The sequence below is a fragment of the Alteromonas sp. MmMcT2-2 genome (assembly GCF_022348305.1).
Lineage (GTDB): Bacteria > Pseudomonadota > Gammaproteobacteria > Enterobacterales > Alteromonadaceae > Alteromonas > Alteromonas macleodii.
In genome coordinates this window covers 1-115,343 of sequence record NZ_JAKRFA010000010.1, presented here as the reverse complement: position 1 = coordinate 115,343, position 115,343 = coordinate 1, and the positions used below count along the sequence as shown (strand labels likewise).

Genomic DNA, 115,343 nt, shown 5'->3' with positions numbered 1-115,343 from the left:
TTTGTAGCCGCCTACAGGCATTTCAGCCGGAGAGTTACCATATGCATTTATCCAGCAAATACCGGCTTGAAGCTGGTGGATAACGCGGTGCGCGCGCTGGATATCCTTACTAAATACACCGGCAGCTAAACCTAGCTCAGTGTCATTCGCGCGTGCGATCACTTCGTCTTCATCATCGAAAACTAACACGCTCATTACTGGTCCGAAGATCTCTTCTTTAACGATAGTCATATCGTCAGTGCAGTCAGTGAAAATTGTTGGCTCAACAAAATAGCCATTTGGCGCAGATGCCGGAGAGGCAGCGTTCCCGCCGGTTAATAGCGTTGCGCCTTCTTCTTTTCCTTTGGCAATATAGCCAAGTACCAGCTCTTGGTGCTTTTTAGAAATAAGTGCGCCCAGGTTTACGTTGGGGTCAAGTGGATCGCCCATAACAATGTTGTTTTCGGTACGGGCTTTAAGCTCATCAATAAAGGCTTGATAAACAGAACGTTGAACGTAAACACGGGTGCAGTTAGTGCAGATTTCACCTTGGGTATAAAAATTACCAAGCATAGCGGCGCTAATAGCTTGGCTAATGTCGGCATCTTCGAATACTACAAGCGGTGACTTCCCGCCAAGCTCCATTGTTACGTCTTTTAAGTTCGACGCAGCGGCGCTTTGCATCACTTTTTTACCTGTGCCTACTTCACCAGTAAACGATACTTTCTCTATGTCAGGGCTGTTTGTAAGCCACTGACCTACTTGTGCTGCGCCTTGAACCACATTAAATACGCCGTCAGGTACGCCAGCTTCGGTGAAAATTTCAGCCAGTTTAAGCGCACCCATTGGGGTTTCTTCTGACGGCTTAAATATAAACGCATTACCTGCGGCGAGGGCAGGGCCTGATTTCCAGCAAGCGATTTGAATAGGGTAGTTCCATGCGCCAATACCGGCACAGATACCTAGCGCTTCTTTGCGCGTGTAGAAGAAATCGCCACCCACAGGTTGCTGGGTACCTAGTTGAGTAGGAGCTAGGCCGGCATAGTACTCAATGACATCAGCGCCAGTTTCAATATCAACACAGTCGGCTTCTTGAATAGGCTTACCGGTATCGAGTACTTCAAGCTTTGCGAGTTCGTCATTACGCTCACGAAGCAATGCAACCGCTTTATTAAGAATGCGGGTTCTTTCAATTGGCATCATTGCTGACCACACTGAAAAACCTTCTTTAGCGCTTTTAATTGCTTCTTGTTGAATAAACTCATCAGCCACTTCTACGTGGTAAATTACCTCACCGGTTGCGGGGTTGGTTACAGCAAAGGTTTCTTTGCTTTTGTTTGCCATCGGCTTGCCGTGAATGAAATTCTGATAAGTCGGTAATGACATGCATAAACTCCTACTTTTAAAAGGACTAAAACTTTCGCCAATTTGCGGGTACTGCGAATTAACTTCTATTACGAATACCTGATACGTAGAAATAGTTTCAAAATGATGAATAGTGTTGAAACTATTTTCTCTATTGAGTTGTTAACTTGCTCGAATAGAACACTTTCGCTTTGTAAAAGTCACCCTGTAAAAAACATCATTGCCTACTGCGCCAAATACGCATTATTGAAGGTTTTAAAACGTAATGTCGAACGTCTTTTTACTAATGCTTTTATTTTAATTGGTCGTTCAATAAAAATAAATTGTATAGTGTTCTAACTATTGTTTCAACTTGTGAGCATTGTTACAGAAGCGGAATGGTAAGGAGTAACCTGCGAAATTTTCTGGTAACTAAATGATTTTAAATAGTAAAAGTGCAAACATTAAATATATAAAGAATTAGCTATTCCCATGCTTAATTCACTTTTGATTGACCAATTAAAGGTGCGGAAATGTTTAACTGAAACTAATTGAGTTGGAGGTAAGGGTTAATCTTGAGGGGCCAAAAGCAATTGCTCTAAGCAATTTGATAGTGTTGAAAAGAGAAGTTAAAAGGGCTGCTGAGGCCCTTTCATCATGTGAGATAAATATTAAGGTAGAGACTAAGCCTAAAACCGACAAGTAAACGTCGATTTCGGTTTATGTGCTTAAACTGCAATGGTAATAACCTGAGTTGATCGATAGGGTAGCAACATCCCCTTTATTCCAAAACACTACATTCTTGTTGTTGGTGTATTTTGCCCCCGATGCTGAACGTGATAACTGCACAATGTGATGGGTATTGTTTAATGATAAGGCCAATGTGTCAGGCCCCAGCGTATTTACACGTAATGTAGCGAGATTGGCATTAGGCGTTTCACATTTGTACGTTTTGGTCGACTCTTGTTCATTTGAGCCAACCACATCTTGTTTTTGCGATGAAGTTTGGTCAGACAATTTCGTATCTACATTACTTTTTGTCGTACTTGCCGATTTGTTTGTCGTCGATTGAGAAATCTGTGCGGCAATCGCTCTAATCGTTTCATTGCCACTACTGTCGTAAAGCACCAACCAAGTATTTTCCACTATCGAATAACTTGCCGATGCGGCCAACATTTCGATGAAGCGTTGCTCTTGTTTCATCAGTGCAGGCGCACATGCCTTTTTAGTGAGAATGAGCTTATCAGTGGAAAAGGATTCAGCTGAGCTTTTATCACTAAATACCGTATCGGCTTCATCAACATCTAGCGCTCCGGTAAACTGATTACAACCTGTACTGCCGCTTACTCTGCTAGTGTCTCCGTTTGAATTTACGTTAAGCGTAACATGGCTGAAATCGATAATTCCTGCTCGGTCTATACTTTCAACCTGCCAATGACTATCCGCTAACGTAAGTGGTTTGCCTTCGGTATGCTTTTCACTACCTTCACTTTCATTTGAATAGAGAGAGGAGACCGAGCTGCACGCTGTTAAAGAAAGAAGCGCAGAACCTGTCAAAACCCAAAGGTACTTCCTGTAAGTCATGAAAACTCCAATTGTTTTTAATCAATTTCACTATGATTCGCGATAGCCAACTAAGTTCATCTTTAATCGTTGAGCTCAAATAGCACGAAGAGCACAACTATACCTCCGCTTTGTCGTCAAAACGACAGTTCGTAAGCGAATGAACGGAGTAAACTAACACCTTGATATAACTTATGGGTGACGCAGTATGAAAAATTTAGAACAGCACTTGAGTGAGTACGCCAAGTACCACAGAGATCAAAGAAACATATACACCCATTATGTCGGTATTCCGCTAATTGTTTTCTCGGTTTTCTGTCTACTAAGTAAGCCTGCGTTTCTAGTTAGCGCGCCAATTTTTGGAGATATGATCATAAGCCCAGCGCTCTTTGTTTGGGCAATTGGTAATGCGTTCTACATTAAGTTAGATATAAAACTTGGCATAGTGATGACGCTTTTTACGGGGGCTATGGTCTATTTCGCTCAACCCATCGCACAGAATGAAGTGGGAACATGGCTTGCTATTTCACTTGGTATTTTTATTGGTGGTTGGGTGCTTCAATTTATTGGTCATCACTATGAGGGTAAAAAGCCTGCGTTTGTCGACGACATAATGGGGCTGGCGATAGGACCACTATTTGTGCTTGCGGAATTAAGTTTTGAGCTAGGCCTTCGAAGTGCACTTAAGGAAGAGATAGAACGCCGTTCTGGCCCTGTAAAGTAATCACTTCTAAACAACGCGTTGAAATAACCAGTCTCAACGCGTTATTACAAACTAGCGCCTAGGCTTGCATCTTGGCTATTGTCTCTTTACGCAACTGAAGCTTAGATTCAGCAAAAGACTGTCTAGGCAACATCTTCAACTTTTCTGCATAACCCATGGCCGTTGCTAAAACCTGCTCTTGAGGCACCGCGGCGTCGATAAAGCCCGCTTTCACTGCTTCTTTACCTTGGTAAATACGTGAAAAAAGCAATGCTTCAGTTTGAGACGTATTCGCTAGTCTAGCTTTGACTAGCTCCATACCGAAAGGCGGCAGCACCATACCAATGGCGGTTTCATTAAGCCCATATTTAGTATCTGCGTCTTTACCAATACGCAAGTCGGCAGCTAAAAGCATAATAGCGCCCATTGCAATGCTGTGACCTTCAGCAGCAACGACAACAGGTAGTGGGAAGCTATAAAGACGTACGATTAACTCAGCGCCTTTTGATACCAACTCGTGTTGTTTTGCTTTGTCGTCGGCTTTCATTACCGATAAATCAAACCCGCCGCAAAACTTGCCTTCACCGCCGTGTAATACAACCGCTTTTGCGTTTTGCTCTGCTTCATCTAAGGCATCGTTAAACTGCTGAATAAGCTCAAAGCCAACGGCGTTAACTTTTCCGTCGTCAAAGGTGATTACTGCAATATCGTTATTAATAGCTAAATTAAACGCCATGGTATGTCCTGTCACTTTCTTAGTAGGAATTAATTTACGTTACGCTCTGTTAAGCGCAACTTTCTAGCAGTGATTGTAGGTAATTGATTTCTTTTATGATAGTGCTTTAGGCTTCATCTTCGGGATATGTGCTATGAATATCGGTGATAATTCGCGGAAGTTCTGCAATAAGCTTCTTTTTATATCGGCGTTGTCTGCGACGCGCTTTCGCGTTATTAGCACGCCATTGCGCACGTTTATCTTTCACATTTCGCTCTAGGTCTTGGCCATCCTCTATTAAAATTGCGTCGTTAACGGTTGTTCGTTTTGTCATACTAAAACTCCAGTTTTAGCTGCTTATTGCGCCATTGTTTCGATCGTTGGTTGAGTGCGTGAAGCGAGACACTCTCAGTGGCTATTTGTTTGGCAAGGTTTAATGCTGCGCTGGCTTGCTCGTCGGTCAGGTTGTTATAGGCCGGCGAGGGAATGACCTCATACCACGCACAGCCGACAATATTGTCTAAAATCACCCGCATAAAGCAGTGGTCATGATGTATTGGCCAGGCGTTTTTCTTTGTAGATGCAATAGAAGGGAGCACATTTTTCGCGTAGTGTAGAAATTCTCGTAGGTTCTTCGTGTGCTCCGTTGATTTTGAAAGATAAGCGTGTGGGAATTGGTTCTGAAGGGAAGGTGTGTGCATGCGTGATTTAGCCCTCGTCCAATTCGTTTACGCACTTTTATTACGACATAGCAAGAGTTTACACGACACCAGTGAAATTCAGAGTTACACTATTTTTAGTTTTTCGATGTTTAGTTTATTGATTCTTAGTTTTACGAGTTTTAGCCTAGCGCTAAATGCTCATTATTAATTACATGGTTGGTTAATGCGCCCTCATTTAAAAATTCTTGTTATAGAAGATGCTGTTGATTTATTGGAACAAATCACCTCGAGTATAGGCAACACCATCACTTACTTTGACCGAAGTGACGTTGAAATAAGCCTGCTTGAAGCGAACTCCGTTGCAAAAGCACTGCAATTTGTTCGTGAAGACGGTGACATTCAGGCTGTGGTATTTAGCTGGGATGTGGTGGCGAAGGTTAAAGAGCTAACAGACGTAGTGCCTTTAAATGGCGTACTTAATGAAAATACGAGCCCCGCAGCCGAAAGCGTCAGTTCACAAAACGCGAACGAGAAAACCACAGCCGAAAGGTCGTCTGCACGCAACGCTGTTATTGATAATAACGCCAGAGTTATCGACGCCATTAAACGCATTCGGCCTGAACTTCCCGTGTATGTCTTAGGCGATGCAGTAAAAGGGTTGGATATTGTAAACCAAGCCAATGGCATTGAATCATTCTTCTATCGTAACGACATTATTTCAGACCCAGAGTCCATTTTGGGTTATATCATCAATGACTTTGATGATAGAAACGAAACGCCGTTTTGGACTGAATACAAAGACTATGTAGTAGAGTCTAATGACTCGTGGCATACGCCAGGTCACAGCGGTGGCGCAAGCTTTAGAAATTCACCCTACATTAGTGATTTTTATCGTTTCTTTGGCCGTAACGTGTTTGTTAGTGACTTATCGGTAAGCGTAGACTCGCTGGGCTCCTTATCAGATGGTACCCACGCGATCGGAAAAGCGCAAGCCGCTGTTGCCAATACATTTGAAGTTCGCCATTCCTATTTCGTCACGAATGGTTCTTCGACATCAAACAAAATTATTTTGCAGACGCTGTTGCGTGAGGGCGACAAAGTTATTGCCGACAGAAACTGCCACAAGTCAGTGCACTACGGCATTATTCAGGCGCGAGCCATGCCTGTGTATTTAGACAGTGTATTTAACCCTGAATATGGTATTTTTTCACCGCCTAGAATGGCGCAAATTAAGCAGCTTATTGAAGAAAATACTGACGCTAAACTTATCGTACTGACGGGTTGTACCTATGACGGGTTACTTACCGATCTTAAGCAGGTGGTAAATTTAGCCCATGAGCATGGCATTAAAGTGTTCATTGACGAAGCATGGTTTGCGTATTCCTTGTTTCACCCTGCATTGCGTGACTACTCGGCTATCGCCGCTGGGGCAGACTATATTACTCACTCTGCGCACAAAGTGGTGTCGGCGTTCTCGCAAGCATCCTTTATTCATGTAAACGATCCAGATTTCGATAAAGACTTCTTTAAAGAAGTGTTTGCAATTCACACCAGTACCTCGCCCAAGTATCAACTCATTGCCTCGCTTGATGTATGTCGTCAGCAGCTGGAAATGGAAGGCTACAAAATCCTTAATGAGCTTCTAAGCAATGTTGCCGAACTCAAATCGCAAATGGCCAAGTTCAAGCGACTTAAAATACTCTCGCCTAGTGACTTTGCAAATATGTTTTCTCACTTTGAAAGCGATAACATTGGGCACGACCCGCTTAAAATCTTAATTGACGTATCTGCGCTAGATTACTCTAATCAAGAAATACATCGTTTCTTGATGGACGAAGTCGGTTTAGAAATAGAGAAGTTCACTCATAGCACTATTCTAGTACTGCTTACGCTAGGTGGAATGCGCTCTAAAATTGTAAGGCTGTACAACGCGTTAAAACGTCTTGATGATGGCGCCGTTAACCTAAGCAAGCGCAAGAGCAAGAGTCCGTTACCGGCAGACATTCCGCCAATTCATTTAGACGACCTTCCGTCAAAAGCGTTTTTCAGCCCTAGGGAAGCCATTCCATGGCAAAACAGCGTTGGACGCACTGCAGCAGGTTTAATTACACCGTATCCGCCTGGTATTCCGCTTATTGTTCCTGGACAGAAAGTGGAACAAGCGCATATTGATTACCTTCAGGCACTGGCAAGCCAGAAGCTTACCGTCCAAGGTATTTACGACGGTGAAATTTATGTTGTAGCTGACCAACAGTAGGAAAAAAAGCGAACCAAACCAGTTTGGACGGTGCTTTAGCTCTTAAGTGTTAAAACCCGTCCATCGAACAGTTTCTATTTGTTATTCCATTTTTTACCCTGTTTTTGGCTTCGAATGGAAGCCTAATAAAACAAGGAAATGTAAATGAAAGAGTTAAATACAAGTGAAATTGAAATGGTGTCCGGCGGCTTTGATGGTTGGGAGCAGCTAGGCGTTGGCATTGCTATGATTGGTTTGGGTATTGCCATTGTTGGCACAGCAGGGTTAGCAACTGTGCCCATTGCTCTTGCGGGCGCTGCAACGCTTGGTGAAATCGGAGTTGGTGTCGTTGGTATTGGTTTAGCAGGCGCAGGTGGATTTGCCGCTGGCACGTCATTAGCGTCAACGAGTGATGATACTCAAGAAGCAACAACATTAGACGAGTAATTCAATGTTTAAAGTACAAATTCAAGGTGGCGATATCACCTCAGTTGCATCGTTAAGAGTATTGCGTACTTTATGGCCGCTTTCACTAAAAGCGGTAGAAGAGTTGGCTACAGCGTTGAAAAAGCAAAACGAGTTTGTGCTGGTGGAAGGTGTGACGGAAATATTTGCAACAGAACTTGCTCACGAGTTTAAAAGTGCAAATGTTGTATGTCAGATTTTACCAAGTGAAAAAGAAGAGGCCTGCTTATGTATTCCAATTGGTGAGCCACGCAAACGTTGGAACGCTTTAGGTGTCTTGGTATCTCGGTAATTAAAAAGGCGTTTACAAGTATATTTGAAACGCCTTTTTGATACTCTCCTTTATCCCGTATTTCTCCACTACAATCTTTTTCTCTCATTATTTGTTTCACTATTAAGCGTTGCCGCTTTGCGTTTTGGGTTTCATACCTTACACTTGCGCCGAAAGTTATAAAAAGGGCAGTGCAAATGAAACTAAGTGACGTGAAAAAGCTTCATCAAAAGAAATTTAGAACGCAGTTCGGATTCTATTTGGTGGAAGGAGAGCACTTAGTTTTAGAGTTAATTAATGTTGCTCAGCATGACAGCAGTACATTAGGGGATATCACCCTCTATGTGACAGCTGATTATGAGGCGTGGGTGAAAGAAAGACTTGATTTTTCAGCCTCTAAAATGAAGGTAGAAACGGTATCGTCTCAACAAATGCAGCAACTCAGCGATACTAAGTCACCTCAAGGTATTATTGCTCGCGTTCCACTTCCTAACTCCGCGTTATATTCAGAGCGGTCACAAACCAGCATTTTAGCAAATAAATCCAGTACCGAAAAGTACATCTATTTGTATGAAGTTCAAGACCCTGGCAACTTAGGCACCATACTAAGAACGCTAGCGTGGTTTGGGGATTTTACATTATTACTAAGCCCAAATAGCGTAGATCCATACAACTCGAAAGTTGTACGCTCAAGTATGGGGGCTATTTTCCATGTAAACATGGAATTAAACGTGGCGCTTGAAAGCCTAGGCGAGCGGTTCGAACGTTTCGCTTTCTTGGATATGAACGGTGACAATATTACCTCAGACACTTTTGGTGATTATCAGTGTTATCTGTTTGGTAACGAAGCCCGTGGCGTGCCTGTTGACGCACTATCACAGCTTAACGCAAAGGCGTATACCATTACGGGAAGCGGTAAGATTGACTCGCTAAATTTAGCCAGCGCTGTGAATATTTGCGCTTATGAATTAACCCGTTAAGTTCAGCCCCTCAACTCGATTACGATAGGAATTAACCATGGCATTACAATGGTTCCCAGGGCATATGCACAAGGCCCTGAAAGAAATTAAAGAGTCGCTTAATCAAGTAGACATTCTTATTGAGGTGCTTGACGCGCGTATTCCATATTCCAGTGAAAACCCCGAAATTGCAAAAATACGCGGCGATAAGCCCTGTATTAAAATTCTTAATAAGTATGATTTGGCAGACCCAGAAATTACTGCGCGCTGGCAGGAGAGCTTAGAGAAAGAGCGCGGCGTGAAGACGATCACGACCTCTAGCGATAACCCGGGCAACAGCAAGCAAATCATGCAGCTGGTTAAAAGCATTTGTTCGTATAAAGAAGGTCAGCCAAAAGCAATTAAAGCTATGATCACAGGTATACCTAACGTGGGTAAATCGACGCTAATTAATATTCTAGCCGACCGAATCATTGCTAAAACAGGCAACGAGCCCGCTGTAACGAAAAGCCAGCAGCGCATAAATTTAGGCAGCGGTATTATCTTGTTTGATACACCGGGAGTACTGTGGCCTAAGCTTGAAAACCCACATTCAATTTATCGGTTAGCTTCATCGGGCGCTGTTAAAAATACTGCCATGGAATACGACGATGTCGGTTTTTTTGCGGCAGATTACCTCATTAAAGCGTATCCAGAGGTAATGAAGGAGCGCTACAAGCTGGACGAGTTGCCAGATACTGAAATAGAGTTTCTGGAAGCCGCCGCCAAAACGCGTGGGGCAATTCAAGCGGGTGGTCGTGTAAACCTTCATAAAATATGCGAGATCCTGCTTAAGGAACTGCAGTCGGGTAAGTTAGGGCGAATAACCCTTGAGACACCAGAAATGCTGGAAGTCGAAAAAGAAGAAATGGCACTTGAGGCGGCGAAGAAAGCTGAAGCGAAAGCCAAGCGTAAAGCAAAATTCAAAACAGGCTCGTTAACGCCGGATAAGAAAGATCGGAAAGAAAAACGAGAAGAGAAGCGTCAAGAACAAAGCCGTAGGATGAAGAAAAATAAGCGCTAACCAAAAAATAGGCTTAATCGATTAAGAAATAGGTTGCAAAAATTCGCTATCACTTGATACTAACATTAGGTTAACAACTTTTGTTGGATATTTGATGCGCGTATTTTTGCTCCTTCTATTGGCCGTCTCCTTGCCTTCAATAGCTAATGAGTTGTCGGTTCTCTCCCCAGATAAAAAAGTAAAGTTATCGTTCACAGATGATGGCGAATTAGCGCAATATCGGGTGTCATTTAACGGAGAACCCGTTTTAGGGCTCGGTAAGCTTGGTTTTACTTTTGCAAAAGCCGCCCCTTTATATCGCGACTTTAAAGTAGAAGAGATAAGCAGGAATACGGTGGATCAAACATGGCAGCAGCCGTGGGGAGAGCAGCGAGACATTCGCGACAACCACAATGAGCTTTTGGTCAAGTTCTATAACCCAAGCGATAAAGACCGCACTTTTCTTGTAAGAGCCAGAGTTTTTAACGATGGCATCGGCTTTCGCTACGAGCTACCTGCAAGCGGTAATCGCATAATTACTAGAGAGCTGACTGAATTTAACTTAGTCGATTCTCATCAAGCAAAAGCGTTTTGGATCCCTGCCCATGGTCGAGATAGATATGAATATGTTTATCAATCCACTAATCTGCAAGACGTTCACACCGCTCACACGCCATTCACGGTGAAGTATGAAAACGGCACTCATGTCGCTATTCATGAAGCTGCCCTTGTTGATTACGCGGGTATGAGCCTTAAAAGACAAGAGTTAGGGCGTTTTACAGCGTCGCTGGCACCTCGTCACGACGGGAGTTTGGTGCATAAAACCGGTAGTTTTGTTACCCCATGGCGCACCATTACGTTAGGAAATGACGCAACGGATTTGGTTAATTCATACCTTGTTTTGAATCTCAATGAGCCAAATAAACTCGGTGACGTGAGCTGGGTTGAACCAGGAAAATACATAGGTATTTGGTGGGGAATGCACATTGATGAGTATACGTGGGGCTCTGGAGACAAGCATGGTGCTACTACTCAGCGCACAAAGCAATACATGGACTTCGCCGCTAAACACGGTTTTGATGGTGTATTGGTTGAAGGTTGGAATAAAGGTTGGGATGGTGATTGGATAGCGAATTCAGAGTTATTTTCTTTCACAGAAAGTTATCCAGACTTTGATATTGAAGCGGTGACCAGCTACGGCGAGAACGTTGGCGTGAAGTTAATAGGACACCATGAAACATCAGGAGGAATAACCAACTACGAAGCGCAGATGGAAGACGGTTTTGCCCTGTACAACAAGCTGGGGGTTTCTCAAATTAAAACGGGCTATGTTGCCCATGGCCAAAATCTCAAAGTGCGCGACGACAACAACGTACTGCGCTATGAATATACCGACAGCCAGGACGTGGTAAATCATTTCATTAAAAACGTCACAACCGCTGCGAAATATCAGTTGTCCATCAACACTCATGAATCGGTAAAAGATACCGGCCTTCGCCGTACTTATCCGAACTGGATATCGCGAGAAAGCGCTCGTGGTCAGGAATACAACTCAGGGTGGGCGGCACCTAATCCGTTTAACCATATTCCCATGTTGGCGTTTACTCGCATGCTCGCTGGTCCGATGGATTTCACACCTGGCATTTTCAATTTTGACTACATAAGAAAAAATGACGGCGGAATAGAGTGGGGCAAAGGAGAGGTTATGCGCCCTCAAACAACGCTTGCCAAGCAACTGGCCCAATATGTAGTGCTGTACAGCCCTATCCAAATGGCAGCAGACTTACCTCGTAATTATGAGAATAATTTACCGGCGTTTCAGTTTATTAAAGACGTCCCTACAGATTGGTCTCATAGTAGAGCGCTTCAAGGGGAAGTGGGCGAATATATTGTAATGGCGCGTAAAGCGAGCAAGCACACATCCTACTCTGAAAACGATTGGTTTGTTGGTGCGATTACGAATGAAGAAGCCAGAGAGTTATCATTGCCACTAACCTTTCTAGAGGAAGATCAACAGTATGAAGCGCAGCTCTATCTGGATGGAGAGAAAGCGCATTGGAAAACAAACCCCTACGCAATGAACATCGAGAAAAAGGTAGTGACGTCTGCTGATGTCTTGTCATTAAAGCTTGCGCCATCGGGGGGAGGAGCGATACGCTTTAAATTACTATCGCAATAATAGACAGGGTGTGATGTTGGATAAGATTCAGTATTTTGATAATGCGTTGTTTGAAACGCTTAAACAGTCGGCTGAGGAAAGTCCTCGCCGACGGGCTAATTTAAACGTACATAAATCTTATACCGACATGGTACAGCGTTTGTTTATTGCAATGATGCCTGACTCCTACGTGCGGCCTCACCGACATGTACAGCCTCATAAATGGGAGTTCTTCATGGTGGTAGAGGGCGAGTTGGACATTCTATTTTTCAGCGACGATGGCGAAGTTGAAAACAGAATAACGCTAACGGCTCGTGGAGAGACCTGCGGAATTGAGATTCCTCCTAATACCTGGCACGCAACGGTGTGTCATAGCCCAGTAGTTTTCATGGAAGTTAAACAGGGTCCTTACGAAGTCACCGATGATAAAGGCTTTGCAAGCTGGTCTCCTGAAGAAGGAAACGACCAGGTCCCCAATTTTCTAGCATCACTGAAGAAAGCGGCGGTGGGTGATAGCGTAGCCTTTTAAAGGCACTTCTTGTCTAATCACGCACTCATAGCATGCTTTAGGCACTTTCCTTTTTGGAAAGTCATTGCTATTGCTTATCTACATGGTATGGTTAAGGATAAGTGACAGAAGGCCGCTGCTAAGTTTTTGAAAAGCACCGAAGCCTCAACATTTAGCTTAGTCGCGGCACAGGGTCGTTTGTACAAGCACATTGTGAAAAGAGAATTATCATGCAAAACGTTTCAACTGGTTATTTTTATAATTTTAATTACTGATTGCACCTGACCGTCGGTGTTCAGGGGCAAGTATTGGCTTCTGGGCACTGCAGGTAGAACGTTTTGCAAAAGCCCAGAAGGTATCACCATCTGGGCTTTTTTAATGCCCGTAATTCTCGGTAAAAGACAATGAAAGAAATCACACTAGGTGACATCAGAAAGCAGCACAGAGTTAAACAGGAAGTAGTAGCAATGGCGTTATCGGTCACAGCTTCTGGTGTAAGTAAGTTGGAATCAAAACGTATTCAGGACGTTTCACTTCAACGTGCGGCTGCATATTTAGCTGCGGTTGGCGGGAACATGAAAATTGAAGTAACTATGCCTGATGGCGCTACTTTACAAGTAGGGTAGTAGGGCGTGTTAATTTGTTGCTGCATAAATGCACAGCAAGGAACGACAAATCCTAGTTTTAATACCAGTCCTCATAGATAATTACCCACTCAGCGAGACTTAAAATGTTCGTAATCGCGGCGTGTTACCGCAGGTAAAAATATGGCTAATCCAACCACTTCCGGGTTGGACTTGCCATGTTATTGATTACTTTTTATTACAAGTTCGCACTACGTATCCTAGTGATAGTATGCCGCGCTATTTTCTCTAAAGCGGCGTGACGTAGCAAACGTGTGTAGCCATTCGTTAAAGGAAATACCTCGCGCACTCTGCTCATGATAAAATGGGCTAGGTGAGGATACTGGGAAGGCATTATCTTCACAAAAATCGTTTAGCACCATGTGGCAGGTGCCTTCACCAAGGTAAAATTGATAATTCCAAGTGAAAGCTGACAGCGCATGAAGTGACGCATTAGCCTGAAGCTGCCAGCCAAGTATGTAGCCTAAATCAGATTCTGTTACACCCCATGTCGTTGGGTCTAAATTACCTCTAGAGACCTGATCAGAGATTTTAGAAAACTGAATTTGAACAATGTCGGTTCCTGTTGAATATTGCGCAAAACGGTTCCAAGGGTACTGATAAGCTAATCGCAGCATCACCTGCTTATTGAGCGTTAGATGGTTAAAATTGCCAATCAGTGATTGGAAATTACGTGGTAGTGTATCTTCTATCCCCCATGGCCCTTGATAGTTTAGGACTGTTTGCGTAAAGCCTCGGGATATAACACCAAGCGACGCATCAGCGAAGAGGGCAACCTTTGTGCGACCAAACAGCGATTGGAAGTAGGGGAAGTTGAACGTTGCACCATAACCGCCCGCACTGCTTCCACTGAGTAGAACTTTGTTGGGTGATAAATCATCGTTGTTCAGTTTTTCTTTAATCCACTGCATAACAACTAGCGCGTTGTCGTGACCACGGTGCTTTAAAGTAACTTCGGCACCAGGTAGACCTGTAACGATACCAAGCTCGTCAACGTACTGCGTGTCTTTTGAGCCTAAGTGTAGGTCGCCAGTACAGTAGGGAATGAAAACTTTTGACCAAGTTTGAAAAGGGTTCTCTTGTGTATCTTCAAATATTCCGCCTGAAATAAATGGCGTATTTTCGATTACGGCTGATGGGTTATATGCGGCTCGCGACATCGGGTTGTCGTCAAACTCAAGCTGCATTGACGCTAAGCAAGTGGCACTGTCCCAGCAGGCGCCGCCACCATTGAAGTAGATAAGTAGGTTATCACTTTCTCCTTGTTCGAAATAAAACGAGAATGGGTTGGGTGCTAACCCCTCTGGTCCCGGTAAAGCGGGAAGAGAACATGATGGGTAAACGGTTTTTTCACCGCCGCCAGGTACTGATACCACCACCTCATTTTCAGGAGTGATTTGCTCCCATTGTGCAAAGGCATTATGGGCACAGAAACTCAGTGCCATTACAGCAAAATAGCGAAAACGTTTAGCGTAAGAATGCATAAACAATTCCTTTTGACATAGATAAACATGGTTTGAATAGTAAGTTTGATTCGGCTGTTATGAGAAAATTGAACTTCCTGAAACTTTCTCAATCGATCTCATTAGCGCGTAACTAAGACAATTCATAGCGAGCGCTATACATTCATGATCGTGAATTGCGCCACGAACTGTGGCTATAGCCTACGCACTAGGTTATAGCATTTATCCACTCTGTCTAGCGTTGATGTGGCGTTTTAAAGCATTGAATAAACATATTTTTACGACTAATCGCTTTAACTAAAATACTTCTGGGTTAAAATATAGCTAAATCGATTACAAGGAGTCTTACATGGCCGTTCACGAAATTACCCACCCGCTTATTGCGCACAAACTAGGGCTTATGCGATACGCTAAAATTAGCAGCAAAGACTTTCGCGAGCTTGCCTCTGAAGTAGGGAACCTTCTGACTTATGAAGCAACGCGAACACTGCCTACGGAAAAAGCGACGATTAAAAGCTGGTCGGGGGATGAGGTAGAAGTAAGACAAATTAAAGGTAAGAAAATAACTGTTGTCCCTATTCTTCGTGCTGGCTTGGGTATGCTTGAAGGCGTACTGGAACTTATTCCAAATGCGAAGATTAGTGTAGTCGGTCTGTACCGTGATGAAGATACACTGCAGCCAGTTGCCTATTTTGACAAGGTAGTAAAAAACATTGATGAACGTACCGCACTGATTGTTGACCCCATGCTGGCAACAGGCGGTACGTTGATTGCAACAATCGACCTTCTGAAAAAGAAAGGCTGTCGAAGAATAATGGGACTTTTCCTTGTTGCTGCGCCTGAAGGCATTAAAGCCGTTGTTGAAGCACACCCTGATGTTGATATCTTTACCGCCGCAATCGATGATAGATTGAATGAGAAAGGCTATATACTACCGGGATTAGGAGATGCTGGAGACAAAATCTTTGGCACGCGCTAAAAGCGAAAATCTCTAAAAATTAAGCCATTGAGCAATTTGTTACATAACTCATCGAATTAGCGCTAAATTTCACGCGTTAAACGTTTAAGTTAATGATATAGTCAGAGGGTAGTCAGAGCGCACGCTTGCTACCCTTTTTGGTTTTTAAATCTGGGTAGTTAGTTTCGTGAAAAGAGCTAAAAATAATGAATAAAACAAAACTTACCCTAAAAGATGTTGCTGAACAGTTGGGCGTTTCAACGGCAACCATTTCAAATGCATTTAACCGCCCGGACCAATTATCAAAAGCGAAGCGCGAAGAGATTTTAGCGCAGTGCAAAAAGATTGGTTACAGCGGCCCCAATAAAGCAGCACAGATCCTCAGAAAGGGCACATCAAATATTGTGGCTTTAGTATTAGCCGACAGCATTTCATATATGGTGAGTGACCCCGTCGCGAGTACTTTTATTAAAGGTGTTTCTTCTGCGCTTCAAGAAAATGGCAAGCATTTGTTACTGTACGCGGGCGACTCTGACAGCATTCTTGATGTTGTAGATTTTGTTGATGGTTTTATCTGTTACGGACAACCGCGCAACAGCAACTTGGTAGCGGAGTTGGCAGTGTCGCCAAAACCTGTGGTCACCGTTGACTTTGATATCGAAGACAAGCCATCTATTAATATTGATAACGAAGAGGCGGCCTATCGCGTTGCGTCTCATGCGTTAAATGAAGGTGACAATGTGGCAATCTTTGGGCTTCGCCTGATTGACTCGCCTTCTACATGTCGTATTTACGATAGTCCGTTGATTGACGTAGACAGCTCAATTGCTCACCGTCGACTTGATGGTTATTTAAGGGCCGCTGAAGAAAAGAACATCACGGTAAGCAATGAGCGTATTTGGCACCTTCCAGAAAGTGACAGACACTTTGCAAGACAGGCAGCCAAAGAAGTCCTGACCAGCTCTCCAAGACCTAATGTGGTTTTGTGTATGAGTGACATTATAGCCCTTGAGCTACTTCACTTAGCCTTGGATATGAATATTAAGGTACCGGAAGAGCTGAAAATTACAGGGTTTGATGGTATTGGGGAAGCCGAGCGTGCGCGCCCGCGTCTTACTACAGTTTGCCAATCCAGCAGTGGCAAAGGCGTAGAAGCAACAAAAGCACTGCTTAATCAAGTAACAGCAAAGAGTACGCTGCCTTTTGAATTGCAAGTCGGCGAGACGGTATAGGCTGAGCCAAGAGGTTCAGCCCGCGTTAAATAAGGTAGATTGCTTATCAAAGTTTAACGAGCAGCGATTAAAAAATGCGGCAAGTTTCTTTTCTTCAAAAAGATCGCCGCTTTCCTTCAAAGAAGCGGGCTGATTGAGTGCCGGTGGCGGGAATACACCATAGCCAGACAACAAACAGTGCCACGACGTAGTGCTGAAATGTCGACTAATACCTTGCCGCTTTATTTCCTCAACAATATCCCCTTTTCTGTACCACACATCAAGTAAACTTAGCAGTGATTCGGACAGATTCATGTTAGCTCTGTTGTCTCTCCAATAGTCACTGTCGTTGCGCCCGTTTAGCTTGTAATGACACACGATATAATCTCGGACGCGTTCAAAGCGCTCTGAAACTTCCTGATTAAACGCCTGTCTCTGTTGAGCACTATTTTCGTTGAAAGAATAGTTGTCCGCGAAAAGCTCGATGCTCGTTTGAACTAGGTGTAGTGCCGTTGCTTCTAAAGGTTCAATAAACCCTTGCGACAAGCCTAGTGCAAGACAATTCTTCTCCCAATGCCTTTCACATTGACCTACACGCATAGACAAGTGCTTTGCTTCAACATCGGTATTTTCCATCCCCAATGCGCGTCGCAATTCACATTCTGCAGCGTCTTTCTCTTGGTACTGCTGACTATACACATATCCGTTTCCCGTGCGGTTGCGAAGGGGTATCTGCCAACGCCAACCGTTCGACATGGCAACCGACTCGGTTTCAACCGGTAAATTAGCGCATGCTGGTGTAGGCAACACAACGGCCGAGTCATTGAATAGGTTGTCACTAAAGTCCCTAAACGGTACGCCTAGCGTCTTTTGTAAAAGGAGTCCTGAAAAACCCGTGCAATCTATGAACAGATCTCCATCAAGTTTTTGTCCGTCTTGACAAACGAGATGTGAAATGTCGCCAGATGGTGAGGTATGCACCGATTCAATATTACCAACAACGTGATATACGCCTTTTGATTTAGCGCGCTCGCGTAAGAATCGTCCAAGTCTTAGAGAGTCAAAGTGGTAGCCGTATTCTATATCGAATGGAAAATTATGTGAGGGAAGAGGGGCAAGGTTTTTCTTTGCCAAATACCCCGCCATAAGAAACTTATCAGGTCGAGTTTCAACATCGAGACCCAGCCTTCTGGTTAAGGCATTAACGTGAAATGCTCGTTCACTAAAAACATCTAGCTGGCTAATAAAGGGGTGAGAGTAGCTGTGTGAATTATTGCCATTCCAGCCCGTGAACTTGATATTAACTTTATACGTTGCTTGGCACTCTTCCATCCAATCATACTCAGGAATATCAAGAGTTTGGAAGAAACGCTTGAGAGTAGGTGTCGAGCCTTCGCCTACGCCTATTGTGCCAATGTCTTCTGATTCTATGAGTGTGATGGTCACAGCTTGATTAGCCCAGCGGTGAGCTAAAAGGTTGGCAGCCATCCAACCTGCTGTGCCGCCTCCAGCAATAACAATTCGGTGTGGTGTTGTCATTAAAGGCTCTGCAATAAAAGAAGGGTGAAATTAAACAGTATCAGAGTTGCGCATTACTGCCACACTTTACATGGCAGTAATGCAAGGCACGTATCCACTATCTAAAGATGCGTGCCATTATTTTCGTACGTTCAAAAGGGATGGTCCCTTTTAATAGAACGAATAGTTGAGGTTTAGCATATAAGAAGGACCAAATTCGCGGCGGAGCGTAACAATGCCCGCATCATCAATGGTTTCTTCTTTCTCATCAGTCAGGTTGACGCCTTGTAACGATACTCTTAGCCCTTCCAAGTACTCAATTCCGCTATCTGCAAAATCGTAGCTAATTTGAGCATCGACTTGGGTAACGGCGTTACGAGTTGCTGGCTCAATTTTGTTTGAACCTCCACGCTGATATGTGAGGAACTCAGAACGATCGGTTGCCGCAACCCTAATCTCAAAGCCGTTCATCTCATAGTACGCTGTAATGCTGTACGTATTGTCTGATTGGCCTGGAATGGCTGTTCCATCTTCAAGCTCCGCATCTAGGATTGTTGCAGAAGCGGCAATACCAAATCCATCCAGAGAGTCAGTGAGCATTCTTAAAGGAATATTGGCTGTTAGCTCAACCCCTTTCATTTCACCTTTTAGGCCATCTTCGAAGAATGAATAGAAGCCCTGGTCTGGCGGAGTTACTAAATCGCCCACTTCGTAAGGCGTGTCTTGCGGGCCGTAGTTACCCGCAACGTCTACGATTCTGTCATGGAATCCAGGAATGAAGTAGTTAGCACCGTCATTGGTCACGTCATTCGTGAAATCAATAAGCTGGTTACCGTCGCGGGTCCAATTGACCAAATCTTTATAGAAAAGCGCAATCGAGACATAACCTTCTTCCTCGAAGTAGTTTTCAAATGAAATGTCAAAGTTGTTGGCTTCTAACGGACGAAGGGTTGGGTTACCCGTAAATTTAGACCAAGGCGACCCGAACTCTCTCACCGCCGCCTCAGAATTCTCTGTAGCAATCAGCTCAATATTTTGATCAAACTTAACAAAGCCCGATGCTTTCATTTGGTCGATACGCGCTCGACTAATGGTTTTCGATGCCGCCAAGCGCAGGTAGCGATTCTCATTAAGTTCGACACTTACGTTCAGGCTAGGCAGGAAGTGAGAGTAATCGTCGCCATCGGTAATAACACAGTCCGCATCAACCACTTGGTTGCCATCGTCGTCACACACGGCAAAGTTCGGGCCTACAATACCAATGAAACCCGTTGAGCTTTGGTCCGTTTGTACATATTGTGCACCCACGTTACCTTTTACATTGAAACCTTGAACTTCAGTCTCAAAGTCTAGCTGGGCGTATAATGTAGTTACTTCTTCATCAATGGTGTAGGTATCACCTAAACGATCAGGCTCTAGAAGCCCTGCATCATTAAGCGTATATTCACCATCGTTGTAGGGGGCAAAGCCGTCGTAGGCTACAACGTAACCCATGCCAGCCCAGGTTAAGTCAGCTAAGCCGTTGTACAGATACTGCTCAGGGATCGCTTCAGAAAATGGATAAGATGATGCGGTTGCGAAGAAACCTTTGTTATCTTTTGCTTTGAATCGGTCGTTATAGTTTACGCCGGCCGTAAAAGTGTTGAAGATTCCCCAATCTACATAACCAACTGCCTCAAAACGTATTGTGGTCAGCTCTTCTTCAAAATCAGCAAAGTTCAGGAAACCATCTTGGGCGTTGAAATAGCTGTAAGGTTGACCATTTGCCTGTAGAACATCGGTGATAAACTGATCGGCAATGTTAGCCATACCGCCCCCCCAAACTTGAGGACCCGCAAGCTGTAACATGGTGGGATCAGAGAATGCATCAAGGCCGCTACTGCCGGTAAAGTAAATACCATCAGTGCTCATTTCGAATTGACGTGAACCTAGTTGCCCTTCGCCGAGCGCACCAGAACGCGCTAAACCAGCGTATGATTCACCACGCAAGTCACGTTTGTTCGACTCACTGTCTGCCACGTCTAAAGTAAGAGACCACTCATCGGTTATGTCGTATTTGATATTTAAACCGAAGGTTTGAAGCTCGCCATCTTTTTGCGCGGGATCTGTACGCAGTACTGGATTCGCGTTAACTTGCGTGCCCGAGTTGTTAATGCCTGTACCGCTTACATTTGCCGCAGCGAAGGGTTCGATGAAACCGCGAATAACACCTGAGTCGGAATAATCAATATCTAGCGCATCAAAAACAATGTCTAGTCTATCGGTGGGACGCCATTGAAGAATGGCTGAAATCGTGTCGCGTTCTAGCACGCGGCTAATGGCCTGAGTGTCTAAACCAAACGGAAGCACCTGACCATCGTCATTCTCACCATATCCCCAAACACCGTATTTTCTCTCGTTTCTGGGGGACTCCGTTGATGCAATGGCAAGTGCGAGACCCACAGTGTCATCGGCAAACTTTTCTACAAAGGAAAGGGCAAAACGGTTGCCGCTATTGTCGAACTCTGGGTTATCTGAATCGTTGCCACCAAGTTCGTAGACCCCAGTGACGGTAAGGGTTTCCTGGGCTGCTAGAGGGCGTACTGTTTGCAAGTCTACTGTACCGCCAATACCTTGGACAATAAGCGAAGCGTCAGAGGTTTTGTAAATTGTGGCACCTGTCATGATTTCAGCAGGGTATAAGTCGTACTCTACGCCACGGTTATCGCCAATACCGATAAGCTCTCGTCCGTTCAGCGAGGTGCCGGTAAAGTCTTCTTTGAAGCCACGTACCGAAATACCAGACGTTCGTCCCCCAACGCGCTCGCCTGAAAGGCCTGGCAAGCGGGCAAGTGATTCTGCGATTGAAGAGTCTGGAAGCTTACCAATGTCTTCTGCGGAAATGGCCTCAACAATGGAGTCGTTGTCCATTTTCACCGCTTGGGCGCGCATCAAAGAGCCTCGAATCCCCGAAACTTGAATAATTTCTACTTGTTCGTCGTCTGGTGTGTCTTGTGCTACTACTGAACCGCTGTTAAGGGCGGCGGTAATTGAAATAGCGATTAACGCAGGTTTAAACGTACTGGTGTGCTTCATGAGTCATACCTTGCTGAGTGTGTTAAACAAAGGTTTTATTATTTACAACGTTTTAACAATAGTGGTTGTTTTACTCATACGCAAGTGTTTTCTTAATTGTTTAAGAAAAGTGTTTTCAAATATAGGGCATAAACGGCTACTCGTGGCTAGCAAGAATGCTTAATGCTTTTTCTTGCTACCTCTAAATAGTACCGAGAAAGTTTGGATAACGCCGATTGAAATCTGGCAAAGAGCAGAAGGGGGAGTGGCAAATTTTTTAGAGAATGAGAAGCGGACAATAAATGCTATAGCCCGCAACAGATATGAGGTTCAATGACCGCTTATGTTAGTTAGGTTACTTGACGTTGGGGTTTAGTCCCAAACCAGTTCTTTAAAATGCTTGCGACACATTGATTCATAGGTGTCGTTGCCGCCAATTTGTACTTGATCACCATTTTTTACTGCATTGCCATTTTCGTCTAAACGCACCACGAAACTTGCTTTTTTACCGCAATGGCAAACGGTTTTTAGTTCAGATAGTTTATCTGCCCAAGCCAGCAAATAATGACTGCCTTCAAAGGTTTCACCTAAAAAGTCGGTACGCAGGCCGTAGGCTAGTACCGGCACATCAAGTTCATCAACTACGTCCACTAGCTGCTTTACTTGTGCCTTTGTTAAGAACTGTGCTTCGTCAATAAAAATGCAGTCGGGCTTTAACGCTTCGCAGTCTTTGCTTATTGAGGCAAACAAATCATCGCCTTTTGCGTATAGCTTGGCATCTGCTTGTAAGCCGATACGAGAAGTGACTTTCCCAACGCCGTACCGATCATCTAGCGCTGCGGTATAAATCACCGAATGCATACCGCGTTCACGGTAGTTATAAGCTGATTGGAGGAGTGATGTAGACTTCCCTGCGTTCATTGCAGAGTAATAAAAATAAAGTTGAGCCATGGTTATTAGTAGTTTTCGTTATACCAAGAAATAAGGTCGTTGGCGTTCATTGGTCTAGCGAAGTAAAAGCCTTGCAAATAGTCGGTTCCAAGCTGGGACAAATGTTGCCTTTGCTGCTCAGTTTCGATGCCCTCTGCAATGGTTTTACAGCCAAACTCTTTAGCCATTAAAAGTGTTGCTCTTATTATGGTATCACTCTCTTCAGAGCTATTCTGTATAAAAGAGCGGTCAATTTTAATAAAATTGAATGGCATAGATTGAAGACGGTTTAAAGATGAATAACCTGTACCAAAGTCATCAATTGATATTTTGACATCACGGGCTACGAGTTCGCTCACTCGTTTAGTCACCAGATCTTTATCAATAGCGAATACGCTTTCAGTTATTTCTAGATAGAGGCGTTCTGGTGAAATTTTAGTTGTGCTGAGGGCATTGTCTAAAACTTTAAAGAAGCTGTCATCGAGCAGCTGCGCGACTGATACATTTATCGACATTGCGAGGCCGGGTTTGAACTGCCAATGTGAAAGGTCGATAAGCGCTCTATTTAATACCCACGCACCTATTTCAGGCATTAGCCCGCTGCGCTCTGCAAGGGGGATAAACACCGCAGGAGAGATGTTTTCTCCGTCGCAGTTCCACCGTAAAAGCGCTTCTACTGACGACAAGGAGTTTGTCGTGACGTCAATGATAGGTTGATAAAAAACAGTAAACTCACTATTTTCAATGGCTAATCTTAAGCGTTCACAAAGGCGCTGCTCTCGCTTTATTTCGTTGTGCAACGTTTCATTAAATACGCCAATAGAGCCTCTTTGCTTACGCTTTTGATCATACATAGTCAGGTCGGCCTGTTGAATTAAATCAACAGCGCTGTCGCCATGAATGGGGAACATAGCGATGCCGATAGTGGCGTCTAACGTTACCTGATTGTCGTTCGCGATAATGGGAATAGTGACGCCACTGCGCATAGCGTGTGCTACGGCCTTTGCGGTATCAACATTAGCATAAGGAATTACGGCGACGAATTCGTCTCCTCCCCATCTTCCCAGGTGATTTTCTTCTGTATAGTTACGAAGTCTGTTGGCAATTTCGGCAAGGACAATATCGCCGACTTTATGTCCTAAACTGTCGTTAACTTGCTTGAATCCGTCTAAGTCGATAAATAGAAGGGCGAGCGAGTTATCAAGGGCACGTGTGGTGTCAATCAAATTGTTGAGATGCTTGAGAAAGCCATTGCGATTAAGCAAATTTGTCAGTGGATCTCTGTTAGACAACCGATATAAATCCGCCGTTCTTCTTTCCACTTCCGCTTCAAGGTTGGCGTTAGATGCATCGAGCTTTTCGTTTGAAGCTATGAGTAGTTTGTTTACTTTAACTGTTTCACTACGCTCAATACGCATCTGTTCCATCAAACTATTATTCTTAGCTTTAAGGTGTAACGTACTGATGAAAAAGCGATGGTAGCGAAAAGCACTGGCGAAAATACCAAACCAGAAAACCAAGCCAAGCACACCTAAAATAAAAAATTTCCCGCTAGCATCTATTAACGCACATAACGACATGGGTACAAGAAGAGCAGTAGAGTAGAACCCGACGAGTTTTATGTTAGGAGACAGGACGGTTCCAGCTCCGCCGGACATCGCGGCGAGTACAACCATAGTCGCTGCTAGTTCGACAGTTGCCATGGATGAATAGAAAAGCACAGAGTAAAGCGCCCAAATACAACCCGTAACATAAAGCCCGGTCGAAAACCGAATCAAAGCAGGGCGCGGGTTATAAGCTTTTCCTGCCAAATTAGTGCGCCAATATAATGCATCAATTAGCCTCAGAAGTGAGACGCACACCATTACTCCCCAAATCTGTAGTTTATTTGCAAATGTTGAAGGGGAGTCGCTTTCAAAGAAAAATACCAGGCCAGAAAAGGCAAATATCGTCATCAAGAAGCCGACAAAGCTATTGCCAATTAGCATGTCGGTTGTGTCTCGTTCTATTTCAGTTTGTGATATCGATTCTTGATACGTGTTCAACCGGATAAAGCCTTAATTACATTGTGATTCAAATTTAATGCATTACTTCAAAAGCAAATTTAGTCGTACAGAGTAGCGGGAAGCGTACAAACTTAAGTGCACTAAATGATTGTAGTATAGGCTAAATATAATGCATATGACGGGGGCATTTTAAAATTCGACTAAAGCAACCCGCTTTTAGTCTATCTATGTTTTTCACAGTTCGTTCTAAATACCTGAAAGTGTAGTGCTCTTAATCGATATTGCTTTTTATTTCTTATCAGCGATGTGAACCGCTAAATATAGCTAAAACTTAAGTATACAAAAGTTAAATAAGGCGCTGCGCAAGAGTAAAAACTTTTCACAGGATGTTTACAATGTTGTTCCTTTGTTATAAATTCTTAATCGATTAAGTTTAAATTGTGCTACCGCCTCCCTACGTTAAAGGGACAGAGGCTACCTTGGATTTAACAAATTCAACACATTGTCGGAGAAAAAATGAACAAAAATCACACACTCAACGCTTTGACCCTAGCGATTTTCGCCGCTTTTTCGGGCTCGGTTATCGCGCAGGAATCATCAACAGCTGATGCTGACGCAAAGTCGAAAGAAAAATTCGAACAGATTGTGGTTACCGCTGCACCGGGTGGTGCAACAATGCAAGAAGCTAGTGTTTCTGTAAGTGCATTCGACGAAGACGATATTCTTAAACTAGCTCCTCGTTCTACCGCTGAGGTATTTCGCGCGTTACCCGGTATTCGTGCCGAGTCTTCAGGCGGTGGCGGTAACGCAAATATTACTATTCGCGGTATTCCACTTGCGACGGGTGGTTCTAAATTCTTGCAAATCCATGAAGACGGTTTACCTGTTTTAGAATATGGTGATATTAACTTTGGCAATGCCGATAACTTTTTACGCTACGACTGGTCAGTAGCGAATGTGGAAGCAGTACGCGGTGGTTCAGCGTCAACATTCGCAAGTAACTCGCCAGGCGGTGTTATTAACTTGATCAGTAACACGGGCGAAGTAGGTGGCGGTGCCATTGGAACGTCATTTGGCGTCGATTACGAAGAGTTTCGTTTAGATTTTCGCTATGGCGGTGAAATTAGCGACGACCTTTACTACCACATTGCTGGCTTTGCCCGTGGTGGAGAGGGCCCGCGAGAAACGGGATACAATGGCGACCAAGGCGGTCAGGTTAAGTTCAATATCACTAAGATGCTAGATAACGGTCACATCCGTTTCTTCTATAAAAACCTTGATGACAAAGTATCAACATACCTTCCTTCTCCGGTATTGGTGAAAGGCGATGGTGAATATGGCCCGGTACCTGGTTACGATGCCAGCTCACAGGCATTAAACTCAGCTTACAACACAAATATTTCTACTTTTGACAGCTTCGGTAATCCGGAAAACCGTGACGTTCGCGACGGCATCGAGTCAAAAGTAAACTCATTTGGTGTAGAAGTAGACTTGGAAGTGGCTGAGAATTTGTTCTTATTAAACAAATTCCGTATTTCAGATATTTCTGGTGGCTTCATCGCGCCATTTACTGACGGTTTCCCTGCAGGCCCAGGTGATGTTTCAAACTTTGCTTCAGCACTTTGCGCTGGTGCAACCGACGGTGATGGCAATGCGCTAAATTGTGACAGCACAAGCGTAGTATTAGCCAACGGCCCAGGCGCAGGTGAAGTGTATACGGGTCAAGCATTTACAAATCTTCAGTTTGACACGCGAATTAACGACCTTGGCAACATGATCAACGATTTCAGTTTGCGTAAAGAGTTTGATAACGGTATCGACCTAACAGTAGGTTACTACTACTCAAATCAAGACATCGCTACAAGCTGGTCAAGCTGGCAGACATTTATACAAACTCTAGACGGTGACAATTCACAGCTTCTAACAATTACAGATGGCGATGGCGTGGAACTTGTTTCAAACGGTTTATTGTCACCAAGCTTCCTTTCGTGGGAGTGGGACTTAAACTATGTAACAAAAGCGCCGTACATGAACGTTGGTTTTGAATTTTCAGATAACATTCTTATTGATGCATCGGTACGTCATGACACGACCGAAGCTTCAGGTGAACTCATCAGCTCGTGCTGCGGCGGAAATGCTGACTTCGACCTAAACGGTAACGGAACTATTGAGCAAATTGAAGATGCTTCAGCAATCAACAGCGGCTTCGTTAGCGGTGGTGTTATCAACTTAAATCGCGCAGGTGCGTCATCTCAAATTGTTGATTACAGCGCGAATAATACGTCTTATTCAATCGGTGGTTCGTACCTGCTAAGCGCCAGTCAGACATTTTTTGCCCGTTACTCAAAAGGTGGCCGTGCCATTGCTGACCGCCTACTTCAAATTGGCGGTACGTTGAACGCGGATGGTAGCCTAACAAGCACAACTTCAGGTTACGACACAACCAAGCAGTTCGAAATTGGTTACAAGTACGGTACTAAAGACCTAATGGTTAACGCTACTTTGTTTGATACTGTTACTGAAGATACGCAAGCAGAAGTAACAAGTGGTCTAACTTTCATGCGTGAATACGAAGCAACTGGTCTTGAGCTAGAAGGTCGTTGGAATGCAACTGACAATTTTGTGATGTCAGGTAACTTAACATGGACAGATGCTGAAATCAGTAAAGATGTTAATGACCAATCGCTCGTAGGAAATACGCCTCGACGTCAAGCTGATTTGATCTGGACTATTACACCTGAGTATGTCACTGACAATTGGTCAGTTGGTGCTTCGCTGCAAGGTTCGACAGAGTACTACGTACAAGATAATAATGACCTGAAACAAGAAGGCTATAACCTTGTAAACTTATTCGCTACGTATTGGGTTAATGACCAGTTTTCAGTGTCGTTAAACATGAACAATGCTACAGACGAATTTGTAGTAACTGAAGTAGAAGGAACACCTTTTGGAGAGATTTCAACAGGTGATTATGTCCGCGGAAGACCGCTAAATGGTCGTACTACGGTACTGTCGCTTAAATATATGTTCGACTAACGAGCAAATATCTAGTGCGAAGATACTAGTTATTGTTCAATTAACGCCCGCAATTGATGCGGGCGTTTTCTATTTATTCACTCTCCGCGGCTTTGAGTAGCTGAAGCTGCTTGGCGATTGCTGCAGAAAGTCGGTCAATTAAGTGGCTATGTTTCTTATGAATAACGTGTACCAATTCGTGTTCCACTAGAGGTATATACTCAATTCCAGATTGATCGAAAATGGCTTCTTCAAAATAGTCACTCGGTAAAATAGCGTAGTCAAATCGCCCGTTGAGCAGTAAATTTATGACGTGGTGAAAGTCATCAAATTCAAAGATGTTGGCATTTAACTCGCCAGGTTTGGCGTGCATATTGAAGAAAAATCGGGTAGTGACGGCTATTGCCTTATCTGGTTGTTGAATGATGCTTTTACTGCACTCAGCTCCCCGTATACACAATAGAAATGATGTGCCATGAGACAGTGCTGGAGGAACAATTACAATGTTATTGTCAGGCTGAGACACTACGTCATAGCGAGTAATATCTGCATCTGTCATTCCTTCATTCAAAAGCCGTAAGCCTCTTTCCCCACCCACTTTTTCGAATGTAACCTCAATGCCGATATCTTGATACGCACGTGCTATTAGGGGTTTATAGAAGCTACTTACTCGAGGATGAGTTAATTCTCCAATGACGAAGTTAGTATCATCGTGCTGGGCACTGGCGTTTGAATTGAAAAGCAGCGACGAGATAAAGAGAATAAAAAATGTTGAAACGGTCTGAAAGAAATCAGAGCGTATCGTTTTCACAACACAAATCCTTGTTAAAGGAAATAACGATAATCTAAGGGTAGAGTATGAACTGAACAATGAAAAGTGAATGTGAGTGACCCTAAACAAAAAGCCCCATCTCAAGGACGGGGCTTTATCAAGGACGCTGTTGTCTTTTATTGCTTACGCAGCGTTTTGACCGCCATCGATTGCTTTAAGCGTTTGAGACGCTGGAACAAGTTCCATATCGAACGTATATTCGTCTACACGAACTGCTAGCTTGCGCTTTTCGTTGTAGTCGTGAAGCTTAGCGGCTTCATCAGCAGTTACCACGCCTTTTTCTTGAAGCTTGTTAAGTGCATGTTCAAAAGAAATGAACGGCACTACAGGCTCTTTGCGAAGTGCTTTTTGCACTTTGCCAAGAAGGTGCGCTACCGCGTGCTTCGCTTTAAACGCTTGTTCGTTAATGTCGTTGCCGTCTCCCGGCGTAACGCGAACAAGGTGAGTAAGCTGCTCTTTAACGCTGTTATCTTGCATAGACGCAATAGAAAGCTCACGCACTAGGTCATCGCTAATACCTGCAACACTGTTGGTGTAGGTGTTGGTAAGAAGACGCATTAAACCACGTGTCGCCGTATTCGGGAAATTGTTGATGAAGTTAACAATTGCCTGATCAGCTTGTTGTAAAGACCACTGCATCGCGTATTCGAAATACGGTAGCGCAAGTTTTCTGTCTTCAATGCGCTGCTCGTAGAAACGAATCGCTGCCATTGCACCGTATAGGTAGCTCATTACGTCACCTAGACGTGCTGATAAAAGCTCAGCTTTCTTAAGGTCACCGCCTAATACTGCAAGTGACAAGTCAGCAAGTGGAGCTAGTTTTGCAGAGATGCTGTTAACACGCTTCTCATACTTGCGAACTTCTGGTAATGCAGATTCGCTCTCGCGTAGGAAAGGAAGGTAGCCCTTACCTAGGCTGCGGAACGCATTTTTAACGCTGAAGCCAACCGTCTTACGAAGTACTTTGTTGAACTCTGCATCCGCTGAACTTTCGTTGCTGTGGATTAGGTCAACCATGTCTTTCAAGTACGGGTGGCAACGCATTGCACCTTGACCGAAGATCATTAGGTTACGGGTAAGAATGTTTGCACCTTCTACCGTAATCGCGATAGGAAGCGCAGCATAGCCGCCCGCTAACGTATTCTGAGGGCCGCGTTGAATCGCTTTACCTGCCTGGATGTCCATAGCAGAGTTCATCACATCACGACCTAGTTCAGTCATGTGATACTTAGCAATAGCGGTGACTACTGATGGCTTCACGCCTAGGCCTAGACCTTCAGTTGTAAGAACACGCATAGCCTCAAGTAAGAAAGTCTTACCCGCGATGTCTGCCATTTTCTCTTGAATACCTTCAAAACGACCAATTGGAAGACCGAATTGCTCACGTACGAAAGAATACTCAACCGTGCCTTTAAATGCAGATTGTGCAGTCGCTACGCCCATTGCTGGAAGTGAAATACCACGACCTGCACCTAGACAGCTAACTAGCATCTGCCAGCCACGACCAATGTTCTTTTGACCACCAATGATGAAGTCCATAGGAATGAACACATCTTGACCACGAGTAGTCCCGTTGTAGAAGCGTACACCCATTGGGTCGTGACGGTTACCAAGTTCAACACCTGGGTGAGACTTAGGTAGAAGGGCACAGGTAATGCCAAGCTCTAGTTTGTCGCCAAGTAGTTGGTCTGGATCGAATACTTTAAATGCAAGACCAAGTACTGTAGCAATTGGTGCAAGTGTAATGTAGCGCTTGTCCCAGCTTACGCGTAAACCAAGCACTTCTTCGCCGTTGAATTCGCCTTTAGTCACGATAGCCGCGTCAGGAATAGCACCTGCGTCAGAACCTGCTTCAGGGCTGGTAAGCGCGAAGCACGGAATATCGCGACCGTCTGCTAGACGAGGTAGCCAGTAATCTTGTTGCTCGGTCGTACCGTAGTGCATAAGAAGCTCGCCTGGACCTAATGAGTTAGGAACCATTACGGTTACTGCAATTGCACCGCTTTTCGCTGCGATAGTGGCAACAATTGTAGAGTTTGCATACGGGCTGAACTCAAGACCACCAAATTTCTTTGGAATGATCATAGAGAAGAAACGGTTCTTACCTAGGAAGTCTAAAACGTCCTGAGGAATGTGCTTGCCGTTGCCTAGTTCAAAATCATCGATCATGTTCAGCAACTCGGTTACTGGACCGTCCATGAATGCTTGTTCTTCTGCGCTCAGTTTTGCCTGAGGGATATCGCGTAGCGCCTGCATGTCAGGCTTACCCTGATAAATAGAAGATTCAATCCACACATCGCCTGCATCTAAGGCTTCTTGCTCTGTGATTGAAATTGGGGGTAATACTTTCTTTAAGCTAGTTCTGATACTCATAATAACTCATCCGCTCATCTGACCAGTTGTTTAGGTTAATACTACACCTTATTTAAAAAAGATCAAATTTTGTAAAAATTATCAAATAATCATGTGGTTATATAAACTATCTGCGTCTTTTGTATACGAAAGTGTGATGCAAGGGATTAACATTGCTGATATTTAATGGTCAAAAAACGCTCTGCTTGTTGTGTCACCTTGATGTAGAAACACTATACCTGCGGTAACACGCCGCGATTACGAACATTTTACCTCTCGCTGTGTGGGTAATTATCTATACGGACTGGTATAGAACCCGCTTTTTCGTGCAGCTGTCCGTTAACTGTATTCATCTAAACTCTGTTTGTTCGTTTTAATCAGAGGCATTGTCTTTTATAGTGAGCGCTCTTTAACATGGAGAAGTAATTAAAATGCGCCGTCTTTCATCATTTTTCGCTAAGTTCCTTATTGGAAGTGCAGCTATAACAAGCTTGGGTTTTTCTGGACTAGCATCAGCCAACGGATATGCAGTGGCAAATATTGGCTTTGGCAATGTAGATACTGAAGTAGATAATGAGTCTGATATTAGCTATTCAGCTGCTTTAGGCTATCAATTTCATCGTCAGTGGTATGTAGAAGGTGGCTATATCTCTTTTATTGATACAGATAACGACGAACAATCAATCTCATCTAAAGGCCCTTATTTGGCGTTACTAGGTAAAGCGAGTAGCCAGAAAGGTGAGCTGTATTATAAATTAGGCGTGGCAAGCGTTGACATCGAGCACGCGTCGATAGATAGCTCTACCTGTGGCCCAGAAGCCGCTGTGTGTGGATACGATGACACAATTATTGCAGGATTAGCTGGGCTAGGCTTCGATTATTACTTAGGCTTACAGTCGATGCTACGCGTGGAATACACCTACTTTGGTGGCAAAGATGATTTTTCTGCGCATATTGTAAATTTAGGTTTTCGCTACAACTTTTAGGTTGTAGTTATTAACTCGCATAGACGTTTTAAATATAGGCCGTAGATAAATCCAAAAATCGTTTGATTGTGTAAAAATAGATAAATTCTCAACAATGGATTTACAATGAAAAACGAATTAGACAGCAAGTTCTTACTTCAGGTTTTCGACAAGATCCGCCAGCATGGCGCGAAAGAAGGTGAACAGTATAAGCTTAATGGGATCACTGCGTTTACAGATCACGATGGCTATACGCTTTACATTGAAGACGTTAATGTGAAGCTGCAGTTCGGCTTTCACAATCAATACCATTTTGACTATGACTCAAAAGAGCAATATGAATCGTTTGAGAAAAAGTTGAAGCAAATCGATAAAGAATATTAGTGACCTGATTTCAGTTTGTATTGATAACAAGTAATATGTTTCTTAAGCAGAGAAAGCAAGTATGGGCTCTCTCTGCTTAAGCGATTCTATTTATCGCAAGGGCACTGTGGGCTGTCTGTCTCAATTAGCCCCACCAAAAACCTTCTGCTACAATGCTGCCCACTTCGTTTCAAAGGATACAGACATTGGCGGCGGCAATTAAAGCTCCTAAATTTAAACTAGCATTTTTAGGCCCTAAGTTTTGGCCTGTATGGTTAGGTGTTTTCGTTCTTTATACGATTACATGGTTGCCTTTACCCGTGATACGCGCTATCGGTGGCGGTACCGGTAAACTTATCGCATTAATTGTTCCTAAACGGGCAAAAGTCGCAAAGCGTAACTTGACGCTCTGGAACCCTACACTTTCCGCCAGTGAAGTAGAGGCGCTTTACAAAGAAAATGTGCGGCGTACAGGCATGGCGCTATTTGAAACTGCTATGGGATGGTGGTGGCCTAGCTGGCGCGTAAAACGAGCCATTGAGATTGAAGGCACTGAACATGTTGAAGCGGCCCTTGCAAATGGCAAAGGTGTATTTGGTATGGCACTTCATAATATGAATCTGGAATTTGCCTGTAGAGGTATTGGCTTCTTCCGTCCAAGCATCGCGTTTTATCGCAAGCACAACAACCCTCTCGTTGATTACCTTCAGTATCATGGGCGAAACCGCTCGAACAAATACATGATTGATAAACGCAACGCAAAAGCCTTACTTGCTGCACTTGACGATAAAGAACTTTGTTTGTACTTGCCCGACCAGGATTATGGCCCGAAACAAAGTATCTTTGTGCCATTCGGTGGGGTGAAAGATACCGCGACAACTACAGCAACGCTGATGTTTATTCGACGTAGTCACTCTGAGCCAATGATCATCACTTCGCAGTACACCAAACGCGGTTACAAAATTAAAATCTATCCACCGCTTTCTCAGTTAGGTGATATGGAAGACGCTGAAGCACTAACATTACTGAATCAACATGTAGACGCTGCGGTTAAAGAACAGCCAGAAAGCTATTTGTGGATGCACAAGCGATTTAAAACCAGACCGGAAGGTAACCCTGAATCGCTGTATAAATCACTATAGCTGTGTATGAATTCACACCTAGCGATGAAAATTAGATAAATAGAATAATAGGCTTTCCGTTCGAAGGTAGACTAAACTAGAAGAATTATGCCTAAGTTCATACATATAGCATAAGCTGATTTTCGATTAAAAGTGGCTACACATTGGTAAGGTATGGGACAGACAAGTTATTCAAGTTCATCGTTTTGGGCAAAGCAAATTGGCATAGCTGCAGTGCTTGTGATCATTGCTGGCGTACTCATTTACGTGCTTCAAACACAGGACCAAGAGCCTGTTCCGCAAGGGCAAGCGGAAGAAAAGTCTGTATCACGTGGATTAAGTGAGTTCTATCGAAACTTCCGTATGTCTGCTACTGATCCAGCAGAAGATGAGCAGGGAGATTTTGTACTGGATATTGCGGGCGTTGATCCAAATTTAGACAATAAGCTTGCACAAATGTCTAGCCAAACCCGTCCGGTTGAAAAGAATTGGACCGGCGAACATAAATACCGCACGTTCCAAGAAGGGAACACACTGCGCGAAGCTATTTCGCAATACGCTCAAGCTGAAGGCATGCAGGTGATATGGAACCTGGAGCAAGACTTTGTTATTAAGCACCAGTTTCAATTGGACAACACGGTTGCAGGATCGCTTGCTAAAATTGCCAGTGCCATAGACAGTAGTTTTGAAGGGCAAGTAAAAGCATATTTATGTGCAGAGCAACGCTCGCTGGTGGTGACTGCTCAAGAAACAGAATTTCTCACCACCAACTGTCGTTTGGTTAGAGGTTAAGCTTCAACGCCTGGCCGCTACACGTTCCAAATAGTGTATTCCAGTGAATGGTTACTTGCTCTCGTATGGCATCTAATTCTTCGCTCTGATCTGCGTACTTGGTATCTGCTAACGTTAAATGGTGGTATTGCTCTCGCAGCTTTAAATACGCCTTTTGCAGTTTGTGCGCAGTGGCGACATCAATAATGTTGCTCTTGGCTGCGGCGTCAAAAATGCGAAGATTGTCAGGATATTCTGTCATGGCAGCCTGTGACTTTGCGTTAGCGAGTACAAGATATTGAGCCATGAACTCAATATCGGTAATACCACCTACACACTGCTTTAAGTCTACCTTGTCGTTGTCCTTTGAAAGCAAGTGCTCCCGCATTTTCAAACGCATTTTGCATACATCGTCAGCCAACGTTTTAGCGTTTCTAGAGCGAGTTAGTATGGAGTTTCTTACCTGCGTGAAGTCATTCAAAAGGCGTGGGTCTCCGCAAATGGCTCTTGCACGAACCAGCGCTTGATGTTCCCAAGTCCATGCTTCTTCGGTCTGGTATTTCTCGAAACCATCGATATGGCAACATAACAATCCCGCATTGCCAGAAGGGCGTAGACGCAAGTCGGTTTCGTATAATTGCCCAAACAACGTCTTCGTATTGAGAAGATGCATGATGCGCTGCGCCAATTTAATGTAAAACTGTTGCGCTTCAATAGACTTCTTACCGTCTGTACTTATGCTGCGAGGGGCATTATGCAAAAACACTAAATCTAAGTCTGAGCCGTAACCTAATTCATACCCGCCTAGTTTTCCATAGCCGATCACGGCAAATCCTTTGTTAGTTCCCTCTAGGTGTGCTGGAACGCCATAACGCTGTTGCATTTGCATCCACGCAGCATCTACTACGTTCTCCAATATCACTTCAGCTAGCACCGTAAGCTTATCGCTCACGTTGTTTATAGGTAGTGATTCACTGATGTCGCTGGCGGCTATGCGAAGCTGTTGGCAAAGTTTGAACTGCCTCCATCCATCCATAAGCATTTCAACATCGTCTTGTTCAATACGAAGCATGATTTCACGCAGTTCCAGCTGATATTCCTGCTTGCTGGTATGGATATTGGTATTTTGCTGACCGAGGTATAACGGCGTGAGTAATTCGTCTAATAGTAATGGGAAGCGCTTAATTTCTTGAGCAATCCAGTCGCTTCGTTCACATAGCCTTACTAACTGTTTTAACACATCCGGATTTTCAAGTAGTAAGTCAAGGTAAGTGGTTCGGCCTGTAATCGCTTCTATAACACCGAGTAAACGGTCGAGTACCTGAGGGATGTAGTTTGGATGTTGGTTGATGAGCACATACAAAATTTCGGGAAGCAACTTATTTAACGTGTCTTCACCTTTTTGGCCTATGCGATAATTGCGTTGCTTATCCTTGAAGGCGACGAGAATAGAATATATGCCTCTAATATCGCTAGCAGACAGGTGTTTGCCAAAGGTCTCAGTAAACTCATCCTCTTGCAATGAAATACGCCACGCATCTTGGCAGGCAGTAAACAGCTGGTCTTCTTCTGAGTGAGTATCATGAGACTCTTCTACTAACTCGTTGAAATGGGCATGAATACGCGCCATTACAGTATCTAAATGCACTAAAAATTCACTGTAAGAATCAAAACCCATGACTTCAATAAGCGCAGCTTGTTGCCAAGGTAACTCAGGAAGAGTTTGAGTCTGGTGATCTTGAGCTTGTTGAAGCGTGTGCTCTACTTTTCTTAGGAATAAATAGTCACTTTTTAGCTGTTGCGTTACATCGCGTTCGACTATATCGAGTTCAGTTAATGCGTCTAACGTGCGAAGTAATGACTTACTTTGTAATGCTGGCTCTCGTCCTCCGTGAATCAACTGAAAACTTTGGGCAAAAAACTCCACCTCACGAATGCCACCTGCGCCGAGTTTTATATTGTTACTCAGTCTGCGCCTGCGTATTTCTGTGGCGATCAGCTTTTTCATGTTACGAAGGGCATCTAATGTGGTGAAATCTAAGTAACGACGGAAGGTAAACGGGTGCAAAATGCTCTTTAACCATTTCACATCTTGCGAGTCATCATCGTTAATCACCCGCGCTTTTACCATGGCAAAGCGCTCCCAGTGTCGACCTTGGTCTTGATAATAATCTTCAAGTGCCGCGAAATGCATCACAAGGGGGCCAGAATCGCCGAAGGGGCGTAAACGCATGTCAACGCGGTAGACTTGACCGTCATTAGTCACTTTGTTCAATGCTTGAATAAGTTTTTGCGCGAGTTTGGTAAAAAACTGCTGATGCTCTACGCTTTTTCGACCACCTTGGGTTTCGCCTTTTTCTGGGTACGTAAAAATTAAATCGATATCAGAAGAAAAGTTGAGTTCCTTTCCTCCTAATTTCCCCATACCCAAGATATACATGTGCATGTCTTGGTTATGGCTTTGTGGTTTTCCATAGCGCGCTGCTAAATGTTGATAAAGCCAGTGGTACGCACCGTTAATAAGTACATCAGCTAATGCTGAAACCTGCATAAGTGATATTTCGATGGGTTGCTTGTTCAAAACGTCGAGGAAAGTAATCCGCGCCATCTCTTTATTTCTAAATTCCCTCAACACTTGCATTAAATCATCTTCGCTGGCGACGGTGTGCAATTCATTGTCTAGGTTTGCGAGATAGTCAGATGACATGGTATTGCCAAGAGATTGAAGCGCTTCACTTTTCTCAGGTGGTTGATAAGGCTCAACAATGCGAGAAACAAATGAAGGGTTTTGAATCAATGTCTCAGCCAAGAAGGAGGAACGCGTGAAGGAGAGCATTAGTGTTTCACAATGAGCCTTAATAACGGCTTTGTCACTTTCGCTAATTGCTGGCGCTGTTAACAACTGCTGCCAAGATTTTTCGGCAAGTTCTATGTTTGTCATGCTATTTTCGTTGTCTATTGGCATAATGCTCGCGTCTTATGAGATATCACTCGTGTTTTACGTTTGAATACTCACAATTGCCATTGCAAGTATTCAAAACAAGGTTTGCTAAGTGCGCTAACGTGCAGCTCTGCATCCAATGTGGTTAAGTGCCTGCTAACCCAGGGTGTGATCTACAGGTCATTTGGCCCTAACTAAAATAAATCTGAACAAGTTCGATGTCATCGTTGTACAAGTTTGTATTAGATGAACGCTATTCAATTAGCCATCATTGATTTTTCGAAACTACATCAAAAACTAATTAGAAGAACTTTGTGTGTTCAAGGAGCAAAGATAACGTGGAAGCCTTAGTAAAACTAGTACCTCTAACGCAAGAACTGCTGATATATCTCGCTATGGATGTCGCAATTGCGTTAGTACTGCTAATGATTATGAAGTGGCTAACAGGCGCATTCAGGAAATACTCGGTAACAGAAGAACTAGGTGTTAAAGATAACTTCGCATTTGGGATAAGCATTGCGGGAGGCATGCTGTCGTTGTGCATAGTATTGAGCTCAGTTGTTGGCCGTCATATTGGCGTGGGTTATAAAGAAGCGGCGATTGGAATGGTAACTTTCGGCATTGTGGGCATTATATTGGTGAAGTTCGGACGCTTCGCTCACGATAAACTAGTACTTAATAAAGTTGATACGCATGCGATGATTGCCGAAAGGAGTGTGAGTGTGGCGCTGGTTGATGCAGCTAGTTTGGTGGCAAGCGCAATTGTTTTACGCAATATTATGGTGTGGGTTGATGGCAGCGACATGAACGCAATCATTGCTATTGTGACCGGCTTTACCGTAGTTCTGACCATGTTGCTTGTTATGACGCGCATTTTAGAGTTTAGATATGCAAGAGATAATCAAAACGACTCATTTCAAGGAGCGCTAGAGAAGGGGCAGTTAGCACTCGCTATCGAGCACACTGGTAATTTACTTGGAACTGCTATGATTGTGTCGGCAGCGAAGAATTTACTCATTTACAACCCATCAGGCTACGTGAGCAATATAACAGGTTGGCTGATTGTTAGTGTTGGCCTAGCAATCGCACTTCATATTTTGGTACTAGTGAGCAAAAAATTTATTTTATTTGGCATGAATTTCCGGCAGGAAGTCGACCAACAGCATAACGTTGGTGTAGCTGCACTTGGGTTTACCCTTAGCATAGGAAACGCCATGATCATTAACGGTGTCTTAGGCGGGTAGGGGAATACTCTTTTCTGGATAACGAACCTAACGCAACCCAATGTCTTAATCTTCAAATTGGGTTTTCATACACATTAGCTCATTGAGTTGCCCTTTACGAATAATCCCGTTTTTTTGAGGGCGGCTCATTCTCTTTACCTCATATTCAAGCTTTGAGGCATGTGATTTGTCAATCATTTCGAATATGGCTTTAAAGGTCAGTGGTGTCTTACCTTTTAAGGCCTTGGCGCCCCCTTTTAACTCTCCTCGGTGTTGCGCTATGCGGCGCTTGGGGTTAGTGGTAATTCCTGTGTAGAGTTGGCCAAGCTTATTTTCAACTAAGTAGAGATACCACGTAGCTTTTGTACTTCCCTGGTGGGTATTGCCTGCGTTGGCTGGTATACTTTGTGCCAATGTAATTCAATGTATAGAAATTTCTCGTAGCTTTATATTAGCAGAATTAACTAGTGCTTGTTGAACTTTGCTGTACAACATAGATCAACCAGCCCTAAAGACTCGGCGTAAATATATTACTTCGATAATCGCGCGATGTTGGTTACCATATATACGAGAATAAGCGCGCTGTTTCGGATTCACGTGTTCGCACTCATGTTTTCGAACGCACATTTTTAATGGAAAAACGGTAAATTGCATGTACGAAAGTTATTATGGACTTAACTCGAAACCGTTTCAGTTAACCCCAGATCCAGAATTTTTCTTCGCAAGTAAATGGCATAAACGCGCCATGTCTTATCTACAGTATGGCCTTTCTCAAGCTGAAGGGTTCATTGTTATTACCGGCGGAATTGGAACCGGGAAAACCACCGTAGCAAACAGCTTGCTTGAAGAAATTGAAGACGACATTGCGGCAGCTCAAATAGTTACGCCAAAGCTGTCGCCAGACGAACTGGTAAAAATGGTCGCGTCTAAATTTGATATCCCTACGGAAGGTCGCTCAAAAGCCGATATTTTAAAAGTGCTTGAAGTTTTCTTATACGATCTAAACAAAGCGGGTCGCCGCGCCTTACTTCTTGTTGATGAAGCGCAAAACCTTCCGTTAGAGACCATTGAAGAACTAAGAATGCTGAGTAACTTTCAGCTGAACGGCAAACCGTTGATTCAAAGCTTTTTGCTGGGGCAAGAAGAACTGCAGCCTATTTTACGCGCACCGAATATGGAGCAATTTAGGCAACGTATTGTAGCGTCTTGCCATCTCGCTCCGCTTTCATTGGAAGAGTGCAAAGAATACATTGAGTACCGATTGCACCACGCGGGATGGAACGGCTCACAGTTATTCAGTGAAGAGGCGTTTGAACGAATTCACATGTTCTCTCGGGGCATTCCTCGAAAAATTAATACCCTTATGGACAGGGTAATGCTCTATGGCTTTTTAGAAGAACTAGAGAGCTTTGACGCGGACGCGGTAAACGAAGTAATTGAAGAAGTGAAAGCCGAAATGTTTGAGCCTGACAAAACGGGCGCAGAAGTGACGGAGCATATGGGCTTTGCTGACCACCCTGAAAGCCAAACTATCATGACACCTAAAGGCAATGTTATTCGCGACACCAAATACTACTTGGATATGTTAGCTGAATTAGTTGATGCTTTAGATGACGCCATTTCACAAAAAGTGAAAATGACGCAATACGTCGATAAGCTTATGAAAAAGAAGTTCAAAACGTATGTTCGACTTAAGAGTGATGATAAGAAAGAGTGATACTTTCTTTGTAGCCACCATCATTTGATAAACAAAAAAAGCGCCTTTTTACTAACGTAAAATCGGGCGCTTTTTTTTGAGTTTAGTTGACTAGTACTGCCTACAAACTACAACCGGTAGATTGAAAAAGTCAGTGAATTAGTCATAGGTGTAGGTAATAGAGGCGCTTAAGCGTCTGTCGGTATAGTTGTTACCAAACTGAGATATGCCTGTATTCAAATCTCCCTCTTGCTTGAGGTACCTAGCATCAATACTTGCTTTTAACCGGCGACCGAACTCTCTTTCTAAACCAATGGATGCATTCCAGTTGTCGCTTTCGCCTCTGAATACATCTTCTGCACCCTGACCTGTGATATTGGCGTAGTTAATACTGCTAGTTATGTTGGTATAGCTACCAATTTTATAGGCTACGTTTGTACCGAAAGAGTAGGTGCGTCTTAGTCTATCTTCGTCTAAGTAATCATCTTCGGCATATCGCCAAGAAAAAGCGAGGGTAATTCTAGAAAAGTCATAACCTGCTTGAAAATTTGCACTTTTTCGCAGAATGATGTTGTCGTCAAACTCTAGATTTTGAGAAGTAAGCTGCACCAATTGCTCTCCCGCGGAGGGTGTATAACTTAAGCTATTGGGCTGAAAACAATCAGCAATGGATGACGATGAAGCTGGGCAAACAAATACGCCTAAGTTCTCTGGATCAGCTAACAAGCGAGAGGTGTTTGTAACGTCTTCCGAATAGCTGAACGAGGTTCGTAAGTATTTGGAATTGTAGTTAATATTCGCTGATGCCGATTCACCATAAAAACGACGCCCGTATGTAGCCGCAATGCGAGTACGGGTACTCAAAGCCCATTGCATATCAACACCTACGAATGTTTCACCGTCGTCATCCTCTATATCGGAATCACTTTTATTTGCCGTAATTGAGATATAACGATTTTCAGCTTGTCGATAGGTCAAGCCCGCGCCATATGAATTAAACTCTCTGACTAAACTACCCGTGTCATTTCTGTCAGAGATCTGGTTGGCTTCGTGCCTTGCAGTTAAACGAATGGCCCAGTTGCCATAAATTCGAGTATCAATATAACCGTCACCGGTTCTCGACTCAAAGTCGCCTGCACTTGCTTGACCTCTCTCAGTATTCTGATAAGTACCTGTAACTGACCAGATGAAATACTTGGCTTCATCGCCGTTGAGTAAAGTACCTGAGAGTTGATAACTGTCATTATCCAGAGCATTACTGTTAGTTAATGAGCGCTCCGATGCTGTATCTGAGTATGAGGCTGTGCCTTGCCCCCTTACCCAGTCGCCTTGATCTAGTGTAAGCGTAGAAGATAGTCGATTCGAGCGAGTTTTCGCCAAACTGTCAGAGTTTGCAATAAAATCACTTATTAAAAAGTTTGCTGAATTGGTATTTTGGTAATTTAAAGCCCCAGCCGCTTGAAAGGACAGTAAATTTTCAAAAGGTACCCATTGCGCTGAATAGCTGTACTCTGCGTAATCTTGGCGCTGGCTCGCATCGTCGTTATCGCGCTCAAGATGGGTGTAGGTACCAGACCATAACCCTTGAAATGTTCTTGTTTGATAAGTAGCGTTTACTTTTGGCGCTACAGTCACCGTGGTAAGTGAACGGTTGCCATTTTCCTCAGTATCGACACTTTGGTAGATGGTATCGGCTGTGGCAACAGCATTAACGTTAAGCTTTGCAAAAGCAGGTATACTTGTTGCGACGGCTGCAGCAACAAGTGTCGGCTTTATTATTCTTCTTTTAGGCATTGTATCGCGCCTATTCGCTGCGCTCTGAGTAATAATACCCATAATATCCGCTTCCATCGGTGTCGTTATGTACAGACTTGTTCACTACAAATCCTATGGCCATTTCCGGGTTCAATCGCTCTACAGACATTTTAATATCGCCTATCTTCGCTTTGCCCTCTTCGACAACAACAACCGCTTGGCCAGCAAAATTAGCAAGAATCGCACTCTCGTTTATACCAATGAGAGGAGGCGTATCAAAAATAACTATTCGGTCTGGGTATCTGTTAGCAAATTCATTAACAGTGTCATGCATTTTCTGGCTAGCTAGCAGTTCGGTAGACAAATGATGCGATTTTCCCGCAGGAATTATTTTGAGCTTATCGATGTTGGTTGGGTACAGCACATCTGAAATATCGTCAACGTCCCCGGTCAAATATTCCATCAGCCCTTTACGACGTTCTAATCCTAAAGTGTTTAATACGTTAGGCTTAAGTACATCGGCGTCCACAAGAAGTACAGTTTTATCCTGCTCCGATGCGATACTCATTGCCAGGTTGGTTGCAGTGAATGTCTTCCCTTCAGAAGGGCGACTACTGGTAACCATAATAATGTTCGGGTTGTGAAGAGTTTTCGCTAGTGAACCAAAAGCATTTGCTAAAAGCTTACGCTTTATTTCTCGGTACTCTTCATTAATTTGTTTTCTCTCACCGTTAAGTGAAATATGCCCATTTTTATCAAGTCGCACGAAATCGATAATAAATTCGTCGAGTGGAGATTTCTTATTGATAAATTCCTTTTCATCAGCGATCACGGTTTCAGCAGGAAGCTCCGCGGGTGCAGGTTTGTCAATTGATACCTTCGACTCTTCAGGCAAGTTTGAATGATTAGCGTCTTCAAGCTTTTCTGTAGACGAATTATTTTGACTTGCTGCTTTCGCTTCTTTTTGTTTTTGAAGTGCTTTCTCAATTGTATTTTTCATTAAAGAAGCCCTCCAAATAAATCTATATTCATAATTTCAGCGGCGACCAAGGCACCGTACATTGCCAAAATAGTACCACTGGAAAGCAGAAATACTAAAAGACGGTTTCGATTAGTCTTGTTTATCTGTTCGATATTTAAATGAGTTACCGTTCCCCATATAGGGTAATCCGACACATTGAGTAACTGCTTGGGTCTAATCAAGATAGGGTTAAGTTGGCTTATAAGAAAGGCGATGCCAATTCCCGAACCAAAACCCAATATTAACACGGCAGTGTAAAAAATGAGCCTATTTGGGCCTGAAGGACGCTTTGGAAGAAGCGGGGGCTCGATAATTCTAAATTGAAGGTCTTCTGCTGACACGTCAGCTCTTCGAGATAAATCTGCTGATTCTTTCCGTGATAATAGTTCTTCATACTTACGTTTTGTAACATCATAATCTCTATTCAATGCGGAAGATTCGGCTTCTATTTGCGGTATGAGATCAACTTTACTTTCAAGTTCGCTTATTTTTCTTTGTAAATCAGTTTCTTTCACACGCAGTGAAGCGATCTGGCTTTCCAATCTACTAGCTTCAAGTTTAATTTCTCTATTGAGCTCTGAAAGCGGTGCATTATTGCCATCTTCTTCGTTACTCAAAAATGCTTCAATTTCTTTTTCTCGAGATTGCTCAAGACTGGATAGCAGAGCTCTGGTCTCTACAACGTCTGGGTGTGCGTCAGTAAAGCGAAGTGTGAGGCGATCTAACTCCTCTTCAAGCGACCTTATACGGTCGTCATATCTAGTTCGAAGCGTTGGCTCTTCTTGATTAGTAACTCCAAAACTATCATTGCGTTTTGCGTTGCTAATTTGTTTATTCAACGAATCAGTTTGCTGTTGGGTTTGCTTTATCTGAAGGCGTGTCGACTCTAATTCGTTATTTAAATTCTGAAGGCTGGAATAATAAGTGCCTGCTAAAGGCAGAATATCATTATATTGACGTTTAAAGTTGGCCAAGCGCTGCTCAGCCTCAGTTAGCCTCGATTCATACTCGGAGATTTGTTCATCTAGAAAGCGGCCTGCCGTATCTGTGTCTTTTCTGTTGTTACCTAAAGCGCCTTCTACGAATAGATCCAAAGTCTCTTGAACTACTCGTTGAGCAACAGACGGACTCTCATTAGAAAACGAGATGTTATAAATGTTATCCCTACCGGTGGATGATAGTTGTATTTCATCCGCAAGTCCTGTCACCAAAACTTCAAATTCTGCATCAGTAGATGTTGTGATATCTAGATCACTTTCTCGCGCTATTTTTTCAACATTGCTTCTGCTGAGAAGTGTCTTAGCCATCATCTGAATTTCTTGGTCAGGATTCGTTTGAATTGCAAGCCCTCTGAGTAAGGGCTGCAATACCGAGCGTGTATCTACAAATACCTGGGCTTTTGAAGAATAAACGTCGGGAAGACTGGCAACGTATAGAAAGCCAATAGGGCATATGAGCCATGAAAAAACAATCACGTAACGCTTTTTAATCCAAACCCCTTTAATATAATCTAGGATTTGGATTAGCGTTTGCTGTAAGTCCTGCATTTTATTATTTGTTCCGTTTACTGCTTTAGAACTAGAACCAAGCTTCTGGAATAATTACAATATCACCAGGTAGCATATCTACATTCTTCGAGATATCACCATCTCTTATTAAGTCATCAATATTTATTTCGAACGTTTTTTGTTTTCCATTCACCACTCGAACCAGTTTTGCACTATTGCCGTCTGCAAATTCCGTCAAACCACCTACGGCTATCATTAAGTCTAAAAGCGTCATATGTTCTGAGTAGCTTACCGCACTTGGGTTTGTAGCTTCACCGATAACCCGAACTTGCTCACTCAAAGGGCCTGTAAAGTTGTTCACACTTACAGTCACTCTAGGGCTATTAATATAAGTAGAAAGCTGTTCCTCTATTTCTCTAGCAAGCATTGTTGGCGTTTTACCTGCAACATCAATATCTTCCACTAACGATGTGGTTACTTTTCCATCCGGTCGCACAATGAAGTTCCCCGATACTTCAGGGTTTCGCCATACAAAAATAGTTAAAGTATCACCAGGACCTATTAGATATTGGTAATCGTTAACGTCAGTGGTCAATGAAGGTCGGGTGGTTGCTTCGGGCAGAACGCCACTATTGCTGCAACCATTGAGACTAATAAATACAAGAGGGGCACAGCACGTAATTAGTTTTTTAAAGCGGAACATAAGAGATCATCCTACACTCATTATGGTTAATTTATGGCTTTTGTCGTTTACCCTACGGTAAATGTCACTATAATGCCAATAACAATTGTAGTCTATTGGAATAAATCCCTTTATCATGGGAAAAACGCCGCAGTTTTAGGGGGCCAGGGGTGGCAGTAAACAAGCGCAATCAAAATAAACGCTCAAATATACTAGTAATAACAGAAGCGTTGCTCATTGCTTACATGGGCTATATTTCACACTTTATTCTTACACAAATTGGAATGTCGCCGAATGTGGCGGTGGAAAAACTGATTATCAACGTAGGGATGCTGACAGTTTCAATACTATTGTGTTCTTTGTCCGTAGGATTGTATGAAGCGAAATTAAGAGAAACTTTCCGAGGTATTATCCGTCGCATATTTGTTAGCGTGGGACTAAGTTACTTTTTAGTCGAAGTACTAAGTCGTGCGTTTTTTGATGACTTAGTCATGGATTCTTATTTCCTTCCAGCATCAGTTTGTTCAATAATTATTACCTTAGTTGTTTTCAGGTATTTTACAAACCGCCTAGGATTATTGGGCCTAGGGAAAGTGCGCATATTGGTGTTGGGTGCCGGAGAAAGAGCTTCAATAATCGAAAAGCGTATGCGCAGGGACGTGGACAGAATCGGTTTTGAGCTAGTTGGTTTTATTCCTATTCCAGGTGATAACCGCGAAGACGGTATTAAGAAGGAAAAAATAATTCACCTCAAAGTCGATGAGAGTTTTCAGCAGTTTATAGTAGATAATGAAATTGAAGAAATTGTCATTGCCTGCGACCAAAGGCGTGGAACGCTCCCCGTAGAAGTGCTTTTTGATTGTCGGCTTAGAGGCATTGAAGTTACCGAGCTATTGGATTTCATGGAACGTGAAACAGGGCAAATTGTGGTAAATCTTATGTATCCTAGCTGGGTCATTTATTCGAATGGGTTCCAAAGCCAGAACTACTTGCGAGATGCGCTTGACTATACACTTAACGCTATTTTAGCCTTCCTGATTTTTCTTTTCGTTTGGCCAATTATGCTTACAACGGCGTTGATTATTTACCTTGATGATGGCCGAAGAACAGGTGTGTCAGTTTTTTATAAGCAAGAGCGAGTAGGATTAAACGGAAAGCTTTTTAAAATAATTAAATTTAGAAGTATGCGACCTGATGCAGAAAAAGATGGCGCTAAGTGGGCGAGTAAGAACGATGATCGTGTTACCCGTATTGGACATTTCATCAGAAAATACCGCGTTGACGAATTACCACAGCTTTTAAATGTGTTTAAAGGCGAAATGGCATTTATCGGTCCTCGCCCAGAGAGACCGCAATTTGTAGAGCAGCTAGTACGCGAAGTGCCTTATTACAATCAGCGCCATAATGTTAAACCTGGTTTGGCTGGGTGGGCACAGCTTAATTACCCTTACGGCGCCAGCGTTGAAGATTCTATGGAAAAGCTCAAGTTTGATCTTTACTACGTAAAGCACCAAAGTTTACTACTCGATATTCTCATTCTAATTCGTACAGTTGAAATTGTATTGTTTGGCAAAGGGCGATAAGTATGAAGTTAGATAATCGCCTTAATGCAATGACTGTAGACGTAGAAGACTACTTTCAGGTTTCAGCGTTTGAAGACGTAATAGCAAAAGATAGCTGGGATTCTCAGCAACTAAGAGTTGGGAAAAATACACATCGTCTTTTAGATTTGTTTGCTGAACACAATGTCAAATCAACTTTCTTTACATTGGGTTGGGTTGCAAAACGCTGCCCCGATGTCATTAAACGGATTGTAAATGAAGGCCATGAATTAGCTAGTCATGGACTTGAGCATCAACGTGCAACAACAATGTCTAGATCACAGTTTGATAAAGACGTTTATGAAAGCAAAGCTATTTTAGAGGATGTAAGTGGTACAGCTGTCAAAGGGTATCGTGCTCCAAGTTTTTCGGTTAACGATACCAATACGTGGGTTTATGAAGTATTAGCAGAGCAGGGGTTTGTTTATTCTTCAAGTACTTATCCTATTGTGCATGACCTCTATGGTGTACCTGACTGGCCACGGTTCAAACACCAACGTGATGAAGGAATTATTGAAATTCCTATACCCACTATTAGAAAAAAGGAAGCTAATGTAGGAATAGGAGGCGGTGGCTTTTATAGGCTGTACCCTTATTGGCTTTCCAAAAAGCGCATTATGGCATTCATGGAAAACGAAACTGCACCTTACAGTTTTTATTTTCATCCTTGGGAAATAGATCCTGAGCAGCCTTACGTAAATGATGCAAACTGGCGCTCCAAGTTCAGGCATTACATCAACCTTTCAAGAATGGAATCTAAAATTGAAATGCTGTTAAAGGATTTTAACTGGGGTAGCATGTATGACGTTTACATCAAGTGATGCACCAAGAGAGTTTCCTAGAGTTACAATAGCGCCTACGCATGCAGGCTGCCTAGCTTTTTTAACGTTCTTTTGGTTTTTTGCGTACTTCAATACTTTTGAACGCATTGTAGCTACATGGTTTGAATCGACCACATTTGAACATGCTGTATTAATTGCGCCCATTGCGGTCTGGTTAATATACCGCAAACGGTTTGCTTTCGCGCTTGCGCGTAGAAGTCGGGTAGACGCTTGCTTAGGGTTGCTTGCGCTATTGTGTGCGGCAGTAGCCTTTATTATCGGTAAGTTATCACTGATAAATGCCCTGCAACAATTTGCGCTCATGTCTATGCCTCTTTTCTTTATTTGGAGTGTTTTTGGTTTAGTTACATTAAAGCATCTACTATTCCCACTTTTCTTTTTGATTCTTTCAGTACCATTTGGCGAGTTTATGATTCCGCATCTGCAAGAGGTGACGGCAGACTTAACGGTAATAATGCTTAAGTTAGTAAATGTTCCAGTTTATCGAGAAGGCTGGTATCTACAGATACCAGAAGGTCTTTTCCACGTTGCTGAAGCGTGCAGTGGTATTAGGTTTCTTTTCTCCACTATTACTATAGGGTTACTCATTGCACACCTTGAAATTCGCTCACGCATAAAGCAAGTTGCGTTCATGCTGAGTGTAATAGTCATTCCAATTTTAGCGAATGGTATGCGTGCATTTATAATGGTTTACATTGGACATGTAAGCAATATGCAAGCCGCAGTTGGTTTTGACCACCTTGTTTACGGATGGGTATTCTTTTTCTTTGTTACGGCATTGATACTCATGTTCTCAAGGCTTTTTTATGATGGTAAAAGGTTACCTAGAATTAGTGATGAATCAGTAAAGCTAAGGATCCCTAAAAAGCGCTTCTTAGCCAGTTTCTTAATTATTGGTTCGGCGCCGTTATTCATGCTTATCTTCAGCAGTCAGAAGACATTTGCTCTTGCCAGCCAAACAGTCGAAGAGCAAAACTCTAGGGTCATATCTATGTTTGCAGGTTGGCGGCCTATTTATTCAGGCTATGACGAATATAGAACAGAAACACTTTTCATAAAAGGTGAAATGGTAATTTTTCATGAAATCAAATACTTAACTGAGGGGGAGAAAAAAGAGCTGCTAACTTGGAGTAACAGAGCTTACGACCCTGAAGTATGGTCTGTTGCTAAATCTGAAGTTCACGAACACAAATATGCAAACGAGCGAATTCATTACAAATATCTGGTGCTAAAAAATGGAATAGGTAAGTCAATTAATTTGGTTTATCTTTGGAAAGTTGGTAACGAATTTTCTGCAAACCCGATAAAGGTAAAAAGCTTACAAGTACTTAGCAAATTAGCGCTAGATGACTTCGGAGGTAAAGCATTATATGCTGCAAGTACAGCAAATGTGTCGCAAGAACGCCTGATTGAAGCACTTCTAAAACAAGAACAACAAAAGAGTGAGTAAATAAGTGGATATTTCAGTAGTAATTCTGTCTTTTAACTCTGAACAGCATATCAGTAAGTGCTTAACCGCTCTTTATGACGCGTTACAAAGTGCAGAACTGATCGGCGAGGTTTTTGTCGTTGAAAACGGGTCGGTGGATAATTCACTTGAATGTATAAATCAATACGCTGACAAGTTTGGTAGTGCACTTCATGTAATAAATCTTGGTGAAAACACCGGTACAACATTTTCAAGAAATCAAGCATTAAAGCGAGCATCAGGCAAACACGTGTTGGTTTTAGACTCGGATGCCTATGTTAACGCAAAAGCACTTAAGCGATTAATCAGCTATCTAGACCAGAATAAGCAAGTAGGCTTAGCTGTGCCGAAAGTGACTTACGCATCAGGTAATTTCCAACTTTCGTGCGACAAGTTTCCTACGCTATGGGGTAAAGCAAAGCGTTTCCTATTTTTGAAGAAGATGGAACAGAAACCCAGTGAATTATCTTTAGTCAGCGATCCCCAAGCGGTTGATTATGCTATATCTGCATGTTGGATGTTACCCAAGCACGTGGTAGATAAGGTGGGAATGTTAGATGAAAATATCTTCTATTCCCCAGAAGATGTAGATTACTGTATACGTATTTGGGAGGCTGGCTTCCAAATTCATTACGTCCCAGACGTATCTGTAATACATGACGCGCAGGAGTTATCGCGTGGGTTTAAACTCAATAAATTCCACTTTTCGCATCTTGCGGGCATTTTTTACCTTATGAAAAAGCATAGATATTTCTGGGGGTTAAATGGACTTTATAAGCGAATTCAAAGGAGATAGCTCCCGTGTGTGGCGTAGTAGCTTGGGTAAAAGCGACAACTAACGGAAAAGTTGACGAGTCTACTTTGCGTTCAATGACTGAAACTCTTCACCATAGAGGCCCTGATGGTGAAGGATTCTATATTGATGGCAGTGTGGGATTGGGACATAAGCGATTATCAATTCTAGATGTTGAAAATGGCAAGCAACCCCTTGAAAGTGATGGTGTTATATTAAGTTACAACGGAGAAATTTATAATTTTAAGCAATTAAAAATTGAGCTAGAGAGTTTAGGCCACGTTTTTGCTTCGCAGTGCGATTCGGAAGTTTTGTTATTTGCTTGGAAAGAATGGGGAGCATCTGCGGTTCAGAAACTGCGAGGTATGTTTGCATTTATCATTTACGATAAGCCTCAAAACAAAATATTTGTAGCCAGAGACCGTTTAGGAATTAAACCATTACACTGGGCAAAAACGACGCAAGGAGACTTATTATTTGCGTCTGAACTTAAAGCCATTACTGCGCATCCAGATATTGAAAAACAATTGAACCCCTGTGCCATAGAAGATTTTTTCTCGCTAGGCTATGTGGCCGACCCTAAAACCATCTTCAAAGATGTATTCAAATTACCGCCAGCACATGTTATTTCAATAGATTTAAGTGACCCAACGCGTGATGTAACTCCGGAATGTTACTGGGAAATTGAAAATTTTGTTTCTGATGAAATTACCCGCGAGCAAGACATAGGTGAAGAATTCGCTCGGCTGACGGAAGAGGCGATTACGCTACGTATGGTAGCTGACGTTCCGCTAGGCAGTTTCCTCTCAGGTGGAATTGACTCTTCGGTTATCTCCGCTGTAATGCAAAAGCACTCTAAAGTACCCATCAATACATTCTCAATTGGTTTCGATTTATCGAAGTACGACGAATCTTTTTATGCAAAACAGTTAGCCAAGCAGTTGGGCTTTAAACACTTAAACACCAGTGTTTCAATTAATGACTTAACCTTTATGGAAAAGCTAGTTGATATTTATGATGAGCCGTTTGCTGATAACTCAGCTATTCCAACTTTTATACTGTCAGGTGTCGCAGCACAGCACGTGAAAGTCGCACTATCTGGCGATGGAGCAGATGAGCTGCTCTATGGATATCGTAACCATAAAATGCTGTGGGTTGAGGAAAAAATTCGTAAGTGCTTGCCAGGCGGTGTGCGCAGAAAAATGTTTGGTACATTAGCGAAACTCTATCCAAATTTTAAAACTGCACCAAAGTTTTTGCGTGGTAAAACTACGTTAAGTGCTTTAGCTGGTAGTGCCATTGGTAGCTACCACAATGCGATTTCAATTACACATCAAAACGAATTGTCACGACTTTACTCTGCGAAGTTAAAAGCGCAATTAAAAGGTTACAGCAGTTTGAGCCTATTTAACGATATAGCCAAAAAATGCAGATGCACTAACAGCCTTAAAGCAATTCAGCTTATTGATTTTAAAACCTATCTTGCAGGTGGCATTCTTACCAAAGTAGACCGTGCAAGCATGAAAAACTCGCTTGAAGTGCGCGTACCCTATTTAGACCACCATCTGGTAGAGTGTACGCTGGCTGCATCTCCATCGCTCAATTTATCGTGGGGCCAAACCAAGAGACTATTGCTCAATGGCTTCAAGCACTTGCTTCCGCCGTTCGTAACCAAGCGAAAAAAAATGGGGTTCTCATCACCCATTGATGAGTGGCTTCGACAGATTCCTAAAGAGAGTTTGAAAAGCAAGCTTTCAGAAGGGGCTTTGGCGCAAACCGGTCTATTTTCGCTAGAGGGTATAAGCATACTGCTAGATGAACATCACGAGCGTGGTCACGAGCATGGAATGACTATTTGGTCACTTCTTATTTTTAACGCATTTTTAGAAAAACACTTTGGAACACAAATAAGTGAAAATATTGTATCACCATAGAATTGCATCGAAAGATGGGCAGTATGTTCATGTTGAAGAGCTCACAAATGCACTTTTAGAACAAGGGCACGAACTTCATTTTGTTGCGCCACAAGTAAACGAAAATGCGGACTTTGGTGGTGATGGCGGTTTTGTAAGCAAACTCAAAAAAGCATTACCCAAAGCATTGTATGAAATCCTTGAGCTAAGCTACAGCGCATGGGTGTTCATCAAGCTTGTGGTTGCTATTTTAAAGTTTAAGCCCGAAGTTATTTATGAGCGTTACAACCTTTATCAACCAGCAGGAGTGCTAGCAGCAAAGTTATTCAATATTCCTTTGCTACTAGAAATTAATGCCCCTCTTGCTGAAGAACGCGCAAAATATAGTGGTTTGGCGCTACAAGGTTTTGCCAAAAAGATAGAAGACTTTACATGGAGAGGCGCCACACATTGCTTGCCTGTTACTGATGTTTTGGCTGACTACATACGAGAGGCCAATATTCCAGAGTCAAGAATAACGGTTATTCACAATGGTGTAAGACAGCAGTTTATTGACGAAATGATGCAACATGACATCAACGTAAATAAACAAGAAATTGTTATTGGATTTACAGGTTTTATTCACCCATGGCACGGAATGGACAAAGCTTTAGAGGCAATTGCAGAACACAAGGAACTTCCGCTGCGCTTAATTTGTGTGGGTGATGGGAATATTTTACCTGACTTACGGCAGCAAGCTGAAACGCTAGGTATTTCGGAAAAAGTGGAGTTCAAAGGTCTAGTTACACGCGATAAAGTATTGGACTTTGTAAAAGAATTCGACATTGCGTTACAGCCTGATGTGACCGCTTATGCATCACCTTTGAAAATGTTCGAGTATATGGCCGTTGGTGCTTTAATAGTGGCACCGAAAACTTCGAATATTCAGGAAATACTTAGTGCTGATACAGCGCTCTTCTTCGAAAAAGGCGACAAGGCTGACTTCAAAAAAGCGCTTACTACTGCAATCACGTCATACAGAGTTTTAGACTGCAAACGCCGAGCGGTTAAGCAAAGTGTATTAGATAAGCAGTTTGTGTGGCAAGAGAATGCACGAAAAGTTGTTGATTTGGCGAAAACTTTAATAGGTAGTAAGCACTAATGCCTATAACAGCACTGGGTTTTTTAGCTGTATTTTCAGTTGGGTGTCTTGTTGCGCTTAAGCGACCTTTTGTGGGGTTGTTGCTTTATTTTTTCGTGTTTTACATGCACCCTCCCGGTAAATACTGGGGTAGCTTTCTACCCGAAATGCGTTGGACCCTAATCGTTGCTGTTGTGACTCTGTTAAGTACGTTAATGCACGCAAAAAACAAAAGTGCTTGGTTGAAGTTCAAAGAATCCAAGATTTTGTTATTGTTTTTTGCTTATACGTGTATACAAATACCTATCGTTACTTTTTCAGAAGTGCACATAGATTACGTGATTTTGCTTTTCAAACTAATAATAGTTTTTTTTCTGATTACCACGCTCGTAGACTCAGAAAAAAAACTCATCGCCCTCATAGCTGCAAATTGTATTGGTGCGGCATATATTGGGTTAACGGCATTACAAACTCATACAAGAGGGCGCTTTGAGGCTGCGGGGTTACCAGGAATAGAGGATGGGAATTTATTAGCAATTCATTTGATACCGATAATTATTATTTCATCTTCATTGGTAGTCACCAATTACAAAAAGCGTTTTTTTATTTTTATACCTTTGGCATTAGCAGCGAATCTGCTTTTCATGTCGGGGAGCCGTGGAGGTATTGTCGGACTAATTATTGCGGGTTTATGCTTCGTCTACTATTCACCGAAGCAGAAGAGGGGCTTAATCTTTCAGTGGGCTTTGATAGGCGGTATCGCAGGGATTATGCTCGTTGGACCATTAATCATTGAACGAGTTAACAAGGTTGTAAAAGCAACTGATGCTGAGCAGATAGATAAGAGCGCGTATTCAAGATTTGTAATTATTGAATCTCAATGGAAAATGTTCAAGGACTACCCTCTTTTGGGGTACGGTCATAGGGGAACTTTGTTGCTTAGCCCATTTTATGTTCCTGACGAATATATGACCGATACCGAAATAGGTGGGCGACGAGCTTCTCACAACATCACGATGAGCTTCTTGGTAGACCACGGAGCGATAGGAGCCTTCCTATATTTCCTATTAGTTTTTAAATCATTTATGAGGGTTAAAGAAGTTAAAAATAATAGTGAAGGGCTTTTAAATGTTCGCCTCATACTTTTGGGAGGGTGCAGTGGTTTGCTTGGCCTCATGACTGCAAGTCAATTTTCCAATAGTAAAGTCTTAGAAATAAGTATATGGTTCTTTGCTCTTATTGCTTGCACTAGTGGGATTTTATATAAAACCAATAAACCCATTGGCAGAGATTTATGAGCTTCGAATTATTTTGTCAATAGAGGTGTTAGTGGGTCTATCTCATAGTGTATTAAAAAGCTCTACTTTTATGGTATTTGGAAGCTTTTTTCAAAAAAGTGCAGGATTGATTAGCACTTTAGTTTTGGCAAGGTTGCTCATGCCAGAAGATTTTGGAAAAGTTGCGTTTCTTGCTCTAACAGTGAATTTTTTCAATGTAATGTCAATTACGGGAACTCAACAGTACATTTTGAGCAAAGCTGATGTCTCCTCAGATGATTTAAACACGGCATTTTCATTAGACTTGTTAATGAAAGGTGCTTTTTTTTGTACTTTATTTGTGTTGTCAGGGGTAATTTGTAAGTTTTTTGATATGGAGGCAGTGCATTCCGCACTTTTATTACTTTCAACAACATTGTTGGCTAAAGCCGCAATGAATCCTGGATTTATCTTACATCAAAAAGAATTAAACTATGCTGCGCTTTTCAAGTTAGAGCTTATCGCTAAAATTGTTTCTGTATCAGCTGTTATTATTGTTGCTCTCAGATTTAAAAGTTTTTGGGCAATTGTAATTGGTGATCTGGTTTCATCATTTGTTTTGCTTATTGGCTCATATACGATGCACCGTTACAGACCTAAGTTCTCTTTGAAAAACATTTCAAACCAATGGGATTTTTCAAAGTGGCTGTTTTTTAAGGGTATGATTGGATATTCGAAATCAAATTTAGATCAAGTGTTTGTAACAAAGATGTTTGACTCCGCAACGATTGGAGGTTTCTATCTGGCACGAGATATTGCCATGATGCCTGCTTATGATCTTTTAAATAAAGCGTTAGTGCCGCTTTTGCCTGCACTGGCCCAATCTCAGAAAAATCATGAGCTTTTTAACTATAAAATAAGTTTCTCCATATTTTTTGTAAATATTCTTGCGTTTCCTATTGCCGCGGTAATGCTTGTAGCCGCAGATTCTATCATTTTAACACTCCTCGGTGAACAATGGGTGCATGTGGCAGACATATTTAAAACATTTGTTCCTCTAATGTACTTTGCATGCTTGGCTCCTATATTCGCGCATGCCCTAGTGTCTCGGCAAAAAGTGAAGATTACTTTTTGGGTTGATGTCGTAGCGTTGTTTTTGCACCTAGTTCCGTTTGTAATTCTCAATAATATTATTCTAACTGATGTAGTTATGATTCGGAGTGTATCGCTCTTTTTTTCTCTACTTATCCTAGTTAGCTCTCTTTATTTTGTTAGCAGATTTTTGCCATTTCGTGCTTTAGGTTTGTCATTTTTTCCATTTGTGTCATCTTGCTTAGCACTTTGGATCGTTAACAATTACATAAACGGAAGTCCAAGTTTGTACACCCTTGTTATAAAGACTTCTTTGATAGCAGTGCTCTATGGGGCTACTACTTTAATGATTGCGTATATTTATAGGGAGGTAAGGGAAGTAAAAGATTTACAAAGGTTATTTCAACCACTTGCTTTCAGACTTGCTAATTTGTTTCATTCGAAAGGGCGTGACACATAAAATCGTAATTTATTCAATAACCATAAGGAGTTTCTAGGGAGAAGAAAGCTACAAGCTGTTTTAGGTCTTTAATTCTATTTTGGATAAGAAGTATTATTTAGTTGCAGTGGTGATCTATAAAACAACAATATTCAAGCTTGATTATAACAATACTATTGGGTTCTCAAAGTTTAATTTTTTGCGCTGGTTAGAGATTTCTCGAGCCACCTATCGTTGGCATAGCGCCAACGATATTCATGGTGTTATTGAGTTGCGCTAAGAAAAATTAACTTCAATTGTCGATTGCAGTTCCTAGGAATTTAATCGACTGCGATTTTATCGAGCTCGTTGTTTAGCTTCTGTTTATGGACGCTGTAATTATGTTTGCTTCGATTTATTTTAAAGCGTAGCTTTTAATTTAGGGTTTAATGAGTTGCGGGTTAAGAGACTGTAAAAAATTAGTTTTTACAAAAATTCTCACAGATGATTGTGAATAATTTGCGTTGGGAAAGTTATGAATGTCGTAATTATCATAAATTTCCTAAAGGAAATAGGCCTCTGGGAACTAGTAGCTCTTTGACTTTTATTCTGCTTGGTAGCGACAGGTTGCTGTACTTTTTGTTATTAGATATAAGTTTTCTCTGAATTCCGCATAAAGACGCACCAGCACGTAATTAGATAAAAATTAGTTTAAAATCAATTTACAGGAAACCAAAAAATGAGTTTTTTTACAGGGGTATATAAACGCTCTTTAGGTGATTTTGACAATAATGTGCTTGATAGGATAAAGAACTCAAAACTACTTAAATTTAGAGAGGCTACTATAAAGCGTGTTTCAAGTAATTTACTTACGATCACTTACAGCTCAGATGAGCGTGCTATTGATAGCCAAAAATGTTGTGCCTTTGTAGCGGGCGACATGATTGTTCCTCGCACAATTTCTAATGAAGAGAAAAATCTTTTCTCTCAACTTTCGAATGGTAAAGAAGCGTTAATCAAGTACTTGAAAAAATCCAGAGGGAACTTTTGTGGTTATGCACTGTTAGAAAACAAAGAGCGATTTTTACTGTTTACGGATAAAACAGCCATTCGACCCTTATATTACTCGATAACTTCAGATTACATCTTTTTTTCTTCTTTGCTTAGTGAGGTTGTGAATCTCCTAGAAGAGCCTTTTGATGCGGACTCAGATGCATTGATGGAAACAATGTCTCTTGGATATGCCCTAGGAGACAAAACAGTCTACCAAAACGTGAAACGTTTAGATGTCGCACAGTGCTTGGAAGTAAATGCCGGTGCGGTCGAGTTGACCCAGTACTGGGACCGTTCAACAATATCGATTAACACCGATGTAACAGTTAATGAGTTGCTAGCTACTTTCGAAGATGCGATCAGTATACGGCTGAGCGAGAATGAGCCAACTTGTTTTTTAAGTGGTGGTCTAGACTCAAGAGCTATTGCTGCGCAACTTAAAAAACACAGAGTGCAGGTTAATTCGTTCAACTATGGCACATATCATTCTCAAGATAATGAATTTGCTCTTCAACTAGCTAATAAGCTTGGTTTAAACCACTCAGAAGAAATTCTTGAAAAACTTCATTTTCCGAATTGGTCTAAGTTAATTCGTAATTCTCTCAATACCATGAGAGGGCAAAAAGCTAATCATATGGAGCGAGTTTGGTCGGGTGACGGTGGTAGTGTGTGCCTTGGTGCGACATATATCACAGAAGAGATACAGACAGCAATCAACCAAGACAATATTGACCGAGCCTTAAGCACCTTTCTCCAAAACCAAAAAATATCCTCACCTGTTACCTTTTTCAAAGAGAAAGAGCTTAACGATGAGAAGTTGCTCGACTCAATGAAGACTAGCTTCTCGAAAGGGTTTGGTGGAAGGGGATTTTACAACTTCCTAGTCGAGAATGATCAAAAAAGGCATTTAGATAACCACTTCGAAACAATGCTTGACCATAACGTTGATTTAGTTATCCCTTTTTTCGATAGTAATTTTTTAGACCTATTATATTCTGTTCCACCAGAGTCTCTATTGTACCACCGATTGTATAGTGACTGGTTCAGTTTGTTTCCGGTTGAAGCGAGAAGTACGCCGTGGCAAACCTATCCTGGGCACGTTCCATGTCCGCTAAAAATAGACGATGATCTCAAATACCAATGGGGCAAAAAGGTAAAGTTTGATTCGGTTGAAGATGATAGAAAGGTTTATGATAGTATCAAACGTTCTCCTTTTTATAACAAGTTTGATAAAGGTAACCTTTCACTAGCGATGCTTTTGCATAGGTATAAATTGAGAAGCTATAGTCACCTAATTAGTGGCTTTAATAGAATTATATAAAGGTTTTTGTAAATGTGCGGGATATTAGGAACGCTAAACTTAACTAATACGGTTGATGAACAACGACTTGCCTCAATGCGAGACACAATGCCGTATCGTGGTCCAGACAGCAACGGAATTTGGATTTCCAATAATTCGCACTGTGGTCTTGCTCATTTGCGTTTAAGCATATTAGATCCGACGCCCGCTGGCCATCAACCTAGGGTAGAAGAGAATGGTCGTTTCGTTATTTCGTATAACGGCGAAGTGTATAATTACATTGAAATTAGGGCCGAACTTCAGAAAAAAGGTTATACGTTTGAAACGGGCACTGATACTGAAGTTATTTTAAGTGCGTACATTGAGTGGGGCGAAGATTGCTTAAATCGCTTCAATGGTATGTTCGCCATTGCTATATACGATAATGAAACCGAGACCCTATTTTTAGCCCGAGACCGTTTGGGCATTAAACCTGTTTATTACTATCAAGATGAGCATGAGCTTATCTTCGCCTCTGAAACCAAAGCAATACTAAAAGGGTTAAGCGCGCTTCCAGACCTTAATGTCGAACTCATCGATGACTACATGAGCTTTGGATACATACCTGGTGAAAAAACCTTGCACAAAGGCATTAACCGACTAATGCCAGGGCACTACGCCATTGTGAAAGGTCGCGAAATGAAAATCACACAATGGTGGGATTTAACATTTAACAATGACGAAGACAAAGGTTTCGATTATTACTTAAATGAGAGTAAACGGTTACTTGAAAGTGCTATCGATTTGCGGTTAAGAAGTGATGTGCCGCTCGGTATTTTCTTAAGTGGTGGCATTGATTCAAGTGCAGTAGTTGGGCTGCTTGCGGACAAAGTTAAAGAGCCATTAAAAACGTTTTCGATAGCCTACGATTTTGGTAAGAACTTTGATGAAACACAGTACGCCAGAATGGTGGCAGACAAGTTTGGTACTGATCATCATGAGTTAAAGATTACTCCTCAACAGTTTGCCGACTTTATTCCTGAATATATTCACTTAATGGATGAGCCTGTTACCGAGGCTGCCGCTATTTCCCTGTTTTTTGTTTCAAAATTGGCAAAGGAAAAAGTGACCGTTGCGCTTTCAGGTGAAGGTTCTGACGAAATATTTGCTGGTTACGACCTGTATCAGTATATGAATGTGTTAGAAAAGTACCGCGGTGTTGTTGGTCAAAAAGGCACAGACCTTTTTGCAGGAATGGCTAATAAAGTATTGGGTAAAAGTCACAAGGTATCTAAATACTTAAATATGGCAACGCAACCAATAGAAAAGCGTTACAAAGGTATGTCGACATACCCCGATGCGCAAAAGGAGGCTTTGTACCGTCCTGATTTTAAAGTAGAGCTAGAAAAAGCTAAAACAGAAACTGGCCATGGTGCCTTTTCAGCAAAGTTGTTTGATAAAACAAAAGACAACGACCAACTAAGTAAGATGCTTTATTTCGATACGAAGACGTGGTTAGTGGACGACTTGTTGATTAAAGCTGATAGAATGAGCATGGCTACATCGGTTGAACTTCGTGTTCCGTTTTTGGACTACAGACTTGTAGAGTTTGCCGCTAGCATTCCTTCTAAACACAAAATCAATAAAGGTGAAGGTAAATATCCATTGAAGAAAATGATGGAAGGTATTTTGCCTAATGACATCATTTACCGTAAGAAAATGGGCTTCCCTACACCGTTAAAGTTAATGTTTCAAAATGAGCTCAGAGAGTATGCAACCAATCTACTATTGGCTGAAGACACTCGAGTTCACAAGTTCTTTAAAAAGGAGCGTATTGCGCAGCTGATTGAGGAACACAATGCCGATAAGTATGACCATCATAAAACCTTGTGGCAATTGGTGGTGTTAGAAGAGTGGCTGAGAAAAAATAGCTAGCTAACATGAGTAAGACAACTTATCACCCACATATTGATGCATTGCGTGCATTTGCTGTGCTTGCTGTGATCATTTTTCATGTTAATCACAATTATCTGGAAGGTGGTTTTGTTGGCGTTGATATATTTTTTGTTATTTCGGGCTATTTGATCACTGCGCAAATATTAAAAGCAGTAAGTGAGAATCGTTTTTCATTTCAAAATTTCTACAGTAGGCGGATTAAACGAATCTTGCCAGCTGCACTGTCAGTAATTGGGTGTACGGTTCTCATAACGCAATTCATATACTTGCCAGATGACGCGGTCGATGTAGCATCCTCCGCCATTTGGTCATCGCTTTCCCTGCCCAACGTTTATTTTTGGAAGTTTGACGATACTAGTTACTTTGCCTCTAGTAGCTATACCGTACCATTGTTGCACTATTGGTCATTGGGAGTTGAGGAGCAGTTTTATTTTGTATGGCCTTTAGTTATCGTGCTGTTTTACAGAAGGCTAAGTGCTTCGGCATTTATGTTGATGTTAGTGCTTACTGTTTTAATATCCGCAGGGATAGCAGAGTGGTTAATTGCATCACGTCACTCTTTCGTTTATTACATGCTACCCACTCGAGCGGGTGAGCTATTAGTTGGTGGTGGACTAGCTGCGCTCTTACATTACGGTTTTCTTGAAAAACCAAAAAAGGCGAGTTGGGTATTTCCTGTATCATGTATCGCGCTACTTATTTCCGTTTTATTTATTTATAAAGAGCATACATTCCCAGGCTTTTTATATTTACTGCCCACTTTGGCTGCCGCAGGTTTCATTTGGAGCGGCTTCAACAATAACTCGCATTTGGCAAAGTTGCTAAGTAACCATGTACTGCTATGGGTAGGTAAAATTTCTTTTTCTGCATACCTTGTGCATTGGCCGCTATTAGCATTTTTCCGGTATGGCTACGGTGAACCTAGTCTACTGATACAGTTAGTTTTATTTTTTCTAATATTCTTATTAGCCCATCTAAATTGGCGATTTGTGGAAGAAAAATTCAGACATAAGAGCTTGCCATTTCGACAACTTTTGTTAAGGCAAGCTGTTGCTCCGATTTTTTTCGTATCTCTTATTAGCGCTAGTGTGATTTATTCAGATGGCTTTGGTGTAAGGTATTTCAGTGAACAATACAAAAGTCAGTTTGTAGAAAATCAAAATAATGCGAAACCCCCAAATTCTTACAAACATGTATGCCAATATTGGCGTTTAGAGCAAGGTCATTTAGCAGATGATAACTGTGTGTTAGGTAAAGGAAACACGCCAAAGGTTTTGTTGTGGGGAGATTCCAATGCAGCACAGTACATCGGAGTCTTAGAAAGCATCGCGAATAAGCAAAAGTGGAGCTTTAGAAATATTTCTCACGCAGCATGTCCTCCAATTTTCGCTGGGGTAGAGAAATTTGTAACAGCTAAACGACTTGGTGACTGTCTTAGTTCTATAGAGCTAGTGAGAAGTGCACTGGAACAATACGACACAGTTATTATCTCGTCAGCTTTTCATTATTACATAGAAAAGAATGACGATTACTTCATTCATTTTTTTGAAGCATTAACTACGCTAAGCGAAAGACATAAGATTGTTGTGTTGGGCAATGTTCCTGTGTTTGATAATTTTGATAGAAACTGTCTTGCCAAAGCGATCACTTATCCTTGGCTCAAGTGTGACTACGTTGCAGATACGAAAAAAGTAGACTCCATCAACAACATGTTGAGAGAGTTCACCGAGCGTAACCCTCAGATGTTTTTTGTTTCAATTAATGAGTGGTTATGTCGAGAGAAATGTTCTCCTTATGTTGATGGGAAGGTCATGTATTTTGATAAAAGTCACTTAAACGTAATACAAACTCAGTCTTACTCGAGTACATCGATGGCAGAAGAACTTAGAAAAGCACTGCAATATTGAGCAAGCTTTTGATAAAAAAATCTATAGGGCTAGTTAAAGATCGCAAGAGGCATAGATTGAGTTTGTCGATCATCGCCTATTGTTCACATATTTAGTTAAAACGGTTATCGCGCATTGAATATAGAAGAAAGAAAAAAAATACTCGCTATCAGTTATTTGTTTCCAAATTCGGAAAAACCTAATCACGGTATATTTGTGTATAATCGCTTAAATGCCATGGCTAAGTATGCCGATGTCACGGTTATTAACCCTATACCTTGGTCACCGTTGCATTCCTTTATTGATAAGTTTAAACACCTACGGAATATTCCTGCTAAGACCCAGCGTGGTAATCTGACCATATATCACCCCAGGTATCTGTCAATTCCAGGATATGTAAAAGGGATTGAAATTCCTACCTATCGCAGCGCGGTGAAGAAGGTGATTAACGAAATCGGCTTTGATTTTGATTTGATTGACTTGCATTGGACTTTTCCTGACCTTCCAACAGGTGACTATTTGAGTAACCGCTTTGGTGTACCGTATAGAGTAACACTTAGAGGGATGGAAGCCTTTCATATTCAAGATGGTGACGTACGTCAGGCGTCTGTAGCACAGTACTTAAATAAAGTTGGTAGTATTATTTCGCTTAGTACCGAGATGGCTAATCAAGCGATATCAATGGGGGCGAGCCCGGAAAAGGTCACGGTAATTCGAAATGGCGTAGACACCGAGATGTTTTTCTACAAGCCTATTGAAGAGAGTAGAGCACTTTTAAAGCTACCGAAAGAGCATAGAATTGTGCTTGGCGTAGGATCGCTTATTCATCGAAAGGGCTTTGATGTTGTCATTAAGGCCATGGCTGAAATTGAATCGAAAGAAAAGCTGTTTCACTTCTACATATTAGGTTCAGAAGGGCCTGAAGGCGATTACAGAAGTGAGTTGAAAAAACTGGTAAGGGAAAAAGAGCTAGAAAACTTCGTGCATTTTGTAGGTGCCGTTCCTAACGAAACACTAGTCGACTGGTACAATGCAGCAGATGTTTTTTGCTTATCAAGTAGAGGGGAAGGGAGCCCTAATGTGCTTACAGAAGCATTGGCTTGTGGTTGTTCTGCGGTAAGCACCAAGGTTGGCAGTGCGCCTGATATTATGGAGAGCGAAAAAGGTTTGGGTGTTTTGGTTGACGTAGACGACAGCCGCAATATGAGAGATGCCCTATTACAGCTTTTAGCTAAGGAAAATGATAGGCAGCAACGTGCTGAAGTATTTGGAAAGTACACGTGGGATTGGTGTGCAAAACAGACATTTGATGAGTAAAACACAAAATGAAAAGTAAAGTTACAGATTCCACAACAAAAATTTCAAAATATATTAAGCCGTTCTATCAGCAAATTAGATATGCCACTAACTCGTCGTCAAGAATCGTCGCGATACTAGGGTGTCAAAGGTCAGGCACAACATTACTATCCAGAGTACTCGACTCTTTTACCTACACTCGTACTTTTGGAGAATTTAGTTCGCTATCATCAGAATGCCCGAATAACATAAGATTAAACGCTTTATCAGATGTGAAAGTGACGCTAGGTAAAGTCAAAGCTCCTCTAATAGTCATGAAGCCCTTGGTCGAGAGTCAGAATGCCATTAGTCTATTGGACACGCTTGAGAATATTACTGCTGTTTGGTTATATCGGAATTATCTCGATGTGGCACTCTCTGACCTTAAAAAGTTTCCAAAAACATCTGGCCGAGGAAATTTGCAACCTATTCTCGATCGTGATGAGAATAATTGGCGCTCACAAAACGTTCCTAAAGAATTAGTTGAAACTGTAAAGGCAGTTTATTCGGATTCACTCACGGAATTGGATTGTGCTTGTCTGTTTTGGTTTGTAAGAAACTCACTATTTTTCTATCAAGGGTTGGAAAAGCGTGAAGATGTGGTCCTGTGGAAATATGAAAACCTCATGTTTGAACCAGAGAAACATTTTTCAAAGCTATCTGACAAACTAAAAGTAGACCTTTTAGACTATGATTTTTCAAAGACATTTTCAAAAAGTTCTATAAAAAAAGAAAGTGGTACTAAGTTAAATTATGAGGTGGAGAGGCTTTGTCAAACGTTGATGACTAAACTTGATGCACATTGCGCGAGTTGCAAATTTTCGATATCAACGTTGCCCTGAGACCTCATTTCTAGGCTCGCATACTATGTATACCATATAGCTTATACGTAGCACCTGTTAGTTTCATACCGTTACTCTTCCAGGATTGTACATATAATGAAGATCCCAACACATAAGGGAAGTCGTTTAGAAACTAAGTTAATAGGATGTAATCTCAAAATTTAAGTGAGTATACTCAGGATTGTGTGGCGAGACAGAGGAAAATAGTTCCAGTCTGTCTCGCATATTGTTACTTATACTCCTGGGCATGTTTGGCTGTTGCCCAGGGCTACACTTTGCACCTCAACTCGATTAAGTGTAAGAGTTCGCTGACTTTCATGATTGACATTAATGTTAATTGTAGAAATTTCTATGCCTTCATAAGAACTTAGGTTTATTGAAGATACCGCGTGGCTTCCTGGGGGAACAGTGATTTCACTCATATGCAGCCAAGTGTTCTCATGGTCAAGATTTGAGAATCTCCCCTCCTTGATAAAACTAACTCTTGGCGAAAAGGTTATGGTCTCTTGGGAGTGATTAAACCAGATGGTTCTTAGCTCAGAATCCGTGTTTGGAATTTGGATTAAGCCCCTTAAAAGCTGGTAATTGTAGTTCTTATTTGTTCCTATAGTTGTAGACATTCCATTTATATGAAAGTCTGTGTATATATCTGTTTCTATATGTGATAGTTCGTCGCTTAAGTTTCTCCATCCTTCCTGCCCGTCATTAAAGTCAACTAGCACTTTACAGCTTTCTGTAACAAAATTTTCTGGTTCAATAATGTTGATGTTTAACGTTTGGTACGCCATATGACCTAAAATAGATTCTGCAACTAAGTTTACTTGATAATTTCCAGGTTCAGCAGGCTCGCCACTTAAAGTGCCATCTAAATCAAGGTAGACTCCACGCGGAAGTTCAGAGTAATTAGAAATGTATTTTAGGAGTGAAAGGTTATTGATTTTTATTTTTGCGTTTATTTTTTCACCTGAAACTAGTCGTAATTCATCGCTTGTTACAAACCCAAACCTTGGGTTCTTTGTAACTAATTCGATTTTATCAAGAAGTATTGTGCCGTGCTTATTCAAGTTGTTATTCACATTAATTATCTTAATGAGGCCAGCGTTACTTTCGGTGAATTCATAAACTGATGTTACTGTTTCATAGCTTGGTATATTAATTGTCGGAAGCTGATGCCATTTGGAACTAGAAGTTTTATATCTACCCGTTTCATCAAAACTAAGTCTTGGTGACATATCGACGTATTCGTCGGAAACATTAATCCACGTCAGTTTAATTTTATCTCCAGATAAGACTTTCTGACCACTTCCAGTGATGCCTTGGAAGTTGTAGGTACCGTTTTCGCCTATCTCGGTGCCACTTCCTTCGCCTATGATTCCTGTATATCTGTCTTTAATAATCTCGGATAATTCTGTCATGGGTTTGATACTACTATTCACCGAATCTTTAAAATCTACGACCAACATAGTTACGTTCACATCTTCTGAAAAGCCTCTCGAGCACACACCTCCAGAAGTGTTAGACGATTCAACTAATTCAATTCTGTCTAGTATTAATTTGCTATTGTGAGAATAATTCACATTTACATTAATAAACTCACTTGAAACTACTTCATTAATTTGTAAAGTGCTAGCTGCAGATTCAGCTGGTCTAACTGTAATTTCGCTTGCAGTTAACCAGCCAGCAGTATCTATTGATGAAACTCTATCCTCATCAATGAATGACACTCTAGGTGCAAATGTAATGGATTCAGTAGATGCATTCTTCCAGATTAATCGAATACTATCCCCGGGATATAATGCGAATCCAGGTCCTCGAATTCCTTGATAATCGTAATTCTTGTTTGCCCCTATTTTAATTGTCGTTCCTTCAGCGGTGAAATCTGTGTACCTGTCTTTAAAAATTGTAGTGAAGCGATTGTCGTATATGATTGAATTATCTTGGCTTTCCTTAAAGTCTACCACTACAGAGCAGTTAGAAATAAAAAATGACTCAGGTTCCACTACTTCAACATTGTATATTTGTGAATAAGAGTTTCCTAAAGCATCTTTTACTTCAACATTTGTTTCATAATTTTGGGCGATGCTAGGGATTCCGTGAAGCCTACCTGATGCAGATATCGAAATTCCATTTGGTAACGAAGAGGCGCTAAAAGAGTATGGTTCCTCTCCTCCGAAACCTGTTAGTTGCTGTTCGAAATGTTGCCCTGTCGTCATTCGATTTATTGTGTCTGTTGTTAAACTCAGAGGAAAACGAACTGGAATAATTTTATAGTCTATTGTTTTTATTAGGTCCACATTTTTGATATTACCAATCCCTGGTACATTAACTAGTTGTTCGTCAATTTCCTGTGTATTGATGTTACTTCGATCAGATAGGTCTTTTACTGCAAAATATATTTTTTTGAATGGAGTTAGTAACGATTTGTGCTCCTCTTTTATATCAATCGCTGCCCACAACAAGTTATAACCTTTGTTTGGCTTATGAATTAAACCGTGATTATTTGACCTACTCCGATTAAAGTTAACGGTGAATTCAGGAGTAAATGCATCTTGATAATTATGATTGTCTATAGGTGAAAACGAGTACTTAACTTCGTATTTGGCGTCACAATCAAGACACCGGTACTTGTCTTCAAAACTAATGTCGAATTGTTTGGTTTTTGGGCTAAAGCCTACTCCAAGATTATTGATCGTTTCTTCATTCTGATATGGCACATAGTCAGTTGTGAATTCGTCTAAATAAAAATTTTGAAATCTAGGTTGAGCGTTTGCTCCTTTGAAAACCAATGACATGGTAGCAATGTTATTAAAGTACGATATGCCATCTCCAGGGTACTCGTAGCCACCACTGCTAAATGCGCTGTATTGATTATTTGAACCGCCGTTATAATGTGTTGGATGGGCGTCGAATTGGATCTTTGTCCACCCCCCCATCGGAACATTTGCTGACCTGTGATAATAATGGCCTCCAGTACTTCTACCTATAAAGGGATACCACGACACTCTGCTATCTGTGCTAGATAGATGTGCCCTTGAAAAATTTGACAAATCAAAATTTTCACTAGGGAGTAGTACCCAAATACTAAATCTGTTCTTGCCTTGTAACTGAGGAAAGCGGCTATAGCTGTTGTCTCCTTTGATATAAAGGCTCATCTTGCCAAGATAGTTTGGTGATTCGCCAATGCCGAGTTCGTCTGGTGAGAGCTGATGGCTTGGCATATCAGATTTTGAACGTGTGTTAATACCTCTAAAGTCCACAAGATCATCGCTAACTCGATAAGCGCCGCCCGTAGTCTGCAGTTTAAGTGCATTACCGTTTACGCTAACGTTCGTTGAAGAATCTATAAAACCATACCGTAACCAGCCCATGTGGTCGTTATTGTACGAGTTATAAAGAAGGTATAACTTAGAATTTTCTGGTCCGCATAATTTTGAACGCGTTTCACCAGCGTAAACTCCACAGGGGTTTTCTCCCTTATCCGAATAATACCAATCGTCAAAGCCGCGCTCTAATTCACCGTTCTGGAAATCGAACGACATAAATACATCTGGTTCTGCGTTAATAACGGGGGCTGTACTTACTGTAACAGCGGTAAAAACACTCAATAGGCTCTTCATACAACTACTCCAGAAAATACCTAACAACAAAGTAGCTATAATTGTAGTAATGAGTGTTTTATGAACAAGTTTCATTGGGTGTGTTTAAAAATAGAAAGTTATGAGCCTTTATTCTCAAAATTTACAGAGTTAATAATAAGTGGTTCATTTCTTTTGCTTTCTGCTCTCGACTGTGTTTTCTAAGGTCTCTATTTATTTTTCCTTGTTTCTGTTCAATGATAGCCAAGAGTGCGGATTTTGATTCAGATTCAGAATAGCAACTTACTACACCAGCGTGATTCGCGGCTAAAGTTTGCGTGGCACTACCTGTAGGTGACTTAACTAGAAGTGGCTTTTGTGTTCTTAAGTATTCGTAGAGTTTACCGGGGATTTGCTTGTTAAACCTTTCGTCCTGTATAAGTAAAAGTGCACTACACTGCATCATATTAGACAAAGCGTTAATGAAAGGAACGGGAGGAATAAATTTGACAAGGTTTACTATACCTAACTCATTAAGCGCATGATGAAAGTCTTGGCCATCACCAGCTCCTTGAAATATAAGTTCAAAGTTTTCTTCGTTGATCTTTCCTTCACGTTGCAACAATGCAAGAGCACTGAAGATTGGCTTAGGGTCTCTACCATGGGCGTACAGTACGCCGGAATAGTACAAACTAAACTTGTTAGGTGAAAATGGAGATTCCATAGCAGGTAATTCGGCTAACTTTTTAAAGTTGCTTTCATCAAAGCCATTCTCAATTACTATGCTTTTTTCACTCACTAGTTCGCCATACTCTTTGCAATACAAGTCACGCACTTGTTGGGTAGCGAATGTAAGCTTACTGGCTTTCTTTAATGTTTGTGAGTCTATTTTTCTATGCAGTTTATCAAGGCGTTTGCCTGCAGAACCATTCATGTAATGAAATGGGTCTCTATAATCCGCAACCCAAGGAATATTTCCTTCAGAAGATAATTTCTGAGCGATATAGTGCGTGCTGGGAATAGGTGATGACGACCAAACTACATCGGGTTTGTATTGCTTTAACAGCTTTTTGCCTTTGACAAGTGCACACGGGATCCACGTTAATCCCCATCTGTCAGGCGTTTCCATTGAAGATAGGTATTTCCCTTTTATTGATAGATGCCTTGGAACATCAAGTGCCATCGCTCGGTAGATTAAGTCCTCTTTAGCGTCTTGATAGCTATTGTCAATGCGTTGATAGGCCTTTGGCGAGGCCGTCAATACAACAACTTTCCACCCCCATTGTTTCAAGTAACGATAGAAGCTCTCTATTCTAGGCACCGACGCGCCATTACTAGGGGGAAACTCAAAGGCTATCATTAAAAGTGTTTTGCCTTGATTAGTCACTGAGTTTCTCTCCTGCTATTTTTTTTATTGAAATACAAAACTGATTGAGCTCTTTTCTGTGAGGCATAAATCTGGGAAGTCTTGTTTTAGGGCTATTTAACGTAATGCCGCCGTCATTTGTGGCAAAACCATTCGCTACACCGCTTTGCCGCAACATCTCTTCATGTTGTTCGTTAAAATCTCGACCAAACCAACCATTTGGATAGGCGAAACACGTTACATTTTTTGGGAGTATGTTGTTAAGAAACATCACAGAGCGCTCTATTTCGTTGAAAGCAACATCGTCTGCCTGATAAGCCAAGATACTATGGGTGTGTGTATGGGCGCCAATGCAATGACCTCTGTTTTGTAAATCAACCAGTTGAGATCCTGTCATCATGCACCGTGACGTTTCTGCCTTCCCAAGAGTTTGTTGTAATTCTATTAGGTGGCTGTCTCGTGTGCTATTGGGCAGTACTTTTAACTGACCGACAAGAGATAAGTAAGCGGCGGCTTTTTGCTCTTCTGTATCAAGGTTAAAATGCTTGCCATTAAACACTAAACTCTTTGCTTTAGTGCACTTTACTATTTCCAACAATTCGTCGTTCCATAGGTAACCACGTTCAGTACCTTGTGTTGAAACAAAAAAGCTGGCTTTGCCTCCTACAGACTCGATAACAGGCGCAGCTAATTCATAATTATCCTGATACCCGTCATCAAACGTAAGGCACAGGGCGTTACTAGGAAGTGTATTATTTTCTAGGCACTGCAATGCATCTTCTAGTGACATCAAGGTAAAGTGCTTACTCAGCTTTCTAATTAATAATTGAAAACTATCAAGGTGCCAATCGTCCGGGCAGAACGCAGTGGCAGTGGGGAGTACTCTATGAAAATACAACACTGGGAGAGGGTTACTTTTAAGCTTTATCTTATTAACGGCATCCACTGCTTTTAATACAACAGAAAGCATATATTTCCCTTCCCGAGTTAATTCTAGTTAGGCAGCTTATGTTATGGTGCGTACCTTCAATCAAATATTGCAACCAGAATACATGGTGAACGAATTGAAGTGAATTGATAAGTGTATAGTCTGCGCATTATTGGCTGTAATTATAGCAAAAGGTAGGGCAGAATAATGGGAAGTCAAAAAGCAGATAATCTAGCAAGGAACTAGGATAATGGAATTCGCCAAAAAGGGCTTTTTGTATTTAGCATTAGCGAAAGGTATGTTTTTTTTACCTTGCAAGCTGCAACTTAAGGCTTTGATTTTTATTGCTTTGTCAGTGTTGGCTTTGAATGCGTCGGCGAATGGGGTGCTTGTGGACGGTAAGCCATTCGCATCATTGAAAAGTGCAATCTCTAGCATAAAAGATGGCAGTCGAGTTTACCTACAGGCTGGCGTATACACCGAAGGCGCATACATCAAGGCGAGTAATATTGCTATTTTAGGTGAACCAGGTGTTATTTTTGACGGTGCATTGGCCGATGGCAAAGCGGCCCTGGTTCTTACCGGTGATAACGTAGAGGTAGAGTCAGTAGAGTGCGCGAATATTACAGCCCCCGCGGGTAATGGCGCATGCATCCGTTTTGAAGGGGCTAACCTTGTTGCGCGTGATATACATGTTCATGATTGTGAATCGGGCATTATGACCGCCGGTGATGCAGGAAAAGTCGAGGTGTCATATTCTCGGTTTGAAAGGCTTGGCAACCGCAATGGTTACGCTCATGCGTTGTATATCAAAGCTGATGAATTGCATTTTCGCTACTCTTCCATTTTGAGTACCAAAATGCAGGGGTCGGGAATTAAGTCTCGCTCAAAGAAGGTTGTTGTTGAAAATAGCATCATAGCTGCCCTTGATGGGGTAGATAGCCGTTTAATTGATATGGCAAATTACGGCGAGCTTATAGTTCGCGACAGTATACTTCAGCAGGGTAACAACTCTTCCAATAGCCAACTCATTGCCTATGGGTTGGAAAAGAAAGTCAAACAAGAGTTTGAGATTAATAAAATAGTAATTAAGGATAACTTGATTTTCTTTGACCGCAGGCAAGCAAATGTATTGGTGCGAAGTCGTTTGGAAGATGAACGTATTATAAGTGGTAACGTATTTGTTGGGGATTTTAATAACCCAAACGAGTTTGTTGAAGGCAATTTGTGGTATATGTCTAGAGCAAAAGCACACATTACATCAGCGCCCTATTTACCTCAAATCCATGAAAAACAAATTGTAATGGACAGAATAAGAATTATTGGTGAAGCACAAAATGATTGATGGAAACAATGCATCTTATGTTGTGAGTGAATTTTCAGACAGTGATGCAGCGGCGTGGGATAGCTACGTTGATAGACATCCAGAAGGGACGCTTTATCACAAAGCCGATTGGGCTGGGCTTATTCGAAAGACTTTAGGTCAAACTCCTCGTTATCTAAAGGCACAAGACTCTAGTGGGAAAATTGTAGGTGTTTTGCCTCTTGTCAATTTAAAGAGTTTAGTGTTTGGGAACTTTTTGGTGTCTATGCCGTATTTTAATTACGGAGGCGTTTTAGCTGATAGCAAAGAGATAGCCTCGGCGCTGGTTAACGCGTCGACAGACATTGCAGATAAACTTAACGTGTCGCATGTTCAGTATCGTTGCTCTTCTGAATGTATGCCAGAGGCATTCCCAGTTGCTACGCACAAAGTTAATATGATTTTAGATTTACCAGAGTCACAAGATGCGCTAGGTAAATCGATTGGTTCGAAACGTCGCTCTCAAATTAAACGGCCAATTCGAGAAGGTGTAAGCCACAAAATTGGTGGGAAAGAATTAATTGATGATTTTTACGAAGTGTTCTGCATCAACATGCGAGACTTAGGTACACCCGTTTACAGCAAAAAATTGTTCGAGAGCATATTTGAAATATTTTCTGAAAATACAAAAATCTGCGTTGTGTATTGGGAAGGAAAGCCGGTATCTACAGGCTTTTTAATGCATTACAAAGATCGATTAGAAATTCCGTGGGCAAGTACTGTGCGCTATGCCAACAGAATTTCAGTAAACATGTATTTGTATTGGCAAATTCTCTCTTATGCCATTGAAACTGGCTTTAAGCAGTTTGATTTTGGGCGCTCGACAGTTGATGCGGGTACCTACAAGTTTAAAAAGCAGTGGGGGGCACAGCCAAAGCAGTGTTATTGGTACCACTATGTACCAAAAGGGAAAGATCTTCCCGACTTGTCTCCTGATAACGAAAGCTTTGGTTTGGCAATAAAAGTATGGCAAAAGCTGCCAATACCAATTACGAAAATAATCGGGCCACATATTGTAAAGGCTATTCCTTAGAGAATAGCCTTTTTTTTATTCCTCTTAACCAATGTTCAAGTTTCGTCTTCAAAGAGGGGCGTTGAAAGAATAAGTAGCTGAACTGAAGTGTATTGTCAGTAAATGAACGTTTGTAGCGGTAATCTCCCGCCAAAAAATCGTAATACTTTAAGTCCTGTTGGGAGCACCAATGAATCACAAAGTGATGAAGACTGAGGCCATATTTGATCTTGTTATTGTTACTAGTCTCGTTGGCTGATAAGTAGTAATAAAACGTATCTTTGTGCACAAATCCAATCAGTACTGCAACAACATTGTTTACATCTGACAATTCGGCACTAATCAGTGCCGTGCTGTCGTTGTATTGCGCTAGTAATTCCATATGTTTTACAAAAGTGCCGGTGCAAAATCCGCTTTCTTCTTGCCACGTGTTTTTATGCATTGGCTGCAATTTAGTAAGTGCAGACAAATAATCTTTAGTATCTCTGGAAACGGTAAAAGCAAAACCCATTTGCTCAATTAATTTATTACTTCTTCTAATTTGAGAGCGTGTTTGTGCACTTTTGTACTTGGTATCGCCGTCAGCACTTATTGGCAGCTTGTATCCAACTGAATGAAGATAGTCTCTTACCCAGAAATCTTTGAGGATTGCACCTGTTTCATCGCACACGTCTTTTTCGCTAACACCTAAAATAAACTCGTCAACGTCAGGGAAATGAGAGATGACAAAAGACCACATTGCCGCGCGAATAGCCTTTGGGGCACGCGCATCAAGCACAAAATCGTTGTACTCTATCCAACTCTTATCCAGTGCGTCATCACCAGTTTTGTGAAGATACAATTGTGTATAGCGAAATAGAATATTTCGGGTTTCTTGTGTTTTAACAAAAAGGCCTAGACCAACTGTTTCATCGCAATGCACAGCCTCGGTGAGGTAGAGTGTATAGCCACTATCCAATGCATTGTGAGCAAAACTGGCTATCCAACGCCAACTCAAGAAGAATGCACTATCAGCACGATTAAAAAGTGTGGTCCACTTATTTTCTAAAAGGAGAAGTTGTGCCGTGGAATTTACTTTATGAGACTTAACGATAATCTCGGACGATGGGATGGTTTCACTCAAAACAATGTTTTTCTTCTGTTAAATCGAATATAGTAAATAAGCAACATAGTAACCTCAGTATGGAAAATGAGAATCGGTGAGTCAATGAAAAAGAAGGTTGTGCATCTTGTCTATAGTATGGGGTGCGGAGGATTAGAGAAAGTAATTGTAAATCTCATCAATGGCTCTTACGAAGAAGTTGAGCACATTATCATATCGCTCACCCCAGAGTTTGAAATGACCGCGGGAATCATTCCCGATATAAAAATTTTTTGTTTGGATAAAAAACCAGGCAAAGATATCGGCTGCCACCATCGCCTATATAAATTGTTAAAGAAGCTCTCCCCTGATGCAATAAATACCTATAACTTCGGTACCATTGAGTATCATCTCACTGCATTTTTGGCTGGTGTAAAAACGCGCGTTCACAGTGATCACGGACATGGCGGCGATGCCCAAGATGGATTGAATAAAAAGAATAACTTTATTCGAAAAGTGTCATCATTCTTTATCAATGACTACGTTGTAGTTTCTCAAGACCTGATGGAATGGGTAACTAGAGTAGTGAAGGTGAAGCCGCAACGTTTACATTTAATTCAAAATGGCGTTGATGTACCTGACTCGCTTGCAAATATAAAAACGAAAGTCCCTAAATCACCAGTTATTTGCACTGTAGGTAGGCTTGATCCTGTCAAAAATCAAACGCTGCTACTTAATGCGTTTAAAATTGTGCATGATAAATCTGCCAACGCAAGATTGAAAATAGTAGGGGATGGGCCTGAACGTGAAAATCTTGAGCGCGAGGCTGCGCAGCTAAAAGTTACACAATTTGTAGATTTTATGGGTTATCGTGAGGATGTGCGAGAGCAGCTTATAACGAGCGACGTCTTTGTGCTGTCCTCTCATTATGAGGCCATGCCCATGACTATTCTAGAAGCGATGGCAATAGGCTGCCCTGTTGTTACAACGGACGTCGGGGGAATAAGGCATTTTGTTGACGATACTTATGTTACATATTCATCGCCTGGAAAGGCAGAGGAGTTGGCAGAACATTTGTTACGTTCCTTACAATATTTGCCCGGACAACAAGAAAAAATTAAAAAGTCATTCGAACTTGTTAAGAGCAGTTATTCGTTACAAGCCATGGCTGCTCGCTATACATCAATTTACTACAATAAGAATTAGGAATTTAAGCATGTCACCTTTCAGACTTAGCGTTCTCTCAGTTGTTGTTACTGGCATTTTAACCATCAGCGGGTGTTCAAGTGAAACTTCTGAAGAACAATTAAAACAAGCTCAACAGGCTATAGAGCAAGGGGAATATAAAAAAGCAGAATTAATTGCCAAGAATGTACTGTTGGATAGCGGTACATCCAGTGCCGCAAGTCTGCAACTTGGTACTGCTTATTATTTTCAAGGCGAGTTTGAAAGTGCGCTCAAAGAGTTTGAAAAGCTAAAAAATGCAGATGATATCGACGGTACTACAGTTAGGTACTGGCTCCAGTCTTTGTTGTTTACTGACAGTCTTCAACAGATAAATAATGTACTTTCATCGCATGAAAGTAAGCTACCTAAAGACCTCGCGTATTATTACGCTGGCAAAGCTGGGCGCGAGGCGGGCATATCTGATTCCACTCCCGATTCAAAAGGTTTTTTCAAAGTCGCTGAATGTATATCTGCGGCAAAGCGCGGTGCCACAACTACTGTTGATTGTATAGAAAGTGCAAAGGACGGTGACGACAACGAATATTTCTATGAACTAGCCACATACTCCATGTATGAAGGTAGACACGAGGTATTTCTCAGTGCAGTTGCTACGCTAGCGGGCGCGTTTCCACAGTCTGCCATGTTTCAAATATTAAACGCGGACGCTTTAGTAAGAAACAAGCAATTTGAAAAAGCTGAATCTAAAATCACGCCATTATTAAAAAAATATCCAGATCAAGGTTTTTTAAACTACCTCAGATCGGTTGTTAGCTTTGAAAAACAAGACTTTGAGAGTAGTAAATCTTTTGCCGAGAAAGCAATACAAAACGGTGTCGATAATGCTAGAGCACGTTTGATAGCTGCAATTAGCGCTTATAATCTTGAAGCGTTTGAACAGGCATATAACCATTTCGAATCGATTGCTGGTGTGTTAAGCAAAGACTCTCCAGAATATCGAATTTATTCATCAACGCTGCTTGCCCTAGGGTATAAGGAAAAAGCGATCTCAGTGTTAGAAGAAATGAATAATGTTTCTCTCAGTGACTTGCCGCTTTACACATCGGCTGCAAAGGCACTATCTAGCACTAATAAATCAGATGAGGCGCTTTCAGTGCTAAAACGCTTTGACAATCTGGTTGACGGTGAGACTGACACTTTTGTTGAGCTTAACATTAATAAACTTGCTCTAGATGATTTGAATGCGCTAGCTAACTTAGAATCTCTTGATGAAGTGCGATCTTCTGATTCAGTTAAAACTGCATTGGCTTCATTTTACCTTTCGCGTAATGAATTTAATAAGGCAGCTAAAGTTGCAGATGATCTGGCACAGTCAGAGGGGGGCCTTTATACTTCCAAAGTTATTGAAGCATTAATTGCTTTAAAGCAAGGAGCGCCAGATGTATCAGAGAAGTTCAGTTTGTTATTTGAGTTTGATGAAAACTCACTTCCAGCGTTGTTTTATTTTATTGATGAGAATATTAAAACTAAACAGTATAAACAAGCTCTTGCTTTTTCTGAGCGTCTTCAAAAGCAAATTCCCGGCTCTGTACTTGCAGTGACTACGCATATTAAAGTGTTATCATCTATGCAGAGAGACGAAGAGTTAATCGCATTTCTTAAGCGTACTTATCAGGAAGATGAGAGAAATGTAAACATTGCATCTTTATATGCTTCTGAACTGTTCAACCAAGGATATGCCTCAGAAGCAAAACGCGTGTTATCTAATTTCTCAGTCGATAGTGCGGCAATACCTATTTTTTGGTTAACTTTGATAAAGGCCGAGTCCGTTTTAGGTAATAATGAAGCTGCAAAGAAGCTTGCCAAAAAATGGGTTTCAATTGTTCCTGACTACAAACCAGCAGTGTTACTTGCTTCTAATTTGCTCGAGGCGGATGGCGACTATTCTGAGTCCATCCGTGTTTTGAGAAAAGCGCAGCTGGCATTTCCGAGCGATAGCGATATCAGGCTATTAATAGCATCAAACTTACTTAGCATCGATGATATTAGAGGCGCTAAAAAAATCATAAGCAGTTCGCCTTCTCTATCCAAAAGTGGTTTGCCATATAACCTCCTTGCCGGACGTCTCGCACTCGCCGATGAGAAGTTTGACGAAGCACAAAAAAACCTAGAATTATATTTCAACGAATACAAAACATATGACTCGTTGATGCTATTGCTACAAGCGTATCGTGGTCAAAAAGCGATAGTTAAGGCTACTGAAGCCTGTGAGGACTATATAAATGCAAACGGTGTCGACCCTAGAGTTTCTCTTTATGCTGCGGAGCTTTACATAAAAACAGACCATAACAAAGCAATTATGCATTATGAAAGGCTGTTGAGAAATGGCGCTGATAGTGCAATGGTGCTTAACAACCTAGCGTGGTTGCATCATGTAAATTCAAGAAATGACAGGGCACTAGAGTACGCTGAGCGAGCAGTAAAAATAGAAGGTGAAAATCCTGATTACCTCGATACATTAGGCATGATCCAATTAAGGATGGGTAGCGTGGCAGACGCCGAATCTATTCTAAATAAAGCACATAGCTTGGCCTCAACTAACCTTACTATATTACTGCATTATGCTGAGGCTTTGGTGCTATCAGGTAAAGTAAAACGTGCAGAAAATTTATTGTCTTCATTTACAGGGCGATCAAGTGAATTAGATCAGGAGATCAAACGTATCTTAGAAAGTAAGCGCGGCTAAACTGTCTGTTTTTTTTACATTGACAACGAAGCATTTAAAAAAAATGAATGAAATCAATGGTTTAATTTTTGGCATGCGGGTTGCTTTTAAACAAGAGACAGAATGAAACCATTTTCTTTTAATGAGGACGTTATGAAAAAATTATTATTAGCAACCGCAATGTTAGCAGCAAGCTCTGCAGCGAACGCAGGTGTAGTGAGTGCAGCTGGTGGTGTGTCTTGGGAAGTAGATGGTGGACTTCCAAACTTTAGCGCTACTATTGATTTCACTCAGTGGTGGACGATTACTAACACTACAGAAGTTGGCGACGTAAATACTGCTGTTTCAACTCAAACTATCTCTCCTACGTTTTCAAGCATCTCTAGTGCTTTTCAAAACGGCGATGCACCAGAGCTAGTTGGTGCTGGTAAGTTTAATCTGGGTAATGGTCTTGGAGAGCCAAACTGTAATGGCTGTGAACTTACGTTCAGCTTCGGTGGTCTGTTTTTTGATCCACAGAACAGCGCTGCGCCAATTGACTCTAGTGAAGGTTGGCTAAACATTTATGTTGATTACGCTCAAGTAGGTGGTGCATTTGATGAGGCGCAGTTTACTAACCTTACTAGTGCGACAGATCATGCTGGTCGTGCAGTTGATGGTGACCTTTGGTTGAGCTTGAATCTACGTGACTTTGAATACTATGCAGACCCAGCATACGTAAACATTGGTGAGCCACTAGTTTCTGGTACCACATTGTTCTTTGGTGAAGTGATTGGCGGTTTAGCTGAGTCTAACTTCATTTCTGACTTCTTTGCTGGTGCGTATGAAGCTGATGCATTTGGTCTAGCTTCTACATTTGATGACAACAGTCGTGCTCCTACTACTCCAGGCGGTTTAAATGTTTCTGAGTACAGTGTTCGAGGATCTGGTAATGTAGAGGCTGCAACAGTTTCTGCTCCTTCAACTATAGCTATGTTTGGTTTAGCGTTAGTTGGTCTAGGTGCAATGACTCGTCGTCGTAAATCGTAATTAGTTATATTTAAGACTGATTAACAAATAAAAAGCCCAGCCTACGCTGGGTTTTTTCTGTGATATCGATAAGTTTGCCTGATTAGAAAAAGTTCGGATGATCTGTATTAGAAGAAACCAAATTCTGACAAAAACAGTAATATTGGCCTACAGCGAAGTTATTAGAAGGCAACCAAAAGTTCGTCGTGATTGTTCAATAAAAGTGGGGCTGGCTCGGTAACGTTAGACGTTGTATATAAAATGTAAATAAAGCACTTAATTAGTGAGAGGGAGAATCCAAGCGTAACGGCCAAACAGAACTCGTTTCAAATTCTAAATGAAAGCCAAGAATAGTGAGCACTAGAAAGGGCTTCGCCTCCAAGAGTAACCTAAAAGTACAAAACCAATGTACAGGAATATTCGTTTGAAAGAAATGCTAGCTGATGACTTACTCGGATCATAGATTCTTTAATGTAACACTTGGCTGGACCTAATCCATATTTCAAACTAAGATTATCAGTCTTTAGTTGATTAAAATGACGAGGGATATATCAGCTTACTTGATTTAGACACAATGAAACTTTGTTTTTACCCTACATTGACCCATTATGAATGCTACCGTCATAATGGCAGGGTTTAAGTAACCGCTGCCAAATTTAACGTGTCACTGAAAAATTATTTCTTAAAAATCCTGCTTTTCTATTGAATCCAATATATCTGCAAGCATTTTCGCAAAGCCAGGGCGAAGGCTTTTCTGTAGTTGGGACTTATTTATATAATAAGGCGCACGTTTACCATGATATTCGACCACAGGGCCAACCTGTTCGAACTTGATGCCGATGAATTTCATACTACGCGCTAAACGCGGCTCCATCATTACATATGCGTGTTTTATATCTTCTTCGATTGCTAACGCTGCTGCAGAGAGGTAAAGCCCAACTGCAATAAAAGGAAAGCAGCGAACTTCTTTTTCAGAGTAAGTGTGCTCGTTGATAACTGCCACTCCAGCCCCTGCGAATTTATCCATTACACGTCGACGAAACTCTTTAGGAACAGCTAATCGCGATATTTCACAAATATCTTTGCGGTCAAACTGAGAGGGGTCTAAGTCTTTTCGCGTGATGGAGTTTAGGCAATATTTTTCTATTGGAAGCTGTTCATCGGGCTTTGTGGGCCTCACCATTCTCACTGTGCCCGCAAAATGCTTACTTTTATGGTGTTGTATTAAGCAGTGAAGTGAAAAGCTGTCGAATTCATCAAACTCTAAACCACTCTCTTTTATTGGCTCAAATCCAAGTTCTTCACAATACACTTCATGTCTTATAGTAAAAACATCATTTTTCAACTCTTTAGAACTCGCAACAACTGGCGCCAAATATGCCGAAAAATGACTAGAAATATAGTTTGCTTCTTCCAGCTTTCTATATCCTGAAATAAGCTTTCCTATTTTACTTTTCTCACCAACTATAGTCCCTAACTTCTCGAGCAGGGTTTGCTTTTTACTTTTAACCATAGATGAAGCGATATCCAATACTTTTTATTCAGTCTAGCAGAGTTTTACCATTAATTTACATAGACTTTGTACGTAAAACTAATTCATTCAAACGAAAAACAAATAAGTGTGATAAGCAGTATAGATTATTTCAAAAAGCTTAAATGTTTACCGCACTATTACAGAGTAACTTCTACCGAGAAAACGGAGATGCACGTGCAGTAAAGTCGCTAAGTTTAATGGAGATATAAAGAAAAGCACTATATGCTTTAACAATTCCATGTTGCTACCTTGTAAAAAAGAGATTCGTCAATCATGTCCTATTTATCGCACTATTCCAACGTATTACTGGTTTTTACATCTCTATTTTTTTCACCTTTTATAAGTGCGAATGCAAGCTATTCATTTGTTGATGTAGTGTCTGAGACAACGGATTCTGTCGTCGCTATCGGTTTGTATACACCACTGGAAAGTGATGGCAATCAAGTTCTTGGTACTGGCTTTGTAGTTGGCAACGGTAAATGGGTCATAACCAATTATCATGTGGTTTCAAAAATTCTAGATCCCCAAATTGTGCAACACTATGTTGCTATTCACGGTGAAGGTCGAGACGTCACCGCTCAGAAAGCAGAAATTATCGATATCGATCCTGTTCATGATTTAGCGCTATTGAAAATCAGTAATGAACTAAAGCCATTAAAAATGGGAAGCGAAACTTTATTGAAGCCAGGCAATGAAATTGCTTTTACTGGGTTTCCCTTAGGTGCTGCAATTGGACTTTATCCAGCTACGCATAAGGGACTAATATCAGCTATTACGCCTGATGCGATACCTGCGAGGAATGCAGAACAGTTGACAGTCTCAATGCTCAAGAGACTAAAAAAGCCTGAACTCGTATATCAACTCGACGCCACAGCATTTCCAGGTAATTCAGGTAGCCCTGTTTATAGTATAGAGACAGGGCATTTGGTGGGTGTGATTAACAAAGTTTTTGTAAGCCAGGGCAAAGAAGCAGCTCTTTCATCTCCAAGCGGAATTAGTTACGCAATCCCAGTAAAACACGTTATGGCAATACTTAATAAAAATGGCATAAAATATTAGGGTTTATAAGGGTTGTATCTGTCTGGACTTATAATGCCAGAAGGATCTAATGCGTGTGCGATTTTCCCGGCCGTTTTCCAAAACGTACTGTTAGCATTTAGTTCTAATTGCTGTTGAATGTTTAATCGGTAAGGGATGAACCCCTGTTTCAAGCCCTCATCAAACAATGCCTGTAAGCATGCGTGTGCATCTTCTACTGCTTGCGGATTTTCTAAATCAAACACTATTGGGATAGTGCTGTCAGTCGAAATCCCACTAAGGTTTGTAAAGGTTATCATGGGTTCAATATTATATTTGGGGGTAATACTTCGAACCATTTCAATAAAAGCTTTCATTGAGCTTACTTTAGCTGGTACAAGAGGGGCGTACCAAAGCAGACCACAACCGTCTTTTGCGGGGTTCATCAATCGTGACTTATCTGGTCGAACTCTAGGGTTGCGCCAATAAGCCAGAGGTAGAGCAACCTGACTGGGCTTGCCTTGCATTACCTCCATACCCGCAGATAGCTTTTCAAGTTGCTCTCTTGCACTATCTAATATCGGAAGGCTAAGCCTTCTAGTGACAACTTGACCTAATCTAACCAATAGGTCGCTAGAGAACAGAACTTGATCGGCTTTTCCTTTTGCAATTTTTTTGATCTCACTTTTTGCAGCCTTTGCTACCGAATGTGTGCCGTAGACCGTTCCTACTAATGTCCATTCAGGTACATCGTAATGTTTAGAAATTACGTCTACTTGTTCACCTGTCATTACTTTATGGTTACCACAGCCTTGGGGGTTGTCTGCAACCATTGCGGCGACACGCCTTTTATCCATCAAATTTATTGACCCTACAACGCCTTCTAAATTGTGGAAAATTTCTTTCACAACCGCATAAGCGTTATCGAAACTTTCTTTGTCGAAAAAGCGCATATAAAAAGAGTCAAATGCAGGCTTTACACGAGCTAATGATAGAGTTATTTCGGTTACAATCATGTTTCCAGATTGAGTGAAAATTCCGTCGAGATAAGGGCCGTGTTTCCATTTAAATGTTTTATCTACATAACATTCACTATTATCACCATTGGCCATATCGCTCATACATTGGAGAGAGGACTGGTAGAAGCTTCCATCTGCCAAAAATCCTTTTATCGACATCACTGAGGTGAAGTGGTCAGCGATCGGCGTAATACCATAGCCACGCTCGAGAGCGTTACTTAAAATACTTGTCGTTGGACCAGCGCCCGTAACCGGAACCATGTATGAAGTTTGTTTGGAGGACAAATATTCAAATAGAGCGCTTTGGGTAACGCCAGGCTGAATAGAAATGACACCATTTTCTTCATCGAAAAAGGTGACCTCATTTAATTGAAGAAGGTCCAGTAATACTACAGGGTAATTCTGAGTATTGTGTAGACTTGAACCATAACCCCAGTTTTTACCAGTGCTGATGGGATTAACTACGAACGGGGCAACGCCAAACTGGTCCGGTGAATTCGCTATGCGAAGTAAAATCGTGATTGCATCGATATTTTTAACTATAACAACGCAATTGTAATTTGCTTCAAAAGCTTCGGTTCCGATTTCAGATCGTGCAATATCATTTTCTTCAAATATTACTTCGGCGTTACCCTTAAGTTCTTTAGATAGAACAGTTCTTAATCGTTGCATAATTAGTCTAGTCCAAGAGATTTTTTGTCGAGCAAAACTTTGCTATAGTGTAGGGTATAATGTGAAATTAAAAAATGTTGATATTTACCAGAAGTTCGCGTGAATTTTGTCAGTATTTTTTACGGTTTCTTTGGGTGGCGGTAAAAAAGTCCAATATATCAGTGATGTAGAGTTGGCTCTATTGTTGCTAGATAATGAGAGCCTGAAGACTTTTGAAGTCAGCCAATAATGATTAGAGAATTTAAATGGACAAGTTAAGCAGTAACGTAAAGACCCAAAGCCGCAGAAGATTCGTTAAAAAAGCTGCTGTGGGAGCATCGCTAGTAGCGCTTCCAGTTCGTTCTGTTTGGGCTAACGGAATAACAAATTCAATAGTTGCCTCCGGTCATGGCTCAGATTGGGCTAATGGTGGTACTTTAAGCCTGCTCACTCCAGATGATTGGGCGAATCAAATTGGTACTAACGATGCCAATACGACCTTTGTTTCTATTTTTGGGGAAAATGGGTACTCGGCAAGCTCGCACGAAGGCATTCGTTACCATAATAATGGCGCAATCAAGAAAATAGGCAGAGATAGAACGTTGTCAGAAATACTGCAGTTGAGGAATAATAATCATACTGCGGGAAATGCGACATGGCTTGCAGGTCCTAACGATTATAATCGTTTGTTGGTAGCTATGTTTCTTAATGCTAAATATGGTAATACCGCCCCTGGCTCTAGTCTACATTATCCGGTGGCTAATGGTCGTCCCTTCGCTACACCTGAAGCGTATGCAACGCAATTGGTTGCACTTACATATAGTTCACCAGTAGACTCTGCTACTACTCTGAAAGGCATTATTGATAATCCAGCTAATTATCAATCGCTATGAAATTAAATCCGTCCGTTGTTTGTCATAGTTTTACTGACAACAGCGGGGTTCTTCTCTATGACGTCAATACCGATATATCTGTACTTTTGAATGGCGATATCGCAGATATTAATTTTTGTCCTATAAATAGAACGATAGAGATAGCCGACAAAATAGTACGAGAGAATTTAGTAGCGAAGGGGTTGTGCGTTGACTAAATGCTGTATCCTTGCTTGCTCACCTTTCAATTTTCACATTACTACACATCATCCTTCGGTAATAAGAAACTTGCACAACATATACGGTGAGCGTGTAATTGATATTAACCATTTTGAGGGGTTCATTGATTACAAGGTCTCCGTAACTCATAGTGGTGGATTAAGAAGGCTTTTGAAAGACCAAGCAAGGTTCACATGTGATAAACTAGAGCCCTTTAAACCTCTGAACCGCTCGCAAGCATTCGCAATGTTAGAGTGGGGGTTAAATTGGGTTGTTGCCGCACATGAAGTCTCTCATTTAGTCGTTCATTCGGCTGTATTAGCTAAAAACGGAAAAGCGATTTTGTTTCCCGCACCGCCTGGTTCGGGCAAGAGTACTCTTACAGCTTACTTGTCTAGAAATGGTTGGCGACTATTGTCTGATGAAATGGCCCTTATTACCCCATTGACTCTGGAAGTTACACCATTCGTCAGACCGATATGCCTGAAAAATGATTCAATTGAGTTAGTCAAGTCTTGGTACCCTAAAGCTACATTTTCGACTATCGCAAAAGATACGCATAAAGGGGATGTCGTTCACATGGCTCCCGATGAAGATTCAGTAAAGCTGCAAAATGAAACTGCGCAAATTGCAGGTATAGTTTTTCCTAAATTCTCGAAGAACAAATTCTGCGATATATTTTCAATGGATAAAGCGACGGCCTATACTTTGCTCACCGAAAATGCATTCAACTTTAGTGTGCTGCAAGGTAGAGGGGTTCAATCCATTATCAAAATTGTGGAACAGGCGCCAGCGTTTGAAGTGCACTACAATAACCTTGAAGAACTCGACAAGTTTCTGAGTGAAGATATTTTGGAGTAGTGCGTTGTTAAGTCGACAGGATGTTATTAAAGCTTTGGTAGATCCTAAATCAGCTCTACAGTTCAATCTTAAACAGTGGAACGATCTAGTCATTATTCTACGGCATGAAAAATTGCTTGCGCGATTTTATTTGCTTTTAGAATACTGTGGTTCCACGGTAAGGCTGCCCCCTCAAGTAAAGCGACATTGTGAAAATGCTAAAACATTAGCGGCAAAGCAAAAAGCAGTGGTGTTAAGCGAGTCGAAACAGCTTAAGAGAACTTTTCAATGCGAGGACTATAGACTGCTCTTTTTAAAGGGAGCCGCATATACGTTGAGTAATACTAGTGCGTCGTTAGGCCGGGTATTCAGCGATATCGATATACTAGTTCCAAAGCAAACGATCGGCGGTGCTGAGCGTAAGTTAGCCATTCACGGTTGGCTAAGTAAAGAGGTTGATGACTACGACGATAGATATTATCGTCAATGGTCACATGAAATACCACCGATGCAGCATGGAACTAGAGGGACTGTACTTGATCTTCATCACAATTTAGTCCCACCTGTTTCGGGTAAAGCTATAGATATGAGTAAATTCTTAGCGATAGCAGGGCGAGAAATTGACGGTATAAATGTACTTAATGAGCCAGGGCTATTTTTCCATAGCGCGGTACACTTGTTCTTTAATGACGATTACAGCGCTGCATTCAGAGACATGACTGATCTGTATCTACTTGTTAAAGATCAGCCAGAGTCATTTTTTGTATCGCTATTTGAATTACATGAGGTAGCAGGCTTTCGAAAAGAAAGTTATATTGCACTCAAGCTTCTCAAAATTGAATATGATGTTACGTTACCAATATGGGTTGAAGAGCATATAGAAAACTCTGCGGTACGCATCAGTCAACGGGAATTCGCGTTGCTAAAAATCGCCGCTGGTCCTAAGCACTCACTTTTAGAGCAAGGCGAATGTGAATTACACAAAACGCTCGCCGAACTTAGGGGCTTATTTTTAAAGATGCCTTTTCATATACTAATTTTTCATAGTTGCATGAAACTTTACAGAACCATGGCAAAGTTATTGCTTGGTGAGCATATCTTTACTAAATCTTCATCGTCAAATTAAGTTATAGGGAAAATATGAAAATCTTAGTCACCGGAGCAGCTGGTTTCATTGGTGCAGCTGTATCGCAATACCTTATCAATCGTGGTGACCAAGTTGTCGGGATTGACAACATTAACGATTATTACGATGTGAATTTAAAGCACGCTCGTCTAGACGAGATTAAATCATCTACTGCTGCTGATTTATTTTCATTTATCGAGATGGGGGTAGAGGAGCGCGACAAAATGGCTGCGCTTTTTGAAGAGCACAAATTTGATAGAGTGGTGCATTTGGCTGCCCAAGCTGGTGTGCGTTACTCTCTTGAAAATCCTAACGCTTACGTCGACTCAAATATTGTTGGCTTTGTGAATATTCTAGAAGGGTGTCGCCATAATAACGTCGAGCATTTGGTGTACGCGTCATCTAGCTCAGTCTACGGTGCGAATGAGACTATGCCGTTTTCAGAACAGCATAACGTAGATCATCAAGTTAGCTTGTATGCGGCTTCTAAAAAAGCTAACGAGCTGATGGCTCATACTTATAGTCACCTGTATAACTTGCCTACAACGGGGCTGCGCTTTTTCACTGTTTACGGGCCTTGGGGCCGTCCAGACATGGCGCTGTTCAAGTTCACAAAAGCAATTCTAGAAGGTAAAACAATACAGGTTTACAACTATGGTAACCACCGTCGTGACTTCACTTATATCGATGATATCGTTGAAGGCGTAATTCGCTCATTGGATAATGTGGCTAAACCTAACGAGAATTGGGACGGCGGCAATCCAGATCCAAGTACGAGTAAGGCGCCCTATAAGGTTTACAATATTGGTGCGCAAACACCAGTGCACCTTTTGAAGTTTATTGAAACCCTCGAAAGTGCATTGGGTATTGAGGCGAAGAAAGAACTTCTTCCTTTGCAGCCAGGCGATGTGCCCGACACCTATGCTGATGTGTCGTCGCTCGTTGAAGATACTGGGTACCAGCCATCTACCGATGTTGAAACAGGCGTAAAAGCGTTTGTCGACTGGTATCGCGACTTTTATAAAGTGTAAGCGCTAGCGACTTATAATTACTTTCTGAAACCGTTAAAGTGCACTGCTTCTCATAAATCCCGCACACTTTTTGGGCAAGAACTCTTTCGTGGTTGCATAACCGAGCTCAAAAAGTGTGTTCTTAATTTCAGGTGTAAGCGAAAAATCTACCGCGGAAATCTCCCCGGTATTTACCACCACCGTATTGTGCCAATACTTCGCATTGACGTACTCCCTGGAAATTGCCGTCATAAACGTGCGAATTAGCATGCTGACGTATTGCGGCAGTTGAAGTAAGTTCTTTTTAATAGCCTTGCGTTTTTGTTCGGTGCTTTGCAGCCTAAAGCATACTGATGGCGTGCCATCGCCTCGCCAATCTTCAAACAACGCATCTTCAGACAATATAGCTCCGTCTACTAGCAAGTGCTCTTTGAAAGGCTTAAATGAAAAGATTAGCGGTATCGACATGGAATATCGCACTGCTTCTGACACCTTCATGTCTGGGGAGGTTTGTTTGTTGAACAAAACTGGTCCGCCGCCGTTTACGTCGGTAGCGAGAATATGCAGATTGAGTGGGAGGTCGGCAAACACTGCGCCTTCCAACTGTTCGTCAATCCATCGTTGAAATACGTCGCCAGAAGAAAGTCCGCCTTCCCGGAGTAATCTTACGAGTGAAAATTCAGTGAATTGCTTGAAATCAGTAACCAGTGCGAGCTCTCGCATTTGCTCCACTGTGTAACCTTTGGCATAAAGCGAAGCGATAATCGAGCCACCTGATACACCCACTAAAGTGTCGAAGCCTACGTTCATGTCCTGCAGCGCTTTAATGATGCCGATATGGGCGCTCAACCTTGTTCCTCCACCTGAAAAGATGGGCACAATTTGCGTGACGTTCGCCTGTAATAAATTATTCGGTATTGCTGCCGAGGCTATCTGCATGTGCATACTCCAAACTAAGGAGGCTTTGCGCTAAGTGTTTAGTTCCAATGGAATAACAAACGCTGCGCCCCACACTATAAAAGCGTAGTTTACTCATGCATTATCAGCAAAGTATCAAGGGGGAGATAAGCGATATCTTTAGTCTAAAGTGTTGCCATATCACTACACAGTTCGCTTTTGAGTGAGTTTGCGAAGTGATTTCACGCGTCGCGACAATAAATGCAAACGCATTAGTAATACACCAGCAATAAATAAAAAGGCTCACTTCTGTTTACTAACAGAGTGAGCCTTATTCAAATGCGTTTGATGAGGCTTGAAACTAGCTAGCTAATTCTTTGGTGTTTTACCGTATGGAATATAGCTATTGATTCCAATTCTTAGCCCTCATATTTTGTACTAGCTCGCCGCAAGTTTTGCCTTCATTTCGCGGCGACGGGCGTGCAGTAAAGGTTCTGTGTAACCGCTAGGCTGCTCTTTACCTTTGAAGATTAGATCGCTTGCGGCTAAGAAGCCAATTGAGCTGTCTAAATCAGGTGCCATAGGGATATACTCAGGATCCCCCGCATTTTGCTCATCTACCAAGACAGCCATACGGGCCAAAGACTCTTTTACCTGATCTACACTTACAATGCCGTGCTCTAGCCAGTTAGCGATATGCTGCGATGAAATTCGCAACGTCGCGCGGTCTTCCATCAAGCCTACATTGTTGATGTCCGGAACCTTCGAGCAGCCTACGCCTTGGTGAACCCAGCGTACAACGTAGCCTAAAATGCCCTGAACGTTATTGTCAATTTCACGCTTAATACTCTCACGCGTCAAAGTAGAGGCATCTTCTAACAATGGAATGGTAAGTATGTCAGCAAGGCCACTAAAGTTTTCATCTAGCGACTTTTGAACGTCAAACACATTTACATCGTGGTAATGAAGCGCGTGCAGTGTTGCTGCAGTAGGTGAGGGAACCCAAGCAGTATTAGCGCCAGCCTTAGGGTGACCTATTTTGGCGGTCATCATATTTTGCATTTCGTCAGGTATTGGCCACATGCCCTTACCAATTTGCGCTTTGCCAGAAAGACCACAACGAAGGCCTACTGCGACGTTTGCAGTTTCATAAGCCTTAATCCACGCCATAGACTTGAGCGCGGCTTTTTCTGCGAAAGGCCCTGCAAGCATTGAGGTATGAATTTCGTCACCAGTTCTGTCTAAGAAACCCGTGTTAATGAACACAACGCGCGAAGTAGCCTCGGCAATACAAGCTTGTAGATTGATACTCGTACGGCGCTCTTCATCCATTATGCCCATTTTAAGGGTGTTGGCTGGAACATCGATAATCGCTTCGATAGCACCAAACAACGCGTTAGAGAATGCAACTTCTTCTGGCCCGTGCATTTTAGGTTTAACAATATAAATACTACCTTCGCGGCTGTTTTTAAATTTGCTGTTTCCTAATAGATCATGCTTTGCAATAAGAGAAGTGACTAAACCGTCCATGATCCCCTCTGGTACTTCTTCGCCGTCAAAGAGCATGGCATTATTAGTCATAAGGTGACCCACATTCCTAACAAACATAAGACTGCGATCAGAAAGTACAAGTTTGCCGTCTTTTAGTTCGTCTTGTGAAGCGTGTTTAGACGGCTGATAGCTTCTATCTTCATGCATAGCACGAACTAACTGTTTACCACCTTTTGTCATTTCAATGCTTAGCGTGCCTTTCATCAAGCCAAGCCAATTGCTATACACCAAGGTTTTGTCTTCAGCGTCAACAGCGGCAACGGAATCTTCGCAATCCATAATGGTAGTCAGTGCTGCTTCAACCAATACGTCTTTTACGTTTGCGGCATCGCTTTCGCCAATCGGGTGGTTCGGGTCTAGTTGAATTTCAAAGTGTAGACCGTTGTGGGCGAAAAGCAGACTAGAGGGGGCGCTAATATCGCCTTGATATCCTTGCCATTGCTCCGTATTTGCTAAAGTAGTCTCATCGCCGTCAGCAAGAGTAATCGCCAATTTACCAGATTCAATCTTATATTCAGTAACGTCAGCGTGGCTGCCTTTTGCTAGCGGTATCATGCTATCTAAGTAGCTTTTCGCTTTAGCTACAACTTTAGCGCCGCGTACAGGGTTATAGCTTTTTCCTGCCTCTGCGCCACCTTCATTACTGATAACGTCAGTGCCGTATAGTGCATCATAAAGGCTTCCCCATCGTGCGTTTACAGCGTTGAGCGCGTAGCGAGCGTTATTAATTGGCACCACTAACTGAGGGCCTGCCATAGTCGCAATCTCTGCGTCTACATTTTGTGTTTGTGCGCTTACTTGTGATGGCTGCTCCACAAGGTAACCAATGCTTCTAAGAAAGTCGGTATATTCGTTTCCATTTACCGGGTTGCCGGCTTTGTGATAATCGTCGATAGCGCGCTGAAGCTGCTCCCGCTTTTCTAATAATGCGCGATTTTGAGGAATGAATTTTTCAAAGAGGGTTTCTGCACCTTGCCAAAAGGTGTCTTTATCTACGCCTGTACCAGGAAGTGCCTGTTCATTAATAAAGTTATCGAGCTGTTCGGCAACCTGTAGTCGGCCTCTAGTAATATATCCTTGCATAACTACCTCTATACATTTATCTGTTAACCCAGTGTAGTGTGTATAGAGATAGTTTTTTAATTTATGGTTTGTATTTTTGCCATATTTTTTGTGAATGTTTAGCCCGCGTTCATTTCGCTAGCTACATCGCTAATTAAGCGGCGCAACCAAATATGTCCTGCGTCGTGGTGAAGTAGAGCACTCCACGCCATTTTTAGCGCAATCGGTGGAATGTCGAAAGGTGGCTCTTTAATCACCACATCAGGGTCGTGCTTAAACAAACGGGCAGCTTTACTCGGTAAGGTAGCAATAAGCTTCTGCTTTTTCGCAATCTGAAGGGCTGCGTGGTAGTGGCGAGTAAACACGCGAATTGCACGCTGTTTTCCAATTTTGGTTAGCTCAGCGTCAACCCAACCCAACTTTTGCACTTCATTTGGATCAATACCTACACCTACGCCAAACCCAGTTTTACTCACCCAAATATGCTGGGCACTCAAGTAGCCTTCTAGGTTGCATTTTTCTACTAGCGGATGGTCGGAACTCATTACGCAGCTAAAGGTGTCATACCAGATAACTTTTTGGTGAAACGACAAAGGTAGTTCATCGAAGCGGTTGATAGCCATATCCACTTTACCTTGCTCGACATCGTGAAACGTCACGTCACTCGGCGTAATAAGGTCAAGCGTAATATTGGGCGCTAAATCGGCCAGTCTTCCAACGAGTTCAAGTAACAAGGTACTCTCTGCATAGTCACTGGTCATAATGCGGAAGGTTCTGTCGCTGGTTAACGGATCGAAATCAGTTTCGGGCTGAATAGAGCTCTCCAATCGACTAAGCACATCGCGAATAATGGGTTGTAATTCAAGCGCGCGCTTAGTGGGGGTCATCCCATCGCTGGTACGCACTAAAAGCGGATCTTTAAATAGATCGCGAAGGCGCTTCAGGCCGTTACTCATTGCTGGCTGAGTAATGCTTAGCTGGTTTGCAGCTTTTGTTACACTTCCTTCGCGCAACAGCACATCTAAATAAACCAATAAATTCAGGTCGACCTTCGCTATATTCATTATTCTAATGCTCTTTTTAAACCTAATTAAACATAGCTATTATAAAGCTTTTTTATTTCAATGTCAGATAAGCGTTTAGTCTTAAATTGGCCGCCGTTATACCTATAAGGTATTGAAATATAGTTGGTATATTGTTTTTTTATGAAATTTAGAAAAATATGGCTTTTTTTGTTTTATGCAAAAAGCATAAGTGAAGTGAATGACGCGCACAAAAAAGGGCACCCGAAGGTGCCCTGTAGGAAAGGTTGGGATGCTTTCCGTTTAACTCATTGCCTGTTCACGTTATACGTCAAACTGGTTCATGGTGTTATCTTCACCAGACGCTTTAAGTGCACCTTCACCAGAGAAGTACTCTTTGTGCGTATCACCTAGGTCAGAACCAGCCATCGCTTGGTGCTTAACGCACGCTAGACCTTGGCGAATTTCTTGACGCTGAACACCGCGTACATAAGCAAGCATACCTTCTTCACCGAAGTAACCTTTTGCAAGGTTGTCAGTAGACAGTGCTGCAGTGTGATAAGTCGGTAGCGTGATAAGGTGGTGGAAGATACCCGCTTCACGTGCTGCGTCAGCCTGGAAGCTCTTAATCTTCTCGTCGGCCGCAGCTGCTAGCTCGCTGTCATCATAGTCGGCAGACATAAGTTTCGCGCGGTCGTAGCCAGAAACGTCTTTACCTTCTTCACTCCAAGCATCAAATACTTGCTGACGGAAGTTAAGCGTCCAGTTGAACGATGGAGAATTGTTATAAACCAGCTTAGCATTTGGTACTTGTTCGCGAATAGCGTTAACCATTTCAGCAATTTGGCCAACGTGAGGCTTTTCAGTCTCAATCCAAAGCAAGTCAGCACCGTGCTTAAGCGACGTTACACAGTCAAGTACTACACGGTCAAAACCTGTGTTGTCTTTAAAGCGGAACAAGCCGTTTGGTAGGCGCTCAGGTTTAACCAGCTTGCCACCTTGTTTAAGCACTAGATCACCTTCAGTTAGGTCTTCAACACCCGCAACTTCGGTGGTTTTAAGGAACGCATTGTACTTAGCAGCTAGGTCGCCTTCTGATGTAGATACTGGGATCTTCTGGGTAAGACCAGCACCTAGTGAGTCAGTACGTGCAACAATTACACCTTCATCAACACCTAGTTCAAGGAATGCATAGCGTACTGCATTGATTTTCGCTAGGAAGTCTTCGTGTGGCACGGTTACTTTACCGTCTTGGTGACCACATTGCTTCGCGTCCGATACTTGGTTCTCAATTTGGATACAGCATGCACCTGCTTCAATCATTTGCTTTGCAAGTAGATAGGTTGCTTCTTCGTTACCGAAGCCCGCATCGATATCTGCGATAATTGGAACTACGTGAGTTTCGTAATTGTCGATTTCAGCTTGAATCGCAGCTACATCACCACCGTTTTTCTTAGCGTCGTCTAGCTTGTGGAAAAGGTCGCCTAATTCACGCGCATCTGCTTGGCGAAGGAAAGTATAAAGTTCTTCGATAAGCGCAGACACTGATGTTTTTTCATGCATTGATTGGTCAGGAAGAGGACCAAATTCAGAGCGAAGTGCTGCTACCATCCAGCCTGAAAGGTAAAGGTAGCTTTTGTTAGTTGTGCCTTGATGCTTTTTAACTGAAAGCATTTTTTGTTGGCCTACGAAGCCATGCCAGCAGCCTAGTGACTGTGTGTACTGAGACGAATCTGCGTCGTATTCAGCCATGTCTTTGCGCATAATGCTTGCAGTGTAGCGAGCAATGTCTAAACCTGTTTTAAAACGGTTTTGAACCTTCATGCGTGCAGCGAATTCTGGGTTGATACCTTCCCAAGTTCCGTTTTGTGCTGCCTTTAATGTGGCGAAGTTATCAATGTCTTGTTGATATTGCGACATGAGCGTCTCTCCCGACTATAATTAAAATACTTAACGTTGTTTATGTTTACGCTGTAGGGCGTTCCCGTTGATTCCATTTCATCCTAGTGCCGGATTTGGAATAATAGAAATATATATTTTGCATTGCGGTCATTTATTTTGTGAATGATTGGCACCGAGAGAAGTCTAGATACTGTAAATCTTTGACACCTACGTTTGATGGTTTTAAGGCAGTGGGGCAAGTAGTGGACGGTAATAAATAACTTACGTAGGTTGCAAATGCTTGCTGGTGTTGACTATTTCGTCTGTCTATTAGCTAAAAGGGTAATAGCTTTGCCGGTGTGAGCAAGGTAAATTTAGGCGTAAAGCTTCACGCTAAATAGTCTTGTCCGATACGAGGGCGCTTTTGTTTTAGCTTGTTGATATATAATATGAAAAGTGGGTGTTATGAGTAGTAGTGTATTGTCGTCAGTTGACCAAAGAACCAAGCTTGTTGGCGAAAACAGGCTTGAGCTTTTGATGTTTCAACTGGGAACGCGACACATTTTTGCCATGAACGTCTTTAAAATTAAAGAAGTTATAAACGTACCCAAGCTAAATATAATGCCGGGTTCACATCACAACCTGAAAGGCGTGATGAACTACCGAGGAAGCTCCATTCCAATTATAGACTTGCGTCAGGCAATCAAAATGCGCGGTGCAGCTACGCAAGCAACAGCGAAGAATGTCATTATCACTGAATATAACAGAAGCGTGCAGGGCTTCATTATTGGTGAAGTGAAAAACATAGTGAATACATCGTGGGGAACCATTCAGCCACCCCCTAGCGGCATTGGAAAATCCAATTATTTAACCGCCATAACTCAGGTGAATGTTGAGGGTAAACAAGAGCTGGTAGAAATCATCGATGTTGAAAAAGTACTCGCGGAAATCATCGATTACGACACATCTATCTCTGAAGAAGTGCTAGATAAAGCCATTGTTAACCACTTCTTAGGCAAGAAGGTGTTGATAGTAGATGACTCAAGCACAGCAAGAAAACAGATCAAAGATACGTTAGAGCAGCTAGGTATAACAATCATCGAACGTAAAAACGGCGCTGAAGCGTTAGCGCTGCTGAAGAAGTGGGCCGATGAGGGGAAGGACCCAACCGACGAAATTTTGCTAATGTTTACCGACGCAGAAATGCCAGAAATGGACGGCTATCGGCTTACTTCTGAAGTGCGTAACGATCCTCGTATGAGCAATTTATTTATAGCACTCAACACATCATTAAGCGGAAGCTTCAACGACGCCATGGTAGAAAAAGTTGGATGCAACAGGTTTATCTCCAAATTCCAGCCCGACATGCTCGTTGACGTGGCACAACAGCGCATGCGCGAATACCTCTCATCACAAAATAAGTAGTCGCTTCCTTCTTAAAAGTTGCTAATTTAATGAGATGACCAGATGGTCATCTCATGCTTGCGTTATTTTGTCCAAAAGCTTTGAGCATCTTGCCAGCCTGCTTTACACTATTGCATCTTATCGCTTTGCTAACACCATTATGATCACCAAAGAATCATTCGCGATAGTGTTGTTATTGTTGTATCTGCGGGTATCCAGGCCAGTAGGTACCTTACTTACTCAGGGAAGTTTAAATGATTAAACAATTTGTTCGCACATCACTACTAAGTTGTGCGTCTATTGCTGTTCTTGCGGGTTGTGGTATCACTGAATCTATGACCGAATCAGCAAGTGCAACCGGTACGCAAACTAAAGGTGTACCGAAAAATATAATAATGGTTGTAGCCGACGGTATGGGGCCTGCCTATACCACGGCTTATCGTAATTATGTAGATGACCCGTCAACACCGAAAATCGAACCGGTTGTGTTTGACGATATTTTAGTGGGCAATGCTTCCACGTATCCTGCGCAAGTATCTGGTTACGTTACTGATTCAGCCGCTGCTGCAACCGCTCTTGCTACTGGCGTTAAGTCATACAACGGTGCAATTGGTGTTGATGTAAATAAACAACCAGTAAACTCTGTTATGTACCATGCTAAGAGTAAAGGCATGCGTACTGGTTTGGCAGTAACGTCTCAAATTGTTCATGCGACACCTGCGTCATACATTGCGCATAACGAAAGCCGTAAGAACTACAACGAAATAGCTGAAGATTTCTTTGATGTTCGCGTGGACGGTAAGTTTGTCGCTGACGTGATGCTAGGCGGTGGAACGTCTTACTTTGAACGCGATGACAGAGATATTTTGGCGCAGTTTATTGATGCTGGCTACGAATATGCCGATTCATATAACCGTCTGGCTTCAGTGCCTGCGGGAAGTAATGTTCTCGGTCTGTTTGCTCCAGTAGCGCTGCCTGCGGTATTGGATGACAAGCGCAAAAATCGTCTTGAGTACCTAACTCAACATGCTATTAAACACTTAGAAAACGACAATGGGTTCTTTCTTCTCGTTGAAGCAAGTCAAGTAGATTGGGCTGGTCACGCAAACGATATCGCGTCTGCCATGGCTGAGATGCACGACTTAGCGCAAACCATGGAATATTTGCGAGATTATGTAAAAACGAATCCTGACACCTTAGTTATTTTGACGGCGGATCACAGCACAGGTGGCTTAACCATTGGCGCAAACGGCGACTACCGCTGGAGCCCTGAACATCTTAAGTCTATGTCAGCCTCGGTAATGACAATTGCTTTAGAGATGGCAAATGAAGAGAACCCTGGCGAATTTGTGGCGCAGAAGCTTGGCTTGTCGTTGAGTGAAGAAGAGCTTGCCACGCTAGATAGCGTATCAAACCAAGATGATGAAACTCGCTTCATGGCAGTAAAAACCTTCTTAGACACCAAAACAAACACGGGGTGGACAACAGGCGGTCACACTGGTGTAGATGTTGAAGTATTTGCTTTTGGCGCTGGTTATCAATCGCTTATGGGGCAAATTGATAACACGGATATTGCAAAAACAATCTTCAGTTTTATCGATAAAAAACAGCCAGTAATAATCGATTCCGATTCAAATAAAGTATCAGAAAAGGTATCGACCAACATTGAGCTTACGTCAGACGAAGATGATGATGGCTTGTGTGACTTTAAGGAAGATTGGCGCTGTAACTAATCGCTACATTGTTTGTATAGAAATTAAAGCGCCAGCGTTTTTATAACAAGGCGCTTTATTTTTATCTGTGGTAAGCAGGAAAGGGGAACTATGAAAAACGAAATGCTGGCACTACTTCAAGATATCTATGATGAAGTTGAGCCCATGTTGGGCATGGGAAAAGTTGCCGACTACATCCCTGCGTTGGCCACGGTTAATCCACGGCAATTTGGCATTTCAATTTGCGATACAAACGGTCAAATAACGTCGATAGGCGATGCGAGCGTTCCTTTTTCTATCCAAAGTATCTCAAAAGTCTTTAATCTTGTTTTAGCTATCAATCACTACGGTGAAACCATGTGGGAGCGAGTTGGATGCGAGCCATCTGGCCTGCCGTTTAATTCTCTTGTACAGTTGGAATATGAAAACGGTATTCCCCGCAACCCCTTTATTAATGCCGGTGCGCTGGTGGTCAGTGACATGGTGCAATCTCGTTTTGCTTCCCCTTATATTGCCATGCGAGATTTTGTAAGACGCTTAAGCTGTAATGGCGATATTGTGGTGAATAAGGTGGTGGCAGAGTCTGAATACGAGCATCGCTCTCGCAATGCGGCAATGGCATACTTGATGAAGGCCTATGGGAATTTCGAAAATGAAGTGGAAGATGTACTTCGTAATTATTTTCACAACTGTGCGCTAGAAATGAGTTGTGAGGACTTGGCGCGCTCAACGAGCTTTCTTGCTAACGCAGGTTTTTCTACTTGCGCAAATGAAAAGGTGCTAACGCCTTATCAAACCAAACAAGTGAACTCGCTTCTGGCGACCAGTGGGATGTATGACGAAGCTGGGAGCTTTGCTTTTAAAGTAGGCTTGCCGGGTAAAAGTGGCGTAGGTGGAGGCATAGTGGCTGTTGTACCAGGACGCTTTTCAATATGCGTATTTTCGCCAGCGCTTAATAGCGTGGGTAATTCTCAGCTAGGTGTGGCGGCTTTGACATCGCTAAGTGAACGCATCAATTGGTCTATTTATTAGGGGCTATTACGCTTCGCTGTATATCAAAGGTCAACAGGCCTTAGTAGCCTGTCAATTCCATAAAGCCGCTCCCTGAATGGGAGCCTTTTATATGCACTCGCCCTTCATAATAGGGAAATAAGCTGTTATTCCATTGGCTTTCCTTGAACGGGCGAATGGATAGGTCGATATCTTTTTCTGGTATTTGAATGCGCCAAGCGGTGGGAACAGAGCGAGCTGACTCTCCCTCGTTGATTGTTTCATAGGCCGTTGGCGTAATTGATACTTTGGCTTGGTCGATAGTTTCTTTCGTGCCATTTTCCGCTATATAGCTAGCCGTTGTGAATATTTCGCTGTGTTTGCTTTTGCTATTTTTCATGTTTTCATTCATGGCGTGCATGCGAAACGCCATCAATTTACTTCCATCGTCTAAATGCAGCGAAAACCAATCCCATCCCATGGCTTCACTGTTGGCTAGGTGGCTCGTCCATTCGTGATCAAACCAGCCTTTACCCGCAACTTTTACGCTATTGCCCTCTATGTTTAACGTACCTTCCGCGTTAATGAACGGCTGGCTGTAATAGTAGGAGCGAAGGCGTTCGTCTTGTGTTTTTTTACTGTAGCCGTTATCACCCTGTTTGATGAAAGGCCCAGAGGTGTTTAGGTTAAGCGCTATTTTGACGGCGCTAACGCTTGGCGCGTCATTTAATTCTGATAAGCTGTCTGCAGAGGTAGCGGGGATTTTTTCACGTGTTTTAAGCGGATGAAGCGTGCTGCTTTGCCCGAAAGAGAAAGTTAATACGGACGGGAACATGGCTTTGCTTTCTGCACCTGTTTGGACCTTCGCCTGTGCCGCTTTCCAAACCCAATCGTCAAACACTGTCGTAAAGGGTTGTTGATTCACATAGGCATTACCTACGCCACCGCTTGCGAATCGTTCTTCGAAATAATGCTGTTCAGCGGTGTGCAGCGAAGCATGTCCCATCCACTGCTGGCCATTGCTCCAGTTTCTCGCGATATGGCTATTAGCGTTAGTATGGAGGTTATCTTCAGAGATATGACTAGTACTACTTTCGGCGCTACTTTTGTAATTACTTTTGGCATTACTTTCGGCGCTACCTTCAGCACTCTTTTTAGCATTAGCATTAGCATTAGCCTTAGTGCTTTGAGGGGCGTCTAGCCCAGTATTGAAACGAAAAAGCGTATATTGAAGGCCGAACTCTTGCCCGTCTTCAGCGCTTAACACAAACGTGAGGTACCACCACTCTAACTGAAAATCGGGATGACTCATGTGATCGCGCGGTAATGCAACAGTATAGCCCCGCTTTACTGGCGTAAAGGCGTCACTCGACTGCATGTTTCCAAAAAAGCCGTTTGGCGTGGAGGTTCCCAGAGTTTCGTTTTCATCTTTTGGGTTTTCAGTACATGCACTCAACGTGAAACAAACAGCTACAAGTACTAAAAAGATGTTGGCTTTAAATCGCAAAAACGTGGTGTTGGCACTACCTAAATGGTTTGTCATAGCTGAACTTCCTGCCTTAAATCAATTTTCGGCTTAAGTTTTCCTAAAGGTAACAACAGCACCAGTGAAACGATAAGCAGCGATAACCCCACGTTAGAGAGAATAACCTCTGCATTAATTGAAAGCGGGTACACCCAGTTAAATGCATGCCGGTTTACTTGTTGAATAAAGACATAGGCCAAGTACACGCCAAAAGGAATAGCGAGCAAGGCTGAGATAAAACAAAGCAGCAGATATTGCGCAAACAGGGATACTTTTACTTTAAGCTGACTAACGCCAAGGGCACGCAATACAGATAACTGCGCTGCGCTGCCTATGGTTAGTACCGTCAGCGAAACAGCGAAGGCGACGCCCGCCACCAATAGGGTGGCAATGTTAAGGCCGTCGGTTAATACAAAGGTACGATCAAAGGTCTGCATAGAGGTATCTAACAGCGCTTGTCGGGTATAGACGGCAATTTCGCGGTGTTCCCCTAACTGTGATTTTAGCTGCTGTTCGAGGATGTCCTTTCCATAGGTGCTTTGTTTGTTGTCGCCTATCACGTTAGTCTCAATAGGCGGCTCTGGGTAAATAGCCACTACACCGGAAAAAAGTTGATCCCTGATAAGGACATCGTTTCGATTAAATGAGGGAAGAGGCACTAATATTTGCCCGTTCAGGTTACCGTAGTCGGGATAAATACCCAGTACTTTCCATTGAGGCGTCGCTGCAAATACGTCTGAGTTCGACGAACTGCTTTGTGAGCCTTGTGTTGGGTCAGTAGTTTTATCTTGTGGCGAGCTAAACGCCTCGTTAGATGTATTAACCGCCAAAGAACTTGAATTCGCAGTTTTACGAAGGTGAATATTTTCTATATCTAGCGTGTGTCCTAACTTAGCGTTAAGGGCAAACGCTAATTGCTGATTGATGAATACCCCTTTCCCTTCTGTAAACTCACGCCACACCGTGTTGAGGTCGTTGTTTATTACATCTTCGAGGACAAGCGCCTTTTTACCGTTTTGGTGAACGGGGTAGCTACTGATAGAAACGTGGGTGGGCGAGATGTTACTGACTTCACGTGTTTCTTTATGTATCTCTTTATGTGTCTCTTCTTGAGCATGTGAGCCAATAACAGCTCCCTCGGCCTTAAGTAAAGGAGTTAAAGCAAGCGGAGGTAACGATTTGGTAGATAACGTTTCGATACGACTAAGTGGCGCGTCGGTGTACAGATAGAAAGGCGCGTAAAGCCTTTGCGTTAACCACTGTTCAGTGGCGTCTCTAAAGCTGTCCGTCATGGTGTTCATACCAATATTTGCGGTTAGCGCGATAAAGAATGCACAAACGGCGAGACGGGCTTTGCTAGACAGTAAATGCATATTAGCAATGACGTAGTGGAACGCGGGCCACTGTCTTGGTACAAATCTAGTCAGTAGCCTAGAGAAAATAGGTAACCAAAGAAGAATAAGCGCGCAGCTGGTAAGGAGTAACAGTGCAACAAAGAAAAGTGCTGAAGCAGTAGAAGATACGAACCCCTCAGCGATAAATAATAGTAGTAGGGCACATAATGAGATAAGACCTACGGCAAATTGGCCTAACGCGTTTTCTTTTTTGACAGGCGCTACGGTTAGGGCATTTGAAAGCTTAACTATAGAAACTAACGAAAAAACAACTAGCGATATAAAGGTCGTTGTTAATGCGAAGCCGAAGGTGAAAAGCAGATTAACGTCTGGGTTAACAAATACAGCGTTAAACAACGACGTAAATGTACCGTTTATCACAGGTGACAACCATGACGCAGCTTGAAAACCGATGAACATGCCAATTGGAATACTTATTACGCAGTAAACAAGCAACTCGGTGAATAAGGCAATGCTTAAAATTCGCTGAGATATGCCCAGCTGCCGTAAACGAATGATATTGGGTAGCCGCGTGCGGTACATCAAGTTTAGCGCGTTAAGTACTATAAAAAGCGCCACAACGCCCATCAGTCCACTCATCGCCCAAAGATTTAATCTAAAACTATCTGGCAACGAACCGGTGTCATTGTCTGTATTGCTAGTGGTTTGCTTTACAGGTATTCCAAGTAGGGTTTCTATTTGGGTTAAATGCTGATGTGATAGCGGTGAAAATGCAATAAACCCGGAAAGTGGGACGTAAGCTTTCTGTTGCTTTGCTTGTTTCTCTTGCGCGCGTTTAGCATTGTCAGGAATAACAGGCTTAACAGGTTCATCATTCTCAATCGTTACCCCGCCTCTGTAAAACTCATCGATAGAGATTAAAATTGTATTTTGCGGAGCAAAGCTGCTCACATACGCGCTTACCGTTGCAGGCCAATAGGGACTTGGCGCGGTTTTTCTATCGATTTCATTGAGCGTGTCGTGACAGGCCAGTTTTGCGTTCGTTAAGGGGTGAATAAGCCCATTTACTGCGAAGTCTACCCCAGAATTTGAGCGCAATTCGCGTCCCGCTGGCGTCTGCTGGTTTTCCATTTCACTAAATTTCTTCGCATTTTGCGATAAATAGGAAAGCGAAAGAGCGCTATCGTTTTGGGCAGGCGCTTCAAAACCTCTCTTTCTAAATGCATTTCCTAAAAGAGGCTGAGTATCAACACCGATTAATGTGAGAGTTGTTGTGGGCTTGCTGGCATTGCACGATAGGGTGATGTCTCGTTCAGCTATCGCAACAAGCTGGGTAAACCCCTGCTTGCGAAGCGTGGCATAATCGCTTTGTGTAAAGCGATCTCTGCTGTCTGCTGGGGTGATGATACTACCCAAGGTAAGCCCTTGCTTCGACTGTAATAGTTCACCTTGTGTGGCGCCTTCGTTTATAAGCAAAACGGTAACTAAGCCAGCATTGGCCAGTATAATTGCGGCCATAATGAGCAAAGGCTCCCACGGCCTGTGCCTTGCCATTGCAAGTAAGCTAGAGAGCGCTAACAGTAGAGTGCGTAGCACGTTATCTTCCTACTTGCTGTTTTCGGTGGGTTTTTCACAGGGCGCATATCGCTAACGTTTTTCACCTGTAATTAGCTTGCTGCTACTGGTGAAGATAAGGTTTGTTCTTTAGTTTTATATTTCACACTCTCTAATACCCCTTTATGTAGTCGCAATGCGGCGTCTGCTTTTACTGCGACGTCTTGGCTATGAGTTACCACAACAAGAGAAGTATTGGCCTCTTTACAAGTTTTAAAGAGTAAGTCAGACACGGTTTCGCTAGTGGTTTCGTCTAAGTTGCCGGTGGGTTCGTCGGCCAAGATAAGCGAGGGGCGATGTACAAGTGCTCTAGCAATGGCACAGCGCTGCTGTTCACCGCCAGATAACTGACTTAGCGGCTTTTGCGCTAGGCGTAATATTCCAAGCTGCTCCATTAACGCTAATTGGTAGTCGTTATCTACATTACCTTTTAGCCTTGCAGTAAAGGCAATGTTGTCCCACGCATTAAAGCAGTCGAATAGATTGAAGCTTTGAAACACGATACCTAAATGCTGTTTGCGAAAATTATCAATATCCTTCGCTTTAAATGTATTATCGAGTTTGCTATTGCCAGCAATCGACAATCCATTTACCGCAATATCTCCTCCGTCGGGCGTCTCAAACCCAGCAATAAGCGACAGCAAGGTAGATTTACCGCAGCCAGAAGCCCCCTGAATACTCACCGATTCACCTGTCTTTACGGTAAGGTTAAGGTTGTTGATGAGCGGAGCCCCTGTCTTTGAAAAAGATTTCTTTAAGTCTTTTATTGTCAGCATAATTCGCCGTTTTGTATTGAACCGTCTTAGTGTGAACATGAAGGAGCGAGAATGCATGCAATAGGCAATATTCAGCGCTTATGGCGTAATGCTAGAGGCGCAATGCGCGCTTTAAATTAGCGCCAACATGTTCTAATAGAATGGGTTATTTTTATCATTGAGAGTATACGTAATACTCACGCTTTTTGGTTAAAAGCGGTGTGGGAATTTGATGGCTAGTATTCTTCTGCGTTTCAGGAAATTGCTTTAGTAGCCTAAATTACAAAATATGTAATAGCTTCAGTCGTAGGGAAGGGCATGTTAAAGGGGCGTTAAGCCCCTTATCGATTGTCTTTTTACTGATTAATAAAGTTATCGAGTTCTTCGCCAGTAATTTTTTTGATTTGAGCGAATAAATACCAGAGCGCTGCAATAAGCAAAATCATGCTCGGGATCACAATGACTGGATAGCTAAGCGCAGTCATTCGGCCAAGCTCTTCAGTGTATGCCGTAGTGCCCGGCTCACTGACCAAAATCATTTTAGCTAAAATATAGTTAAGTGCAGAAGAGAGGAAAAACGAACTGGCTACGATGTAAGAGCTAACCGCGACTTTCTTTTTAAACTCGCTCTGCTTTCCTTTCGCATCAAGAACTTGGTTTAGGTGTGGCCAGTTTATGATTTGGTCGTTCAAAATAAGCATTTTGACCAAGGGTTTATTGGAGTATTGGGTTACCAGTACAGCAATACCGATAATGCCTGGGATAGCGGCTTCTTTTATCGCAATATACTCTGCGGGCAGTTTAAGTAAGCTAAACCCGCCGGTAAGTAGTACGCTGATAATGCCTAAAATGGAAAAGCCGTTGACCTTTCCCGACTCTTTTAAATCCCATAGGCCATAACCAATAGGAAAGCTGAGTGCCGCCACAATGCTCCACGCAGGGCCTAGGTAATCTTCCGAACTTGCATAGCTCATTAGCACCACAGGAATAACAATGTTAAACGCGAGGTTGCCGAAAAAGCCTTGGTTTTTTTGTGTAGGTTCTTGTACTGCTGACATATCTAATTACAACGTCTTATCTTGAGGCTAATTATACGTAAACTAATTAGCGTGCCCAGTGCCATGCGGCAAATAAGCCGCCAATAAAGCCAAACAGATGATATTCAAAGGAAATAAATTTGGATGTGGGAAGCACACCAACCAGCATTCCTCCGTATAGCGCTGCAACTACTAGTGAAATAAGCAAATACCGCACTTTGTTACTTCTAAACCCTGCTAGCACGAGGAAGCCGAAGTAGCCATATACCATGCCGCTCGCGCCAATATGCGTAGCGCTTCTACCGAACAGCCACACGCCCAAACCACCTATAAGCAGTGCGCTTAGCGTAGCGATAAGAAACGTGCGTTTTCCCCACTGCATAGTAAGCCACATGAACAGCAAAAGAGGCACCAAGTTAGCCATCAAATGCGTGGGTGTACCGTGAAGGAAAGGGGCTGTGAATATATATGGCAAGGTTGAAAGTGTACGAGGCACTACACCAAACTGATTAAGTGCATTGCCGGTAAGTAAGTTTGCTACTTCTATTACGATTAACAATGCACCTAGCGTCAGTAGAACGCGAATTTGGAAAGAAAGCGGCTTCATCGAAGGCCCCTAAAGTAGATTACAAAATAATATGAGGAAGGTAGCGAGAGAGATCTTGGGTAATAGCAGATGCATCTTCTCTTACTGAAATACCTGCTGGCATGTCATCTACCAACCAACTACCTATGAGTGTATGGTTACCTTCAAAAACGGGTAAAGGTTCAAATGCTTGAACAATATAGCCTTCTTCGCCGTAAGGACCATCGCTAAGCCTATTCTCAATTCCACCTTCAATGATTGAAACATTCGCGCCTTCCCTAGAAAATAGAGGCTTTTTAATCCACTTTCCTGATAGTGTGTTTGTTTTTATTTCATCTGAAAAATAAGCGGGAAGCAGGTTAGGGTGGCCTTCAAATTTCTTCCAAAGCTGAGGAAGCAAGGCTTTATTGGAAATTATCGATTTCCACGGAGGCTCTATCCAATTAACTTGGGCATCTTCTAACACGTCGCCAAACTCTTCGCGCAGCATAAATTCCCAAGGATAAAGCTTGAAGCAGTCTGTAATCGGCGCGTCTTGAAGATCGGTAAAAACGCCCGTGTCCGCTAACCCAATATCTTCAATAAAAACGAAGTCAGCTAAAAGCCCGGCCTCTGTAGCGCAGTCTTGTAGGTACTGCACTGTTCCGCGGTCTTCTACGGTATCTTTACAACACGCCATGTGCAGTTGATTAATGTTGTAGTGCAATGCTATTTCGCGAAAGCGATGAACTAGTTTTTCTTGCAAGCTATTGAACTGATCAGCGTGCAGGGCGAGTTTGCCGGCATCCACATTTTGTGAAAGCCACAGCCATTGCCAGAACCCAGATTCATACAAGCTGGTGGGCGTATCTGCATTATTTTCTAGCAGCTTAGCTGGCCCTTTGCCGTTGTAGACAAGGTCAAGGCGTGAATACAAACTGGGGGCTCTTTCCTGCCAGCTGTTTCTTACTAAGTCCCAACGTTGCTCTGGAATTCGAAAACGAGTAAGTAATTCCTCACTGTTAACCACATCTTCCGTCACTGCCAAGCACATTTGATGTAGCTCGGCTGTGGGGTCTTCAATGTCGTTTTCAATTTGCGCTAGCGTGAATTGGTAGTAGGCACTTTCATCCCAATATGGCTCGCCATACATGGTGTGGAAATGAAAACCAAACTCGTTAGCCAACTGCTGCCAGCCCTTGCGAGGCTGGCAAGGCATTCTAAACATAGTTATCCGCCCCAACCGCCTTTACGGCTGCTGCTACCCCAAGACGATTTTGCACGAACACTACTACCAAAACCGCCTCGTTTCATTGTGCGATTTACGGTGGGTTTAGGTTTGTAGACGTCCTTATTTACGCGATACTTTCTTTTACGAATATCGCCGTCGAACACATAGCCGTCTGCGGTTACCCAGCGCGAACGAAACGGTGAATTATATGAATAGGAAGTATATAAGGGCTGTGAGTAATAGCGATTTGGCGATAGCAGAGAGCTCACCATGTAGCCTGCCATGAACGGCATGAAAAAGCTGCCGCTACTATTATTCACATATTGGCACTGGTTAGGGCCAAATTCATGTTCGCAGTCGTACTCAGAGCTAAAGCGCGGACTGGTGCGCATGGCCTCGTCGACAGCTGTCTGGTAGGCAGCTTCACAACGCTCTACTGCATCAGGAAAATCCTGTTTACAGTCTTCTAGTGAGGTGTAAATGGTGGCGTCTTCTTTTTCGCCGCCACAACCACTTAAAATAACGCTGGCCACACCCAATGCTAAAGGCTTCACGCTAAAACCTTTGCGCATGCGACCAAGGTCAATATGTTTGGTGCGTTTTAATGCGGGCTTTTCACCTTGCACGCTATCAACAACATCAAGCTGAGTGTTTCGTTTATCAGTCATCGCTGCCCCCTTAATAGGTCATGCAAGCGGCATTGAGTAAGCCTACGGCAATAGACATGCTGGCAAGCATAACACCCGCAGAAACTTCGTTATTGTTTATGCGCTCAGCGATTTTCGGCATAAAGCTAAAACGCAAAATGGCAAACGCTAGGGATTGTGCAATCACAGCAACAAGCGCCCAAATAGCAAAATCTACTACAGCAACCGAGTTTGAAGCTGCGCTGCCAAGGGCGATAGCAAAACCGATTATAGCACCACCAAAACCGATGGCAGCGGCAACGTTTTTCTCTTCTTTTACCAGCTTCCATTCATCGTGAGGTGTGACCAATGCGTACACCAATTTGAAGATAAACAAAAAAACAATCGACAAGCCGAAGTAAAGCGCAAAGTTATCAAGGCCAGCCAAAGATTGCATGATCGTATCCATAGTTATTCCCTTTTTATTAACCGTTTATAGTGATATCTGCAGGTTCAACATCAAACCCCGTTGAAATCACCAAACATCTATCTAAATTATTACCTACTTGCTTTTCTTCACCCACAACAAGCAGGGTTTCAACTCTATCGTTACTGATTGGGCGTTCGTACAGCATCATAAACTGATCAGTGGTACTCACATCACCATCTTCTTCATAGGTAGTTTCAGTGACGGCAACAGGCGGTGACTCATCGCCCACTGCCCCCCACACGCGGGTATAGACCTTGCCGTCAAGCTCATAGGTGGGCTGGCTGATAACGTTTTTCAAGCATTCGTTCCACTGAGCAGTATTACCAATGGTTTTCGTTTCATAAAAGTGCCACAGCTTAACATCGGTAATGTGATTCTCAGACAAGCCGCCGTCGGTGACCACCTGTAAAAACCCATCGTCGTCGGTGTAAAAGCGAAGCAAAGTGCCACCTGTATCTAAGGGCGCTTCACCTACCGCTTGAATTAATTGAGAACGGGCTGCGCCTTCAATAGTGAGCTCAGGTTCTAATAGCGAAAGTTTCAAGTTATCTAACTCGAAAGAGCCACCTAAATAAAGCCCCATTATTTCTGGCGACTTAGGTTTTTTAGGTTCTGATTTTCTAAATAATTTACTAAACATGTTTACGCCTCTTAATCAGCGTCTAGGGAAGACCAGTTAATTGCGTTAATGCGGCGCTCAGCAATGTAGAACAAAGTGTCACCCGGGTTTAACGTAACGTCCAACGGTGGGTTTACCACCATTTCTTTCACAAGGCCATTTGGCGCATAACCAATAAAGATGGCATCGTGTTTACGTTTCAAATTAATGAATAACTTAGCAACAGAGATGGCGTGGCTACTTTCTGGGATTTTTACTGAAAATTGCGCCTGGCCTTCTTCAATACTCAGCAAGTCGTGATGAAGCATACTTGAACCAGGATCAAAAGCGGCTTTAACTAACATTTCTATTGCCACGCTCGGTGTACACTCCACTTTAGGGCAGTGATCCTGAAGTAAGCTGACTAGGCTATCATCATCAAAATAAGCCACCTGATGTGCATCAGGATTACGCTTAGTACAATACAGCGCGGTAGTCATGGTGACATCGTCTTGTGGGTTATCGATAAGAATAGTTCGGGCGGTGGACACGCAGGCGCGATCCATATCTTCGTCTTTGTTAAACGAATCTACCTTCACGAACTCAATCACGCCAGGCATGGGATTAGTGATATCGGCCTTCACGCACAGCACAATATCGGGGCGCTCTGGCATGGCATCGCGTTCTTGAAGTATTAAATCAAGCAGCAGCATAGTACGCTGCTCATTCCACCCAATTACTAAGATATGTTCATCTAGCATCAAGCTGTTCATACCCAACAATCCTTTCTTCCACGTTAATGAAACCCAAGCTGCAATCCGGCCAATTACCATGGCGAAGATACTCAAACCAAGCGGTATGACGTAAAGCGCTACAACCAGTTTTCCCGCTGGCGTGACGGGAGATAAATCACCATAGCCCACTGTAGAGGCGGTGACCGCCAGCCAGTAAATAAAGTCGGCGTTGGTAATTAAATCGTGCTCGTCTGCAGCGTAAAGTAGCCAATAGCTTGTTACTGCGTAAAAGGCGGTGGCACCGACAATAGTGTACCAGCGTGATTCTGCAAAATATTGCAGCATGATTTTTCGCAGTTTTATCCATGGAGACATAAAAGAAACAGCCCTTGTTATGCGTGCCCTTACTCTGCCTTGAAGTACTTGATTTGTCTAGGTTAGCGCTTTACTTAACGGTAATTTACGCAGGAAATTATTGTAACAAGAATTAAAAATGGGAGCGCGTAGCTCCCATTTTTCTAACTTACTTGCCTAGAATTCGCGCTAGCTCGTCATCGGCCGAGGTTTTACCCCCTTTGATACCCGCTTCGGCTAAGCGTTTTTCTAGATCGCTGCTCGACTCATTGTTTGCTAACTCTTCTGCAGCTTGTAGCTCAGCATTGCGCATCTTTTGCTTATCTTGAATACGTGACAGTGACTCTGTCGCCGTTTTCATTTTGCTATTCGCACCCATGTGGCGTGAAGAAACCGCTACTTGCGCCTTCTGAACGCTTTCAGTGGCTTTTACCATATCCACTTGCTGCTCTAAGCGACGTAAATTCGCTTTCGCCTGTTGGATATTTTGTGCCAGCTGCTTTTCTGACTGCTGGAACTGATCAAGATAAGTTTGTTCTTGGTCTCGTTCCTCTTTAAGTTCAGACACCTTTTGCGCACAGTCTAGCGCGAGTTGGCGGTCGCTATCGATGGCCTTGCGCGCGTGAGCTTCGTATTCCGCAATTGACGAATTGAAGCTATCCACTTTTTGCTGAGAAAGTTTACACTTTGCCAAGATTTGGGTACGTGCATGGTCTGACTTACGCAATTCTTCTTTGGCTTCTCTAATTTCTTGTTCCAGAATTCGAATAGCCTGACTGTCTACGACAGATTGAGCAGCTTCGGTTGCACCACCTTTTACTGCAGTTACTAATTTTTTCCACACTGACATTCGCTTCTCCTTAGAAGTAAATTTTAGTTAAGGTGTGTTTCGTAGGCATCTAAGAAAGATGCAACATTCTGAAACAGGGTTTCCACTTCAATAACGATACTTTCGGCTTTTGACTGGGCACTTAGCGCACCAAAGGCAGTGTAGTACTCTTCACCACCAATGTTTGAAATGCCTACCGTGGTCAAAGGGAACACCATATGAGTAGACAATATTTCATGATCTAGCGCTGGCTTATCTTTTACTTCCGACGCTGCAAACAAAAGACTCTCTACTAAAATCTGCTCTCCGCTGATAGCAAGCCAGGCATCTATGCCGTCTTGATTAGCAATAAGTAAGCAGTTTTCCTCACGTGTTACCACAAAGTCATCATGCTCTTTAAATAAGGCTTCGATGCTTTCCAGTTCCCAGCTCATACCTTTCTCCTTTAATTATTGAAGCGATAGTTGTGAAAATGAATGTCGTGTAAGTGGTGTCTTATACAACTGCACTTTATTAAAAACAGATGCTTTGCTGTATTAACCACCGAAGTTACTGTAACGACTATTTTCATCTTCGCCAATATCTTGACTTGCAGTGTAGACCTGTTGTGCCATAATCGTCAACATTAAATACATTCTATAAGTGTAAAAAAGTGTGTTTTTGTAAATTATACATCACATTTGTGTGGTTTTGGAGGCTGTGTGAACACAGGAAATGCGCAAGGTGCTAAGAATGCGTGGCGGCAAACGGTTGCAAGAGTAGTGAAATCTGAAATGTCTGTGCGCGGCGTGAAATATCAAGCGCTAAGCCAAAGGCTGGAAGAGATTGGCGTGGAGCAAAGCGCAGATAACCTCAGAAATAAGGTAAATAAAGGTATTATGGGCGCCGATTTACTTCTGCAGATTTTGTACGTGTTGAAGGCGCGTCCATTAGATGGGGCGCTTTTAGAGGAAATCTTAACTGATCTTCAGCAATAAACAGCGTAAAATACCGCCGTTTATAAGATATCGATATTCAACTAACCTGTCGCGCAGAGGAATCGAAGCTTCGCAATAACGTTGCGATGAGTGAAGGTAGGCAGGGAAAATAAGCAGATAAAAAAATACCCAGCAAGTGCTGGGTACGAATGATAAGGAATGTTTATGGGAGAACATCATCACTATCTGCAGGTATCTTAACCGTTTAAGGATTTAAGTGCTATTTAATAAATTGAATTGTACGTATATTGTTCAATATAAAGTTATTTTATAATATGCGTTATTTTTTAAATTTTTGATAAGTAAGGATTTTTGTTTTTGTTTTGACTTTGGTTTAATCTATAAATCTATTTTTATTAGCCTTTAGTTTCAACTTAAATAGCACTTAATATTCTACTTTTGTCTAACTTTTATGCCGTAATTTAGTCGTATTTATGAAACTATCAGATTTTAGCTTCGAGCTACCCGAAAAACTTATCGCCAAATACCCAACTCAGCAACGTACAGCGAGCCGCTTGTTACATTTAGACGGGAAGACAGGCATTGTGGCGCATACAATGTTCGCTGACATGCTGAAATTCGTAGAGCCAGGCGACCTCTTGGTGTTCAACAATACGCGGGTTATTCCTGCACGCTTACTGGGCAAAAAGGAAACGGGCGGACAGGTTGAAGTGCTGATCGAACGTATAACATCAGACAATACAGCGTTAGCGCATGTTCGCGCGAGCAAGGCGCCTAAGCCTGGATCTAAGCTGATTCTTGAAGAAAAAGTGAATGTTACGGTGACAGGGCGAGACGATGCGCTATTTATTTTACAGTTTGACCACGATGAGACCGTATTAACGCTGCTAGAAGCCCATGGCCACATGCCGCTACCTCCTTACATCGACCGTCCCGATGAAAGTTCAGACAAAGAGCGCTATCAAACCGTTTACAATCAAAAGCCGGGCGCGGTTGCGGCGCCTACTGCAGGGCTACACTTTGACGATGCAATACTGGCTGCGTTAAAAGCAAAAGGCGTGAATTTGGCCTTTGTAACTTTACACGTTGGCGCGGGTACGTTTCAGCCTGTGCGCGTTGACAATATTCAAGAGCACAAAATGCACGCAGAGTTCGCCGAAGTACCGCAAGACGTTGTTGACGCTGTTCTAACCACAAAGGCCAACGGTAAACGTGTTATTGCAGTGGGTACCACGTCAGTACGCTCCTTGGAGTCAGCGGCAAAGGCAAGTGCAGAGCGCGGTGACGAGGAAGTTATTGCGCCATTTAACGAAGATACTGAGATTTTTATCTACCCTGGTTTTGAGTTTAAAGTGGTAGACGCAATGTTCACCAATTTTCACCTTCCAGAGTCCACGCTAATGATGTTAATTAGCGCGTTTGCTGGCAAAGAGAATGTCATGAAGGCGTATCAAGAAGCGATAGAGAAAGAATATCGATTCTTTAGCTACGGTGATTCTATGTTTATTGAACGCGCCTAAGCACAATTGCCCAAGGACATTAGGCGTTTAAATCGGTGTTTTGCAGGCCTTTCTAGCTTAGTTACAGATAAACATAGATACGGGGCATGATCTCAGCCGAATTACTGGTATAATCGCCGCCAATTTATTTTTATACCCAGCGCAAAAGCGCACCAAAGTGGGAATGCTTTCACATGCAATTTGAGTTGTTAAAAACCGAAGGCCGAGCACGACGCGGTCGTTTGGTGTTTGAACGCGGTGTTGTTGAAACCCCAGCGTTCATGCCCGTAGGTACATACGGTACTGTTAAGGGAATGACCCCTGAAGAATTAAAAGACAGCGGTGCACACATCTGTCTTGGAAACACGTTTCACCTGATGCTTCGTCCTGGTACAGGCATTATTCGCCAGCATGGCGACCTACATGACTTCATGAATTGGGACAAGCCAATCCTTACGGATTCGGGTGGCTTCCAAGTGTTTAGCTTGGGTGATTTGCGTAAAATTACCGAAGAAGGTGTAACATTCCGCTCTCCGATAAACGGCGAAAAGATCTTACTTACGCCTGAAAAATCGATGGAAGTTCAGCGCGATTTGGGCTCTGACATCGTGATGATTTTTGATGAGTGCACGCCGTACCCCGCTACTGAACAAGAAGCGCGCGTTTCAATGGAAATGTCGCTACGTTGGGCCAAACGTAGTAAAGAAGCCCATGGCGATAACCCAGCAGCACTGTTTGGTATCATTCAAGGCGGTATGTACGAAGGTCTGCGCGACGTTTCACTTGCTGGCCTTGAAGCTATTGGCTTCGACGGTTACGCCATTGGTGGTCTTTCAGTAGGTGAGCCGAAAGAAGATATGATCCGCATTATCGATCATACCGCGCCTAAAATTCCGGAAGATAAACCTCGCTATTTAATGGGCGTGGGTAAACCTGAAGATTTGGTAGAGTCTGTGCGTCGCGGTATCGATATGTTTGACTGTGTAATGCCCACGCGTAACGCGCGAAACGGTCACCTGTTTGTGACTGAAGGCGTAGTGAAGATTCGCAATGCAAAACACAGAAACGACACCTCGCCATTAGATGAGAATTGTGATTGCTACACTTGTAAAAACTATTCTCGCTCTTATCTACATCATTTGGACAAGTGTAACGAAATCTTGGGTGCGCGCTTAAACACCATCCATAACCTTCGCTACTATCAGCGTGTGATGCAGGGTCTTCGCGATGCGATTGACGCAGGTACGCTTGATGAGTTTGTACAAGAATTTTATGAACAAAAAGGGTTGCCGGTTCCGGCACTATAACAACGATAATATTTGGGGAATTTTATGAGCCTATTTATCTCTAACGCTTACGCACAGTCTGCTGGTGCGCCGCAAGGTGGCGGCATGGAAATGATCATCATGCTAGCTGTATTTGGTTTAATCTTTTACTTCTTGCTTTACCGTCCACAGGCTAAGCGTGTAAAAGAGCATAAAAACCTAGTATCGTCACTTAGCAAAGGCGATGAAGTGTTAACACAAGGTGGTTTGGTAGGAAAAATCACTAAAGTGTCAGAAGAAAAAGACTTCATTGAAGTTGCACTTAACGATTCAAACAACATCGTTGTTCAGAAGTCTTCAGTAACTGCTGTGCTGCCTAAAGGCACGATGAAGTCACTGTAAGTAACAAAAGCCGGGGCCGGGACGCTTCCCGGTACTGGCACGAAAGGATTATCCAGTGCTAAACAAAAACTCTATTTGGAAAGTACTGAGTGCACTCATTGTGGTTGCAATGTGTGCACTTTATGCGCTTCCTAACATTTACGGTGAAGATCACGCCGTACAAATCTCAGCAGGCCGTGACGCTGTGGTAACTGACGCCACTGTGGAACAAGTAAAAGCCGCGCTAAGTGAAAAGAATATCTCTCCAAAACGTGTTGAGTTTGAGAACGAACAAATATTAGTTCGCGTTTCGGATTCTGACACCCAGCTTGTAACGCGCGAAACGCTTGAAAAGGCGCTTGGTGATGACTACTACGTGGCTATGAACCTTGCCCCTGACACGCCAGAATGGCTTGAAGGCCTAGGTGGCGCGCCAATGAAGCTAGGTCTTGACCTTCGCGGTGGTGTTCACTTCTTGATGGAAGTGGATATGACCGAAGTGATTGCTAAGTCGCTAGAAGACGCAGAGGGTGGTTTCCGTACTTCACTGCGTGAAGAAGGCATTCGTTATCGCGGTGTAAAACAGGTTGACGATCATATCGACATTACGTTCCGTGATGAAGATGCGCTAGACAAGGCAGAGTTCTTTTTGCGCAACCAAAGTCGCGACCTGACCTTTAACCAGGTGGACGACTTAACACTTCGCGCTATTTTTGCTGAAAGCAAGCTTCAGGAAATTCGCGACAACGCGGTTAAGCAAAACATTACCATTATTCGCAACCGTGTAAACCAACTTGGTGTGGCTGAGCCGCTTGTACAAAAGCAAGGTGCTGATCGCATTGTTGTGCAGCTTCCAGGTATTCAAGACACCGCCCGTGCGAAAGAGATTCTTAATGCCACAGCAACACTAGAATTTCGCATGGTAGATCAGAAGAACGATATCCGTGATGCATTGAACGGCCGCGTTCCTCCTGGCTCTCAAGTGATTGAAGATCAGCAAGGCATTCCTCAGCTTCTTGAAAAGCGTATTATGCTTACCGGTAGCCATATTATTGATGCGAATAGCGGTGTTGATGAGTACGGACTTCCGAACGTAAACATCTCGCTTGATTCTGAAGGCGGTAATAAGATGTCTCGCTCAACTCGTGGGAACATTGGTAAACCAATGGCTACGGTGTTTATCGAATACAAGTCGACTGGCGAACGTAACAAAGACGGCAAGCTAGTGTTTGAAAAACACGAGCAAGTTATCTCGGTTGCGACTATTCGTGCGCAGCTGGGTAGCAAGTTCCAAATCACAGGTCTTGATTCACCGAAAGAAGCCCGTGACTTAGCGTTGCTACTTCGCGCAGGTGCACTGATTGCGCCAATTCAAATTGTTGAAGAGCGTACGGTTGGACCAAGCTTGGGTAAAGAAAACATTGAGCTGGGCATGCAGGCTATTATGTATGGTCTGGCAGCGGTACTTGTTTTCATGTTGATTTACTACAAAGCGTTTGGTGTGGTAGCGAACATCGCTCTGATTACAAACCTAGTTATGATTGTGGGCATTATGTCGATGATCCCTGGTGCAACGCTTACGCTACCGGGTATGGCAGGTATTGTACTGACCGTTGGTATGGCGGTAGATGCAAACGTGCTTATCTTTGAGCGTATACGAGAAGAGATACGTGATGGCCGCAGCCCACAGCATGCCATTCATCAAGGTTACGACAGTGCTTTTTCTACCATTCTAGATGCTAACATTACCACCTTCATTGCAGGCTTAATCCTGTTTGCCGTGGGCACAGGCCCAATTAAAGGCTTCTCGATTACACTGATGATTGGTATAGCAACCTCGATGTTTACCGCAATCCTTGTTACGCGCGTTATTGTTAACGCAGTATGGGGCGGTCGACGCTTAGAGAAATTGGCGATTTAAGGAAGTAACATGCAATTATTAAAACTATCCGATACCGTCAATTTTATGCGCCTTCGCATTCCTGCGATGGTGTTATCAACGGTACTCATTTTAGGTTCGTTCGTGTCGCTAGGCGTTAATAGCCTTAACTGGGGGCTAGACTTCACTGGCGGTACGCTAATTGAAGTTGGCTATGAGGGCGCTGCTAACTTAGAAGGCATTCGCGCCCAGCTAAACGAAGCGAACTTTGAAGATGCTATAGTGCAAAACTTTGGCAGCAGCCAAGATGTACTTATCCGCATTGCTCCTCGTGATGGCGTTAAAGCCGTGACTATTGGTGAACAGGTACTAGCTGCCTTGCGCGCTGACGGTACTGAGGTTGATATGCGTCGTATCGAGTTCGTAGGTCCTAACGTAGGTGAAGAGCTTACCGAACAGGGCGGCCTTGCGATGCTAGTCGCACTCTTGTGTATTCTAGTTTATGTCGCGATGCGATTTGAATGGCGATTCGCTCTAGGGTCAGTGTCGGCACTAGCTCACGACGTTATACTTACGCTGGGTTTGTTTTCAGTACTTCAAATCGAGTTTGACCTTACGGTACTTGCAGCGGTACTAGCGGTAATTGGTTATTCACTTAACGATACCATCGTTGTGTGTGACCGTATTCGTGAGAACTTCCGCAAAATTCGTAAAGGTGAGCCTGTTGAGATTATCAATATCTCGCTAACGCAAACCCTAAACCGTACTATCATCACCTCATTAACCACGGTGTTGGTATTGGTTGCATTATTCTACAAGGGTGGTGCACTTATTCACGGATTTGCAACAGCATTGCTGTTTGGTGTAGTGGTAGGTACTTACTCATCGGTGTATATCGCAAGTTCAGTGGCACTTGCATTGGGTATTAGTAAAGAAGACCTAATGCCACCACAAGTGGAAAAGGAAGGCGCAGATTTAGATCCTATGCCTTAGTTTTACACGCTTGAAACGTACAAAAACCGCATCTACGATGTAATGCCGATCAGTTAAGAAAATTTTCATGATCGGTTGACCGATCTTTTTAAGGCTTCAAAATCCGATATCAGTCTCTGGTATCGGATTTTTTAATG

90 protein-coding genes (1 of these 90 running past the window's edge) are annotated in these 115,343 nt (G+C 42.5%); 50 read left to right on the top strand and 40 right to left on the bottom strand.

What is annotated here, in order from left to right; genetic code table 11:
- Both betB and MHM99_RS08550 read right to left on the bottom strand, forming a co-directional pair.
- On the bottom strand, positions 1 to 1,365 hold the 5' portion of the coding sequence (gene betB, locus MHM99_RS08555; RefSeq protein WP_014950281.1) for a betaine-aldehyde dehydrogenase. The gene continues 102 nt to the left of window position 1, outside the view; only the first 1,365 of its 1,467 coding nucleotides appear in the window; its start codon is at positions 1,363 to 1,365; the stop codon falls past the left edge of the window.
- A 678-nt stretch (positions 1,366 to 2,043) separates the two neighbouring features.
- On the bottom strand, positions 2,044 to 2,907 hold the full coding sequence (locus tag MHM99_RS08550) for an META domain-containing protein (RefSeq protein ID WP_239218975.1): 864 nt from the start codon (positions 2,905 to 2,907) through the stop codon (positions 2,044 to 2,046).
- Positions 2,908 to 3,094: 187 nt separating this feature from the next.
- On the opposite strand from MHM99_RS08550, the gene MHM99_RS08545 reads away from it, so the two are divergent.
- On the top strand, positions 3,095 to 3,610 hold the full coding sequence (locus MHM99_RS08545; RefSeq protein ID WP_171337275.1) for an Mpo1-like protein: 516 nt from the start codon (positions 3,095 to 3,097) through the stop codon (positions 3,608 to 3,610).
- Between the two features lie 58 nt (positions 3,611 to 3,668).
- Here the strand turns inward: MHM99_RS08545 and MHM99_RS08540 are convergent, their stop codons facing one another.
- The 3 genes from MHM99_RS08540 to MHM99_RS08530 form a co-directional block, all read right to left on the bottom strand.
- Positions 3,669 to 4,325 (bottom strand): crotonase/enoyl-CoA hydratase family protein, encoded by a 657-nt coding sequence (locus MHM99_RS08540; protein WP_239218973.1) that lies wholly within the window; start codon positions 4,323 to 4,325, stop codon positions 3,669 to 3,671.
- 106 nt (positions 4,326 to 4,431) lie between these two features.
- Entirely contained in the window at positions 4,432 to 4,638 is a 207-nt protein-coding gene (locus tag MHM99_RS08535) for a hypothetical protein (protein WP_239218971.1), read from the bottom strand.
- A 1-nt stretch (position 4,639) separates the two neighbouring features.
- The gene (locus tag MHM99_RS08530; protein WP_232306409.1) at positions 4,640 to 4,840 is read right to left on the bottom strand and encodes a hypothetical protein; all 201 of its coding nucleotides are present in this window, start codon (positions 4,838 to 4,840) and stop codon (positions 4,640 to 4,642) included.
- Positions 4,841 to 5,189: 349 nt separating this feature from the next.
- On the opposite strand from MHM99_RS08530, the gene MHM99_RS08525 reads away from it, so the two are divergent.
- From MHM99_RS08525 to MHM99_RS08490, 8 genes are all read left to right on the top strand, one after another.
- Positions 5,190 to 7,223 carry an aminotransferase class V-fold PLP-dependent enzyme gene (locus MHM99_RS08525; RefSeq protein WP_239218969.1) on the top strand — a complete coding sequence of 678 codons (2,034 nt, stop codon included), beginning with the start codon at positions 5,190 to 5,192 and terminating at the stop codon, positions 7,221 to 7,223.
- A 144-nt stretch (positions 7,224 to 7,367) separates the two neighbouring features.
- On the top strand, positions 7,368 to 7,649 hold the full coding sequence (locus MHM99_RS08520) for a hypothetical protein (protein ID WP_014950274.1): 282 nt from the start codon (positions 7,368 to 7,370) through the stop codon (positions 7,647 to 7,649).
- A gap of 4 nt (positions 7,650 to 7,653) precedes the next feature.
- The gene (locus MHM99_RS08515; protein ID WP_014977116.1) at positions 7,654 to 7,959 is read left to right on the top strand and encodes a hypothetical protein; all 306 of its coding nucleotides are present in this window, start codon (positions 7,654 to 7,656) and stop codon (positions 7,957 to 7,959) included.
- Between the two features lie 176 nt (positions 7,960 to 8,135).
- Complete coding sequence (locus tag MHM99_RS08510) at positions 8,136 to 8,918, top strand: RNA methyltransferase (protein ID WP_239218967.1); 783 nt, start codon at positions 8,136 to 8,138, stop codon at positions 8,916 to 8,918.
- Between the two features lie 37 nt (positions 8,919 to 8,955).
- Positions 8,956 to 9,960, top strand: a complete 1,005-nt coding sequence (gene ylqF / locus MHM99_RS08505) for a ribosome biogenesis GTPase YlqF (RefSeq protein WP_014977114.1) — start codon at positions 8,956 to 8,958, stop codon at positions 9,958 to 9,960.
- Positions 9,961 to 10,054: 94 nt separating this feature from the next.
- Positions 10,055 to 12,118 (top strand): glycoside hydrolase family 97 protein, encoded by a 2,064-nt coding sequence (locus MHM99_RS08500; protein WP_239218965.1) that lies wholly within the window; start codon positions 10,055 to 10,057, stop codon positions 12,116 to 12,118.
- Positions 12,119 to 12,131: 13 nt separating this feature from the next.
- Complete coding sequence (locus MHM99_RS08495; RefSeq protein ID WP_239218995.1) at positions 12,132 to 12,626, top strand: WbuC family cupin fold metalloprotein; 495 nt, start codon at positions 12,132 to 12,134, stop codon at positions 12,624 to 12,626.
- 383 nt (positions 12,627 to 13,009) lie between these two features.
- Entirely contained in the window at positions 13,010 to 13,231 is a 222-nt protein-coding gene (locus MHM99_RS08490) for an XRE family transcriptional regulator (protein WP_014950268.1), read from the top strand.
- Between the two features lie 218 nt (positions 13,232 to 13,449).
- Here MHM99_RS08490 and MHM99_RS08485 read toward each other — a convergent pair whose 3' ends face one another.
- Complete coding sequence (locus MHM99_RS08485) at positions 13,450 to 14,733, bottom strand: pectin acetylesterase-family hydrolase (protein WP_156086702.1); 1,284 nt, start codon at positions 14,731 to 14,733, stop codon at positions 13,450 to 13,452.
- 328 nt (positions 14,734 to 15,061) lie between these two features.
- Here MHM99_RS08485 and upp point away from each other — a divergent pair, with 328 nt between their 5' ends.
- Positions 15,062 to 15,691, top strand: coding sequence for a uracil phosphoribosyltransferase (gene upp / locus MHM99_RS08480; protein WP_239218963.1), 630 nt, complete (start codon positions 15,062 to 15,064; stop codon positions 15,689 to 15,691).
- 185 nt (positions 15,692 to 15,876) lie between these two features.
- The gene (locus tag MHM99_RS08475; RefSeq protein ID WP_014950264.1) at positions 15,877 to 16,902 is read left to right on the top strand and encodes a LacI family DNA-binding transcriptional regulator; all 1,026 of its coding nucleotides are present in this window, start codon (positions 15,877 to 15,879) and stop codon (positions 16,900 to 16,902) included.
- A 15-nt stretch (positions 16,903 to 16,917) separates the two neighbouring features.
- On the opposite strand, the gene MHM99_RS08470 is transcribed toward MHM99_RS08475, so the two are convergent.
- From MHM99_RS08470 to MHM99_RS08455, 4 genes are all read right to left on the bottom strand, one after another.
- Positions 16,918 to 18,420, bottom strand: coding sequence for a tryptophan halogenase family protein (locus MHM99_RS08470; RefSeq protein WP_239218961.1), 1,503 nt, complete (start codon positions 18,418 to 18,420; stop codon positions 16,918 to 16,920).
- A 150-nt stretch (positions 18,421 to 18,570) separates the two neighbouring features.
- Positions 18,571 to 21,474: a TonB-dependent receptor gene (locus MHM99_RS08465; protein ID WP_239218959.1), complete on the bottom strand. Its 2,904-nt coding sequence runs from the start codon at positions 21,472 to 21,474 to the stop codon at positions 18,571 to 18,573.
- Between the two features lie 351 nt (positions 21,475 to 21,825).
- A complete protein-coding gene (locus MHM99_RS08460) occupies positions 21,826 to 22,404 on the bottom strand; it encodes a thymidine kinase (RefSeq protein WP_014950261.1) in 579 nt (192 codons plus the stop codon).
- 5 nt (positions 22,405 to 22,409) lie between these two features.
- Positions 22,410 to 24,428: a bifunctional diguanylate cyclase/phosphodiesterase gene (locus MHM99_RS08455; protein ID WP_101565382.1), complete on the bottom strand. Its 2,019-nt coding sequence runs from the start codon at positions 24,426 to 24,428 to the stop codon at positions 22,410 to 22,412.
- A 477-nt stretch (positions 24,429 to 24,905) separates the two neighbouring features.
- Here MHM99_RS08455 and MHM99_RS08450 point away from each other — a divergent pair, with 477 nt between their 5' ends.
- On the top strand, positions 24,906 to 27,425 hold the full coding sequence (locus MHM99_RS08450; RefSeq protein ID WP_239218957.1) for a TonB-dependent receptor: 2,520 nt from the start codon (positions 24,906 to 24,908) through the stop codon (positions 27,423 to 27,425).
- 73 nt (positions 27,426 to 27,498) lie between these two features.
- On the opposite strand, the gene MHM99_RS08445 is transcribed toward MHM99_RS08450, so the two are convergent.
- A complete protein-coding gene (locus MHM99_RS08445) occupies positions 27,499 to 28,215 on the bottom strand; it encodes a hypothetical protein (RefSeq protein WP_239218955.1) in 717 nt (238 codons plus the stop codon).
- Between the two features lie 144 nt (positions 28,216 to 28,359).
- On the bottom strand, positions 28,360 to 30,609 hold the full coding sequence (locus tag MHM99_RS08440) for an acyl-CoA dehydrogenase (protein WP_014950257.1): 2,250 nt from the start codon (positions 30,607 to 30,609) through the stop codon (positions 28,360 to 28,362).
- Positions 30,610 to 31,019: 410 nt separating this feature from the next.
- Here MHM99_RS08440 and MHM99_RS08435 point away from each other — a divergent pair, with 410 nt between their 5' ends.
- The 4 genes from MHM99_RS08435 to MHM99_RS08420 all read left to right on the top strand — a co-directional run bounded on the left by MHM99_RS08435 (position 31,020) and on the right by MHM99_RS08420 (position 33,829).
- Positions 31,020 to 31,574 carry an outer membrane beta-barrel protein gene (locus MHM99_RS08435; RefSeq protein WP_239218953.1) on the top strand — a complete coding sequence of 185 codons (555 nt, stop codon included), beginning with the start codon at positions 31,020 to 31,022 and terminating at the stop codon, positions 31,572 to 31,574.
- Between the two features lie 105 nt (positions 31,575 to 31,679).
- Positions 31,680 to 31,937 (top strand): DUF3081 domain-containing protein, encoded by a 258-nt coding sequence (locus tag MHM99_RS08430; RefSeq protein WP_239218951.1) that lies wholly within the window; start codon positions 31,680 to 31,682, stop codon positions 31,935 to 31,937.
- Between the two features lie 185 nt (positions 31,938 to 32,122).
- A complete protein-coding gene (gene lpxL, locus MHM99_RS08425; RefSeq protein ID WP_014950254.1) occupies positions 32,123 to 33,058 on the top strand; it encodes an LpxL/LpxP family Kdo(2)-lipid IV(A) lauroyl/palmitoleoyl acyltransferase in 936 nt (311 codons plus the stop codon).
- Between the two features lie 153 nt (positions 33,059 to 33,211).
- The gene (locus MHM99_RS08420) at positions 33,212 to 33,829 is read left to right on the top strand and encodes a TcpQ domain-containing protein (protein ID WP_239218948.1); all 618 of its coding nucleotides are present in this window, start codon (positions 33,212 to 33,214) and stop codon (positions 33,827 to 33,829) included.
- On the opposite strand, the gene glnE is transcribed toward MHM99_RS08420, so the two are convergent.
- Positions 33,819 to 36,773, bottom strand: coding sequence for a bifunctional [glutamate--ammonia ligase]-adenylyl-L-tyrosine phosphorylase/[glutamate--ammonia-ligase] adenylyltransferase (glnE, locus tag MHM99_RS08415; protein WP_239218946.1), 2,955 nt, complete (start codon positions 36,771 to 36,773; stop codon positions 33,819 to 33,821). The two genes, MHM99_RS08420 and glnE, sit on opposite strands and share 11 nt — an antisense overlap.
- Before the next feature lie 314 nt (positions 36,774 to 37,087).
- Between glnE and MHM99_RS08410 the strand changes: the two genes are divergently transcribed.
- Positions 37,088 to 37,993, top strand: a complete 906-nt coding sequence (locus MHM99_RS08410; RefSeq protein WP_239218944.1) for a DUF350 domain-containing protein — start codon at positions 37,088 to 37,090, stop codon at positions 37,991 to 37,993.
- Between the two features lie 45 nt (positions 37,994 to 38,038).
- Here the strand turns inward: MHM99_RS08410 and MHM99_RS08405 are convergent, their stop codons facing one another.
- Positions 38,039 to 38,386, bottom strand: a complete 348-nt coding sequence (locus MHM99_RS08405; RefSeq protein ID WP_239218942.1) for a GIY-YIG nuclease family protein — start codon at positions 38,384 to 38,386, stop codon at positions 38,039 to 38,041.
- Positions 38,387 to 38,624: 238 nt separating this feature from the next.
- Here MHM99_RS08405 and MHM99_RS08400 point away from each other — a divergent pair, with 238 nt between their 5' ends.
- On the top strand, positions 38,625 to 39,689 hold the full coding sequence (locus tag MHM99_RS08400; protein WP_239218940.1) for an XrtA/PEP-CTERM system-associated ATPase: 1,065 nt from the start codon (positions 38,625 to 38,627) through the stop codon (positions 39,687 to 39,689).
- Positions 39,690 to 39,827: 138 nt separating this feature from the next.
- Here the strand turns inward: MHM99_RS08400 and MHM99_RS08395 are convergent, their stop codons facing one another.
- From MHM99_RS08395 to MHM99_RS08380, 4 genes are read right to left on the bottom strand one after another with little or no spacing between them, the layout of a single operon-like run.
- A complete protein-coding gene (locus MHM99_RS08395; RefSeq protein ID WP_239218938.1) occupies positions 39,828 to 41,462 on the bottom strand; it encodes a TIGR03016 family PEP-CTERM system-associated outer membrane protein in 1,635 nt (544 codons plus the stop codon).
- Between the two features lie 10 nt (positions 41,463 to 41,472).
- Positions 41,473 to 42,423 (bottom strand): XrtA-associated tyrosine autokinase, encoded by a 951-nt coding sequence (locus MHM99_RS08390; protein ID WP_239218936.1) that lies wholly within the window; start codon positions 42,421 to 42,423, stop codon positions 41,473 to 41,475.
- On the bottom strand, positions 42,423 to 43,991 hold the full coding sequence (locus MHM99_RS08385; RefSeq protein ID WP_239218934.1) for an XrtA system polysaccharide chain length determinant: 1,569 nt from the start codon (positions 43,989 to 43,991) through the stop codon (positions 42,423 to 42,425). Before MHM99_RS08385 ends, MHM99_RS08390 begins: the two co-directional genes overlap by 1 nt.
- A gap of 31 nt (positions 43,992 to 44,022) precedes the next feature.
- Positions 44,023 to 44,655 carry an XrtA/PEP-CTERM system exopolysaccharide export protein gene (locus MHM99_RS08380; protein ID WP_239218932.1) on the bottom strand — a complete coding sequence of 211 codons (633 nt, stop codon included), beginning with the start codon at positions 44,653 to 44,655 and terminating at the stop codon, positions 44,023 to 44,025.
- A 149-nt stretch (positions 44,656 to 44,804) separates the two neighbouring features.
- Here MHM99_RS08380 and MHM99_RS08375 point away from each other — a divergent pair, with 149 nt between their 5' ends.
- The 13 genes from MHM99_RS08375 (at position 44,805) to MHM99_RS08315 (ending at position 63,488) form a co-directional block, all read left to right on the top strand.
- A complete protein-coding gene (locus MHM99_RS08375; RefSeq protein WP_239218930.1) occupies positions 44,805 to 46,217 on the top strand; it encodes a TIGR03013 family XrtA/PEP-CTERM system glycosyltransferase in 1,413 nt (470 codons plus the stop codon).
- Between the two features lie 2 nt (positions 46,218 to 46,219).
- Complete coding sequence (locus MHM99_RS08370) at positions 46,220 to 47,056, top strand: XrtA system polysaccharide deacetylase (protein WP_239218928.1); 837 nt, start codon at positions 46,220 to 46,222, stop codon at positions 47,054 to 47,056.
- Positions 47,037 to 48,527, top strand: a complete 1,491-nt coding sequence (xrtA, locus tag MHM99_RS08365) for an exosortase A (protein ID WP_239218926.1) — start codon at positions 47,037 to 47,039, stop codon at positions 48,525 to 48,527. Before MHM99_RS08370 ends, xrtA begins: the two co-directional genes overlap by 20 nt.
- Before the next feature lie 4 nt (positions 48,528 to 48,531).
- Positions 48,532 to 49,341 carry a glycosyltransferase family 2 protein gene (locus MHM99_RS08360; protein ID WP_239218924.1) on the top strand — a complete coding sequence of 270 codons (810 nt, stop codon included), beginning with the start codon at positions 48,532 to 48,534 and terminating at the stop codon, positions 49,339 to 49,341.
- 5 nt (positions 49,342 to 49,346) lie between these two features.
- Positions 49,347 to 51,272 carry an asparagine synthase (glutamine-hydrolyzing) gene (asnB, locus tag MHM99_RS08355; protein ID WP_239218922.1) on the top strand — a complete coding sequence of 642 codons (1,926 nt, stop codon included), beginning with the start codon at positions 49,347 to 49,349 and terminating at the stop codon, positions 51,270 to 51,272.
- Positions 51,250 to 52,392, top strand: coding sequence for a glycosyltransferase (locus MHM99_RS08350; RefSeq protein WP_239218920.1), 1,143 nt, complete (start codon positions 51,250 to 51,252; stop codon positions 52,390 to 52,392). Before asnB (MHM99_RS08355) ends, MHM99_RS08350 begins: the two co-directional genes overlap by 23 nt.
- Positions 52,392 to 53,669 carry an O-antigen ligase family protein gene (locus MHM99_RS08345; RefSeq protein WP_239218918.1) on the top strand — a complete coding sequence of 426 codons (1,278 nt, stop codon included), beginning with the start codon at positions 52,392 to 52,394 and terminating at the stop codon, positions 53,667 to 53,669. Before MHM99_RS08350 ends, MHM99_RS08345 begins: the two co-directional genes overlap by 1 nt.
- Positions 53,670 to 53,700: 31 nt before the next feature.
- Entirely contained in the window at positions 53,701 to 55,179 is a 1,479-nt protein-coding gene (locus MHM99_RS08340) for an oligosaccharide flippase family protein (protein ID WP_239218916.1), read from the top strand.
- Positions 55,180 to 55,876: 697 nt separating this feature from the next.
- Entirely contained in the window at positions 55,877 to 57,511 is a 1,635-nt protein-coding gene (locus tag MHM99_RS08335; RefSeq protein ID WP_239218914.1) for an asparagine synthetase B family protein, read from the top strand.
- A 12-nt stretch (positions 57,512 to 57,523) separates the two neighbouring features.
- Positions 57,524 to 59,404 (top strand): asparagine synthase (glutamine-hydrolyzing), encoded by a 1,881-nt coding sequence (gene asnB / locus MHM99_RS08330; RefSeq protein WP_239218912.1) that lies wholly within the window; start codon positions 57,524 to 57,526, stop codon positions 59,402 to 59,404.
- Positions 59,405 to 59,409: 5 nt separating this feature from the next.
- A complete protein-coding gene (locus MHM99_RS08325) occupies positions 59,410 to 61,332 on the top strand; it encodes an acyltransferase family protein (protein ID WP_239218910.1) in 1,923 nt (640 codons plus the stop codon).
- Between the two features lie 195 nt (positions 61,333 to 61,527).
- The gene (locus MHM99_RS08320) at positions 61,528 to 62,628 is read left to right on the top strand and encodes a glycosyltransferase (protein WP_239218908.1); all 1,101 of its coding nucleotides are present in this window, start codon (positions 61,528 to 61,530) and stop codon (positions 62,626 to 62,628) included.
- An 8-nt stretch (positions 62,629 to 62,636) separates the two neighbouring features.
- Positions 62,637 to 63,488 carry a sulfotransferase domain-containing protein gene (locus MHM99_RS08315; protein WP_239218906.1) on the top strand — a complete coding sequence of 284 codons (852 nt, stop codon included), beginning with the start codon at positions 62,637 to 62,639 and terminating at the stop codon, positions 63,486 to 63,488.
- 233 nt (positions 63,489 to 63,721) lie between these two features.
- On the opposite strand, the gene MHM99_RS08310 is transcribed toward MHM99_RS08315, so the two are convergent.
- The 3 genes from MHM99_RS08310 to MHM99_RS08300 all read right to left on the bottom strand — a co-directional run bounded on the left by MHM99_RS08310 (position 63,722) and on the right by MHM99_RS08300 (position 69,399).
- Positions 63,722 to 67,105: a putative Ig domain-containing protein gene (locus MHM99_RS08310; RefSeq protein ID WP_239218904.1), complete on the bottom strand. Its 3,384-nt coding sequence runs from the start codon at positions 67,103 to 67,105 to the stop codon at positions 63,722 to 63,724.
- A 121-nt stretch (positions 67,106 to 67,226) separates the two neighbouring features.
- A complete protein-coding gene (locus MHM99_RS08305; protein WP_239218902.1) occupies positions 67,227 to 68,450 on the bottom strand; it encodes a glycosyltransferase in 1,224 nt (407 codons plus the stop codon).
- Positions 68,443 to 69,399: a polysaccharide deacetylase family protein gene (locus MHM99_RS08300; RefSeq protein ID WP_239218900.1), complete on the bottom strand. Its 957-nt coding sequence runs from the start codon at positions 69,397 to 69,399 to the stop codon at positions 68,443 to 68,445. The genes MHM99_RS08305 and MHM99_RS08300 overlap by 8 nt, the downstream gene beginning before the upstream one ends.
- Before the next feature lie 208 nt (positions 69,400 to 69,607).
- Here MHM99_RS08300 and MHM99_RS08295 point away from each other — a divergent pair, with 208 nt between their 5' ends.
- Entirely contained in the window at positions 69,608 to 70,702 is a 1,095-nt protein-coding gene (locus MHM99_RS08295; protein ID WP_239218898.1) for a hypothetical protein, read from the top strand.
- Positions 70,695 to 71,753, top strand: a complete 1,059-nt coding sequence (locus tag MHM99_RS08290; protein ID WP_239218896.1) for a FemAB family XrtA/PEP-CTERM system-associated protein — start codon at positions 70,695 to 70,697, stop codon at positions 71,751 to 71,753. Before MHM99_RS08295 ends, MHM99_RS08290 begins: the two co-directional genes overlap by 8 nt.
- Here the strand turns inward: MHM99_RS08290 and MHM99_RS08285 are convergent.
- Positions 71,743 to 72,855 (bottom strand): GNAT family N-acetyltransferase, encoded by a 1,113-nt coding sequence (locus MHM99_RS08285; RefSeq protein WP_239218894.1) that lies wholly within the window; start codon positions 72,853 to 72,855, stop codon positions 71,743 to 71,745. The two genes, MHM99_RS08290 and MHM99_RS08285, sit on opposite strands and share 11 nt — an antisense overlap.
- A gap of 84 nt (positions 72,856 to 72,939) precedes the next feature.
- On the opposite strand from MHM99_RS08285, the gene MHM99_RS08280 reads away from it, so the two are divergent.
- The 3 genes from MHM99_RS08280 (at position 72,940) to MHM99_RS08270 (ending at position 77,752) form a co-directional block, all read left to right on the top strand.
- Positions 72,940 to 74,019: a glycosyltransferase gene (locus MHM99_RS08280; protein WP_239218892.1), complete on the top strand. Its 1,080-nt coding sequence runs from the start codon at positions 72,940 to 72,942 to the stop codon at positions 74,017 to 74,019.
- Between the two features lie 10 nt (positions 74,020 to 74,029).
- Positions 74,030 to 76,744 carry a tetratricopeptide repeat protein gene (locus MHM99_RS21360; RefSeq protein ID WP_343213275.1) on the top strand — a complete coding sequence of 905 codons (2,715 nt, stop codon included), beginning with the start codon at positions 74,030 to 74,032 and terminating at the stop codon, positions 76,742 to 76,744.
- A gap of 132 nt (positions 76,745 to 76,876) precedes the next feature.
- Positions 76,877 to 77,752 carry a PEP-CTERM sorting domain-containing protein gene (locus tag MHM99_RS08270; RefSeq protein ID WP_239218890.1) on the top strand — a complete coding sequence of 292 codons (876 nt, stop codon included), beginning with the start codon at positions 76,877 to 76,879 and terminating at the stop codon, positions 77,750 to 77,752.
- 661 nt (positions 77,753 to 78,413) lie between these two features.
- Here the strand turns inward: MHM99_RS08270 and MHM99_RS08265 are convergent.
- Entirely contained in the window at positions 78,414 to 79,244 is an 831-nt protein-coding gene (locus tag MHM99_RS08265) for a PEP-CTERM/exosortase system-associated acyltransferase (RefSeq protein WP_239218888.1), read from the bottom strand.
- Positions 79,245 to 79,538: 294 nt separating this feature from the next.
- Here MHM99_RS08265 and MHM99_RS08260 point away from each other — a divergent pair, with 294 nt between their 5' ends.
- Complete coding sequence (locus MHM99_RS08260) at positions 79,539 to 80,324, top strand: serine protease (RefSeq protein ID WP_239218886.1); 786 nt, start codon at positions 79,539 to 79,541, stop codon at positions 80,322 to 80,324.
- On the opposite strand, the gene MHM99_RS08255 is transcribed toward MHM99_RS08260, so the two are convergent.
- Positions 80,321 to 81,973 carry an FAD-binding protein gene (locus MHM99_RS08255; protein ID WP_239218884.1) on the bottom strand — a complete coding sequence of 551 codons (1,653 nt, stop codon included), beginning with the start codon at positions 81,971 to 81,973 and terminating at the stop codon, positions 80,321 to 80,323. The genes MHM99_RS08260 and MHM99_RS08255 overlap by 4 nt on opposite strands.
- Positions 81,974 to 82,218: 245 nt before the next feature.
- On the opposite strand from MHM99_RS08255, the gene MHM99_RS08250 reads away from it, so the two are divergent.
- The 4 genes from MHM99_RS08250 to MHM99_RS08235 all read left to right on the top strand — a co-directional run bounded on the left by MHM99_RS08250 (position 82,219) and on the right by MHM99_RS08235 (position 86,040).
- Positions 82,219 to 82,845, top strand: coding sequence for a twin-arginine translocation signal domain-containing protein (locus MHM99_RS08250; RefSeq protein WP_239218882.1), 627 nt, complete (start codon positions 82,219 to 82,221; stop codon positions 82,843 to 82,845).
- Between the two features lie 189 nt (positions 82,846 to 83,034).
- Positions 83,035 to 83,904: an HprK-related kinase A gene (locus MHM99_RS08245; protein WP_275445469.1), complete on the top strand. Its 870-nt coding sequence runs from the start codon at positions 83,035 to 83,037 to the stop codon at positions 83,902 to 83,904.
- Positions 83,885 to 85,009 (top strand): nucleotidyltransferase family protein, encoded by a 1,125-nt coding sequence (locus MHM99_RS08240; RefSeq protein ID WP_239218878.1) that lies wholly within the window; start codon positions 83,885 to 83,887, stop codon positions 85,007 to 85,009. Before MHM99_RS08245 ends, MHM99_RS08240 begins: the two co-directional genes overlap by 20 nt.
- A 14-nt stretch (positions 85,010 to 85,023) precedes the next feature.
- The gene (locus MHM99_RS08235) at positions 85,024 to 86,040 is read left to right on the top strand and encodes an NAD-dependent epimerase (protein ID WP_239218876.1); all 1,017 of its coding nucleotides are present in this window, start codon (positions 85,024 to 85,026) and stop codon (positions 86,038 to 86,040) included.
- A gap of 33 nt (positions 86,041 to 86,073) precedes the next feature.
- On the opposite strand, the gene MHM99_RS08230 is transcribed toward MHM99_RS08235, so the two are convergent.
- The 4 genes from MHM99_RS08230 to MHM99_RS08215 form a co-directional block, all read right to left on the bottom strand.
- Positions 86,074 to 86,958: a patatin-like phospholipase family protein gene (locus tag MHM99_RS08230; protein ID WP_014977059.1), complete on the bottom strand. Its 885-nt coding sequence runs from the start codon at positions 86,956 to 86,958 to the stop codon at positions 86,074 to 86,076.
- Positions 86,959 to 87,354: 396 nt separating this feature from the next.
- Complete coding sequence (locus MHM99_RS08225; RefSeq protein WP_239218874.1) at positions 87,355 to 89,550, bottom strand: malate synthase G; 2,196 nt, start codon at positions 89,548 to 89,550, stop codon at positions 87,355 to 87,357.
- A 98-nt stretch (positions 89,551 to 89,648) separates the two neighbouring features.
- Positions 89,649 to 90,593 (bottom strand): LysR family transcriptional regulator, encoded by a 945-nt coding sequence (locus MHM99_RS08220; protein ID WP_014950208.1) that lies wholly within the window; start codon positions 90,591 to 90,593, stop codon positions 89,649 to 89,651.
- Between the two features lie 282 nt (positions 90,594 to 90,875).
- Positions 90,876 to 92,471 carry an isocitrate lyase gene (locus MHM99_RS08215; RefSeq protein ID WP_239218872.1) on the bottom strand — a complete coding sequence of 532 codons (1,596 nt, stop codon included), beginning with the start codon at positions 92,469 to 92,471 and terminating at the stop codon, positions 90,876 to 90,878.
- 426 nt (positions 92,472 to 92,897) lie between these two features.
- Between MHM99_RS08215 and MHM99_RS08210 the strand changes: the two genes are divergently transcribed.
- From MHM99_RS08210 to glsB, 3 genes are all read left to right on the top strand, one after another.
- Positions 92,898 to 93,857 carry a chemotaxis protein CheV gene (locus MHM99_RS08210; protein ID WP_239218870.1) on the top strand — a complete coding sequence of 320 codons (960 nt, stop codon included), beginning with the start codon at positions 92,898 to 92,900 and terminating at the stop codon, positions 93,855 to 93,857.
- Between the two features lie 233 nt (positions 93,858 to 94,090).
- Positions 94,091 to 95,569 carry an alkaline phosphatase gene (locus MHM99_RS08205; RefSeq protein WP_039228396.1) on the top strand — a complete coding sequence of 493 codons (1,479 nt, stop codon included), beginning with the start codon at positions 94,091 to 94,093 and terminating at the stop codon, positions 95,567 to 95,569.
- 102 nt (positions 95,570 to 95,671) lie between these two features.
- Positions 95,672 to 96,580 (top strand): glutaminase B, encoded by a 909-nt coding sequence (glsB, locus tag MHM99_RS08200; protein WP_239218991.1) that lies wholly within the window; start codon positions 95,672 to 95,674, stop codon positions 96,578 to 96,580.
- A gap of 40 nt (positions 96,581 to 96,620) precedes the next feature.
- On the opposite strand, the gene MHM99_RS08195 is transcribed toward glsB, so the two are convergent.
- From MHM99_RS08195 to MHM99_RS08140, 12 genes are all read right to left on the bottom strand, one after another.
- Entirely contained in the window at positions 96,621 to 98,081 is a 1,461-nt protein-coding gene (locus MHM99_RS08195; RefSeq protein ID WP_239218868.1) for a lipocalin-like domain-containing protein, read from the bottom strand.
- Positions 98,078 to 101,014: an ABC transporter permease gene (locus MHM99_RS08190; protein ID WP_239218866.1), complete on the bottom strand. Its 2,937-nt coding sequence runs from the start codon at positions 101,012 to 101,014 to the stop codon at positions 98,078 to 98,080. The genes MHM99_RS08195 and MHM99_RS08190 overlap by 4 nt, the downstream gene beginning before the upstream one ends.
- Before the next feature lie 71 nt (positions 101,015 to 101,085).
- Positions 101,086 to 101,808: an ABC transporter ATP-binding protein gene (locus MHM99_RS08185; protein ID WP_239218864.1), complete on the bottom strand. Its 723-nt coding sequence runs from the start codon at positions 101,806 to 101,808 to the stop codon at positions 101,086 to 101,088.
- Between the two features lie 335 nt (positions 101,809 to 102,143).
- Positions 102,144 to 102,845, bottom strand: coding sequence for a VC0807 family protein (locus tag MHM99_RS08180; RefSeq protein ID WP_014950200.1), 702 nt, complete (start codon positions 102,843 to 102,845; stop codon positions 102,144 to 102,146).
- Between the two features lie 46 nt (positions 102,846 to 102,891).
- On the bottom strand, positions 102,892 to 103,431 hold the full coding sequence (locus MHM99_RS08175) for a rhomboid family intramembrane serine protease (RefSeq protein ID WP_014950199.1): 540 nt from the start codon (positions 103,429 to 103,431) through the stop codon (positions 102,892 to 102,894).
- Between the two features lie 19 nt (positions 103,432 to 103,450).
- Positions 103,451 to 104,617: a glutathionylspermidine synthase family protein gene (locus tag MHM99_RS08170; protein ID WP_239218862.1), complete on the bottom strand. Its 1,167-nt coding sequence runs from the start codon at positions 104,615 to 104,617 to the stop codon at positions 103,451 to 103,453.
- A 2-nt stretch (positions 104,618 to 104,619) separates the two neighbouring features.
- Positions 104,620 to 105,288 carry a DUF1190 family protein gene (locus tag MHM99_RS08165; RefSeq protein WP_239218860.1) on the bottom strand — a complete coding sequence of 223 codons (669 nt, stop codon included), beginning with the start codon at positions 105,286 to 105,288 and terminating at the stop codon, positions 104,620 to 104,622.
- Between the two features lie 10 nt (positions 105,289 to 105,298).
- Positions 105,299 to 105,715 (bottom strand): DUF350 domain-containing protein, encoded by a 417-nt coding sequence (locus tag MHM99_RS08160; protein WP_014950196.1) that lies wholly within the window; start codon positions 105,713 to 105,715, stop codon positions 105,299 to 105,301.
- A 16-nt stretch (positions 105,716 to 105,731) separates the two neighbouring features.
- The gene (locus MHM99_RS08155; protein WP_014977049.1) at positions 105,732 to 106,376 is read right to left on the bottom strand and encodes a YjfK family protein; all 645 of its coding nucleotides are present in this window, start codon (positions 106,374 to 106,376) and stop codon (positions 105,732 to 105,734) included.
- A gap of 11 nt (positions 106,377 to 106,387) precedes the next feature.
- Positions 106,388 to 107,443 (bottom strand): potassium channel family protein, encoded by a 1,056-nt coding sequence (locus MHM99_RS08150; RefSeq protein WP_170826512.1) that lies wholly within the window; start codon positions 107,441 to 107,443, stop codon positions 106,388 to 106,390.
- Positions 107,444 to 107,591: 148 nt separating this feature from the next.
- Entirely contained in the window at positions 107,592 to 108,272 is a 681-nt protein-coding gene (locus MHM99_RS08145; protein ID WP_014950193.1) for a PspA/IM30 family protein, read from the bottom strand.
- Between the two features lie 23 nt (positions 108,273 to 108,295).
- Positions 108,296 to 108,685 carry a DUF2170 family protein gene (locus tag MHM99_RS08140; protein ID WP_014950192.1) on the bottom strand — a complete coding sequence of 130 codons (390 nt, stop codon included), beginning with the start codon at positions 108,683 to 108,685 and terminating at the stop codon, positions 108,296 to 108,298.
- Between the two features lie 267 nt (positions 108,686 to 108,952).
- On the opposite strand from MHM99_RS08140, the gene MHM99_RS08135 reads away from it, so the two are divergent.
- The 6 genes from MHM99_RS08135 to secF all read left to right on the top strand — a co-directional run bounded on the left by MHM99_RS08135 (position 108,953) and on the right by secF (position 115,206).
- Positions 108,953 to 109,228, top strand: coding sequence for a DUF6471 domain-containing protein (locus MHM99_RS08135; protein ID WP_239218858.1), 276 nt, complete (start codon positions 108,953 to 108,955; stop codon positions 109,226 to 109,228).
- A 434-nt stretch (positions 109,229 to 109,662) separates the two neighbouring features.
- Positions 109,663 to 110,709: a tRNA preQ1(34) S-adenosylmethionine ribosyltransferase-isomerase QueA gene (gene queA, locus MHM99_RS08130; RefSeq protein WP_239218856.1), complete on the top strand. Its 1,047-nt coding sequence runs from the start codon at positions 109,663 to 109,665 to the stop codon at positions 110,707 to 110,709.
- A 173-nt stretch (positions 110,710 to 110,882) separates the two neighbouring features.
- Positions 110,883 to 111,995, top strand: coding sequence for a tRNA guanosine(34) transglycosylase Tgt (gene tgt, locus MHM99_RS08125; RefSeq protein WP_014950189.1), 1,113 nt, complete (start codon positions 110,883 to 110,885; stop codon positions 111,993 to 111,995).
- 24 nt (positions 111,996 to 112,019) lie between these two features.
- Positions 112,020 to 112,355 carry a preprotein translocase subunit YajC gene (yajC, locus tag MHM99_RS08120; protein WP_014999069.1) on the top strand — a complete coding sequence of 112 codons (336 nt, stop codon included), beginning with the start codon at positions 112,020 to 112,022 and terminating at the stop codon, positions 112,353 to 112,355.
- A 55-nt stretch (positions 112,356 to 112,410) separates the two neighbouring features.
- The gene (secD, locus tag MHM99_RS08115; RefSeq protein WP_239218854.1) at positions 112,411 to 114,255 is read left to right on the top strand and encodes a protein translocase subunit SecD; all 1,845 of its coding nucleotides are present in this window, start codon (positions 112,411 to 112,413) and stop codon (positions 114,253 to 114,255) included.
- Between the two features lie 9 nt (positions 114,256 to 114,264).
- On the top strand, positions 114,265 to 115,206 hold the full coding sequence (secF, locus tag MHM99_RS08110) for a protein translocase subunit SecF (RefSeq protein WP_239218853.1): 942 nt from the start codon (positions 114,265 to 114,267) through the stop codon (positions 115,204 to 115,206).
- The last annotated feature ends 137 nt before the right edge of the window (positions 115,207 to 115,343 follow it).

What these genes read in the sequence shown, in the direction of transcription:
- MHM99_RS08550 (WP_239218975.1), bottom strand. Translation starts at nt 2,907, where the DNA reads ATGACTTACAGGAAGTACCTTTGGGTTTTGACAGGTTCTGCGCTTCTT.
- MHM99_RS08545 (WP_171337275.1), top strand. Translation starts at nt 3,095, where the DNA reads ATGAAAAATTTAGAACAGCACTTGAGTGAGTACGCCAAGTACCACAGA.
- MHM99_RS08540 (WP_239218973.1), bottom strand. Translation starts at nt 4,325, where the DNA reads ATGGCGTTTAATTTAGCTATTAATAACGATATTGCAGTAATCACCTTT.
- MHM99_RS08535 (WP_239218971.1), bottom strand. Translation starts at nt 4,638, where the DNA reads ATGACAAAACGAACAACCGTTAACGACGCAATTTTAATAGAGGATGGC.
- MHM99_RS08530 (WP_232306409.1), bottom strand. Translation starts at nt 4,840, where the DNA reads ATGCGGGTGATTTTAGACAATATTGTCGGCTGTGCGTGGTATGAGGTC.
- MHM99_RS08525 (WP_239218969.1), top strand. Translation starts at nt 5,190, where the DNA reads ATGCGCCCTCATTTAAAAATTCTTGTTATAGAAGATGCTGTTGATTTA.
- MHM99_RS08520 (WP_014950274.1), top strand. Translation starts at nt 7,368, where the DNA reads ATGAAAGAGTTAAATACAAGTGAAATTGAAATGGTGTCCGGCGGCTTT.
- MHM99_RS08515 (WP_014977116.1), top strand. Translation starts at nt 7,654, where the DNA reads ATGTTTAAAGTACAAATTCAAGGTGGCGATATCACCTCAGTTGCATCG.
- MHM99_RS08510 (WP_239218967.1), top strand. Translation starts at nt 8,136, where the DNA reads ATGAAACTAAGTGACGTGAAAAAGCTTCATCAAAAGAAATTTAGAACG.
- ylqF (WP_014977114.1), top strand. Translation starts at nt 8,956, where the DNA reads ATGGCATTACAATGGTTCCCAGGGCATATGCACAAGGCCCTGAAAGAA.
- MHM99_RS08500 (WP_239218965.1), top strand. Translation starts at nt 10,055, where the DNA reads ATGCGCGTATTTTTGCTCCTTCTATTGGCCGTCTCCTTGCCTTCAATA.
- MHM99_RS08495 (WP_239218995.1), top strand. Translation starts at nt 12,132, where the DNA reads ATGTTGGATAAGATTCAGTATTTTGATAATGCGTTGTTTGAAACGCTT.
- MHM99_RS08490 (WP_014950268.1), top strand. Translation starts at nt 13,010, where the DNA reads ATGAAAGAAATCACACTAGGTGACATCAGAAAGCAGCACAGAGTTAAA.
- MHM99_RS08485 (WP_156086702.1), bottom strand. Translation starts at nt 14,733, where the DNA reads ATGCATTCTTACGCTAAACGTTTTCGCTATTTTGCTGTAATGGCACTG.
- upp (WP_239218963.1), top strand. Translation starts at nt 15,062, where the DNA reads ATGGCCGTTCACGAAATTACCCACCCGCTTATTGCGCACAAACTAGGG.
- MHM99_RS08475 (WP_014950264.1), top strand. Translation starts at nt 15,877, where the DNA reads ATGAATAAAACAAAACTTACCCTAAAAGATGTTGCTGAACAGTTGGGC.
- MHM99_RS08470 (WP_239218961.1), bottom strand. Translation starts at nt 18,420, where the DNA reads ATGACAACACCACACCGAATTGTTATTGCTGGAGGCGGCACAGCAGGT.
- MHM99_RS08465 (WP_239218959.1), bottom strand. Translation starts at nt 21,474, where the DNA reads ATGAAGCACACCAGTACGTTTAAACCTGCGTTAATCGCTATTTCAATT.
- MHM99_RS08460 (WP_014950261.1), bottom strand. Translation starts at nt 22,404, where the DNA reads ATGGCTCAACTTTATTTTTATTACTCTGCAATGAACGCAGGGAAGTCT.
- MHM99_RS08450 (WP_239218957.1), top strand. Translation starts at nt 24,906, where the DNA reads ATGAACAAAAATCACACACTCAACGCTTTGACCCTAGCGATTTTCGCC.
- MHM99_RS08440 (WP_014950257.1), bottom strand. Translation starts at nt 30,609, where the DNA reads ATGAGTATCAGAACTAGCTTAAAGAAAGTATTACCCCCAATTTCAATC.
- MHM99_RS08435 (WP_239218953.1), top strand. Translation starts at nt 31,020, where the DNA reads ATGCGCCGTCTTTCATCATTTTTCGCTAAGTTCCTTATTGGAAGTGCA.
- MHM99_RS08430 (WP_239218951.1), top strand. Translation starts at nt 31,680, where the DNA reads ATGAAAAACGAATTAGACAGCAAGTTCTTACTTCAGGTTTTCGACAAG.
- MHM99_RS08420 (WP_239218948.1), top strand. Translation starts at nt 33,212, where the DNA reads ATGGGACAGACAAGTTATTCAAGTTCATCGTTTTGGGCAAAGCAAATT.
- glnE (WP_239218946.1), bottom strand. Translation starts at nt 36,773, where the DNA reads ATGCCAATAGACAACGAAAATAGCATGACAAACATAGAACTTGCCGAA.
- MHM99_RS08400 (WP_239218940.1), top strand. Translation starts at nt 38,625, where the DNA reads ATGTACGAAAGTTATTATGGACTTAACTCGAAACCGTTTCAGTTAACC.
- MHM99_RS08395 (WP_239218938.1), bottom strand. Translation starts at nt 41,462, where the DNA reads ATGCCTAAAAGAAGAATAATAAAGCCGACACTTGTTGCTGCAGCCGTC.
- MHM99_RS08390 (WP_239218936.1), bottom strand. Translation starts at nt 42,423, where the DNA reads ATGAAAAATACAATTGAGAAAGCACTTCAAAAACAAAAAGAAGCGAAA.
- MHM99_RS08385 (WP_239218934.1), bottom strand. Translation starts at nt 43,991, where the DNA reads ATGCAGGACTTACAGCAAACGCTAATCCAAATCCTAGATTATATTAAA.
- MHM99_RS08380 (WP_239218932.1), bottom strand. Translation starts at nt 44,655, where the DNA reads ATGTTCCGCTTTAAAAAACTAATTACGTGCTGTGCCCCTCTTGTATTT.
- MHM99_RS08370 (WP_239218928.1), top strand. Translation starts at nt 46,220, where the DNA reads ATGAAGTTAGATAATCGCCTTAATGCAATGACTGTAGACGTAGAAGAC.
- xrtA (WP_239218926.1), top strand. Translation starts at nt 47,037, where the DNA reads ATGACGTTTACATCAAGTGATGCACCAAGAGAGTTTCCTAGAGTTACA.
- MHM99_RS08345 (WP_239218918.1), top strand. Translation starts at nt 52,392, where the DNA reads ATGCCTATAACAGCACTGGGTTTTTTAGCTGTATTTTCAGTTGGGTGT.
- MHM99_RS08335 (WP_239218914.1), top strand. Translation starts at nt 55,877, where the DNA reads ATGAGTTTTTTTACAGGGGTATATAAACGCTCTTTAGGTGATTTTGAC.
- asnB (WP_239218912.1), top strand. Translation starts at nt 57,524, where the DNA reads ATGTGCGGGATATTAGGAACGCTAAACTTAACTAATACGGTTGATGAA.
- MHM99_RS08325 (WP_239218910.1), top strand. Translation starts at nt 59,410, where the DNA reads ATGAGTAAGACAACTTATCACCCACATATTGATGCATTGCGTGCATTT.
- MHM99_RS08315 (WP_239218906.1), top strand. Translation starts at nt 62,637, where the DNA reads ATGAAAAGTAAAGTTACAGATTCCACAACAAAAATTTCAAAATATATT.
- MHM99_RS08310 (WP_239218904.1), bottom strand. Translation starts at nt 67,105, where the DNA reads ATGAAGAGCCTATTGAGTGTTTTTACCGCTGTTACAGTAAGTACAGCC.
- MHM99_RS08300 (WP_239218900.1), bottom strand. Translation starts at nt 69,399, where the DNA reads ATGCTTTCTGTTGTATTAAAAGCAGTGGATGCCGTTAATAAGATAAAG.
- MHM99_RS08295 (WP_239218898.1), top strand. Translation starts at nt 69,608, where the DNA reads ATGGAATTCGCCAAAAAGGGCTTTTTGTATTTAGCATTAGCGAAAGGT.
- MHM99_RS08290 (WP_239218896.1), top strand. Translation starts at nt 70,695, where the DNA reads ATGATTGATGGAAACAATGCATCTTATGTTGTGAGTGAATTTTCAGAC.
- MHM99_RS08280 (WP_239218892.1), top strand. Translation starts at nt 72,940, where the DNA reads ATGAAAAAGAAGGTTGTGCATCTTGTCTATAGTATGGGGTGCGGAGGA.
- MHM99_RS21360 (WP_343213275.1), top strand. Translation starts at nt 74,030, where the DNA reads ATGTCACCTTTCAGACTTAGCGTTCTCTCAGTTGTTGTTACTGGCATT.
- MHM99_RS08270 (WP_239218890.1), top strand. Translation starts at nt 76,877, where the DNA reads ATGAAAAAATTATTATTAGCAACCGCAATGTTAGCAGCAAGCTCTGCA.
- MHM99_RS08265 (WP_239218888.1), bottom strand. Translation starts at nt 79,244, where the DNA reads ATGGTTAAAAGTAAAAAGCAAACCCTGCTCGAGAAGTTAGGGACTATA.
- MHM99_RS08260 (WP_239218886.1), top strand. Translation starts at nt 79,539, where the DNA reads ATGTCCTATTTATCGCACTATTCCAACGTATTACTGGTTTTTACATCT.
- MHM99_RS08255 (WP_239218884.1), bottom strand. Translation starts at nt 81,973, where the DNA reads ATGCAACGATTAAGAACTGTTCTATCTAAAGAACTTAAGGGTAACGCC.
- MHM99_RS08250 (WP_239218882.1), top strand. Translation starts at nt 82,219, where the DNA reads ATGGACAAGTTAAGCAGTAACGTAAAGACCCAAAGCCGCAGAAGATTC.
- MHM99_RS08235 (WP_239218876.1), top strand. Translation starts at nt 85,024, where the DNA reads ATGAAAATCTTAGTCACCGGAGCAGCTGGTTTCATTGGTGCAGCTGTA.
- MHM99_RS08230 (WP_014977059.1), bottom strand. Translation starts at nt 86,958, where the DNA reads ATGCAGATAGCCTCGGCAGCAATACCGAATAATTTATTACAGGCGAAC.
- MHM99_RS08225 (WP_239218874.1), bottom strand. Translation starts at nt 89,550, where the DNA reads ATGCAAGGATATATTACTAGAGGCCGACTACAGGTTGCCGAACAGCTC.
- MHM99_RS08220 (WP_014950208.1), bottom strand. Translation starts at nt 90,593, where the DNA reads ATGAATATAGCGAAGGTCGACCTGAATTTATTGGTTTATTTAGATGTG.
- MHM99_RS08215 (WP_239218872.1), bottom strand. Translation starts at nt 92,471, where the DNA reads ATGTCGCAATATCAACAAGACATTGATAACTTCGCCACATTAAAGGCA.
- MHM99_RS08210 (WP_239218870.1), top strand. Translation starts at nt 92,898, where the DNA reads ATGAGTAGTAGTGTATTGTCGTCAGTTGACCAAAGAACCAAGCTTGTT.
- MHM99_RS08205 (WP_039228396.1), top strand. Translation starts at nt 94,091, where the DNA reads ATGATTAAACAATTTGTTCGCACATCACTACTAAGTTGTGCGTCTATT.
- glsB (WP_239218991.1), top strand. Translation starts at nt 95,672, where the DNA reads ATGCTGGCACTACTTCAAGATATCTATGATGAAGTTGAGCCCATGTTG.
- MHM99_RS08195 (WP_239218868.1), bottom strand. Translation starts at nt 98,081, where the DNA reads ATGACAAACCATTTAGGTAGTGCCAACACCACGTTTTTGCGATTTAAA.
- MHM99_RS08185 (WP_239218864.1), bottom strand. Translation starts at nt 101,808, where the DNA reads ATGCTGACAATAAAAGACTTAAAGAAATCTTTTTCAAAGACAGGGGCT.
- MHM99_RS08180 (WP_014950200.1), bottom strand. Translation starts at nt 102,845, where the DNA reads ATGTCAGCAGTACAAGAACCTACACAAAAAAACCAAGGCTTTTTCGGC.
- MHM99_RS08175 (WP_014950199.1), bottom strand. Translation starts at nt 103,431, where the DNA reads ATGAAGCCGCTTTCTTTCCAAATTCGCGTTCTACTGACGCTAGGTGCA.
- MHM99_RS08170 (WP_239218862.1), bottom strand. Translation starts at nt 104,617, where the DNA reads ATGTTTAGAATGCCTTGCCAGCCTCGCAAGGGCTGGCAGCAGTTGGCT.
- MHM99_RS08165 (WP_239218860.1), bottom strand. Translation starts at nt 105,288, where the DNA reads ATGACTGATAAACGAAACACTCAGCTTGATGTTGTTGATAGCGTGCAA.
- MHM99_RS08160 (WP_014950196.1), bottom strand. Translation starts at nt 105,715, where the DNA reads ATGGATACGATCATGCAATCTTTGGCTGGCCTTGATAACTTTGCGCTT.
- MHM99_RS08155 (WP_014977049.1), bottom strand. Translation starts at nt 106,376, where the DNA reads ATGTTTAGTAAATTATTTAGAAAATCAGAACCTAAAAAACCTAAGTCG.
- MHM99_RS08150 (WP_170826512.1), bottom strand. Translation starts at nt 107,443, where the DNA reads ATGTCTCCATGGATAAAACTGCGAAAAATCATGCTGCAATATTTTGCA.
- MHM99_RS08145 (WP_014950193.1), bottom strand. Translation starts at nt 108,272, where the DNA reads ATGTCAGTGTGGAAAAAATTAGTAACTGCAGTAAAAGGTGGTGCAACC.
- MHM99_RS08140 (WP_014950192.1), bottom strand. Translation starts at nt 108,685, where the DNA reads ATGAGCTGGGAACTGGAAAGCATCGAAGCCTTATTTAAAGAGCATGAT.
- queA (WP_239218856.1), top strand. Translation starts at nt 109,663, where the DNA reads ATGAAACTATCAGATTTTAGCTTCGAGCTACCCGAAAAACTTATCGCC.
- tgt (WP_014950189.1), top strand. Translation starts at nt 110,883, where the DNA reads ATGCAATTTGAGTTGTTAAAAACCGAAGGCCGAGCACGACGCGGTCGT.
- yajC (WP_014999069.1), top strand. Translation starts at nt 112,020, where the DNA reads ATGAGCCTATTTATCTCTAACGCTTACGCACAGTCTGCTGGTGCGCCG.
- secF (WP_239218853.1), top strand. Translation starts at nt 114,265, where the DNA reads ATGCAATTATTAAAACTATCCGATACCGTCAATTTTATGCGCCTTCGC.